Origin of the sequence: Streptomyces sp. NRRL F-2664, from assembly GCF_000719345.1 — a bacterium.
GTDB lineage: Bacteria > Actinomycetota > Actinomycetes > Streptomycetales > Streptomycetaceae > Streptomyces.
In genome coordinates this window covers 113,830-226,103 of record NZ_JOFX01000001.1, presented here as the reverse complement: position 1 = coordinate 226,103, position 112,274 = coordinate 113,830, and the positions used below count along the sequence as shown (strand labels likewise).

Genomic DNA, 112,274 nt, shown 5'->3' with positions numbered 1-112,274 from the left:
CGGGCACCCCGCTGACTCCGCCGCCGCGGGCCGCGCCCGCACCGCACAGCAGGACGTTGCGGTGGGCCGTCTCCACGCCCCACCGGCCCGATTCCTGGTCGGCGTACGGCCAGGACAGGTCGCGGTGGAAGATGTGGCCGCCGGGCAGCCGCAGTTCGCGTTCGAGGTCCAGCGGGGTCTTCGCCTCGATGCACGGACGGCCGTCCGCGTCGAAGGCCAGGCAGTCGGTCAGCGGCTCGGCCAGATGTGCGTCGAGCTGTGCGAGGGTGGCGGTCAGCAGCACCTCCCGCGCCTGCTGGTTGTCGTGCGCGAACAGCCGGGCCGGGGTGTGCAGGCCGAAGAGGGTGAGCGTCTGGTAGCCCTGCTCGACCAGCTCGGGACCGAGGATCGTCGGGTCGGTCAGCGAGTGGCAGTAGATCTCCGAGGGCGGTACCGACGGCAGTTCCCCGGCCGCGGCCTCCGCGTGGGCCCGGGCGAGCTGGTCGTAGCCCTCGGCGATGTGGAAGGTGCCGCCGAAGGCCTCCCGCGGGTCCACGCCGGTGTCCCGCAGCCGGGGCAGCCTGCGCAGCAGCATGTTGACCTTGAGCTGGGCGCCCTCGGGGGCCTTCGCCGGGGGCTCGGCCGGGCTGTCGCCGAGGAGGTCGGCCAGCGCCCGGGGCGAGGCGTTCACCAGCACCGTGCGGCCCACGACCCGGCCCTCGCCGGTGGCCGTACGGAACACCACCTCGGCCGGAGCGACCCCGTCCGTGTCGATCCGGAGCACCTCGTGGCCGGTGGCGATCTCCGCGCCCGCTTTGGTCGCGGCCGCCGCGAGGGCGTCGGTCAGGGCGCCCATCCCGCCGACGGGTACGTCCCAGTCCCCGGTCCCGCCGCCGATGACGTGGTAGAGGAAGCACCGGTTCTGGACGAGTGAGGGGTCGTGGGCGTCGGCGAAGGTGCCGATGAGGCCGTCCGTGAGGACCACCCCGCGGACGAGGTCGTCGCTGAAGTGCCGTTCCACCGCGACGCCCAGCGGCTCCTCGAACAGCATCCGCCACGCGGCCTCGTCGTCGATCCGGGCCCGCAGCTCCGCCCGGCCGGGCAGCGGCTCGGTCAGGGTGGGGAACACCGCGCGGGCCACCCGCCCGGTGGTCGCGTAGAAGGCGCGCCAGCTGTCGTACTCCCGGTCCGACCCGGTCAGCCGCGCGAAGGACTCCCGGGTGCGCTCCTCTCCCCCGCCGACGAGCAGTCCGCCGGGCCGCCCGTCGCGCTCGGTCGGCGTGTACGAGGAGACCGTGCGCCGGCGTACGGCGAAGCTCAGCCCGAGGTCGCGGACGATCTTGTCGGGCAGGAGGGAGACCAGGTACGAGTAGCGCGAGAGGCGGGCGTCGACGCCCACGAAGGGTCTGCTGGAGATCGCCGCCCCGCCGGTGGTGCCGAGCCGTTCCAGGACCAGCACCGAGCGGCCCGCCCGGGCCAGGTACGCGGCGGCCACCAGTCCGTTGTGCCCGCCGCCCACGATCACGTCGTCGTACACGTCCCGCCCGAAGGTCGTCATGGCTCTTGGTAGCACACCTGGCCGAGCCGCTCCAGACAGTGTGCCTCGTCGGCGTGGGCCAGCACCGTCTCCGGATGCTCGTCGCCCAGCGACCGCTCGCGGATGCCGGACAGGTCCCGGTAGATCGGCAGGGCCTCGTCCCAACGGCCCAACCGTCCCAGGCCGACGGCCAGTTCACGGCGGCTGACCAGGGTGTCGGCGTGCTCGGCGCCCAGCGTGCGGGCCCGGGCGGCGGCCACCTGGCGGGCCTCGGCCACCGCCTCCTCCCAGCGCTCCAGGCGGCCCAGGTTGACGCCGAGGACGTGCCGGGCGCGCAGCGTCTCGGGGTCGGTCGCCCCGTAGGCCCGGGTGCGGTCGCGGACCAGGGCCCGGAAGAGGTCGAGGGCCTGGGCGCTGCTGCCGGTGCGGCCGAGCGCGATGCCGACCTCGTAGCGGGCGGCCAGGGTGTCGGGGTGGTCGCGGCCCAGGACCCGTTCGCGTGCGGCGGCGACCTCGCGGAAGCCGGCCAGCGCCTCCTGCCATCGGTCGAGCCGGCCGAGGACGTACGCCGCCTCGTACCGGGTCAGCAGGGTGTCGGGGTGTTCGGCACCCAGGACGGCGGCCCGGTCCGCGGCGACCGCCACGGCCGTGGTGTGCGCGTCGGCATACCGGCCCAGCGCCCGCAGCGCGCAGGCCAGGTTGTGGCGGCAGCGCAGGGTGTCGGGGTGGAGCGGGCCCATGGTGCGCTCGCGGGCGACGAGCACCGCGCGGTAGACGTCGTGCGCCTCCTGGTGCCGGCCGAGCCGGCCCATCTCGTACGCCGCCTCCTGGCGCGCGGCGAGGGTGTCGGCGTGGTCGGCGCCGAGGACCCGGGCGCGGCCGTCGGCGACGGCCGCGTAGACGGAGAGCGCCTCCTCGGTGCGGCCGGCGCGGCTGAGGGCGTAGGCGCGGGCGTGGCCGGCCGCGAGCGCGTCCGGGCCGGTCTCACGCGGGCCCGCGGGGCGCGGGAAGCCGTACGCCACGGTCAGGCGCGGGTCCTCGGCGGGCGCGGGACGCATGGGGGTGCCGCCGGCCCGGGCCGCGCCCTGCCCGCTGCGCGGGCGGGGTACGGACCGTGCGTCGGCGGGGGGCAGGGCGGACTGCTCGCCGGTGGCCCTGGGGGCCGTCCAGGAACCGGTGAGCACGGCCCAGGCGCCGCTGGCGGGACGCGCGTCGAGGCCGGCCTTGCGGCCGGCGGTCATGCCGCGGGCCCAGGCCGGGAGCGGGGCGAGGGCGCCGGGGAGGCCGCCGGGGCCGAGCCGGGACTCCACAAGACTGCGGTGCACGTGCCGGGCGTCCTGCGGCCGGTCGTCGGGGCACTTGGCGAGCAGGTCCAGGACCACCTGCTCGAAGTAGCCGGGCAGCTCGGGACGGTGCTCGCGCAGCGGGACGGGCGGGGTGTCGCGGTGACCGATGAGCACCGACCAGGAGTCGCCGAGGTCGAAGGGCGGGGCGCCGGTGGCGATCTCGTACAGGACGCAGCCGAGGGAGTAGAGGTCGCTGCGGTGGTCGACCTCGCCGCCCGCGATCTGCTCCGGCGACATGTAGTGCGGGGTGCCCATGGCCATGCCGCCGCCGGTCAGTTTGGCGGTGAAGCCGATATCGTGGGCGAGCCGGGCGATGCCGAAGTCGCAGATCTTCACCGTGCCGTCGACGAGCCGCATGATGTTGGCCGGTTTCAGGTCGCGGTGGACCACGCCCTGGTCGTGGGTGTAGCCGAGGGCGGCGGCCATCTGCTCGGCGATGTCGACGACCACGTCCACGGGGAGCGGGCGGGTCTCGTTGTCCTCCATGAGCTGGCTGAGGTTGCGGCCTTCGAGGAGCTCCATGACGAGGTACAGGGGGCCGCCGGCGGCGCTGTCGTCGCCGAAGTCGTGGACGACGGTGACGCCGCGGTGCTGGAGGGACGCGGCCACGCGCGCCTCGCGCCGGAACCGTTCGCGCAGCACCTGGGTGAAGTGGGCGTCCTGTTCGGAGCCGATCGGTTTGAGGCACTTCACGGCGACATGCCGGCCCAGCGATTCGTCCCGGGCGCGCCACACTTCGCCCATGCCGCCGCGCCCGATCAGATCGAGCGACCGGTACCGGCCCTGGATCAGTCTGGACTCCGCCATGTCTTGAAATCGCCCCCGTCGTCGCGCTACGCCCTCCCCGGCCGGTCCAGTATGGCCGCTGATGTACGCAGTGTGTACGGGGAGGGGCGGCTCCCGGGGCCCATGCGACGCATCGCTTTCAAGATGTGACCTGGAGGCAGCTTCCAGCGCAGACCTGCGGGAATACTGCGCAGCAGGCGTCCGGTGAGGCGCAGGCGGCGGGTGACGCTGCGCGGGGTGGGAGCGGGCCTGCCGTACAGCTGGTGCGCCCAGCCGGGGAGGGAACCGTACGCGAGCCCGGCAAGCGGCCGCCACAGCAGGTTTCGGCCAGGCACGAGGAGGGGATGAACGGGCGGCCCGCGCAGGAAGTCGTCCACGGCGCGGGCGTCGGGCCCGGCGGCGAGCGCGGGGCGGACCGCCTCGAAGTAGGCGGCGAGCTGGGCGGTATCGGCGGGGACCGCGGCCGGGTCGAGGCCGACCAGGCGGGCGTTGACCCGGTTCTCGTCGACGTAGCGGTCGGCCTGGGCCGGGGTGAGCGCGACGCCGGACCGGCGCAGGACGTGCAGGAAGCTGTCGATCTGCGCGCAGTGGATCCACAGCAGCAGCTCGGGGTCGTCGATGCGGAAGGTGCACCCGGTGGCCGGATCGGTGGCGGTGAGCGTGCGGTGGAGGGCTCGGACCCGACGGCCGGCCCGCTCGGCCGCCTCGGTGGTGCCGTAGGTGAGGGTGCCGACGAAGTCGGCGGTGCGCATCAGCCGGCCCCAGGCGTCGCGCCGGAAGTCGGAGTTCTCCGTCACCCCGCGGACGGCCCGCGGGTGGAGGGCCTGGAGGTAGAGCGCGCGGACTCCCGCAATCCACATCATCGGGTCGCCGTGGCACTGCCAGGTGACGGACTCGGGGCCGTACAGCCCCGGGTCGGCGCCGGATCCGGTGTTCCCCATCCCGTACCTCCCCGTCGCAGGCACCCGGCCGCTCCGCTCCAGCGTACCGAGCGGACGGTCACCGGGCAGGCGGGTCGGCTCGCGTCGACCGGTGCCGGAGGGTGCCCGGTCGACGGTCGACGGCGTGTGTCCGCCGCCTCGGAACGGGCAGGAGCCCGGTGTGAAGCTCATGTCGGGGCGGCGCGCCCGCAGGAGGCGCCGGCGCAGGGCGCTGGCCCGCCTGCGGCCCCGGGCCGTCCTCCTCCGGATCGGCGGGCGGCTCGGCCGGTGGTTCGGTCGCCGGCTTACGGTGTGGAGTCTGCGCCTGACCTGGTGGGGCGCGCGCCGGGTGCTGCGCCGCGTGCTGCGCGCCCTTCTGCTTCTCGCCCCCCGATGACGGGTCCGGCCACGCCGCGACGGGCCGCAGGCACGGGGGCACACGGCGCAGCGGCGCCCGGCGACACGCCTCGTCGCGGACCCCGCAGCACGGCCCGGACGGTGGGGCGACCGGCATAGTGGAGGAGTGACCACCGAACACGACGATGCGGGCGGCGACGACGCCCCCGCCACCCGTTCTCCGGAGCCGGACGGCGGCCAGGACGAAGAGGCGCACGTCATCGTGGTGGGGGCCGGACCGGCCGGTTCCGCCGCGGCGGCGCATCTGGCCCGGGCGGGTCTCGACGTACTGCTGCTGGAGAAGAGCGGCTTCCCCCGGGAGAAGGTCTGCGGCGACGGGCTGACCCCGCGGGCCGTTCACCAGCTGGTACGGCTCGGCATCGACGTGAACGCACCGGGCTGGATGCGCAACAAGGGCATGCGGTGGGTCTGCGACGGCCACCAGGTGGAGCTGGACTGGCCCACCCTGGGCAGCCTGCCCGACTTCGGGCTCACCCGCAGCCGCCACGACTTCGACGACCTCCTCGCCGCTCATGCCCGCGCCGCCGGAGCCCGGCTGCGGACCCATGTGAAGGTGACGGCCCCGTTGTCCGACCGGTCCGGGCGGATCGTCGGAGTGGCCGCCACCCGCGGCCCGGACAAGCAACCGGTCACCTACCGGGCGCCGCTCGTCGTCGCCGCCGACGGCGCGTCGGCCCGGATCGCCGTCGCTCTCGGCCTCGCGCGCGACGCGGGCCGCCCGGTCGCCGCGGCGGCCCGCCGCTACTACCGCAGCGAGACCCGCACCCACGACCCGTACCTCGAACTCTGGGCCGATCTGCGCTGTCCGCACACGGGACTGGACCTCCCCGGCTACGGCTGGGTGTTCCCCCTCGGTGACGGACGCGTCAACGTCGGCCTCGGCGCCCTGCCCCAGCGGCGCAGCCGGCCCGTGGACCTGCGGGCCGCCATGGATCACTGGGTCACCCGCCTGCCGGCGGGGTGGGGCGTGCGGGAGGAGAACGCGCAGTCGCCGCTGCGCAGCGCGCCCCTGCCCATGGGCATGAACCGGCGGCCCCAGTACCGCCGGGGCCTGCTGCTGGTCGGCGACAGTGCGGGCATGGTCAGCCCGTGGAGCGGTGAGGGCATCGGCCAGGCCATGGAAGCCGCCGAGGTGGCGGCGGAGACCATCGCACTGGCCCTCGCCCGGCCGGACGGCGCGAGGCGCGAACACGCCCTGCACCAGTACCCGGCGGAGATCCACCGCCGCTGGGGGCGCTACTACCGCCTCGGCAACCTCGCCAGCGACCTCGTCTTCTCCCGCTACGGCTTCCGGGCCGTGCTCCGCCCCCGCGTCATGGCCTCCCCCGTGCTCCTGCGCACCTTGGCCCGGCTGCTCACGGACGTGAGCGCCGAACCGCGCCGCGACAGCATCGACGCCGTGCTGCACACCCTCCTCCGGCTGGTCCCGACGCCGCGGCCGTAGAAGGTGTACGCGGCGCCGGAACGGGCACGCGCAGGGTGGCGGGACGACCGGCCCGTCCTTCTCAGGCAGGTTCTGGAGGTGTCGAGGATGGCCGCAGGGAAGAAGGCCAAGAACGTCGGCAAGACCGTCAAGGGAAAGGCGAAGGAGGCCACCGGCAGGGCGGTCGGCAACGAGAGCCTGGAGACGAAGGGCCGTGCCGAGCAGGCCGCGGGTGACGCGAAGCAGGCGGCCCAGAAGGCGAAGGACGCCCTGAAGCACTGACGACGATCGACGTGCCCGGAGAGGCCGGCGGCTGAGCCGCCGGCCTCTCCCTTGCCTGGGGACCGCCCTGCGTCAGCGGCGGCGCGACCGCCGGCGCGGCGCTTCCTCCTCTTCCTCCTCTTCCTCCTCCTCGGGCTCTTCCTCCCCCTCGGGCTCTTCCTCCCCCTCGGGCTCTTCCTCCTCCTCGGGCTCTTCCTCGTCCTCGTATTCGTCCTCGTACTCGTCCTCGCCTTCGTCCGCGCCGCCGCCGTCCTGCTCGTCGCCTTCCTCGTCCGCGTCCTCGTAGGCGTCCTCGTACTCGTCGGCGTCGGCGTCCTCGTCCTCGTCCTCGTCCTCCGGAGAGGCGTCGTCCTCGGTGCCGGCTTCCTCTCCCTCGTCGCCCTCCCCCGTCTCCTCGTCCTCTTCCGACTCGTCGGCCGCGGCCTGCTCCTCCTCCAGGGCCTCTTCGTGCGTGACGACGACCTCGCCGTCCTGGATCTCTCCGCGCCAACCTTCCGGCTCGTCGTTGGAGAGGGTGACGAAGCGGTTGAAGTTCTTCAGGTCGAGCCGCATGCGCCGGCCCTGCGCCCGCCAGATGTTGCCCGTCTTCTCGAAGAAACCGGCGGGGTAGTACTCGACGACGAGGACGATCCGGGTGAGCGACGGGGCCAGTTCGTGGAAGCTCACGCAGCCGCGGGTGGTCCCCTTGGCGCCCTCCGAGGACCACAGGATCCTCTCGTCCGGCACCTGCTCCTGGATCGTGGCCTTCCAGCTGCGGGTCGACGGGCCCACCTTGACCTTCCAGTCCGTGGTCGTGTCGTCGTTCTGCGAGACGCTGCGTACGCCCTTGGCGAAGCTGCTGAAGTTCTCGTACTGGGTCCAGTGGTCGTAGACGGTGCGCAGCGGCAGGCCCACGTCCATGGTCTCCATGATGTGCATGGCCTTGGTGCCGCCTTTGCGGCCCTTGCCCTTGCTCTTGCCTCCGAGCAGGCCGCCGGTCGCTTCGCCGACCTTGTCCTTCAGCCCGCTGAACGTCTGCCCGAGCACGGCCTTCACGGGCGAGTCGCCCTGGAGGAGCCGACCTCCCACCCCGGCGAGGGACCCTCCGTTCTCGGCGACGTCGGAGAGGCGGTCGGTGAGGTCCCCCACCTTGTCCACGGCCTTGTCCGCCAGCCCTTCGGCCTGGGCGGAGACGTACGAGCCGAGTTCGCCGAGCAGTTTGTCGAATCCGGACTGTCCGTCCTTGGAGCCCTGCTGTGTGGTGGCCATGCTTCACCTCCGCGCCGTCGGCTTGCGGCGGGCCGTTTTCTTCGTGGCCGCGGTCGTTTTGGCGGCACTCTTGGACGCGGCCTGGCGGCCGGGGGACTTCTTCGCCGTGGCCTTCTTCGCCGTGGCCTTCTTGGCAGCGGGTCTGCTCGCGGACTTCGTGGCCGCCGTCTTCCTCGCGGGGGCGGCCTTCTTCGCCGGGGCCGACTTCTTCGCGGGAGCCGACTTCTTGGCGGCAGTGGCGGACTTCTTGGCAGGGGCTGTCTTCTTCGCGGGAGCCGACTTCTTCGCGGCCGGGGCGGACTTCTTCGCCGGAGCCGCCTTCTTGGCTGCCGGAGCGGCCTTCTTGCCGGGAGCGGCCTTCTTTGCGGGAGCGGCTTTCTTCGCCGGGGCAGACTTACGGGCGGCGCTCCTGCGCGCGGGTGCGGGGTGTTCCTCCGCCTTGGCGGTACCGCCGGAGGTGGAGCGGCGGCGGGCGGACCGCGGACGCGCCGCGGGCTCTTCCTCTTCCGCTTCCTCTTCTTCCTCTTCCTCCTCCGTCTCGTCCCCGTCCTCGTCCTCGTCCCCCTCCTCCTCGGCTTCCTCCTCGGCCGCGGGCTCCTCGGGCTCCTCGGGCTCCTCGGGCTCCTCCTCGGGCTCCTCGTCCTGCTCGTACTCGTCCTCGTACTCCTCCTCGTCCGGTTCCCCCTCCTCCTCGTCCTCGCCTTCGCCCTCCTGGTACGGCTCCTCCTCCGCCTCGTCCTCGTCCTCGTCCTCGTAAGCGTCCTCGTACTCCTCCTCGCCGGCGTCCTCGCCCTCTTCGTCGTCCTTGCGGCCGAGGGCCAGCGTCCGCTGGTGGATCGAGTCGGCGAGCTGGGAGAGCTGGCGGTTCGCGGCCGCGGTCAGCGCCTTGCGGCCGGCGTCGAGGGCCTCGCCCCGGATCTGCTCGCCCAGCTCGGCGACCTGTGGCATCTCGCCCAGCTTCTTCAGGCCCTGTGTTGCGAGCTCCCTCGGTTCGAGGCCGAGGCGGCGGCCGGCGACGTAGGTCGCCAGACTCAGGGCCATGCGGCCCTTTTTCGCCCGCCCCAGCACATAGCCGCCGACCACGGCGGCAGCCAGGGCGATCTTGGCATTGTCCTCCATGAGCCCTTTCCCTTCACCAGGTGCGCCAGGTGGCCTTCGACTCGGCCTTCCCCGTGCTGCCGCTGCGGCGGGTGCACGCGGGGGTGACGGGGCGCGCTGATCGCTCGGTCATAAGGGGCCTGCCCTCCTGCCGCCAGATATGCCTCACATGCGACGAAAATCTGATTTTGTTGTGATTCAACGCGTTTGATCTTCGTGCGAGCGGGCAGCCCTAGGTCAGTTCGCGAGGGGAGTGGATTCATGGCCCCAGCAGAACCGGCGCGCCGTCGGCGCTCGCCGCCCGACGGCGGTGACCGCGACGAGGCGACGACGAGCAGGCCCGGACGTGAGGCCCCGTCCCGGAAGCCGGCCGCACGCCGCGGCACCCCCGGGGCGGCCGCCGCGATGCGCATGGCGGCCCAGCAGCTTTCGGAACTGCTCGGGCGACGGCCCGAATCGGTATCGGCGCTCAGGCCCACCGAGGACGGCTGGGAGGCCCAGGTGGAGGTCGTGGAGCTGGAACGGATCCCCGACACCACCAGTGTCCTGGCCAGCTACAAGGTCGCGATGGACGAGGAAGGAGAGTTGATCTCCTACGAGAGGACCCGGCGGTACAGCAGAGGAATGATCGACCGGCCGGCGTGAGGGCCTCCGGCCACCGGTGAAGGGAAAGCGGCCATGACCGTGATGCCGCAAGGTGGAAGCAGCGTCAGCAGAGGCGGGGGCGGCAGCACCAGCAGCCTCTACGACGTCCTGGAACTGATCCTCGACCGGGGGCTGGTCATCGACGTGTTCGTCCGCGTCTCCCTGGTCGGGATCGAGATCCTCAAGATCGACGCCCGGATCGTGGTGGCCAGCGTCGACACCTACTTGCGGTTCGCCGAAGCCTGCAACCGCCTCGACCTCGAAGCCGGGCGCAAGGCGCCGGCCCAGCTCACGGACGTGGTCGGCGGCATGGTCGAGAGCGGTGCTCACGGCAAGTCCAAGGGCGCGCTCGGCGGAGCCGTGGACGCGGTGACGCAGTCCCTGACCGGCAAGTCCGGGGCGTCCGAGCAGGAGGAGCCGGAGGAGGAGCCCGAAGAGGAAGAAGCCCCCCGGCGGCGCCGCCCCGCACGCCGCCCCGTCCGCCGTGAGCGGGAGTGAGGGAGCAGGCGATGGCCCTGTACGTGTATTCGATCATCGGCGCCGGGCACCCCTGCCGTCTGGACGGGCTGACCGGCGTGGGCACGGAGCCGGGAACACTGCGCACCGTCACCACCGACGAGCTGTGCGCGGTCGTCAGCGACGTGGACGAGGAGGTCCGACCCAAGCGGCGCGACCTGACCGCCCACCAGGAGGTCCAGACGAGCCTGATGGCGGACGGTCCGGTCCTGCCCCTGCAGTTCGGGTACATCGCCCCGGACGAGCAGACGGTGCTGGAGGCCCTGCGGCAGCGCGCGGACTCCTACCTCGATTCCTTGCAGCGGCTCGAAGGCTGCGCCGAGTACAACGTCAAGGCCTCCCAGGACGAGGAGGCGCTCCTGCGCGACATCCTCGGCGAATTCCCCGAGGCGCGTGCACTCAACGACCGGATCCGCGGGGGCGACACCGACCCCCGGCTGCCGCTCCAGTTGGGGGAACTCGTCGCCGCGGAGGTGCGCGCCCGGCAGGAGACGCTCGCCTCCGGCCTCGTCCAGGCCCTGGTCGGCTTCGCCCGCGACCATGCCGTCCGCGCTCCCGTCGACGGCGACGTGCTCAACCTCTCCCTCCTGGTCCACGACGACCAGAAGGACGACTTCCTGGCGGCCCAGGCCGGCCTCGCCGAGCAGGTCGAAGGCGTCGCCTTCCGCTTCGGCGGGCCGCTGCCGCCGTACAGCTTCGTCTAGACGCCCAGGAGGAGCCATGGGTCTGCTGACCGGACTGCTGACCTCGCCACTGGCGCCCATGCGTGCCGTGGTGTGGGTGGCACAGCGCATCTCCGACAAGGCGAACGAGGAGTACTACGACCCCGCCCCCGTGTGGGCGGCGCTCGGCGACCTGGAGGGCCGGCTCCAACGGGGCGAGATCGACTCCGACACCTTCGAGGCCATGGAGGACGAACTGCTCGACCGGCTGGACGAGATCACCCGCTACCGGCAGCAGCAGCAGCCGTGACCTGGGAGGTCCCGTGACTGACCCGCTCGCCAACCGGCTGGGCCCTTTGCCGTCCCGTGCGACGCCGACGTCCTATCCCCCCAGCTCCTCCGCCAGCCTGGCCGACATCCTCGAACGGGTCCTGGACAAGGGCATCGTCATCGCAGGTGACATCCGCATCAACCTCCTCGACATCGAGTTGCTGACCATCAAGCTGCGCATCCTGATCGCCTCCGTCGACAAGGCCAAGGAGATGGGCATCGACTGGTGGGAGTACGACCCCTCGCTCTCCTCACGGCACAGCGGCCATCCGCTGGCCGAGGAGAACCGCCGGCTGCGGGCCGAGGTGGATGCCCTGCGACGCGAACGCCTCGGCACCGCGGAGCCCGCCGGGGCGGATGCGGCCGCCGACGATGCGGTCCGGGAAGAGGATCGCCCGGCCCGCCGGGCCGCCAGGAAGAACAGGCCCGCGCCATGACTGGGGAGCCGACCCTCACGTACGTGTACGCCGTCGCCGTGGCCACCCCGGGCCTGGACACGTTCGTGGCCGCGTTGCGGGGTGTGGGCGACGCCCCGGTCACGGTCCTGTCGCTGCCGGAGGAGGACCCCGGTCCGGCTGCTCCCGCATTCGTCACCAGCGAGGTCGCGCACGCCGACTGGCACGAGGAGGCGCTGCGGGTCCGCTTCGAGGACCTCGCATGGCTGGAGGCCACCGCCCGCGCCCACCACCACGTCATCCAGGCGCTCAGCGACGGGACGACCATCCTGCCGCTGCGGATGGCGACGCTCTACCAGGACCGGGAGCGGGCGCTGGCTGCGCTGCGCGAGCAGCGGTCCGCGTTCGCCGAGCGCCTCGCCCTGCTCGCCCACCACGCCGAGTACGGCGTCAAGGTCTACGTACGCCCCGACACCGGCACGGGCACCGGTGCGGACGGCGCGGCACCTGCCGCCGCCCCACCGGCCGCCGGCAGTCCCGGCAAGGCCTACCTCCAGGCCCGCAAGCGCCAGCACCACGCCCGGGAGGACCGCTACCAGCAGGCCGCACGGGCAGCGGAACGCATCGCCGCCGCGGCAGCCCCGCACGCGACCCACGCCGTACGGCACCCCACCCAGGCGGGCCCCCTGGCACGCGGCGAGAGCGGCGAGAACGTGCTCAACGACGCCTACCTCGTGCCCGAGGACCGCGCCGAGGCCTTCCGCCGGGCCGTGGAGCGGGCGGGCGAGGACCTGCCCGGCGTGCGCGTCGACGTCACCGGCCCGTGGGCGCCCTACTCCTTCGCCATGCCCGAGGCCGCGGCCGACGCCTCCGGTGGACGGGCATGACCGCCACCCCGCGCGACGAGTCCCTGCCGGGCCGGCAGGTCGCCCTCGTCGACCTCCTCGACCGGCTGCTGGCCGGGGGCGTCGTCATCACCGGGGACGTCGTCCTGTCGATCGCGGACATCGATCTGGTACGCATCTCCCTGCGCGCCCTCATCACCTCGGTCTCCGGTGGCCGCGACCTCTCCGCCCCGGGCGGCGGCGAGCGGCCGTGAACGGCGACCGACCCGCCGGGCGGCCCCCCACGCCGGACCTGAGCGGCGTGGGCGACACGATGGCCAACGCCTTCCGGCTCCTCCAGGCACCCCCCGCCGCCCCCGGCGGTGACCCGCCGCGGCCGGCCCGCCGCCTGCACACCGACCCGGACACCGTCGGCGAGGACCTCCTCAAGCTCGTCCTCACGCTCGTCGAGCTCCTGCGCCAGCTCATCGAACGCCAGGCCCTGCGCCGGGTCGACGAGGGCGATCTGACCGACGCGCAGGAGGAGGAGCTGGGGGCCACGCTGCTCGCCCTCCACGACCGCATGACGGAGTTGTGCGCGGAGCACGGCTACTCGCTGGAGGACCTCAATCTCGACCTGGGGCCGCTGGGCCCCCTCCTGCCGCCCTGAGCCGGCCGCCGGCCGCCGGGGCGCCCGGGCGCGGCATGGGAAACGGCTTCCCCCTGCGGGGGAAGCCGTTTTGTTTCTCGCTTCCAGGCCGCCGCGAGTGTCGCTAGTGCGCCGCGCGACGGAACAAGCGGAAGACGATCAGAAGGATGAGGGAGCCGACGATGGCGGCGATCCATGTCGAAAGCTCGAAGAAGCCGTCGACGGAGTCGACGCCGAAGATGACCTTGCCGAGCCATCCTCCGAGCAGAGCACCCACGATACCGATCAGTACGGTGATGATGAGACCGCCGGGGTCCCTACCGGGCATCAGCATCTTCGCGATGATGCCTGCGAGCAGTCCCAACAGAATCCAAGCAAGTATTCCCATGCTCTTGTCCTTCTCGCTGCGCGATCCCCGATACCGGTCAGCGCATCGTGTCCTTGCCCTTCTCCTTGACACTCCGCGCCTTGCCCCGGGCCTCCAGAGCCGCCCCCTTGGCGGCCAGGGTTTCCTTGCCGAGCGCGTGGGCCGCCTTTCTCACGACCTTGCCGGCGACCTGTTCCATTTCGGCTTTCGCCTTTTCACCGACACCCATGGCGTTCCTTTCACCGTGCAGCCGTTACGCATATATCCGCATATGGGATTCCAAAACAATGCGTTGCGGGAACACATGCCCCTACAGGGCGTCCGGGCGCAGCGCGATGTGGTCCGCCGCGAGGTCGACCGCGACACGGTGCTCCATGCCCAGGGCCTGCAGGAACTTCGGGGGCAGCTGGACGCGTCCGGACCGGTCCAGGACGACGTACTCGCGTTCGCTGATCGACTCCGCGCCGTGTTCGTCCGTGACCAGGCGGCGCAGGACCTCGCTGCTGGTGCGGCCGTCGCGGATCGCGACCGTGCGGCGGACCTCGCCCGCCACCATCGGGTCGTGCGTCACGATGACCACCGTCACGCCGAGTTCCTTGTTGACGGTGCGGAACGCCTCGAAGACGGCTGCAGCCGTCTCCGAGTCGAGTTCGCCGGTGGGTTCGTCGGCCAGCAGCACCTTGGGGTCGTTGGCCATGGCCACCGCGATGGCCACGCGCTGCTGCTGGCCGCCCGACAGCTCCGCCGGTCGCCGGTGGGCGAGGTCGCCGATCCCGAGCGCTTCCAGGATCTCGCCCACCCGCGCCGAGCGGCGTGCGCCGGCGCCGCGCCGCGGCCCGTCGCCCTTCAGCTGCATGGGCAGGGCCACGTTCTGGGCGGCCGTCAGGAAGGGCAGCAGGTTGCGGGCCGTCTGCTGGAAGACGAAGCCGACCGCTTCGCGCCGGTAGCGCAACCGGTCCCGCGCCGTCAGTTCGAGCAGGTCGTAGCCGGCGACCGCCGCGCTGCCCGCCGTCGGGACATCCAGTCCCGCCAGGATGTTCAGGAGGGTCGACTTGCCGCTGCCGGACGCGCCCACCAGGGCCACCAGGTCGCCCTGCTCGACCGTCAGCTCCAGCCCCTGAAGGGCCTGCACCTCGATCCCGTCGGTGCTGAAGATCCGGACCAGGCGGTCGCAGGCGATCGCGGCGCCGGCCGGCCGGGTGCGGGGCTCAGCGGCGGCCGCCGCCCGGCGGCGCAGCTCCTCGTACGTCGGCTGGTCGCTCTTCAACGCTGGTCTCCCGCTCTCAACTCGGTGGTGATCTGCCGGCGCCCGGACGTCGCCGCCTCGACGAGGACGGCCGCGGCGACCAGGGCCGCCAGGCCGAGCGCCTGGGCCAGTACGGGCCCGGCCGTGAGCCGTACGCCGGTCGGGACGCCGGCGCCGACCAGGGTGGTCAGGTCGATCGCCGGGCCGAGCAGGGCCACGGCGGCGGCCGCCACCAGGGCGCCGCCCAGGGCCGCGGCCAGGGTCTGCGGCAGGGTTTCGGCGAGGATCAGCGCCACGCCCTGCCGGCGGCGCAGTCCCATGGTGCGCAGCCGGGCGAGGAGCGCTGCCCGTTCGGGGACGCTCCGCATGAGCGTGAGCAGTACGGCCAGCAATGCGAACCCGGCCGCTGCGGCCACGGAGGCCCAGAAGAGGCGCTCGGCCGACCGCTGCAGGGGATCGGCGCCCAGCGCGGCCACGGCGTCGGCGCTGGTGCGTACGGGATACACCTCGTCGGCCGTTTGCGCCCCGGGGGCCGCGGCCCGGCCGTCCGCAGGGGCCGGGCTCTCCCGTGTGGGGGCCGCCGACGTCGGGGCCGGGGCCGCGGCGGAGGCCGACGCCGCCGGGGCGGGGGCCGCGGGCTCCGCCCCGAGCGTCGACCGGACCAGCGCGCGCAGCCGGTCCCCGGCGACGGGACCGAGGCCGAACCACCGGTTCGGGCGCTCGGATCCGGCGATGAGGCCCGTCGCCCGGCCTGCCGGCAGGACCACGGTAGCGGCGTCCGCGGCCGGCACCGCAGGCGTGCAGTCGATCACGGCGGCGCCCCGGACGCGTACCTCGCCTCCGTTGCCGGGCTGGACGGTGAACGTGCCCGAGCCGCCCAGGCGCTGCACGCCGGAGCTGAACAGCGCGGGCACCGGCGCGTCCGCGGCCTCGCCGGCCGGTGTGGCGAGCAGGGCCGGGTCGAAGGGGCCACAGCCGAGGACGCGGGACAGTTCGGCGTACGCGGCGGGTTCGACGACGATCAGGTTGACTTGGCTGGAGCGCTGGACGGTGCCGACGAGGGCGGAGTCGTGGTCGATCCACAGGGGCACGGACGTCCGGACGCCCGGCAGCTCGCCTGCGGCATTCGCGAGGCCGTCCGGGAGGTCCGCCTTGCCGAAGGAGGAGATCGCCGCGTCGCCCCCGACGGACAGCCGGGCGACGCCGAGCCGGTTGGAGTCCACGGACTGCAGGACGGCGGCGCCGAACCCGCCGGTGGTGATGGCGAGGAGCAGCGCGACCATCGGCAGCACGGAGGGACCCGAGCGGCCGGTGCCCCGGGCTCCCGAGCCGCGGGCCGCCCGGGCCAGTCCGAGGAAGCCGACCACTCCGGGGCGGCGGCCGGCCGCCCGGGCGAACCACCCGGTGACCACGGGCTGGACCCGGGCCAGCAGCAGCGCTCCGCACAGGGCGAGCAGCAGCGGGGACGCGACCAGCAGCGGGTCCGGGTCACCGCCGGCCGGGCCGACCCCGCGGCGGCGGACGGCCAGCACGGCGGCGGCTGTGGCGGCGAGGACGAGCAGCTCGCCGACAAGCCGCCGCCGGCGCCCGCCCGGACGCGGCGGGGTCAGCAGCACGGCCGCCCGTACGGGGAGGGCCAGCAGCGCGAGCAGGGCGACGGTGACCGCCGCCAGCAATGCGGGGGCGAGCCGCGGCGTGGGCAGCAGGAGCACCGCGAGGACGGTGGCGGCGGCCGCGGCGGGCAGTACGGTGACGGCGCCCTCGCCGAGGAGCCGGCCGACGATGGCGGAGCGGGAGCCGCCGCGGGCCAGCAGCAGCCGCAGTTCGGCGTCGCGCCGGTCGGCGGCGAGTGCGCCGGCGAGGCACAGGACGACGAAGGCGACGCCGGCCACGCCGGCGGGTCCGATCAGTGCGAGGGGCGCCGCCGCCTGCCTGCGCTCGTGGGCCTGCTCGAACAGCTCGGGCAGCCAGGAGGTCGTCCGCAGCCGTTCGCGGCGGGTCTCGAAGGCGAGGACGGCGGCGGTGGGTCCGGCCACGTAGGAGGCGATCTCCTGCTGCGTGGCGGCGAGCCGGTCGGCCCGCAGGCGCCCGACGTCCACCGGCAGGCGCCAGAAGTCCTCGGCGGTGTGGCCCCAGAGGTCCAGCCGGTCGAGGTCGCCGGTGCCGACGAGGGCGTCGACCTCCCAGTAGCTGTACTCCTCGGCGTACGTCCGGCAGGCCTGTGCGAGGCAGTCCAGGTCGACCCAGAAGTCCTCGGTCTCGTCCGTGGCCGCGTAGAGGCCGACGACTTCCACGGACGGCGTGCCGTCGACCAGGGGCGCGCTGCGCAGGACGGACCCGACGCGGGCGCCGAGGGCGTGGGCGGCCTGCCGGGAGAGGGCGACCTGGAGCGGGGGGTCGTAGCCGGCGGCCCCGGACGCGGGGGTGCCGCCCGGCCAGCGTCCCTCCACGAGCTTCACGTGGTCCTGCGCCTGCCGGACGTGGAGCAGGGACATCTTGGGCGGGAGTCCGGACGGGCGGGACAGTTCCGGGTTCAGCAGGGGCTGGCGCTTGGTGGTCCGCGTGCCGTGGACGACCGTGCCGGGGTCGACGTGGAAGGTGTCCCCGGTCCGGGCGAGCAGGCTCGTCAACGTACGGTCCAGGGCCTCGGCGCTCTGCCCGGACGCCGGCGCCGGGGCGGTCGCCCGCAGGCTGGTACGGGTCGGCCCGCTGTCGTCCAGGAAGGACCGGAGGGCCTGGTCGGCGCCGCGGTCCTGGGCGCGCGGCAGTGCGGCGGCCAGCAGGACGGCGACGAACGCCAGGGCGGCGGCGAGGAGGGTGCCGACCGGAGCCGCGCGCAGCCTGGTCCGGACCCACGGCGCGGCCGACGGCCCGGGGGTGGCCGGCGGGACGGGCGGCGGCGGGGTGCTCACATCTCCTCCACGGGGCGCAGCCGGGCGGCGATGTCGCGGCCCCGGGGGCCGCTGAGGACGGCCGACAGCAGGGGTACGGCGGCGATGGCGGCGGCCGTCAGCAGGATCTGCCAGGACGACATGTCCACCTGGACGGGCGGGTAGGGCCGCCCGGCCGACGGCGTCAGTACGGTCAGGGGCGCCAGCAGGTGGACGAGGGCGACGCCGAGCCCGGTGCCGACGGCGGTCCCGATGGCGATCAGCACGCCGCCCTCGGCGGCGGCCGCCGCGGCGAGGGATCGGCGCGGTGTGCCGAGGGCGAGCAGGACGGAGAACTCGCGTCCCCGCACGCGCCGTTCGGCGGCGGTGGAGGTCGCGAAGCCGATGGCGGCGAGGACCGCGCAGGCGACGGCGAGGGCGGCGAGCGCGCTCTGCGGACCGGCGCTCAGGGGATCGTCCAGCAGCCGGTCGGTGATCTCCTCGCGGAGCTGGACGCGTTCGGTCCGCGCTCCTGCGCGCAGTTCGGCGGCCGCGCGGGCCGGGACCGGGTCGGTGGCCGAGGCGGCGGGCAGCCACCACTCGGTGGGCGCGGGCGGCTGTCGGCCCGCGGACTCCACGAGGTAGCGGCCCAGCGCGCGCAGGTCGGCGGCGACCGCCGTGCGTCCGGCCACGGGGAGGGCGTCGACGGCGGCGGTGATGCGCAGGGGCACGGTCGCCCCGTCCATCGGGACCGGGACGGTGTCCCCGACGGAGGCGCCGACGCTGCTCAGGTAGCGGGTGGTGGCGACGGCCGGGACCGCGTCGGCCGCCGGGGCGGCGGGCGCCGGGTGCAGCACGGTGGTGACCCCCCGCTCGGTGCCGAAGCCGCCCCAGTAGCGCAGCCGGGCCAGGTCCGTGGAGCCGGCCGGGACCGGGGCCGCCTCCGGGGCCCGCTGGAGGCGCTGCTCCTGCGGGCGTGAGGACCGCCAGCCGTCCGGGCCGGCCGGGCCGGGTACGGGAACGGCTGCCGCGGCGCCGTCGACGGTGTCGGAGACGGCGATGCGGCGCAGGGTCAGCTCGCTGCCGTCGCCCGGGGGGCTGCCGTCCCCGGCGTAGGAGAGGCGCAGGCCGGCGAGGGTCAGGGGCGGCGCGGCGGAGCCGACCGGGGCGCCGGTCAGGGTGTCCAGGAGGAAGGAGAGGGTGGCCTCGCCGGTGGTGGGCAGGGTCGCCGACTGGGTGCCGTGGACCGCCCCGAACCGGTCGCGCAGCAGGACGCTGACGGCGGCCCAGCCGGTACCGGCGGACCGTACCGTCACGTCGAGGTCGACCCGGCGGGGGGAGCCGGGCAGGGTCACCCCCGGGGCGCGGGCGCCGTCGGCGGCGAGCGGGCCGAAGAGCTCGCGCAGGTCCCGGCCGCCGCGCAGGTCGGCGCGGAGCGGCACCTGCTCGCCGGCTTCGGCGGCGTCGAACGCGAGGATGTCGGCGACGGCTCCGCCGGGCAGTTGCTGCTCGCGGCGGGCCACCGGGTTGAGGCGGTCGCCGCCCGGCAGGGCCCCGTAGCGTCCCGCCTGCCCCATCGGGGTCATGCTGCTCGCGGAGATCCGCAGGCCGCCGGCGGTGGCGAAGTCGGCCTGGTCGCGCTGGGACGCGGACCAGGCGGAGTCCTGGCCGAGGGCCAGGATCCCGCTGGAGACGGCGAGCACGAGGAGCAGCACGGGGCCGGTGGCCCGGCCGGGGCGGCGGGCGAGCTGCCAGCCGAACAGGGCCGGGGCCAGGCTCCGGCCGCGGGCGGCGAGCCGTCCGCCGGCGCGCGCCGCGAACGGCAGGAGGCGCAGGACGAGCAGGGTGCCTGCGCACAGGGCGAGGGCCGGGGCGAGCACCAGGACCGGGTCGACGCCGAGCCCGTCGCCCGAGCCTGTGGCGGGCGGCGGAGCGTCGGCGGCCGCGTACTGCGCGAGCTGCTGGTACCCGAGGACGGCGAGGGCCACCACGGCGAGGTCGAGGCCGGAGCGGGCGACTCCGGCCACCCTCGCCTGCCGGCTGCCGACGCGGCGCAGTACGGCGGCGGAGGCGCCGCGCAGGAGGGAGGGCAGGGTCGTGAGCAGGACGCAGGTCAGGGCGCAGGCGGCCGCGACGGGCCAGACCAGCCAGGTGTCCGGGATGTCCAGGTGGACCCGCTCCAGCGGCCCGAACCGGCCGAAGAGGCGCAGCAGGGGCGGCGTCAGCAGGGGTGCCAGGACGGCGGCGGGCAGGGCCAGCAGCAGGGACTCGGCCGCGCTCAGGGCGCCGAGCCGCCTGCGGGAGGCGCCGCGGGCGGTCAGCAGGACGTGTTCAGGCTCCTGGCGGGCCGTCACGATGTGGGAGACGAGGAGCAGCGCGGCGGTGGAGAGGACGGCGAGCTGGAGCGCGCCCATCATCAGGGTGGAGCGGGCGACGCGCATGCCGGAGTCCAGCTCGGCGAGGACCTTCGGCAGCTCGGTGGTGGCCCGCAGGGAGGCGGTGCGTTCGAGGTCGGCGGTGGCCGGGTCCGCGGCGGTGCGGACGGCTTCGGCCTCGGCTGTGCGCAGGGTGCGCAGGTCGGGGGTGAGCAGGGTCTGGCGGTAGTTCTGCAGGAGGGCGCCCGTGGTGAAGGCGCTGTCGTCCACCAGCAGCGGTCCGTACGTGGCCAGGGTGGTGGACTGCACCTCCCGGCCGCCGAGCGGGTCGAGCCGCCAGTAGCCGGCGTCGGGGTCGGCGGCCCGGTAGACGCCGGTGACCAGCACGGTCAGCGGGGGGCCGCCGAACCGGTCGTCGAGCCGGACCGGCGCGGGCAGTGCGGACTCGGCGAGGCCGAGCCGGGCGAGCGCGGCGCGCGGGACGGCGACCTGGGTCGGCGCCGCGGCGGCACCGGCCACGGGGGCGGGGACCGGGCCGGGCCACTGGCCGGCGAGGAGGCGGACGTGGTCCCGGCCGAGGGCGGCGAGCAGGGTCAGGTCGGCGTCCTGGCCCGAGGCGGCGGCGCCGGGGAGTCCGTACGAACGGCTGCGGGCCACGCTCTCGGTGGCCACGGGGAGCCGCCCGAAGACCCGGTCCGCGAAGGACCGGACCGACGCGTCGTCCCGGGCGCGGTCGGCCGCGGGACGGCCACTGGTGATCACGACGGTGGTCCGTGGCTGTTCCGGGCCGGTCAGGGCGCGCCGCAGCCCCTCCTCCCCCACGCCCCGGGTGAATGCCGTCAGCGCGGTCAGAGCGGTCGCGGTGATCAGTACGGTGAGCAGTACGGCGACGGCGAGCGGCCAACGCCCGCGCAGCCGGCGCACGACGAAGCCGAGCACGTGTTGCGTTCCTCCCCCACCCGGACCCTCGGTACCGGATAGCGGACGATGTTGTCAGATTCGAGCCAAGTACGGAAGGGGCTTGCGTGATGGGTGCGACAGATGCGCAAATGCGATCAGAAAGCTGCAACGGCAGCGTGAGGGGGCCACGAGCCGCGGAGCCGAACACTCCGCCGGGACGACCCAACGGGGGGAAAAGGCGATGACGGACCAGCAGGAAACGGCCACGGCCGCGACCACTGCGGCACGGCAGGGCGGCGGCACGCCGATTGTGGTCGTGGACGACGTGCACCACAGTTTCGGCGGCGGGGCCCAGGCCGTCCACGCGCTGCGCGGCGTGTCCTTCGAGGTCCGCCGGGGCGAACTGACCGCGCTCAAGGGCCGCTCCGGCTCCGGCAAGACCACCCTGCTGAACCTCGTCGGCGGCCTCGACGCCCCGACCGGCGGCCGGATCAGCGTCGACGGCACCGACCTGGCCACCCTGGGCGAGCCGGACCTGCTCGCCCTGCGCCGCGACCGCATCGGCTTCGTCTTCCAGTCCTTCGGCCTGATACCCGTCCTCACCGCCGCCGAGAACGTGGGCGTACCGATGCGGCTGCGCCGCGTACCGGCCAGGGAGCGCGAAGAGCGAGCCCGCACCCTGCTGGCCCTGGTGGGCCTCGCGGACCACGCCGAGCAGCGGCCGGGAGAGCTCTCCGGGGGCCAGCAGCAGCGCGTGGCGGTGGCCCGCGCCCTCGCCAACGACCCGGACCTGATCATCGCGGACGAGCCGACCGGGCAGCTCGACTCGGAAACCGGCCGGTCGATCATGGAGCTGCTGCGCGCGGTGGTGCGCAGCGAGTCGGTGACCGTCCTGGTCGCCACCCACGACGCCCACCTGATCGAACTGGCCGACCGGGTGGTGGAGCTGCGCGACGGCCGCATCGCCGAACCCGCGCCGGCCGCCACGCAGGCGTGAGGCGGGGAGGGCGGAGGGACCACGGGGGGCGCGGGCCCGCCCCGTGGTGCGTGACGGCGTTCATGGCGACCGCAGGGGGATGAGCCGGAAGCCGTGTCCGGTGGCGCGTCCGTCGGCACTCGGACCCCGGACCCGGAGTCCGCCCTCGCGGGCGAATCCTTTGCCCAGTACGACTGATGCCCCCGCACGGGTGGTCCGCCCTGCGGCTCGCGGCCCGGCGGAAGACCGACGCCCCTATAACAGGGTGCGCTCCGCTCTCCTCCGCACGCCTCGACTGATGGGTCGTCATATCATGCTGAAGGCCGCCCTGCGGGCCCTTGCCGCCACCTTCCTCCTCACCGTCGTCGTCACCCCGTCCGCCACCGCGGCGCCGGCGGCAGCGGCGGACGACACCACCGCGCCCTGCGGCCCGGTCGTCGCCTACCGGGCCGCGGACTGGTGGCGCACGACGACCGTTGCGCACATCGCCCGCACGGTCGCCGTCACCGCCGACGACGAGCGCTGGCAGTGGCGCGAGGACGTCAACACCCTGTGGCGCGGCGACACGAGGGAGAACGTCGAGGAGATCTTCCGGTCCGGCTTCACCCCGCGCGGCGACCAGGTGATCCCCCTCGCCGAGTACATCGTCAAGGGAGGCGGCCAGCTCAGCGCCCACCTGAGTACCAGCTGCGACGAGTCGGTGGCCAAGCGCTTCGCGACGTACGGCGCGGAGAAGACCGGCTGGGTGTACGAGATCCATGCGCCCGGCGGCATCGACGTCAATGCGACGGCGCGCGTGAACAACTACCAGTCGCCGTACCTGTGGAACAAGGAGATCGACTTCCCCGGCGGTGTCCGGGGCAACTTCATCAAGGGCGCCTGCAAGTACCGGCTGACGGGTACCGACCCGGTGACCAACGACAAGACGTGGGAGCAGCTCGGCTGCAAGGACAATGCCGGCTTCGCGCCGTACAGGTCTCTTCCCGCCGCCCTCACCCCCGCTCGCTGAACGGATCCGAGGGCGCGACCGCCGCCGGGCCGAAAGGGCGATGCCGGAGCCACCACCGCCCGGTGATACTGCTGCCATGACCGACCCGTCCGTGACCGACCTGCCCGCCGCCGTTCAGGATGCGCTGTCCGGCCTCGCCTTCGGTGATGCCTTCGGCGACCGCTGGTTCGGCATCCTGCGCCGTCAAGGGACGGCGGCCCTGGAGTCGCGCACCGTGCCGCCGGAACCGCTGTGGCGGTGGAGCGACGACACCGCCCAGGCGCTCGTCCTCGTCCGGGAACTCGCCGAGGGAGGTGGCGCGGTGGACCAGGACCGCTTCGCCCTGCGTCTCGCCGCGGCCTACGCCGAGGACACGCACCGCGGCTACGGCGCCTCGATGCACGACGTCCTGCGCCGGATCGGCGCGGGCGAGCCCTGGCGGGAGGTGGTGGCGGGGCAGTTCGGCGGCCAGGGGTCCTGGGGCAACGGTGCTGCGATGCGCGTTGCCCCGCTCGGTGCCTGGCACGCCGCCGACCTCGACGTCGTCGCCGAGCAGGCCGCCGCGCAGAGCGCGGTCTCGCACCACCATCCGGAAGCGGTGGCCGGCGCGGTCGCGGTCGCCGTCGCCGCCGCGCTGGCAACGCGCAGCCGGGGCGGGCCCGCGCCGGCCGGCCCGGACCTCCTGCGGCAGGTCGTCGCGCACCTGCCCGACAGCGATGTGCGGTCGGGGGTGCGGACGGCGTCCCGGCTGTCGGCACGCGCCTCGGTCCGGCACGCCGCGGAGGTCCTGGGTTCCGGGTACCGGATGTCCGGCCCCGACACCGTCCCGTACGCCCTGTGGTGCGCGGCGGGCCACCTCGACGACCTGCACGAGGGCCTGTGGGCGACCGTCGGCGGCCGCGGCGACATCGACACCACCTGTGCGATCGCAGGCGGTGTGATCGCGGCCCGCACCGGCGTCACCGCTCTGCCGCCCGCTTGGCACGCGGCCCGCGAGCCGCTGCCCGCGCTGCGCTGAGCACGGGTCGGGCCCGTCAGGCCGGGGTGAGCAGGCAGAATTCGTTGCCTTCCGGGTCGGCGAGGACCGTCCAGGGGATCTCGGACTGGTCGATGCCGGGATCGGTGGCGCCCAGGGCGCGCAGACGGGCCGCTTCGGCGGCCGGGTCGTCGCCCGGGTAGGGGCGGATGTCGAGGTGGACGCGGTTCCACCCGCTCTTGGCGTCGGGCGTGCGGATGAACTCCAGGTACGGGCCGACCCCCGCGGCGGAGCGCAGGGCCGCCCGGTCGTCGGTCACCTCGTGCAGCGTCCAGTCCATGGCCCCGTCCCAGAACCGGGCCATCGCCCGCGGGTCCGCGCAGTCGACCACCACCGCGGCGACCGGTCCGGTGTCCCGGTAGAGGGGGCGGGGTTCCAGGACGCAGAACTCGTTGCCCTCGGGGTCGGCCATGACCGTCCAGGGGACGTCGCCCTGGCCGACGTCGGCCGGCGTCGCGCCGAGGTCCCGCAACCGCCCGACGAGTTCCGCCTGGTGGGCGGCGGAGGTGGTGGCCAGATCGAGGTGCACCCGGTTCTTGACCGTCTTGGGTTCCGGGCGGGCGATGATGTCGATGCAGACGGCCACGGGGTCGGGGTAGGAGAAGCCCACGGGTTCGAGGTTGGTGACGCCGGGTCCCTCGCTGTCGACACCCCAGCCGAGCGCCTGGGCCCAGAAGCGGCCGAGTGCGGAGTCGTCCTGCGCCTTCATGTTGATCTGCACGAGTCTCGTAGCCATGGCGCTGATCCTAGATCGCTTCGGGGCCCGGCACCCGGTCGAAACAACCGGGCCCGGTGGCGGGGCGAGAGCCCGGAGTCAGGCCAGGGCGGCCGCGTAGTGGTCGGCGTATGCCTGCAGACGAGGGGCGAGTCGCCCTTCCGCTCCGGTGGAGTTGAGCTGCATCCACAGCTCGTTCTCCACGACGAAGCGGTACGCGAACTCTTCGAACGAACCGGCGCACCGTATCAGGGAGCCGGCGGCGGCCTCCCGGAACTCGTCCGCCGGCTCCCCGGCCGACGCCGCCCACGCTTCGGCGGACTCCAGCTCCAGGTGCGAGCACACCACGAACGCCTCCCCCGAGGGCCGCAGGTACAGGTACCAGATGACGCAGTCCTGCTGGTCCCGCAAGAACCGCACGAGACGGGCGCCCTCTTCGGCCGGGCTGCGCAGCGCCGCCGACAGATCGGTCCAACAGGCCGTCACCGACACCTCGTCGAAGGCACGGCACCGCCGCTCGCTGCTGTAGAACGCGGCGAAGTCCGCAGGCAGCGCGATCCCGGCCCCCGCCAGCTCCCGTTCGAGGGCTTCCAGATGTGCCACGTGCTCCGACGGCCCGCTGCTCGCACCGCCCATCCACCCGAACCCGCCGTCGAGCCCCACGGCGTCCAGCGGGGGCAGGCTGTCCAGGGGGTAGACCTCGTAGGTGGCGTCACAGGGGCGGAACCGGCCCAGGTCGGTGGCGCACCAGCCGGTGGGAAAGCGGACGGACGCGGCATCGGATACGGCAACGGACATGGAAAACCCCTCGTGGTGAGCCCTGATCAGCGGTACGCACCCCATCCTGCCGCTCACCACTGACAACGGCCGTCACCGCCCGCCCGTCCCGATACCGGTCCAGGGCCTCAGCGGCGGACGCGGGGCATGCCCAGGCCGATCCAGGAGATGATCTCGCGCTGGATCTCGTTGTTGCCGCCGCCGAAGGTGAAGATGACCGCGCTGCGGTAGCCGCGTTCCAGCTCGCCGTGCAGGACCGCGCCGGCGGAGCCGTCCTTGAGGGGGCCGGCCGCGCCGACGACCTCCATCAGCCAGGCGTAGGCGTCGCGGCGGGCTTCGGAGCCGTAGACCTTGACCGCCGAGGCGTCCTGCGGTGTCAGGGTGCCGGTTTCGACGGCTTTGACCATCTGCCAGTTGAGCAGTTTCATCGCGTCGAGGCGGGCGTGGGTGCGCGCCAGCCGGCCGCGGACCCAGGACAGGTCGATGACGCGGCGGCCGTCCGCGAGCTTCGTCGATGCAGCCCAACGCTGGACGTCGTGGAGGGCCCGGACGGCCATCGTGCCGTGCGCGGCCAGGGTGACGCGCTCGTGGTTGAGCTGGTTGGTGATCAGTCGCCAGCCCTTGTTCTCCTGGCCGACGCGGCGGGTGGCGGGGACGCGGATGTCCTCGTAGTAACTGGCCGTCGTGTCGTGGGAGGCGAGGGTGTTGATGAGGGTGCAGGAGTAACCGGGATCCGAGGTCGGGACGAGGAGCATGGTGATGCCCTGGTGCGCCGGGGCGTCGGGGTCGGTGCGCACGGCGAGCCAGACCCAGTCGGCGGTGTCGCCGTTCGTGGTCCAGATCTTCTGCCCGTTGACCACGTAGGTGCCGGCCTCCTCGTCGCCCTCACGGACGGCCTTGCACGTGAGTGCGGCCAGGTCGGTTCCGGCGTCGGGCTCGCTGTAGCCGATGGCGAAGTCGATCTCCCCGGCGAGGATCCGCGGCAGGAAGTACGCCTTCTGCTCGTCGGTGCCGAACTGCATGATGGTCGGCCCGACCGTGTTGAGCGCCATCAGCGGGAGGGGTACGACGGCCTGTGCCGCCTCGTCGAAGAAGATGAACTGGTCCATCGGCGTCATCCCGCGGCCGCCGTACTGCGTGGGCCAGCCGACGCCGAGCCAGCCGTCGGCGCCGAGCCTGCGGATGGTCTCCCGGTAGAACCGCTTCCGGGCGGCCGGGTCCTCGTAGCGGGCGTGGACGTCCTCCGGGACCAGCTCGGCGAAGTAGGCGCGCAGCTCGGTGCGCAACTGCTGCTGCTCAGGCGTGTATTCGAGGTGCACGGCCCCTCCGGGAGTCTCGCGGCCACAGCGGGCTCGCTGCGATGGCGGCGGTCAGACTAGAACCTGTTGCAAGAATTCGGAAGGTCCTGCGCGCCTGCCGTTCGCTCCCCCGCGGCCCCTGCTTCGACCGGGGCCACCCGCCGCTCCTCTCCGCACAGGACGACTCCGGCGGCCGCCCGTCAGGTGAAGAGGTACAGGAGGTCGAAGCGGACGAGGTCCCGCGCCGTGTCGAAGTGGTACTCCCCCGACGGGCGCCCCCCGCTCCCCTCCCGGTTGGCGTAGGTGTCGAAGTGCGGGCTGTGCTGCCAGGCCGCGCCGACCGGTGCGTACGGGGCCAGTTCGGCGGGCAGCGCGGACGGCGCGGCAGCGGGCGTGAAGGCGTACTCCGCCCGGCCCGTGACCGCCGCCGCCCCGCCGGCCGCCAGCCGGGCGACGCCGACGAGGCGGATCCTGGAGTCGGGGCCCGGGACGGTACGGCTGCCGCCCGGCGCCTCGTCGATGTCGTAGCCCAGCCAGTGCGCCTCGGCAAGGCTCCCCACAGACGGCCCGAAGCGCGCGTTCAGCGGCTCCAGGTCGGTCCGCACGCGCGACCCGGACGCGTCCCGCCGGGGCGCTTCCCGCCCGGGCGCGTCCGACCGGGGCCGTACCGCGCACGCCGTGCCCGCACCCGCGCTCAGCAGCGGGAGGCCGGCGAGCAGCAGGAAGCGCCTGCGGTGGATGCGTCCCCGCCCAGCGTCCACGCCCGACCCCCGGTGCCGTTCAGTTCAGGGCTGCGATCATAGCCGCGGCCGTCGCCGTCATCGCCTCGCGGGCCGCCGTCAAGTACGGCCGGGGGTCGGCCGGGGTCAGGTGGGTACGGATGGCATCCGTCATGGCGAGGTTGAGCGCGGTGCCGATGTTGACCTTGCGGATGCCTCCCGCGACCGCCGCAGCGAGCTCGGAGTCCGGCAGCCCCGACGAGCCGTGCAGGACGAGGGGCACCTCCACCGTCTTGGCCAGTCTGGCCAGCAGTGCGTGGTCGAGGGATGCCGTCCGGCTGGTCATGGCGTGGCTGCTGCCGATGGCGACGGCCAGGGCGTCGACCCCCGAGTCGGCGACGAAGCGCCGCGCCTCGTCGGGGTCCGTACGGGCGCCGGGCGCGTGCGGGTCCAGCGGTGCGGCGCCGTTCTTGCCGCCGACCTCGCCCAGTTCGGCCTCGATCCACAGCCCGTTGGCGTGCGCCCAGTCGGCGGCCGAGCGGGTGGCCTCCAGGTTTTCGGCGTAGGGGAGCTGTGCCGCGTCGTACATCACCGAGCTGTACCCCGCGTCGCACGCCTGCCGCAGCAGCTCGGGGCTCTTGACGTGGTCGAGGTGCAGGCCGACCGGGACGGTCGCCGCCTCGGCGCAGGCTGCGGCCGCCCGGGAGATGGGCAGGAGCCGCCCGATGCGGAACTTCACGGCGTTCTCGCTCAGTTGGAGGATGACCGGCAGCCCGGCCGCCTCTGCTCCGGCGACGACGGCTTCGGCGTGCTCCAGCGTGATGATGTTGAAGGCGGCGACGGCCCGACCCGCAGCGGCCGCCTCCCTGACGAGTTCACCGGCGCGGACGAGGGTCATCGGACCGCCTCCTCGCCGGTGGAGAGGATCACCGAGCGGGTCAGATGGCGCGGCGCGTCGGGGTCCAGCCCGCGGTCGGCTGCGACGGCGAGGGCGAGGCGGTGCACACGGACCAGTTCGGCGAGCGGGTCGAGCCGCCCGGCCACCCAGTGGCCGCCCGTCCGGCGGACCTGTTCGGCGAGCCCCTCGGGGGCCTCGTCGAGGGACCAGGTGAGGGTGCCGGGGCCGGAGATGCTGACCGGCCCGTGCCGGTACTCCATCGCCGGGTAGGACTCGGCCCAGGACAGCGAGGCCTCGCGCATCTTCAGGGCCGCCTCGTGGGCGAGCCCGGTGCTCCATCCGCGACCGAGGAAGGTGAACTGGTTCCGGCCCGCCGACTCCGGGGGAAGCGGCTCGGCGAGGGCGGTGCGGGCGTCGGCGACGGCGGCGGCGCGGTGCAGGCCGACGTGGGCGCGCAGCAGGGTGAGGGCGGTGGTCGCGAAGCGGGTCTGCACGACGGACTGTTCGTCGGCGAAGTCGAGGACGACGAGCTCGTCCGCGAGCGCGGTGACCGGGGTCGCCGGGTCGCCGATGACGGCGGTGGTCGGGACGCCGGCGTCCCGCAGGGCGGCCAGCAGGTCGAGTACCTCGGTGGTGGTGCCGGAGCGGGTGAGGGCGACGACCCGGTCGTAGCGGCGGTGGCGGGGGAACTCCGAGGCGGGGAAGGCGTCGGTCTCCCCCTGCCCGGCCTGCTCCCGCAGCACGGCGGCGGCCTGGGCCATGTAGTACGAGGTGCCGCATCCGACGAGCGCGGTGCGCTCCCCCGGCTGCGGCAGCACCGCCCGCCGGGCCGGGGCCAGTTCGGCGGCCCGCTCCCAGCATGCGGGTTGCGTGCCCAACTCGTACGCGACGTGACTCATACAGGCTCCCTCGTGCGACAGACGGGTCTGAATGCGTGTGCGTGTGCGTGGTGCGTTCTGTTCTGTGCTGCGCGTGGTGCGTGTGCGCCGCGCGTGACGCGTGGTGCGCGGCGCTGGGCGCCTGACGCGGGGGCGGCGTCTTGCGCGTTCCTGCAAGGTAGCGGCCTTTTTCACGCAACTTCAAGCAACCACGGTGGGTGGTGCTGGGTTAGTGTCGCCGGGAGATGGCCCGACCGGGCCACGGGGCGAGCACGCAACGAGCGCCGACGAACACCGGAGGGGCGGCCGATGACCCGCAAGGAGCGCTGGCAGACACTGCTGGACCTGCTGGTGGAGCGGGGCGAGCTGGAGGTGGAGCCCACCGCCGAGGCCCTCGGGGTCTCCGCGGCGACCGTCCGCCGGGACCTCGACCAGCTCGCCGAGCAGCAGCTCCTGGTCCGCACCCGCGGGGGCGCGGTGGTGCACGGGGTCTCGTACGAACTTCCCCTGCGCTACCGGACGTCACGGCGCGCGGCCGAGAAGGGCCGCATCGGCGAGGCCGTCGCGGCCCTGGTCACCCCGGGCGAGGTGGTCGGCCTGACGGGCGGCACCACGACCACGGAGGTCGCGCGGGCGCTGGCCCGCCGCCCCGACCTGGCCCAGGGGTCGCCGGCGCTCACCGTGGTCACCAACGCCCTGAACATCGCGGGCGAGCTGGTGATCCGGCCGCAGTTCAAGATCGTGCTGACGGGCGGCGTCGCCCGCCCGCAGTCGTACGAGCTGACGGGCCCGCTCGCCGAACAGGTACTCGGGCAGCTCGCGGTGGACACCGCGGTGCTCGGCGTCGACGGCTTCGACCCGCGGGACGGCGCGGCCACCCGGCACGAGGACGAGGCCTCGGTCAACCGCCTGCTGTGCGAACGCGCCCGCCGGGTGGTGGTCGCGGCGGACTCCAGCAAGCTGGGCGTTCGCGCCTTCGCCCGCATTTGCGCGGCCTCGGCCGTACACGTCCTCGTGACGGACACGGGCCTCGCCCCCGCGGTGGCCCGAGCCTTCACCGCGGCGGGCGTGGAGGTGGTCACCGTGTGAACGGCCCCTCCACCGGCTCCCTCAGTGGGCCGGCAGCCGCTCCGACTCCCGCAGCAGGGCGGCCAGGACGGGCGCGATGAGCGGGTGGGTCTCGGCACCGCGGCGGGTGGCCGCGAAGACCCGGCGGGTGGCGGCCGGCCCGGTGACCGGGCGGACCTGCACCTCCTTGAGGTCCATGCCGCGCAGCGCGGAGCGCGGCACGAGGGCCACCCCCGCCCCTGCTCCGACCAGCGCCGTCACGGCCCGGAAGTCGTCGGAGGAGTGCGCGAACCGCGGCTGGAAGCCGGCCAGTTCGCACGCGAGCAGGGTCACGTCGTGGCACGGGTTGCCGGGGTACTGGCCCACCCAGTCCGCGTCGGACAGGTCCGCCAGCGACACGGCGGGCAGGTCGGCCAGCGGGTGCCCCGCCGGCAGGACCGCGTCGAAGGGCTCCGCGTACAGCGGGAGGACGGAGAGCCGGCCGTCGTCGGCGCCCGGAGCGCCGCGGTACTCGACCGCGAGCGCGAGGTCGGCCTCGCCGTCCAGCAGCAGCGGCAGGCTCTGGTCGCCCTCCGCGTCGCGCACCCGCAGCCGGATCCCCGGCTGCTCCAGCGCGAGGCGGGCGATGGCGGGGGCGAGCACCTCGGCGATACCGGTGGCGAAGGCGGCCACGGTGACCTCGCCGGCCGTACCTCCCGCGTACGCCGCGAGTTCCGCCTCAGCCCGTTCCAGCTGGGCCAGTACCTCGTGGGCGTGGCCGACCAGGATCTCGCCGGCCGCGGTCAGCCGTACGCCGCGGCCGCTGCGGGTGAGCAGCGTGTGGCCCGTCTCCTGTTCCAGCGCCGCGAGCTGCTGGGAGACGGCGGAGGGGGTGAGGTAGAGGGCTGCGGCCGCGGCGGTCACCGTACGGTGGTCCGCCACGGCCCGCAGGATGCGCAGCCGGCGGGGGTCGATCACCCCTCCATCATGTCAGCCCCGAGCGGCGGCGAGCGCCGCGCGGGCGTCGACGAAGGCGGCCACGGCGCGCTCGACGTCGGCCGTGGAGTGGGCCGCCGAGAGCTGGACGCGGATACGGGCCGCACCCATGGGCACCACCGGGTAGGAGAAGCCGATGACGTAGACCCCGCGCTCCAGGAGCAGCTCGGCCATGCGGCCGGCCTCCGCCGCGTCGCCGATCATCACGGGGGCGATGGCGTGGTCGCCGGGCAGGATCTCGAAGCCCGCCTCGGTCATGCCGGTGCGGAAGAGAGCGGTGTTGGCGGCGAGGCGTTCGCGCAGGTCGCCGGCCGACTCCAGCAGGTCGAGGACCTTGAGGGAGGCTGCGGCGATGACCGGCGCCAGGGAGTTGGAGAACAGGTACGGGCGCGAGCGCTGGCGCAGCAGCTCGACGATCTCGGCGCGCGCCGCGACGTAGCCGCCGGAGGCGCCGCCGAGGGCCTTGCCGAGGGTGCCGGTGATGATGTCGACGCGGTCCATGACGCCGTGCAGCTCGGGGGTGCCCCGGCCGCCGGGGCCGACGAAGCCGACGGCGTGGGAGTCGTCGACCATGACCATGGCGTCGTGGCGCTCGGCCAGGTCGCAGATCTCCTGGAGGGGGGCGACGTAGCCGTCCATGGAGAAGACGCCGTCGGTGACGATCAGCTTGCGGCGGGCACCGCCCTCGGTGGCCTCCTTCAGGCGCGCCTCCAGCTCGGCCATGTCGCGGTTGGCGTAGCGGAAGCGGCGGGCCTTGGACAGGCGGATGCCGTCGATGATGGAGGCGTGGTTCAGGGCGTCGGAGATGACCGCGTCCTCGGCGCCGAGGAGCGTTTCGAAGACACCGCCGTTGGCGTCGAAGCAGGAGGAGTAGAGGATCGTGTCCTCCTGGCCGAGGAAGGCCGACAGCCGCGCCTCCAGCTCCTTGTGCACCTCCTGGGTGCCGCAGATGAAGCGGACGGAGGCCATTCCGTAGCCCCAGCGGTCCAGGGCGTCCTTCGCGGCGGCGATCACCTCGGGGTGGTCGGCCAGCCCCAGGTAGTTGTTGGCGCAGAAGTTGAGCACCTCACCGGCGGTGCCGCCCGCGGTGACGGCGACGGCCGCGCTCTGCGGGGTGCCGATGACCCGCTCGGGCTTGTGCAGGCCGGCGGAGCGGATCTCGTCGAGGGTGGTGCGGAGGTCGTCGCGGACGGTCTCGAACATGCTGCGTTCTCCTTGTGCGGCGGAGGGGGCCGGGCCCCGCGGAGGGGGGAGGGTGTGCGGGGCCCGGCCGGAGGGAGAGGGTTCGGTGGGACGGACGGCGGTGTCCGGCGGCGTTACGCCGTCCAGTCCAGGATGATCTTGCCGCTGCGGGCGGTCGCGGCCTCGTCGAAGGCGGCCTCGAAGTCGCGGTGGGAGTAGCGGCCGGTAATGACGGGGCTGAGGTCGAGCCCGCCCTCCAGGAGCACGGTCATCGCGTACCAGGTCTCGAACATCTCACGGCCGTAGATGCCCTTGATCGTGATCATCGAGGTGACGACCTTCGCCCAGTCCACGGGGAACTCCGTCGCGGGCAGGCCGAGCATGGCGATCCGGCCGCCGTGCGTCATGTTGTCGATCATGTCGCGCATCGCCTCGGCGCGCCCGGACATCTCCAGGCCGATGTCGAAGCCCTCACGCAGGCCGAGCTGTGCCTGCGCCGCGGCGATCGAGGACTCGGCGACGTTCACGGCGAGCGTGGCGCCGGCCTTGCGGGCGATCTCCAGGCGCTCGGGGCTCACGTCGGTGATGACGACGTTGCGCGCGCCGGCGTGCCGGGCGACGGCGGCCGCCATGATGCCGATGGGGCCGGCGCCGGTGATCAGCACGTCCTCGCCGACCAGCGGGAAGGACAGCGCCGTGTGCACGGCGTTCCCGAACGGGTCGAAGATCGCGGCGACGTCCAGGTCCACGGCCGTGCGGTGCACCCATACGTTCTGCGCGGGCAGGACCACGTACTCGGCGAAGGCGCCGTCGCGGCCCACGCCGAGCCCCACCGTGCTGCGGCACAGGTGGCGGCGGCCGGCCAGGCAGTTGCGGCACTTGCCGCACACCAGGTGGCCCTCGCCGCTGACCAGCGCACGGAGCTCGATGTCGCGCACGTCCGCGCCGAGCGCCGCGACCTCGCCGACGAATTCGTGGCCGAGGACGAGCGGGGTCCGGATCGCGCCCTGCGCCCAGCCGTCCCAGGAGCGGATGTGCAGGTCGGTTCCGCAGATGCCGGTGCGCAGCACCTTGATCAGCACGTCGCCGGGGCCGTACTCGGGCTCCGGGACGTCCATGAGCCAGAGGCCGGGCTCGGCCTTGTGCTTGACGAGTGCCTTCATGGGTGGCTCCAGGCATGCGGAACGGGGCGCCGTGAGCGTGCGGGGCTCGGACGGCGTCGGTGACGGGCACCAATCTGCCGATCTCCGTGGTGATCAGTCCATCTAGACTTTCTTAAACGGGCCGACAGCGCAGCTTCACGAGCGCGTCCTCACCCCTATGCTCCTCCCTTGACGGGGCAGGGAAAAGGGGAGGTGAGGGGCGTGCCGAGTCTGCGGAGCAGGGCGCTTTCGGTCGCCATGGTCGCGGTGGGGCGGCGAAGACGGTTCGCGAGCGCGGAGGCGGTGCGCGACCGGGTGGCGTCGGCGGTCCGCCGACCCGCGTCGCACCTGCCGCCGCGCCGCCTGGGGCGGGTTGCGGAGATCTCCCGGACCTTCGTCGGCGCCTGGCCGGTGTACGACGTGTCTCCGCTGGGCGCAGAGCCGGCGGCGCATGTGCTGTACGTGCATGGTGGCGGCTACGTGGGCGAGCTGGAGCGGCGGCACTGGGAGCTGGTGCGGACGCTGGTGACGCGGGCCCGGGCGCGCGTCGTCGTGCCTGCTTACATCCTGGCCCCGCGCGGCACCGCGGACCGGACCGTTCCGGTCGCCACGGACCTGCTGAGCGGCCTGATCGCGGGCGGCGGTGACGGCGGGACGGTACTCATCGGCGACTCGGCCGGAGCCGGAGTGGCCCTGGCGGCCGCCCAGCGGCTGCGCGACCGCGACGGCGAGCAGCCTTCGCGGATCGTGCTGGTCTCGCCCTGGCTCGACGTGACGATGAGCCATCCGGACCAGGCGGCGATCGAGGAGGCCGATCCGCTGCTCGCCCGCGCGGGCCTGGCGGAGGCCGGGCGGCTGTACGCGGGGACCCTGGCCGTGGAGGACCCCCTGGTCAGCCCACTGCGCGGCGCCTTCGGGGGGCTGGCGCCGCTGACGGTGTTCAGCGGGACCAGGGACGTGCTCTCGCCGGACAGCCGGGAACTGGTGCGCCGGGCCCGTGCCGAGGGGACCGAGGTGGAGTTCCACGAGGCGGAGGGCCTGCCGCACGTGTACCCGCTGCTGCCGGTGCCGGAGGGCCGGGCGGCCCGCGACCGGATCGTCGAGCTCGTGAGGGCCGCGGCCGAACTGTGACGAGGCGGCCCCCGGCACCGATCAGGCCGTGCAGGTCATGAGGGAGCTGATCGGCCATGCCCGGTACGCCGTCCAGTACGCCTCGTCGCGTACGGGGTCTGCGGGCGGCGTCCGGTTCGGCTGCCAGCCGACGGTGACGAAGCCCGCCTCCACGGCGGCTTCGGCGAGGTCGGCGTGGGCCCACTCGCGGAACTCGAACGGCACGGGCGGCTCGGTCAGGAAGTGGGCCTTCAGCAGGGGCGCGTCACCTTCGCGGACCCGGTCGAGGATGCGGACGCCGTACGGCGACCAGTCCACCTGCGGGAACGCACCGGCGTTCGGCACGATGGCGAGCAGCCGGCCGCCGGCGCGCAGGTTGGCGCGGACGGACCGGAACATCGCGTGCAGGGTCCGGCGGTCGGGGGCGTAGCTGAAGACGTAGGCGGCGGTGGCGACGTCGAAGGGGCCGAGGTCGGGCAGTCCGGCCGCGTCGGCGACGAGGTACTCGACGTCGGGGCGGTCCTTGGTCGCCTCGTGTGCGCGGGCCAGCCGGATCATCTCCTCCGAGACGTCCACGCCGACGGTGCGCCGGGCTCCGCCGCGGGCCAGCAGCCGGGTGTTGTAGCCGTATCCGCAGGCCAGGTCGAGGGCGTCGAGGCCGCGCAGTCCGCCGAGCGCGTCGATGGCACCGTGCAGGGTGTAGGTGTCGGCCGCGGAGAAGGCCGCGGTGCTGGTGGATTCCGCGTAGCGCTCGCCGATGGTGTCGTACTGGAACCGCATGCTCTGCCTTCCGGTGGCCTGCCGGGGGGGTGGGACGCGTGCGTATCGTGCCCCGGGGCGCGTGCGGGTGGCGGTGCGCACACCCGTCCGTCCCCCGGACGAGGGAAGCGGTCGGCCTATCGCGGCGGTCCGGACCCTGCCGGGCACGGCGGCCGCGGCGGTGGCGGGCCCTTCGGGACGAGGGGCCCGCCGCGTCCAGCGGTGCTCCTGCGGCCCGGGGGCCGGGATGCCGATGCCGACGCCGAGGGCGCATCCTGGCTGTGTGATGGCGAGAGCGGACGGCGCGGGCGCCGCCACCGACGCGGTGGTCCGGGCGCTCGCGCGGGCCTCCGCGGGCGCCGTGCAAGCCGTGGGCGGATACGCCGGCGGGGTCTATCTGCGCTCGGGGTCCGGTGAGCTCCTGCAGCTGGCCCTGTTCACCGGGCTCCCGCTGCCGCTGTTCCGGCCGTGGTGGCGGATGCAGGTCAACCGGCCCTTTCCGGTCGCCGAGGCCTACCGCTCGGGGCAGGCCGTGCACCTCACGGACGCCGCGTCGGCGATGAGCCGGTTCCCGCAGCTGGTCGCCGGACTGCCTTTCCCCTTCGCCTCCCTCTACGAGCCGGTGACCGCCGGACAGGAGCGGTTCGGCGTCCTGCTGGTGCTGCGTCCGGCCACACCCGGCGTCCCGGTCGGGCCCGGGGACCGCAGGCGGCTGCGGGAGGCCGCGGAGGACCTGGCGCGCGACCTCGCAGCGCTGTCGTCGGCCGGGGAGCCGGTGGCATGGGACGGCGACCCGGTCGGCGTGCCGGCGCCGGCGCCCGAGGCCGGCGCGGCGGGCGCCCGCGCCGCCGTGGACCGGCTCGCCCAGGCGGTGCTCTCCCTAGACCGGGAGGGCCGGATCGGCTTCGTCAACTCCGCGGCCCAGCACCTGCTGGGCGTCGCCTCCGGACAGCTGTACGGGCGGCCGCTGTGGGAGGCGGTGCCGTGGCTCGGTCACCCGTCCTACGACGATCACTTCCGGGCCGTCTTCATGTCGTCGGAGCCGGTGCACTTCTCCGCGCGGCGCGGCCGCCACCCACCGGGGGGCGAGTGGCTGTCGGTGGGCCTCTATCCGGCGGCGGACGGGGTGACCGTGACGATCGGTACGGCCGACCCGCCCGCCTACGCGCCCACCACGCCGGCGGCCGACGCGGACACGGGCCCCGGGTCGCCGGCCGACCGGGCGTCGACGCTGTACCGGCCGGTCGCCCTGGCGATCGCCCTCACCGAGGCGGTGACGGCCCGGCAGGTGTCCGCGGTGGTCACCGAGGAGCTGCTGCCCGCCTTCGGCGGCCGCCAGCTCGCGATCTACCTGCTCGACGAGCGCCATCTGCACCTGGCGTGGGAGACCGGTTTCCCGCAGGGCTTCCTCAACCGGTTCGACGGGGTCGCGCTCGATGTCCGGCTGCCGGGCGTCGAGACGCTGACCACGGGCCGGCCGCTGTTCTTCGAGTCGATGCAGCGGCTGGCCGCCGCCTATCCGGGCATTCCGCTGGACGCCGACATCGGGGCGCGGGCCTTCCTGCCGCTGATCGCGTCGGGCCGGCCGGTCGGCTCGTGCATCCTCGGCTTCGACGCGCCGCGCGGCTTCAGCCCGGAGGAGCGTACGGTGCTGACCGCACTGGCCGGGCTGATCGCGCAGGCCCTGGCCCGGGCCCGGCGCTACGACAGCGAGGCGGCGCTCGCCCACGGGCTCCAGGCCGCGCTGCTGCCGCACCGGCTGCCGGTGCGCCGGCACGTGGAGACGGTCGGCCGCTACCTGCCCGGCTCCGCGGGCATGGACGTGGGCGGCGACTGGTACGACGTGGTGGAGACCGGGTCGGGCCGGCTGGCGCTCGTCATCGGCGACGTCCAGGGCCACGGGGTGGCCGCCGCCGCGACCATGGGCCAGCTCCGCAGTGCGGTACGGGCCTTCGCGCTGGCCGGGAGCACACCGGAGCAGGTGGTACGCGGCACCAACCGGCTGCTGATCGACCTCGATCCGGGTCAGTTCGCCAGCTGCTGCTACGTGGTGCTCGACCCGGCGTCGGGCTCCGCGCAGGCCGTCCGGGCCGGGCACCCGCAGCCGCTGCTGCGCCGCCCCGAGGGCCGGACGGAGGTGCTGGACCTGGCGGGCGGGGTGGTGCTCGGCGTCGACCCGGAGGCCGCGTACCCGGTCACGGAGCTCCGGCTGGCGCCGGGCGCGGTGCTCGCCCTGTACACGGACGGACTGGTGGAGCTGCCGGGCGCGGACATCGACGAGGGGGTGGAGCGGCTGCGGCTGGCGCTGGCCTCGGGGTCGCCGGGGCCGCTGACCGAGACCGCCGACCGGCTGATCGGCAACGCCGTCGACCGGCCGGACGACATCGCCCTGCTGCTGGCGTCCCTCACGGCGTAGCGGCCCAACGGTGGGGCGGCTCAGGGACGTTCGTAGGCCTGGAGGACACCGCCGACCGAGAAGCACAGGGCGCCGCACAGGGTCCCCCAGTCGTCGACGCCGGCGTCGACGAGGCTGCCGGTGGCGGGCCGGGTGAAGGCGGCCAGGGCCGAGACCATGAAGAGCACCGAGCCGAACTGGTTCACGGCGACCACCCACCAGCCGAGGCTGCGCGAGCGCAGGCAGGGCCGGGGCCGGTGGCAGATCTCGACGAACGCCAGGTGTCCCGAGAGCAGGAAGAGCAGGCATCCGATCACGTCGGGCGTCCAGACCAGCCGGTTGGCCTGCTGGGCGGTGAGTCCTTGGAGGAAGGAGTCCAGGAGGTTGACGCCGAACACGAGCGTCCCGACGAACAGCGCGAACGTGCCGAGCCAGTCCAGCCGCATCGGCTCGTACCCCCACCACCGCCAGGCCGGGGTGGTGAGCCGGCCGTCCGGCGGGGTGTGCCGGGGGGCGTTCAGGACCTGGAGCAGCGAGACGTAGCCGCCGGTGTTGAAGAACAGGCCTCCGGCGAAGTAGATCGCGGTGCTCTCGGCCGTGCCCCGGCCGGACTGGGCGACGGCGGCGCCGAGGGCGAAGAGGGCGCCGCCGATGACGAACGCCGCCGAGGCGATGCCGTTGAGCCGGCGCAGCCGGCCGAGGGCCTCGGCATCGGCCGTGCGGGGCCTGGCGGCCGCCTCTCCCGGGCCGCGGACCGCGAGCGTCCCGCGTCTGCGGGCCGGCCGCGACTCCCACACCACGGTGTCGCCCTCGGGGCGCTGCCAGGTGACGCGGGTGGTGAAGGGTCCTGCGCCTTCGGCGCGCTGCGGGGGTGGCTTCACGTCCCTCAGCCCGCCTCGGTCGTCCGCTTTTCCATGCCGGCCAGGGTCAGTGCGGTGTTGACCAGGGCGACGTGGCTGAACGCCTGCGGGAAGTTGCCGAGTTGGCGTCCGGAGACGGGGTCGTACTCCTCGGCGAGCAGGCCCACGTCGTTGCACACCGTCAGCAGCCGTTCGAAGAGGGCGCGGGCCTCGTCCTCGCGGCCCGTCAGGTACAGGGCGTCGGCCAGCCAGAACGAGCAGGCGAGGAAGGCGCCCTCGTCGCCGGGCAGGCCGTCGTCGGTGTCGGCGGTGCTGTAGCGGCGCACCAGTCCGCTGCGGCCGAGCTCGGCGCGTACGGCCTCGACCGTGCCGCAGACGCGGGGGTCGTCGGGCGGGAGGAAGCCCACCCTGGGGATGAGCAGGGTCGCCGCGTCGAGTTCGCGCGAGCCGTAGTACTGGGTGAAGGTGCCGCGCTCGGGGTCGAAGCCCTTGTCACAGACGTCGCGGTGGACGGCGTCGCGCATGGCGCGCCAGCGGTTCACCTCGCCGGGCAGCGAGGGGTCGCTCTCCAGCGTCCGCACCGCACGGTCCGCGGCCACCCAGGCCATCACCTTGGAGTGCACGAAGTGCCGGCGGGGGCCGCGGACCTCCCACAGGCCCTCGTCGGGCCGCTGCCAGTTCTGTTCGAGGAAGTCGAGGAGGGCGAGCTGGATGCGCCAGGAGTGCGCCTCGGCGGGCAGGCCGGCGGACCGGGCCAGGTGCAGGGAGTCGATGACCTCCCCGTACACGTCGAGTTGCAGCTGGTCGACGGCCGCGTTGCCGACGCGGACGGGCGTGGAGGATGCGAAGCCGCGCAGCCAAGGGAGTTCGCATTCGGGGATCCGGCGCTCGCCCGCGATCCCGTACATGATCTGGAGGTCGGCGGGGGCTCCGGCGACCGCGCGCAGCAGCCACTCGCGCCAGGCGCGGGCCTCGTCGAGGAAGCCGCTGGTGAGGAGGGAGCCGAGGGTGAGAGTGGAGTCGCGCAGCCAGCAGTAGCGGTAGTCCCAGTTGCGGACGCCGCCGAGTTCCTCGGGGAGGGAGGTGGTGGCGGCGGCGACGATGCCGCCGGTCGGGGCGTAGGTGAGGGCCTTGAGGGTGATCAGGGAGCGGACGACCGCTTCCTTGTGGGGGCCGTCGTAGCGGCACAGGGAGGCCCATGCGCGCCAGTCGGAGAGGCTGCATTCCAGGGCCTCGATGGGGTCGGTGGGTTCGGGACGCGGTTCGTGCGAGGGGTGCCAGGTCAGGACGAAGGCGACGCGGCGGCCGGCGGTGACCGGGAACTGGGAGCGGGTGCTGTTGTCCTCGCCCCAGGTGCGCACCGGGGGTTCGCTGCGGAACCAGGCGGAGTCGGGCCCGGCGACGGCGACCCGCTCGCCGTCGATGCGGCGCACCCAGGGGACGGCGTGGCCGTAGTCGAAGCGCAGGCGCAGGGTGCTGAGCATTCTGACGGTGCCGCTGACGCCCTCGACGATGCGGACGACGTCGGGGGCGACGTCGCGCTGCGGCATGAAGTCGATGACCTTGACGGTGCCGGTCTCTGTCTCCCAGTACGACTCCAGCACCAGGGTGCCGTCGACGTAGGCGCGGCGGGTGCAGCGCTCGCCGTCGGCGGCGCCGAGGGGGGCGATGCGCCAGTGGCCGTTCTCCTCGTCGCCCAGGAGCCGGGCGAAGCAGGCCGCCGAGTCGAAGCGCGGGAGGCACAGCCAGTCGATGGACCCGTCGCGGCCGACGAGCGCGCTGGTCATGAGGTCGCCGATGAGTGCGTAGTCCTCGATGGGTTGTGTCATTTGAGCGCTCTTCCCCCGAATGTCCGGGGCCAATCAGGTGGGGCCCCGGACACCCCCGGGCGACGCGCTACGAACGCACGAGGAGCATGACGGCGGCGAGGACGACGCCGAGGGCGAGGGCCAGGACACCGTGGGCGAGGCGGTGGGCGCGCAGGACGGGCAGGAGGGCGTCGACGGCGTACCGGCCGGGGCCGGTGAGGGCGAGGGCGGCGGCGCCCGCGGTCAGCAGCAGTTCGTACTCGATGCCGGCGGGGGCGAAGAACGCACCGGTGCCGTGGACGGCGATCGCGTTGATGAGGGTGCCGACGACGGCGGCGCCGGCCAGCGGGGTGAGGAGCCCGGCGGCGAGGCCGAGGCCGCCGAGGGTCTCGGTGAGGCCGGCGAGAACGGCCATGGCGTCGCCGGCGGGGTAGCCGCTGGCGGTGAAGAACTGGCCGGTGCCGCTGATGCCGCCACCTGCGAACCAGCCGAAGAGCTTCTGGGCACCGTGTCCGGCCATGGTCAGGCCGAGGACGAGGCGCAGGAGCAGCAGTCCGGCGTCGTGGCCGGCGGTGGCGAGGGCGGCGGAGCCGGGCGTCGCGGTGGGCGCGGCGGTCGGCGGCGTCGTCGTGGCGGCGGCGGGAGTGGGCATCGTGGGGTCCTTCCGGTCGTGCGGCCCGAGGGGCGGGCAGGATTGTTCACATTCGAACCACTGGCCTCGGACCCTAGCGGGTGTTTCAAATTCGAACAACCTGTGTAGGGTGGTGCCATGGCTGAACCGAGATGGCTGGACGAGCGCGAGATGCGGGCGTGGAGCGGCTTCCTCGCCGCCTCAGCCCTGGTGAACCGGCGCCTGGACCAGCAGCTCAAGGAGGAAGCCGGGCTCTCGCACCCGCAGTACGAGATCCTCGTGCGGCTGGCCGCGGCGCCCGGCGGGGAGCTGCGGATGACCGAACTGGCCAACGGCCTGATCAACTCCAAGAGCGGGCTGACGTACCAGGTGACCCAGCTGGAGAAGGCAGGACTGGTCCGCCGCCGCAGCTGCCCCTCGGACGTACGCGGGATCTTCGCCGTGCTCACCGACACGGGCCGGGCGAAGCTGGAGGAGGCCGCGCCGGGGCACGTGGCCACCGTCCGGGAGGTGCTGGTCGACGTCCTGACCCCGGCCCAGCTCGACGCGCTCGCCGACGGCCTCGGCGAGGTCGGACGCCGCCTGCGCGGACCGGGCGCCTGAGCGGACGGGGCATCTGAGCGGCTCGCGGCCGCCGTGCAGGCATCTCTCCGCGGAATCGGGGTATAGGGGCGCCATGGACGGAAAGGTCTGGCTCGTCGTCGGCACGGTGCTCGCCGTGGGCGTGGCCGTCGCCGCGGCGGTGCTGTTCTTCCGCGTGCTGAAGGCGCGGCGGCTGTTGGCCGACGCGGGCATCCCCCTGCAGGACAAGGCGCTGTTCTGGGCCGCCCTGATCTACACCGTCTCCCCCGTGGACCTGATCCCCGACCCGGTCTACCTGGACGACATCGGCATCCTGATGCTGGCCCTGCGCTCCCTGCACGCGGCGGCAGCGGCCGCGCGCCCGTCGAAGGAGCCCGGCGTCGACGTCCGCACCCGCGTCTGAACGGGCCCCGTACGGTCAGACGTGCTGGTCGACGAGGACCGGATTGCCGTCGGGGTCGATGACGAGGAAGCTGCCCGGCCCGGATGCCGTTTCGTCGGCCTGCATCAGGAACTCCACGCCGCTCTCCTTCAGCTCCCGCTGGATCTCCCGAACGTCGGTGAAGGAGTCGAGGGCGGCCGCGCTCTGGTCCCAGCCCGGGTTGAAGGTCAGCATGTTCTTCTCGAACATGCCCTGGAACAACCCGATCACGTGGTCGCCGTTCCTGAGAATCAGCCAGTTCTGCGCCGGTTCGCCGCCGGAGGCGGTGAAGCCGAGCTTCTCGTAGAACGCCCTGGAGGCCTCGATGTCCCGCACGGACAGACTCACGGAGAACGCGCCCAGATCCATGCGCTCCAGCCTGTACGCCCCACGGCGGGGCCGCAACCGCGGCGGCCGCGAGGGGGCGCGGCCCGTGGTCGTCAGCCCACCCCGCGGGGCCGGAACTGGATGCTGATGCGGGGCCCGACCGCCCGCACCGACTTCGGCACGGCGTGCTCCATCGTCCGCTGACAGGAGCCGCCCATGACCACGAGGTCGCCGTGGCCGAGCGGCAGCCGCAGCAGGGTGGCTCCGCCGTCACGGGGACGGAAGGCCAGATCGCGCGGATCGCCGACGGAGACGATGGCGACCATGGTGTCCTCGGTCGAGGACCGGCCGGTCCGGTCACCGTGCCAGGCGACGCTGTCGCGCCCGTCGCGGTACAGGCACAGGCCGGCAGTGGTGAACGGTTCGCCCAGCTCGGCGGCGTAGTGACCGCTCAGGGTGTCGCGGGCCTCCACGAGCGAGGGGTGCGGCAGCGGCTCCCCCTCGCCGTAGAAGGCCAGCAGCCTGGGCACCTCCACCTCGCGCTCGTACATCTGCCGCCGCTCGGCGCGCCAGGGCACGTCGGCCGCGAGGCGCTCGAAAAGCGCGTCCGCGCCGCGCAGCCAGCCGGGCAGGTGGTCGACCCAGGCACCGGCGCCGAGGTCGGTGCGGCGCAGCCCGTCGAGGGGGCCGAGCCGGATCTCGTCGCCCTGGTCGAAGAGGGAGCCCTGCAGGCCCGGGACCGTGCGCATGACACCCAGCCTAAACCCATCGACCGAACAGGTGCACGAATAGGCGCGCCGCCCTCGGCCTCCACGGCCGCCCCGCCCCGACCCCCGTCAGAGCGCCCGGGCGCGGCGACCCCCGCGCGCCGGCCGGACCAGGACGGTGACCGTGAGGGAGGCCGCCGCGGCGAGGGCGATGGCCGTCCCGGGGCCGCGAGCGTGGAGCCGACGTACAGGCCGGTGAACTCCCGGTTGCGGAGCAGGCCGAGACAACCGGTGGGGGCGGGAGGCGGGCAGGGAGGCCGCGGCGCGGCCGGGGGAAAGTGGGGAAGCGGGGGGGAAGACGGGTCGGAAGGCATGAAAAAAGCCTCCGGACGCATGCACCGAGGGTGCGCGCCGAAGGCCAACACCGGTGATTCCAGCAGCATTCCGCGTCGCCGGCCGTCCGCAACGGTCCCCCGCGAACCGTCCGTGGCGACATTACCGCAGCGTAACTGTGTGATCAGAGACTCACGGTCTTGGCCGCGCGGCCGCCACGCGGTAGCGTCAACGCGACATAAAGACATAGCGACGACGGCGAGACGGAAGTCCGGTGTGAATCCGGCATGGTCGCGCCACTGTGTGCTGCGGTGAACCCTCGCGGGGACGTCGCGGCGAGTCAGACCCGAGGACCGTCGTCCTGCACCACCGTATGGGACGCGTTGTTCCCCAAGGAGGTTCCATCATGGCCGAGGCTGTCGCTTCCGCTGCCGTATCCACCCCCGCCGTCTCCCCTTCGGCTCCGCTGCCCGTCCGCGCGGTCCTGCCCTGGGCGGTCTTCGTAGGTCTGCTGATGCTCGTGGCCCTGTACTTCGTCGGCGCCGAGCAGGGCGCCACCGCCGTGTTCGCCGGCGAGGGCGTGCACGAGTGGGTGCACGACGGTCGCCACCTGCTCGGCTTCCCCTGCCACTGAGAGGCCGTGCACATGTACGCCTCTACTGTCAGAGGTCTCCTGGTCCGCGGCATGCTCGCGGGCCTGGTCGCGGGACTGTTCGCCTTCGCGGTCGCCTACGTGGTGGGTGAGCCGTCGGTACGGGGCTCCATCGCCGTGGAGGAGGCCGCCGCCGCCCAGGAGGCCGCGAGCGCTCCGAGCGGCCACGCGGGACACGGTGGTGACGCCGTGTCGGGCGGGGCGGCCGAGGAGGAGGAACTGGTCAGCCGGCCGGTCCAGTCCACCGTCGGCCTGGCCACCGGGGTGCTGGTGTACGGGGTCGCGCTGGGCGGCATCGCCTCGCTCGCGTTCTCGTTCGCCCTGGGCCGTGTCGGCGGGTTCAGCCCGCGGGCGACGGCCGCGCTCACGGGGGCGGGGGCGTTCGCCCTGGTCTACCTGGTGCCGTTCCTCAAGTACCCGGCAACCCCGCCGGCGGTCGGCAACCCCGACACGATCGGGCAACGGACCACGCTGTTCTTCCTGATGATCCTGCTGAGCGTGCTGCTCGGCGTCGGCGCGATCATCCTCGGGCGGCGGCTGGCACCGCGCCTGGGCAACTGGAACGCGACGCTGACGGCGGCCGGCGGCTTCGTCGCCGCCACCGCCCTGGCGTTCGTGTTCCTTCCGGACAACAGCGACGCGGTCCAACCCGGCTTCCCCGCGGCGCTGTTGTGGGAGTTCCGCCTCGCCTCGCTGGCCGTCCAGCTCGCGCTGTGGACGGTGTTCGCCGTGGTCTTCGGCGTCCTGGCGCAACGGCTGCTGGCCGGGCGTACGGACGACGCGGACGTGACGGCACGCCAGCAGGCGCCCGCTCTGGGCTGATCCCCGGCCTCGTGCGCGCACGGCCCCGCCACCCCTCGGGGTGGCGGGGCCCCTGCATGCCAGGAGGTGTGCGCGGGTGCGCACGCTTTCCACCCGGCGGCTGCGGCGCCCGCAGCCGCCGCCTACGATGGGCGGATGAGCCGCAGCACACATCCGGCAGGTGCACAAGGCGCGCAGGAACGGGGGGACCGGCTGGAGGTCGCCGCGTCCGTGCTGGCCCTGCTCGCGGACCGCACGCGCCTGGCGCTGATGGAGCGGCTCGGCCGGGGAGAGGCGGACGTCACCACGCTCACCGAGGCGTGCGGGGCGGCCCGGCCCTCGGTCAGCCAGCACCTGGCCAAGCTGCGCCTCGCGGGGCTGGTCAGCACCCGCAAGGACGGGCGCCGCGTCGTCTACGCCCTGCGCCACGGACACCTGCGCCGCCTGGTGGACGAGGCCATGAACGTCGCCGACCACCAGATCGGCTCCCTCCCGCCGCACGACTGAGCCCGCTCGGGGCCGCTCCGGGGTCCTCGCCCCGAAAGAGTGCACAGGTACGCACACGTTGGGTACGATGGCGGTGTCGCGTCATCCGTCGGCCACGACCGGAACGGGGCCGCCCGTGCCGCCCTCACCCTTCTCGCCGCCTCCACGGTCCCGGACGTCCCGCCCGTCCCGACCCTCCGTGCTGCGCAACCGCGTCTACCGGCGCCTGTTCACCGCGCAGGTCGTCGCCCTCACCGGCACCGGGCTCGCCACCGTCGCGCTGAGCCTCCTCGCGTACGACCTCGCCGGCGACGGCGCCCCGGCGGTCCTCGGCACGGCACTGGCGATCAAGATGATCGCCTACGTGACCGTCGCACCGCTGGTCTCGGTCGTCGCCGAGCGGGTGCCCCGGCGGAGGCTGATGGCGGCCATGGACCTCTGCCGGGCCGGAGTGGCGGCGGCCCTCCCGTGGGTCACCGAGGTGTGGCAGGTCCATGTCCTCATCCTCCTGCTCCAGGCGGCGTCGGCGGCTTTCACCCCCACCTTCCAGGCCACGATCCCCCAGGTCCTGCCCGACGAGCAGGACTACACCCGGGCACTGTCGATGAGCCGGCTCGCCCATGACCTGGAGAGCCTGATCAGCCCGGTGCTGGCCGCGGCGCTCCTCACCGCGGTCTCCTACGACCGGCTGTTCGCCGGCACGGTCGCCGGCTTCCTCGCCTCCGCCGCGCTCGTCACCGCCACGGTGCTGCCCCGACCCGCCCCTGCCGAACGGACCGGCGGATTCCGCCACAGGGCCGCCGTCGGTGCCCGCCTGTTCTGCGCCACTCCGCGCCTGCGGGCCCTGCTCGCCCTCGACCTGGCGGTCGCCGCCGCCGGGGCCTTCGTCCTCGTGGACACCGTCGCGGCCGTCCGCGACCACCTCGGCCGGACGGACGGCGCGGTGTCCGTGGCGCTCGGGGCGTACGGTGCCGGCTCCGTGCTCGCCGCCCTCGCCCTGTCGCGGCTGCTGCGCCTCTGCACCGACCGCGCCGTGATGCTCTCGGCCGCCTGCGCCCTGCCCGCCGTCCTCGCCGTGGCGGCCGTGCTCACTGCGACCGCCCCGGGCGCCTGGTCCTGGCCCGCACTGCTGGCGGCCTGGGCGGCCGTCGGAGCCTGCTGCTCGGCCGTCCTGACCCCCGGAGGCCGCCTGATCCGGCGTTCCACCGCCGACACGGACCTGCCTGCCGCCTTCGCCGCACGGTTCTCCCTCTCCCACGGCTGCTGGCTCCTCACCTACCCGCTGGCCGGGTGGCTCGCCCCCTGGGCCGGACTGCCGGCGACGGCTGCGGTCCTCGGGGCGGTCGCCCTGGCCGCCGCCGCGGCCGCGGCTGCGCTCTGGCCGGCGGGTGACCCGGACCGGCCGGAACACGTCCACCCGGACCTGCCGTCCGGTCACCCTCACCTCGCCGACGCCCGGCCGTCCGGGGCCGGTCGACTGCACGGCCACCCCCACGCAGCCGACCAGCACCACCCCCGCCGGCCCGGGCGCGAGGCCCGGCGGGGCTGAGCGGGCGGGTCAGCGAGGGGGCGCCGCGGGGGTCGCCCGGTCCTCGGGAGGGGTGGTGCTGAGGCGGTGCACGCCGTGGGTGGTGGCGAGCTTCGCGATCAGCAGGGAGTACGCCGGAGCGGCGACGAGTTCGAGGACGAGGGCCTGCCACGGGGCGTCCGCGGCGTTGCCCGACTCCGCCAGTTGCCCCAGGGCGACGGTGATGCCGTAGGCGGTGACGTTGTTCGCCACGTGCACCGCGACGGCGGCTTCGAGGCCTCCCGTGCGGACGGTCAGCCATCCCCACCACATCGCGGAGTAGAAGAGCAGCGCGAACCCGGACGGTTCACCGAAGCCGTGTGCGACGGCGAAGAGGGCGGACGCGAGGACGATGCCGGGCCAGGGCGACCTGAGGAACCCGCCGAAGAACTGGGTGAGCCAGCCGCGGAAGACGAACTCCTCGGCAGCGGCCTGGAACGGGATCAGCGCCCACAGGACGACGAGCCCGAGGACGAACTGCGACCAGCCCGGGAAGTCGCCCGCGAGGCTCTCCTCGCCGTCCGCGAGGTAGCCCCACAGCGCCAGAGCGCCCATCTGCAGCACGATCAGCGGGAAGGCGACGGCCGAGCAGCGGGCGAGCCAGCCCCAGCGGAGCCGCCCCGTGACGGACGCCACGGTGCCGGCGGGGCGGCTGCCGCACCAGCGGACCGCGAGCAGGACGACGGGTATGCCGACGGCTATGGAGACCAGGCCGAGTGCCTCGTCGGCGAGCGGGTCGCCCAGGATCCGCTCGCCGTCGCCCGGTGCGAAGTCCTGGCCCAGCAGGTACCAGGCGAGGGCGCCGAAGGCGATCACCAGCAGCGGTCCGAGCAGGTTCCCGACGAGGACGAGGGTGAACTCCCCGATGCGCTGCGGGGTCTTCTGCCGACCGTTGCGGGCCTGCTCGTGGTATCCGCTCCCGGCCGGCGCGGTCTGCGTGGGCGGCTGCGCGGCGGCGGGCACGGGGTACGGCGGACCGCCGGGGGCGGCGGCAGGCCACCCGGACGGCGGGGCCGGCCAGGAAGGCGGGCTCGCCGCCGGCGGCGGGCTTCCGGCCGGCGGGCTTCCGGCCGGCGCCGCCCAGACGTTCGGCGGGGGCGTTTCTGACACAGCGGGACCCTTTCCGTCACGGCCGTTCACACGCCCATTCGATCACGTGGCGGCCCGACGGCTCAGTCGGTTCCGGTCCCGGGGTCCGCCGGGAGCCGGCCCGCAGCGGCCGGCGGACGCGGCTCGCTGCGCGGAGCGGGCAGCAGCAGGGAGAACCAGACGGCCTTGCCCTCGGCCGTCGGCAGGGTGCCCCAGGAGGCGGCGAGGGAGTCGACGAGGAGCAGTCCGCGGCCTGATTCCGCGTCGGGGGCGGCGAAGCGGGCCTGCGGCAGGACCGGACTGCCGTCGCAGACCTCGACGCTGAGTTCCCGGCCGGCCTGGCGCAGGCGGAGGCGGACGGGTCCGCGGCTGTGGTTGACGGCGTTGGAGAGCAGCTCGGAGGTCAGCAGGCAGGCCGTGTCGCGCAGTTGCTCGTCCTCCCTGCCCCACTGGGCCAGGGTGGAGCACAGGAACCGCCGCCCGGCGCCGACGCTGCTCGGGTCGGCGGCGAGGAGCATGCTCTGCGAGGTCACCGGGACGTCGGGGATGCGGACCAGCAGGAGGGTCACGTCGTCGGGGTTGTCGTCGGCGTCCGGCAGCAGCTCGGCCAACAGCCGGTCGGCGGCCGCCTCCAGGCCGTCGGTCGTCGCGACGGCCTTCTCCAGGGCGGCCGCGAGACCGTCCACCTGGCCCTCGATGTCGGTGTCGGGCGTCTCGACGAGGCCGTCCGTGTACAGCGCGAGGACGGAGCCGGGCTCCACGGTGTGCCGCGTCTCGTGGTGGGGCACCTCCCCCACCCCCAGGGGCACGCTCACCTCGACGGGCAGCCGGCTGACCTCACCGCCGGGCGCCACGAGCAGGACGGGCAGGTGGCCGGCCGAGCACATGGTGATCTCGGCCGCGTCGGCGTCGAGGACGAGGTAGCAGCAGGTGACGAACTGGTCCGGCAGTTCACTGACGACGGCGTCCAGGGCGCGCATGAGCTGCCAGGGCGGCATCCCGGTCTTGGCGAGGGCGTGCGAGGCGGACCTGAGCTGGCCCATGACGGCGGCGGCGTCCAGGCCCCGCCCCATCACGTCGCCGACCATCACCCCGACCCGGCCCCCTCCCAGCGGGATGAGGTCGAACCAGTCGCCGCCCACCCCGGCCCCCTGCCGGGCGGGGAAGTAGCGGCTCGCCGTGGGCATCCCGGGTACGTCGGGCGGGGATCCCATGAGGCTGCGCTGGAGGGTGAGCGCGACGTGGCGCTGCTGCTCGTAGAGCCGGGCGAGCATCTCCTCGGCCGACTTGCGTTCGGTGACGTCGCGGATGGCCGCGGAGACCAGGGTGCCGTCGGGCGTCTCCAACGGGCTCAGGCTGATCTCCACCGGGAACTCGCCGCCGTCGCGGCGCAGGCCGTACAGCTCCAGGCCGGCGCCCATGGGGCGTGCCCTGCGGTTGACGACGTAGCCGTGCCGGAAGTCCGAGTGGTGCCCGCGGAAACGTTCCGGGACGAGCACCTCCACGGGTCTTCCCAGCAGGTCCTCCCGGGCGTACCCGAAGAGGGCCTCGGTCTGCGCGTTGACGAGCTGGATCACGCCTTGTTCGTCGACGATCACCATCGCGTCCGGAGCGGCCTCCAGCAGGGCGCGGAAGCGCTCCTCGGCGGCCCTGCGCTCGCTCACGTCGCGCACCGCAGCCGAGATCAGCAGGCCCTCGGAGGTCTCCAACGGGCTCAGGCTGATCTCCACGGGGAACTCGCGGCCGTCGCGGCGCAGTCCGTGCAGGACGAGGCCGGCGCCCATGGGACGGACCTGGCGGCTGGCGGCGTAGCCGAGCCGGTGGCCCGGGTGCTGGCCGCGGAACCGCTCGGGGACCAGGACCTCGATGTGCCGGCCCAGGAGTTCCGCCCGCGGATGGCCGAACAGGGCTTCGGTCTGCGCGTTCACCAGCCGGATCACCCCGGTGTCGTCCACGATCACCATCGCGTCCGGTGCCGCTTCCAGCAGAGCCCTGAAAGGCTCCTCAGTCGTCGCTGCCACGCTGCGCCTCGCACTCGTCGAATCCCGCAGAAAGCAGCCATCCGACCACGTGGCCGAATCTCGCGCTTCCGGTTGACCGCATGCGGCGCCAATTGACCGATTCTGCCCGCCGGAGGCGCCCGCCCGGGTCGGCGGGTGCCGGTGCCGGGCGATGCGGGCGCCGGGGTGACCCGCCCGCCCGACGGCGGCGCCGCGGCGGCGGCCGAGCTGATCTATGGTGGCGGGAGGACTGGCCGGGCGGACGCGAGGCGAGGAGATCCGGTGCGAGACGCAGAGTTCTTCCGGAGCTGGATGGCGGCCGCCGCCGCTGCCGTGGAGCGGGAGGCGGAGCGGCTCACCGAGCTCGACTCCCCCATCGGCGACGCCGACCACGGCAGCAATCTGCTGCGCGGCTTCACGGCGGTCCGCGCCGCCCTGGACGCCCAGACCCCGGCAGCGCCGGGCGGTGTGCTCCAGCTCGCCGGGCGGACGCTGATCTCGACGGTCGGCGGCGCGTCGGGACCGCTGTACGGGATGCTGCTGCGGCGCACCGGCAAGGAGCTCGGGGAAGCGTCCGAGGTGTCCGACGCGGAGCTGCACGACGCCCTGGACAAGGGCGTCGGCGCGGTGGCGCAACTGGGCGGGGCGGCACCCGGCGACAAGACGATGCTGGACGCGCTGCTGCCGGGCGTGGCCGCGCTGGGCACGTCGTACCGGGCCGCGGCGGAGGCGGCGCAGGAGGGCGCCCTGGCGACCGTACCCCTGCAGGCGCGCAAGGGGCGGGCCAGCTACCTGGGTGAGCGGAGCATCGGGCACCAGGACCCGGGCGCGACCTCCTCGGCACTGCTGCTCGGGGCGCTCGCGGACGTGGCGGAGCGGGCGGAGGGCGCGCGGTGACGCCGGGCCGGGGCGAGGGCGGCGGCGGTGCGCAGCAGGCCCTCGTCGGCGTCGTGCTCGTCTCGCACAGCGCGGAGGTCGCGGCGTCCGTGGCGGAGCTGGCGCAGGGCCTGGCCGCGGGCGGGCCGGTGGTGCCGGTGGCCGCGGCGGGCGGCACGTCGGCGGGCGGACTCGGCACGAGCGCGGAGCTGGTGGTGGCCGCCGCCCGGGAGGTGGACCGGGGTGCCGGGGTGGCGCTGCTGGCGGACCTCGGCAGCTCGGTGCTGACGGTGAAGGCGCTGCTGCTGGAGGACGAACTGCCGCCGGACTCCCTCCTCGTGGACGCGCCGTTCGTGGAGGGCGCGGTGGCGGCGGTGGTCACCGCGTCGGCAGGTGCCCCGCTGGCCCAGGTCGCCGAGGCGGCCGCCGAGGCGTACACGTACCGCAAGGCCTGAGCCCGGCGCCACCCCGACGGCCGGCCGGCGTCCGCGCGCAGCGGTGGTCGCCACTGGCGCCGGCAGCACCCGGCCGGGCGGCGTCGAGGTGCGGCGGTCCAGGACCGGCGGCGGGTCGGTCCGGGTACCGCGGCGCCGCCGGCCCGGTCTGCGTCAGCGCCCGCGCAGGGACTGGATCTCCCGTCGGTCGCGCTTGGTGGGGCGGCCCGTGCCCCGGTCCCGAATGCCGGCGGCCGCGGCCTCCACGGGGGTCGGCGGCGGCGGGCTCTTGTCGATCAGGCACTCGGCGGCCACGGGCGCGCCCACCCGCTTGGACACGGGCCGCCGGACGACGACGATCCGCTCGCGCCCCGCATGGAAGAGCCGCACCTCGTCGCCCGCGCGGATCGCCTGCGCCGGCTTGGCCCGTTCCCCGTTGACCTTGACATGGCCCGCCCGGCAGGCCGTCGCCGCGATGGAGCGGGTCTTGGTCAGACGCACCGACCAGAGCCACGCGTCGACCCGCACCGTGCCCGCTTCCGTTCCCGATACCTCATCAGCCATGTCCCGACTCTAGCCATCCGGGCGCGCACGGACGGAACGACTTTTCCGGGGGCGTTCGGCGGATGCACCAAGGCTCCTTGCATCTACCATGGACATAAGCCCAAAAGAATTGCACATGCGCCGCGAATGCGCCTACCGTGTCGCACATGCAGTCCTACACCATCGGACAGGCAGCGCGGCTTCTGGGCGTCAGCCCGGACACCGCGCGGCGCTGGGCCGACGCCGGCCGGGTCGTGACCCATCGCGACGAGGCCGGCCGGCGGCTGATCAGCGGCCGTGACCTGGCCGCCTTCGCGGTGGAGGTGGGCCAGGGCGCCCACGGCGAGGACGGGGAGCCGTACACCTCGGCCCGCAACGCCTTTCCCGGCATCGTCACGGCAGTCCGGCTCGGCGAGGTGTCGGCCCAGGTCGACATCCAGGCCGGTCCCCACCGCCTGGTGTCCCTGCTCACCCGCGAGGCCGTCGAGGAACTCGGACTCGAGGTCGGCATGCGGGCCACGGCCCGGGTGAAGTCCACCAGCGTGCACATCGACCGCGCCTGAACCCGAAGGCGCCGGCCGCGACATGTTCCGGGGCGTCCGCAGCCCGTACGCGGCGCCGCGGCCTCCGATCCCCGGACGGCCCGGTCGGCCGGGCCGCACACCACCGCCCGCACCACCGCTCAGCACCACAGCACCGCCTCCGCCCGCTCCGCCCGTCACCGGCGCGGGTCACCACCGCGCGGATCCGGCACCCCGGCCGGCCGCCGACCCGACCGAGGAGCCTGCACCCATGTACCCGACCCCGACCCGCAGCCGTTCCGCCGCCGCGGCCCTGGCCGCCGCCCTGCTCGCCGGGCTGACCGCCTGCGGCGGCGGTGGCGACGAGCCGGCCGCCTCCGGCGCCGGCTCCCCCGCCCCGGCGTCCTTGGAAGCGCCCCGGGCGCACCTCACCGTTCTGGCCGCCTCCTCCCTCACCGACGTCTTCAGGACCGCGGGTGCGGCGTACGAGAAGGCCCATCCCGGTGCGAAGGTCACCTTCTCCTTCGCGGGCTCGCAGGAGCTGGCCGCACAGGTCAAGCAGGGCGCCCCCGCCGACGCGCTGGTCACCGCGGACACCAGGACCATGGACGGGCTGAGGGCCGAGACCGGCGAGCCGAAGATCATCGCAAAGAACCGCCTGGTCATCGCGGCCGGCAAGGGCAACCCCTTCAAGGTCGACGAGTTGAGGGATCTTGGCGACCCCCGGCTGAAGGTGGTGCTCGCCGCACCCGAGGTGCCGGTCGGCCGCTACAGCAAGCAGATCCTCGACGCCCAGAGGATCGAGGTGAAGCCGGTCTCCCAGGAGCCCAACGTGCGGGCGGTCCTCGGCAAGGTGGAGATGGGTGAGGCCGACGCCGGCCTCGTCTACAGGACCGACTCCGCTGCGTCCGGCGACAAGGTCGTCACCGTGGAGATCCCGGACGAGCAGAACGCCGTCGCCTCCTACCCGGCCGCCGTGTTGAAGCAGTCCGGGAACAGCGGGGCCGCGGCCGCCTTCGTGGCCTGGCTGGGCACCCCCGAGGCACAGAAGATCTTCCAGGACGCGGGCTTCCAGCAGCCGTAGCCGACGCCTCTGCCCCGCAGGCGGGCGGGGGGCTGTCCGGTCCGGGGGGACGGACAGCCCCTTCGGCGCACCCGGACCCGGCCGTGCGAGCGGCCGGGCCGCCGGTCCGGGGTTTCCCGGCCCGCCCCCGCATACGCTTCACGCCTGCGCCCCGCACCTCGGGGCGCGCCCGTCCCGCCCGGCCAGTGCGGCCCGGCCCCAGCCAGGAAGTCCCGTGAGCAGACTCCGTACCCGCACCCGGCCGCCGGTGGCCCTCGCGCTGCCCGCGCTGCTGGCCGTCGCGTTCCTGCTGATGCCGCTGATCGGGATCCTCGTCCGCACCCCGTGGGGCGACCTCGGGACGCACCTCGGCAGCCCGGGCGTGGTCGAGGCCCTGAAGCTCTCCCTGCTGGTGTCGCTGTGGGCGCTGGGCCTGTCGCTGGTCCTCGGCGTGCCCCTGGCCTGGCTGTTGGCCCGCGTCGACTTCAAGGGCAAGGCCCTGGTCCGCTCGCTGGTACTGCTCCCCATGGTGCTGCCGCCGACCGTGGGCGGTGTCGCCCTGCTCCTCGGCTTCGGCCGGCGCGGACTGCTGGGGCCCTGGCTGGAGGAGTCCTTCGGGATCACCCTGCCCTTCCACACCTCGGGGGCCGTCCTCGCGGCGACCTTCGTCGCCATGCCGTTCCTGGTCATCAGCCTGGAGGGCGCCCTCGGCGGGCTCAAGCAGAGCTACGAGGAGACCGCGGCCTCGCTCGGCGCGTCGCCGGTCCGCGTGTTCTTCACCGTGACGCTGCCCATGGTGGCGCCCGGACTGGTCGCCGGGGCCGCCCTCACCTGGGCCCGCGCGCTCGGCGAGTTCGGCGCGACCATCACCTTCGCCGGGAACCTCCCCGGCACCACCCAGACCCTGCCGCTCCAGGTGTACCTGCTGCTCCAGGACCAGCCCGAGGCGGCCACGTCGGTCTCGCTGCTGCTCCTCGCGATCGCCATGGCCGTCCTGGTCGCGCTGCGCGGACGCTGGACCGGTGCCCCGGTCGACCGCAGGGCGGTGACGGCGCCGAAGGCCGAGCCGGAGGAGGGCGCCGTCCTGGCCGCCGGGCCGCACCGGAAGGCTGCCGGGCCGGCCCGGGAGAGCGGCGCGGGCCCGGCGGGCGGCGCGGCGCCGCCGCGGTCCGGGGCCGCGGAGACCGCGACGGGGCACTGGCCGTTGCACGCCGCCGTCACCGGCTTCACCCGCCTCACCCTCGACGCCGAGCCCGGCACGACCATCGCCGTCGTCGGCGAGAACGGGGCGGGCAAGACCACCCTGCTGCGTGCCCTGCTCGGCCTGACCCCGCGGGCCCACGCCGACCTGCGGCTCGGCGACGCCGACGTCACCGCGCTGCCCCCGCACAAGCGGCAGGTGGCCTGGGTACCGCAGGACGGCGCGCTGTTCCCGCACCTCAACGCCCTGGCGAACACGGCGTACGGGCTGCGCGCCCACCGGGTGCCGCGCGCCGACGCCCGCCGTGAGGCGCAGGCCTGGCTGGACCGGCTGGGCGTGGGCCACCTCGCGCACCGCAGGCCGTCCCAGCTCTCCGGGGGCCAGGCCCAGCGGGTCGCGCTCGCCCGCGCACTGGCCGCCCGGCCGCGGCTCCTGCTGCTGGACGAGCCGCTCGCCGCCCTCGACCAGACCACGCGGGCCCACGTACGCCACACCCTGCGCACGCACCTGGCGGGCTTCGGCGGTGTCTGCCTCATCGTCACGCACGATCCCGTCGAGGCGGTGTCGCTGGCCGACCGGGTCCTCGTACTGGCCGACGGCCGGGCGCTGCAGGACGCGCCGCCCGCCGAGGTCGCGCGACACCCGCGCTCGCCGTGGGTGGCCCGGATGCTGGGTCGCAACGCCTGGCCCGGCGTCGCCTCGGCAGACGGCCTCGCCCTCGCGGCGGGCGGCCGCCTGGTGGTCGCCGAAGCCCTGCCCGAGGGGGCGGAGGCCCTGGCGATCATCGCCCCCGAGGCCGTGTCGGTGCACCGGGACCGCCCGGGCGGCAGCCCCCGCAACGTGTGGCGGGGCACCGTCCGGGAGATCACCGCGGTGGGCAGCCGGCTGCGCGTACTGATCGCCTCGGCGCAGGCGCCCGACCTCGTCGCCGAGATCACTCCGGACGCTGCGGCCGAGCTGGGACTGGCCGACGGGTCCGAGGTGTGGACGAGCGTGAAGGCCACCGAGGTCACCCTGGTACGGCTGTAGCCCGCGGGACGACATCTGAGGGGGGCGCGGCCCCTACGGCGGCGGGACGTCGAACTCGCACCAGACGCACTTGCCGCCGCCGCGGGGCTCCACGCCCCATGCGTCGGCGAGCTGTTCGACCAGCATCAGGCCGCGCCCCGACACCGCCCAGTCGTCCGCCTCGCGCCGCCGCGGCAGCGCGCTGCTGGTGTCCTCGACCTCGACCCGGATCCGGCCCTGCGGTGTGGTCCGCATGGTGATGTGGCCGCCGCCGTCGGTGTGGACCAGGGCGTTGGTCATCAGCTCGTCCGCCGCCAGTTCGATCTCGTCGGCGCGCTCCCCGGCGCCCCAGGCGGCCGCCGCCGCCCGGATGAGGTGCCGGGCCAGGGCCGGGGCCCCGGCGTCCCCGGGGTCCAGGCGCTGGCGGAGCGGGCCGCCGCCCCGCCCGGCGGGCGTACCGCGGCGGCGCAGGACGAGCAGGGCCATGTCGTCCCCGCCGCCCGAGTCGCCGACGAGGTCGCACAGCACGTCGGCGAGTTCCTCGACGTCCGCCGGGCCGCCGTGGACCGCAGCCATGAGTTCGCGCATGCCGGCGTCGGGGTCCGCGCCGGGGCGTTCGATCAGGCCGTCCGTGCACAGCACCAGGGTGTCGCCCGGATGCAGTTCCAGGCTGGTGACGGGATAGCCGGAATCCGCCGCCGACAGCTCGGCGGCCGGCAGCCCGAGCGGCAGTCCGCCCGCCACGTGGATCCGGTGGCAGGTACCGTCGCCGCGCCGTACGACCGGGTCGATGTGGCCGGCGCGGACGATCTGGAGCATCCCGGTCGCGAGGTCGACCTCGGCGTACGTGCAGGTGGCGAAGCGCTCCGTCTCCAGTTCGCGGAGGAAGGCGGAGGCGCGGGCCATCGCCGCGCCCGGCGTGTGCCCCTCGACCACGTACGCCCGCATCACGATGCGCAGCTGCCCCATGACGGCGGCCGCGTCCGTGTCGTGGCCCTCGACGTCGCCGATCATCACCCCGACCCGGCCGCCGCCGAGCGGGACCACGTCGTACCAGTCGCCTCCGATGTCCCGCCCCATCCGTGCGGAGCGGTAGCGCACGGCGATCAGCGCACCCGGGACCGCGGGGATCCGGCGGGGCAGCATGGCCCGCTGGAGGCCCTCGGCGAGGTCGTGCTCCTGCTCGAAGAGGATGGCGCGCTGCAGGCTCTGGGCGACGCCGCTGCCGAGCGCCATCAGCAGGTTGCGCTCCTCGGCGTTGAAGTCGCCCTCCCGCTGGTAGAGCAGCCCCAGCGCACCCACGGGACGGCCCTGGGCGATCAGCGGCAGGTAGACCCCGCTGTGGACGGCCAGTGGTTCGATGTAGGGCCACAGTTCGGGGTAGGCCTGCCGGAACTCCTCCCGCGAGACGATGAACACCGGCTGCATGGTGCGTACCGCCACGCTCATGGGGAACTGCGCGTCGACCCGGGTGTACTCGATCTCGGGGACGTACGTGCCGAGCTGCCCCTCCGCGACCAGGTGGATGCGGCCGCCGTCGACGACGCCCAGCATCACGCTCACGGCGCCGAGGTGGCCGAGGGCCTGCGGGTCCTTGAGGACGTCGGTCACGTCGTTGACGGTGCGGGCGTGGGCGAGGATCGCGGTGGTCCGCTCGACGACGCCGGTCATCCGGCGCCGGCCCTCGTCCCGCTCGCCGGCCGCTCCGGGCTCGCCGGGGTCGTGGGCGGCGTCGCGGAGGATGCCGATCACCCGGTACGGGCGGCCGCCCGGGTCCCGCAGGATGTGGCCCTGGATGTGGATCCAGGCGGGTGCCCCGTCGCGGCGGCGGCTGCGCACGTAGGCCCCGTAGTGGCTCCGGCCGTCCTTGATGGCCTGCGCCACCCGGGCGTCGAGCCGCGCCTCCTCGGCGGGGGTGATGCGCGCGCGGAGCCCGGCGGGGGTGCCGGTGTACTCCTCCGGGCGCAGGTCGAGGACCTCGAGGGCGGTGGGATCCAGGTGCATCCGCCCGCTGTCGAGGTCCCAGTCGAAGGTGCCCATGCGGTTGAGCGCAAGGCTCGTGTCCGGCCGCGCGGGCCAGTCGACCTCGGGAACGTCTCCCCTACGGGCCATGCAGCCAGGGTCTCACTGTCACCGGCCGGTGTCCCCGCGGGACGTCCGGCGGCGGCGGGGCGCGGTGGCCGGACACGGCACTGTGCGGCCCGTCGCGCGGGCCGCACAGCAGGCGGTGGTGTCAGCAGCCGCGGCCGTGGCCATGGCCGTGACCGTGGCCGTGGCCCTTGCCGCCGCGGTAGTCGTCGTCATCGTCGTACCAGCCGTTGTGGTGGCCGCCCTTGTCGCCCTTGTCGTGGTCCCAGCCGCCGCCGCTCACGTACGTGACCGACTGGGTGGGGGTCGCCGCCGAGGCGGTACCCGCGGCTCCCAGGGCGCCGCCGACCATCAGGACGCCGATGGCGGACACCGCGAAGAGGCGCTTCACTCTCGTTGCTTGCATGGTTGAGAACCCTTCTCGTTGCTACGGCACGAAAATTTGCTCTTTCCTCCCTACGCACAAGGGTTTTCATGGCTGCACCTGTGGCCGTACAGCTGTCATGAATGGGCGCATCCCCCGTCAACGCGGCCTCACCGGGCCGCGGACCCCGGGGCAGGTGCGAATGTCGCACGCCTCGCGCTCCGGCCTGTCACTGCGGGTCGTGGGTGTGATCCCGCAGGCGCCACAGTCGCCTACGGATGATATTAGTCACCGCCCAGCCGATCGGCATCTCGGGCAGCGTCCGCATGCATCCGCCCTGTGCCGCAATTCCCGTGCACCGGCCAACCATTCAGGAGGTCAGGTCAGCCAAGGGTGTCGGCGTCGTGCACCAACAGGGCTATCTGCACCCGGTTGTTGAGGTCGAGACGGGTCAGGATCCGTGACACGTGGGCCTTCACCGTGGGCAGGGCCAGATGGAGGTCCCGGGCGATCTCCGCATTGGACAGGCCCCGTCCGACCGCCGCCGCCACCTCCCGCTCGCGGTCGCCCAGCTGCGCCAGCCGGGCACGGGCGCCGGCCGCGCGGGAACCCCGGCCCGTGCCGGCCGCCACCCGGTCGATGAGCCGGCGGGTGACGGCCGGGGAGAGCACGGGGTCACCGGCGGCCACGGTGCGGATCGCCGCCACGATCTCCTGCGGCGGCGTGTCCTTGAGGAGGAATCCGGCCGCGCCGGCGCGCAACGCCCACAGGACGTGCTCGTCGGTGTGGAAGGTGGTCAGGACGAGGACGTCCGGGGCTCCAGGCCGCGCCCGGAGCGCCTCGGTGGCGGACAGCCCGTCGACGCCGGGCATGCGGATGTCCATCAGCACCAGGTCGGGGCCGTGCGCGGCGACCAGCCCCGGCACTTCGGAGCCGTCCGCCGCCTCGGCGACGACTGCGATGTCCGGGGCGCCGCCCAGCATCAGGCGCAGCCCGCCCCGGACGATCGCGTCGTCGTCGACCAGCAGTACCTTGATCACCCCGGCCCTCTCCCCCTCGTCCGTCGGTCAGCCCTGCCAGGGTAGCCAGGCGTGCACCCGGAAACCGCCGTCTGCGGGGCGGGCGGTGAGTTCCCCGCCGGCCAGCCGGGCGCGTTCCGCCAGCCCGATCAGCCCCTGCCCGCCGCCCGCGCCCGGACCCGTGCTGCCGACGACCGCGGGGGTGGCGGCCGGGACGGGCGGCCGGGCGCTGCGGACGTCGACCGTCAGCCCGTCCCGCGGGTTCCCGGAGACCGTCACGTCGACGGCCGCGCCGGGCGCGTGCCTGTGTACGTTGGTCAGGGCCTCCTGCACGATCCGGTACGCCGTACGTCCCACCAGTGCCGGCGGCGCGGCTCCGGCGGGCGGCCCGGTCAGCTCGATCGTCCCGCCCGCCTCCCGTGCCTGCGCGACCAGCCGGTCCAGGTCGGCGAGTTCCGGCTGCGGACGCTCGCCCTGCCAGGGTCCGGAGCCCGAGCGCAGGACGCCGATCACCTCGCGCAGTTCGCGCAGGGCCAGGTGGGCGCTCTCGCGCATGACCCCCGCGGCCCGTGCGATCTCCGCCCGCGGGGCGCCGGGGTTGAACTCCAGGGCGCCCGCGTGCACGCTCAGCAGCGTCAGCCGGTGGCCGAGGACGTCGTGCATCTCGCGGGCGATCTCCTCGCGCGCCTCCATACGGGCCCGTTCGGCCCGTGACTCCGCCTCCGCCTCGGCGAGTTCGGCGCGGGCCCGCAGCGAGGCGATCAGCTGCTCGCGCGAGCGCCGAAACAGGCCCCAGCCGATGGCCCCGGCGATGAGCGCGAAGTAGGTCAGGGCCGAACCGGCCCGGTCCTCGGGCATGTCCGGCAGCTGCCACAGGAAGACCGGCAGCGGGGCGAAGACCAGCGCCGCCACCCAGGCCGTGGCCCGCCACGGCCTGGTCGCGGCCACCGTGAAGACCGCCACCACCGCCGGTCCGGTCAGGTAGTGGGCCTGGCTGCCGGCCAGGATCAGGGCCACGGCCAGCCCCACCGGCCGGCGCCGTCGCACGAGGAGCGCCGCGCACCCGAGCCCGCCGGCCACCTGGTCGAGGGTGCGCCACCCCTGGCCGAGGTCCTCCGGTACCGGGATGGACTGCGAGCTGACGGCGGCGAAGCAGGCCGCGAAGAGGACCAGTGCGATGTCTACGGCCCAGTCCCGGCCGGTGCGGTGGATACGTGGCATGTCCGGGGAATCTACGCGGCGACGCACGCGGCCGGACGTCCGCGGCGGCATCGCATACTTAGGTAGCAGCGGCGGGAGACTTTGGACCGATCCGCCGTCGCGGGCGGCGCGCCTACGGTCCCTCCATGACCTCCACACCTGCGAAGTCGCCGTCGGCATCCGCGACGGGGCTGCTCTGCTTCGTCCTCCTCCTCGGCGGCGGCAGCGGCCTGTTGCACGAGTGGTTCGGCTGGATCCACTTCATGGGCTTCGTACGCTTCCTCGTGCCCGAGGGCCACGAGATCCTCGGCTACGTCGTCATGGTCGCGCTCGGCGTGGCCGTCGGCGCGGCGGGCGAACGGCGCGCCCGCCGGGCCCGGGGCTGACCGGTACCGCGCGCGCCTACTGGTTCCCGCCGTTGCCGCCGTTCCGGCCGCCGTCCTCCCGGGGCTGCTCCGCCGGCGGCGGTTCCTCGGGCTGCGGCACGGCCGTCGTCCCGGGAGCGGCGGATCGGGTCGGCATGGAGGGTGTCCGGTCGGTCGGCGGCGCCGTCCGCGTCGGCGATGGGGGCGTACGGTCGGTCGGCCGCGGTGAACGCGCCTCAGAGGGCGTCGGTGACGGCGGGGGCGAGGGCGATGCCGCCGGGGGCCCCGAGGGGGACGCCGACGGCGACGGAGGTTCCGACGGGGACTCCGATCGCAGCGGTGACGGGGACGGTGACGCCGAAGGCGTCGGCGGACCGGAGGGCGAGGCCGAGGGCGTCGGCGGGAGCGACGGGGTCCCGCTCGGCGGCGCCGACGGGGACGGCGACCTCGACGGCGACTTCGACGGGGACTTCGAGGGGGACTCCGACGGCGACTTCGACGGCGACTTCGACGGCGACTTCGAGGGGGACTCCGACGGGGACTTCGACGGCGAGGGCGAGCCGGACGGCTTCCCCGTGGGCGGAGGCGACTTCGAGGGCGACGTGGACGGCGCCTTCGACCCCGTGTGCGAGGGCGACTTCGTCGGCGGCCCGGGCGGCTTGGGCGCGGTGTGTGTCGGCGTGATCCACGGGCTCGGCGTCGTGGGCGGTGTCGGGACCACCGGCGGCGGGATCGGCCGGTCCGGCCTGCGTTCCTGGTGGTGGCCCTTGTCGCGCTCCAGCCAGTGCCGGTTCTGGTGGTCGTAGATCACGATCTTCTTCACGGGCTGCGCGGCGGGTGCGATGACGACCACCTTCGCCGGCTGGTACGAGGGCCACGTCTGCCCGTAGCGCTTCGGCGCGGCCTTGAGCGGGACGGGCGGGCCGAGCGGGTTCCCGCAGGCGCAGCGCACCCGGGGCACCCCGCGGTCGTCCACGAGCACGGCCGTTCCGGCCTGCAGGACGGCCTGGTAGCCGTTGACCCTGCCGTTCTGGTAGCCGTGGTTGGTGACCCGGGTGTCCAGCCGCAGCTGCACGGGGGTGAGCGAGCGCAGGTACGCGGGGACGGTGGCCGGCTGGATGTCGAGCGTCGCGGCGAAGGCGGCGTTCTTGGCGGGCTCGGCGGCCAGCACCTTGATCTGCTTCTCGACGTCGCAGCTGGCCACGTTCTGGGTGCCCCCGTACACGCCCGGGGCGGCGCCGCTGACGCTGCGGGTGCCCTGGGTGGTGGTGCCCTGCCTGGTCGGGGCGGCGCCGGTCGGGCTGGGGGACGGCGCCGGGTTCTGCGGGGCAGTGCTCTCCGGCGGCGGGGCGTCCTCCTTCACCACGGTGGACTCGGTGAAGGGGTCCGGGCCCGCCGCTGCGGCCGGCTGGAGGAACACCTCGCCCCCGGCGGTACCGGGCGGGCCACTGGGCCGGGTCAGCACCAGCGCCAGGGCCACGGCCGCCACCACGGCGACGAGCACGGTGGCGAGGCGCGGGACGGAACGCCACCAGGGACCCTTGCCCTGACCAGGACCGCCGGGACCACGGGGTTCGCCGGGCGGTCCGCCGGGCGGCCCACTGGGCGGCCCGGCGGGCGGCGGTGGCGGCGGTCCCTGGCGCCCGCCGGACAGCGGACCGGAGGGCGGCCCCGTGGGCCGCTCCGACGACGGCTGCCAACCCGAGGAATGTGTGCTCACGGGCTCTTCTTCCCAGGAGGAGGGAGTTCCCATCGGACCATTGTGTGCGCCGTCCGGGTGGTGGCCGCAAGCCGGGAGTGCCACGGTTGCAGGGTGAGCCGGACGCCGGGACCCGTACCCACCGGGGGCACCACCACGGCTTGGCGCGACGCCCTCGTCGCCGTCGTGGCGGGCTTCGCGGCGATGACGGCGGTCGCGGCGGCCGGCCTCGCGTGCGCGGGTGCGGGCGACCTGCCGGACGGGGCGTTCCCGCACGTGCTCGCCGCGGCCGTCGTGATGGCGGCCGGCGGGTCGGTGGAGGTGTCCGGGGACGCGGGCCTGCTGGCGGGCGCGGACGCGAGCCTGGCGGTGCTCCCGCTCTCGGTGAGTCTGGCGGGCGCCCTCGCCTCCGGCTTCTGCTTCCTGCGCCCGCTGCACAACCGGGCCGTCGCCCGGCCGGGCGAACTCCTCGGCCGGGCGGCACCGTTGGTCGGGCTGTGGCTGCTCGCCCTGGCCGGGGCGGCGCTCCTGGCCCGGCAGGAGTTCGGCCTCTCCGTCGCCGACCCGACGGTCGCGGTGATCGGTGAACTGCTGGACTCCGCACCGGCTGTGGGCGTCCGCGCCGACGTACCCGCCACCCTGTTGTTCGGACTGCTGTGGATCGTGGGCCTGTTGCTGATCGCCCTGCTGGTGTCGCGGCGCGCCCCCCTCCCGGCCGGCCTGGTCCGCTTCCACACGGCGGTCCGTCCGGCCGCCTTCGCCACGACCCTGCTGCTCCTCGCGTACGTCGTGATCGGTGTCGTCGTCGGGCTGGTCGTGGCCGTGACGCAGGGGGATGCCGGCCGGACCCTCGCCGTGGTCCTGCTCGGGCTGCCGAACCTCGTCTGGATCGCATTCACCCTCGGTTTCGGCGGCGCATGGGAGTCGCGTGTCGAAGGGGCCTTCGGACTGCCGATGCCGCAGCTGCTCGACGAAGTGCTGCGCGACGCGGACGGAGCCCCGGTCGACGTGGCGTCGTTCGCGGCGCGCGACCCGCGGGCCTGGTGGCTCGTCGCGGTGGCCGCCGTCCTGCTGCTGGGCACGGGTGTGCTGGCGGCCCTGCGGTCCCCCGCGCACGTCCGGCCCTGGCAGCATGCGCTGCACCTCGGGGCGGCCCTCGCGCTGGCCGCGCTGGTGGTCTGCCTGCTGTGCCGGGTGCAGGCCCAGTACGGCCTGTCCCTGCTGGGCATCGGCGAGGTGGACGGTCTCGGCGGGGAGGTCCTCCTGGACCCCGTGCTGTGGCGGACGGTGGGCCTCGGCCTGCTCTGGGGGGCCGTGGCGGGCTTCCTCGGCGGCGTCCTGGCCCGCCCGCTGCACCGCCGCGGGCGGGTCGACGCGCCTGCGGCGGGCCGCGGCTGACCGGCTCTCGCGCGCCGCGACCGGCCCCGCTGCCTGCCCCTCGGCCGACCCCTGCGCCGCTCAGCCGGTGCCGGGGTCGTGCGTGTCCACGATCCGGGTGGGGCCGACCCCCCGTTCGCGTCCGGCCTCCCGGCCGGGTCCGGTGGTCCCGCGGCCGGCCGACGGCGCGTCCGGGCCCGCGCCGCGGTCGGGTTCCGCCGGTGTCGAGGGGGGACCGTGGGCGGTGCCCGGCCCCTCGGTCACCGCGTACGTCGCCAGGCGGGTCCCGTCGCCGTACATCCACCGTCCCGAGGTCTCGTCGTAGAGCCAGACCGACTCCCCGTCGACGACCACGCCGGCGCGCACGCCGCGCAGGGACCGCCGGAAGGCGTCGGTGTCGGCCCGGCCGGAGGCGAGCTCGTCCACGGCGTGCCGGTAGCGGTCCAGTGCGTCGGCGCCGCGCGCGAGGAGCGGCCTGGGGTCCTCGGCGCGCACCGAGGGCCGCTCCCCGGTGGTCGGGGGCGGCTGCGGGACGGCGACGAGCAGCCGGCCGTCGACCCAGGCGCTCCAGCCGTTGGCGCACAGGATCTCCCCCCACTCCCCACGCCGGGACAGCAGCTGGACGGGCAGGAAGGCGTCCAGGGCGGCGGTGGGCCGGGAGACGTCGGGGGCTTCCCAGGCGGACAGCCCCGGCGGTGGCACCACATGCGTGGGCCGGAAGTCCGCCACGGTGATCGCGGGATCCATCGAGCTGCTCATGAGGCCCTACTTCCGCATGATCACGGGCTCGTGCCGGCGCAGCAGCCTCGCGACCAGCAGCCCGAAGAGGACGGACAGGACCACCAGCATGCCCAGGTTCAGCAGCCAGACGGCGGGGGTGTGGGCGAAGAGGGGGTCGTCGGCGAGGGCGCCGGGGACGATCGCCCCCAGGTCGATGGTGCCCGCCATGGCGCCGAGGGCCCAGCGCGAGGGGACCAGCCAGGCCAGCTGCTCGATCACGGGGACGCCGTCCAGCCGGAGCAGCGCGCCGCAGAAGACGACCTGCACGATGGCGAGGAGGACCAGCAGCGGCATGGTGACCTCCTCCTTGCGGACCAGTGCGGAGATCACCAGGCCCAGCATCATGGCGGTGAACGCCAGCAGCGACACCGCGAGCGTGATCTCGACGAGGGGGTCGGTGATGACGCCCCGGCCGCCCGGGGCGTTCAGGTCCACGCCGTAGAGGGCCACCAGGGTCAGCACCACGGCCTGGGCGACGGTGACGGTGCCGAGCACCACGACCTTCGACATCAGGTAGGCGGACCGGGACAGTCCCACGGCTCGCTCCCGCCGGTGGATGACGCGTTCCTTGACCAGCTCGCGCACGGCGTTCGCGGCTCCGGTGAGGACGGCGCCGACGGAGAGGATGAGCAGGGCGTTGACCGCCGTCTCCTGGGTGAGTCTGCTGCCGGCCAGGGCGCGGGCCATGACGCCCATGACGAAGGGCAGCGCGATCATGACGGCGAGGAAAGTGCGGTCCGCGGCGAGTACGGCCGCGTAGCGCCGGACGAGGGTGGACAGCTGCGAGCCCCAGCTCTGCGCCTTGGGCGGCGGAGGGACGGGGTGCGCCGCCCGGGCCGCCGCCGCGGGACGCTCGCCGTGCCACGGCTGGCGGGCGGCGCCCAGTACGTACGTGCGGTGGGCGGACGAGGCGGCGTACTCCCCGGCCCAGTCGCGGTCCGGTTGGTTCTCGAAGGCCTCGAAGGCCTCCGGCCACTGGGTGGCGCCGAAGTGCGCGAGGGTCTGCGCGGGCGGTCCGTAGTAGGCGATGCGGCCGCCGGGGGCGAGCACGAGGAGCCGGTCGCAGACGTCGAGGCTGAGGACGCTGTGGGTGACGACGATGACGGTGCGGCCGTCGTCGGCGAGGTTGCGCAGCATGTGCATCACCGAGCGGTCCATGCCCGGGTCGAGGCCGGAGGTGGGCTCGTCCAGGAAGAGCAGCGAGGGCTTCGTGAGCAGCTCCAGGGCGACGGAGACCCGTTTGCGCTGGCCGCCCGAGAGGCTGTGGATGGGCTGGTCGGCGCGCTGCCCGAGGCCGAGTTCGCCGATGACCTCGTCCACCCTGGCCCGGCGTTCGGCTTTCGCGGTGTCCTGGGGGAAGCGCAGTTCGGCGGCGTGGCCGAGGGCGCGGCGGACGGTGAGCTGGGAGTGCAGGATGTCGTCCTGCGGTACGAGGCCGATGCGGCTGCGCAGCTCGGCGTAGTCGCGGTAGAGGTCGCGGCCGTCGTAGAGGACCGTGCCGCGGTCGGCGGGGCGCAGGCCGGTGAGGGCGCCGAGCAGGGTGGACTTCCCGGCGCCGCTGGGTCCGACGACGGCGAGCAGGCTCTTCGCGCCGACGGGGAAGGACACGTCGTCGAGGAGGGTCTTGCGGCCCCGGTCGACGGTGACGGTCAGGCCCTGGACGTCGAGGGTGACCTCGCCCGTGTCCTGGTACTCCTGGAGCCGGTCGCCGACGAGGCAGAAGGCGAGGTGGCCGATGCCGACGATGTCCCCCTCGGCGAGGGGGACGGCGCCGTGGACGCGGGCGCCGTTGAGGTAGGTGCCGTTGTGGCTGCCGAGGTCGGCGATCTCGTACGTGCCGTCGGCGAGGGCCCGCAGTTCGGCGTGCCGGCGCGAGACGTCGAGCTCGTCGACGACGAGGTCGTTGTCGCTGGCCCGGCCGATGCGCACGGCGGTGCGGGCGGTCAGCGGCAGCACGGCGCTGGGCCGGCGGAACGTCGTGGTCATCGACGGGTTGGAGACCCGGGCCGGGGCGGCGCCGGCCCCCGGCGGCGCCGGCCGGGGCGCGTGGAGGACGGCTCGGGGGCCGGTCCGGGCGTCTCCGAAGCGCAGTTCGCTGCCGACGCCGACGCTCCACTCGTGGACACGGTGGCCGTCGGCCCAGGTGCCGTTGGTGCTGTCCTCGTCCTCGACCGTCCAGTGGTCGCCGTCGGGGCGCAGGACCGCGTGGTGCCAGGAGACGCGGGCGTCCTCGAAGCAGATCTCGCAGAGCGGGTCCCTGCCGACGTGGTACGTCCGGCCCGGGCTCATCGGGGTGGAGCCCGTGTCGGTTTCCAGGACGAGCTCGGGCGCGGTCGCCGCGCCGGGACGCTGGACCATGAGCAGATCTTCCCACGATCGCACCGGCTCGGCAGCGGCGCGACGAAACCGCAGGTCAGGGCCCTCTTATGTGGAATGACAACGGTCCCCGTTGCAGCCTTTGCCCATCTCGCCGGGGTGCGCTTCACTTCACGCGACGGAACCGAACAAACGGTTGCCGCGGGTGCGGCGGTTTGCCGCTACGAGACGGGGGATTGCCATGAGCGGGCACGACCACGGGCACGACCACGGGCACGACGGCCAGGGCCACGACCACGGCCACGGGCCCGGGGGCCACCGCCACGGGGTGGCCGCCGACGCCGACCGGCGCTGGCTGGCGATCGCACTGGCCCTCATCGGTACGTTCATGGCCGTCGAGGTGGTCATCGGTGTCCTGGCCCACTCGCTGGCCCTGATCTCCGACGCCGCCCACATGCTCACGGACGCCGTCTCGATCGTCCTGGCGCTGATCGCGATGCGGCTGGCGGCCCGCCCCGCCCGCGGCGGTTTCACGTACGGCCTCAAGCGGGCGGAGATACTCTCCGCGCAGGCCAACGGCCTGACGCTGCTCCTGCTGGCGGCCTGGCTGGCGTACGAGGCGGTGCGCCGGCTGATGGACCCGCCGCCGGTGGAGGGCGGACTGGTCCTGGTGACGGCGCTGGCGGGCATCGTGGTCAACGTGGCGGCGGCCTGGTGCATCTCGCGGGCCAACCGGTCCTCGCTGGCGGTCGAGGGTGCCTACCAGCACGTCCTGAACGACCTGTTCGCCTTCATCGGGACGGCCGTCGCCGGTCTGGTCGTCATGACGACCGGGTTCCGGCAGGCCGACGCGATCGCCACGCTCGTGGTCGTGGTCCTCATGGTGAAGGCGGGCTACGGGCTGGTCCGCGACTCCGGTCGGATCTTCCTGGAGGCCGCCCCGGCGCACGTCGACCCGGACGCGGTCGGCGACCGGCTCGTCGGGCACCCGCCGGTGACCGAGGTGCACGACCTGCACATCTGGACCATCACCTCGGGGCAGGCCGCGCTCTCCGCGCACGTGCTGGTGGAGCCGGCGGGCGACTGCCACGCCGTGCGCCGTGAACTGGAGGGGCTGCTGGAGAAGGAGTACGGGATCACGCACACCACCCTCCAGGTGGACCACGCACCGGACTCGCTCCTCTCGGTCGGCCGGCGCGGCGACGCCTCCTACGACCCGCACTGCGCGGACGCGCACGGGCCGGTCCACCGCGAGGGCCCGCACGATCACTGACGGGCGGCCGTTGGCCGCCGGCCGGTACGGGGCATGTATGGGCCCATGACGTACAAGCGCAGCGCCGGACTGCTCCTCTTCCGGCGGACGGCGGGGGCCGGGATCGAGGTCCTGCTCGGGCACATGGGCGGCCCGCTGTGGTCGGGGCGGACGTCCGGGGACTGGGCCATTCCCAAGGGCGAGTACGGGCCGGAGGAGACCCCCCGCGATGCGGCCCGGCGGGAGTTCACCGAGGAGATCGGGCTGCCGCCGCCGGAGGGCGAGTACCTGCCGTTGGGCGAGGTACGGCTGAGCAGCGGGAAGGTGGTGACCGTGTGGGCGGTGGAGGCGGACCTCGACCCGGCGCTCATGGTCCCGGGGACCTTCACGCTGGAGTGGCCTCCGCACTCGGGGACCGTGCAGGAGTTCCCCGAGCTCGACCGGGTGGCCTGGTGCTCCCCGGAGCTGGCCCGGGACATGCTGATCCCCTCGCAACTCCCCTTCGTCGAAGGCCTGGTGGCCCTCCTGGGGGCCTGACCGGAGGGCGTACTTGCCAACCTCCCCGGCTGCCTGGACATTGCACCCATGACCAACGTCGTGCTGGTGGGAACCCTGGACACCAAGGGTGTGGAGTACGGCTGGCTGCGCGAGAGGCTGCTGCGCGCCGGCGTCGAAGTGGTACTGGTCGACACAGGAATCATGGGGGAACCCCGGGTGGCCGCGGACGTGTCGCGCGCCGCGGTGGCCCGGGCCGCAGGAAGTGATCTGGCCCTGCTGCGATCGGCCGCCGACCGGGGCGCGGCCGTCGCCTCGATGGCCCGGGGCGCCGAGGCGACCCTGCTGCGCCTGCACGCCGAGGGCCGGCTGCACGCAGTCCTCGCGATCGGCGGCAGCGGCGGCACCTCCATCGCCACCCGGGCGATGCGCGCCCTGCCGCTGGGCGTTCCGAAGCTGATGGTCTCGTCCATGGCCTCCGGGGACGTCTCCCCGTACGTGGGCTCGTCGGACATCACGATGATGTACAGCGTCGTGGACGTCGCGGGGATCAACAGCGTCTCCGCACCGATCCTGGCGAACGCGGCCGCGGCCGCCGCCGGGATGGCCGGCTCCTTCGCCCGCGCCTCGGCGGACCGCCCGCCCCGGCTGGGAGCGGGCACCCGCCCGCTGGTCGCGGCGAGCATGGCGGGCGTGACGACGTCCGGTGTGGACGCGGCACGTGAACGGCTGACGGAACTCGGCTACGAGGTGCTGGTCTTCCACGTCAGCGGTACCGGCGGGCGCACCCTGGAGACCCTGGCCGGCCAGGGCGTCTTCGCCGGGGTCCTCGACCTGACCCTCAGCGAGCTCGCCGACGACCTGTGCGGCGGGATCCTCACGGCGGGACCGGACCGGCTGACCGCGGCCGGGCGGGCCGGCGTGCCGCAGGTGGTGAGCCTGGGCGCGCTGGACATGGTGAAGTTCGGCCCGCTGGAGTCCCTGCCCCAGCGGGTCCTGGACCGGGGCGTCCACGTCCACAACCCCTCGATCACGGTGATCCGCACCAGCGAGGCCGAGTGCGCGGAGCTGGGCCGCCGGGTGGCCGCCAAACTGCGTGCGGCCACCGGGCCGGCCGCGGTCTGCGTACCGCTGCGCGGACTGTCCACGCTCGGCGCACCGGGGGGCCCGTACCACGACCCCCGCGCAGACCGGGCGCTGTTCTCGGCGCTGCGGGAGGGCTTGCGGGACAGCGTCGTGCGGCTCCACGACTACGAGACCCACATCAACGACCCGGCCTTCGGGCGTTCGGCGGCGGACCGGCTTCATGCGATGATCTGCGCGCAGCTCGCCGCCGCCTGACACGGCCCGAACGGCCGGGAACCGGCCGTGGCGGAAACCGTGTCCCTGAGGGTGGCCCGCCGACCGGCGGAGCGGGCCGCACAGCCAGGGGCACGGTGACGCCATGGACGGGGGAAGACGATGAAGAACGCGTGGGCGGTGCCCGGCTACGCGCAGGTGCGCGAGCTCGGCTCGGGGGCCAGTGGGCGCGTGGTGCTCGCCGTGCACGAGGCGACGGGCACGGCGGTCGCCGTGAAGTACCTCAGCGACCGGCTGCGCGAGGATCCGGCCTTCATCGGGGAGTTCCGCGCCGAGGCGCGTCTCCTCGGCGGGCTGGAGTCCCCCTATGTGGTGCGGCTCTACGAGTACGTCGAGGCGCCCGGCGGCGCTGCCATCGTCATGGAGCTGGTCGACGGGATCTCGCTGCACGCCCTGCTCAAGGAGGCCGGTCGGACCGACCCCGAGGCCGCGCTCGTGGTGTTGAAGGGCTCGCTGCTGGGTCTCGCCCACGCGCATCGCGCGGGTGTCGTCCACCGCGACTACAAGCCGGCGAACGTGCTGGTGGCGGCGGACGGCTCCTCGCGCCTGGTGGACTTCGGGATCGCCGCCCGCCGCGGCACCACGCCCGGCGTCGCGGGCACCCCGGCCTACATGGCGCCCGAACAGTGGCAGGGCCGGCCCGCGTCGCCCGCTGCCGACGTGTACGCGGCGACGGCGACCTTCTTCGAGTGCCTCACGGGCCGCAAGCCGTACGACGGGGAGAACTTCGCCGAGCTCGCGGTGCAGCACATCGAGGCGCCGGTGCCGGAGACGGAGGCGCCCGAGCCCGTGCGTCCGCTGATCCGGCGGGGCCTCGCCAAGGCGCCGGAGCAGCGGCCGGAGAACGCCGAGGCGTTCGTGGCCGAGCTGGAGGACGTGGCGCTGGCCGCGTACGGGCCGGAGTGGGAGGAGCGCGGGCAGCGCAAGCTGGCGGCGCTGGCCGCGCTGCTGCCGCTGCTGTTCCCCTCGGCGGGTGCGCCGGCGTCCGGGACCACGGCTGTGGCCACGACCATCCTGGCGCCGACGCCTGGCAGTTGGCTGCCCGACCGGCGCGGGGCGGTGGCCGCGGGTGTGGCGCTCGTCCTCGGGGCGATGATCCTTTTCTCGGCGCAGGCGGCGGGTGACCAGCGGGACGGAACATCGGCGCTGAGCGCTTTCGCGACGACCAGCGCGGCGCCGGGCGGCGGCTTCCCCTCTCCGGTGGCCGGCGCGTCGGCCTCACCGTCGGCATCGGCGTCGGCATCTGCGTCCGCCTCGGTGTCCTCGTCGCCGTCCTCGTCGGCGTCGCCGTCCCCGTCGGCCTCGGTGTCGCCGTCCGCGAGCCCGGGAACCTCGGCGACGCCGACCGGGACCGCCACCGCGACGACGGCCGCGCCGACGACCAGCCGGCCGCCTTCCCCGCGACCGACGGTGGCGGTCGGGGCGGTCGGGGTGGATCTCCGGCAGGTCGACTTCACGACGGGTGAGGCCGCCATCTCGATCGACGCGAAGGGCACGGCCCCGGTGAGCGTCACCGTCGAATGGTTCAGCAGCAACCAATCCGGTGTGCTGGGTGCCGCGGACGGCCGGGCGGAGACGCTGACTTACCAGCCGGGCAGCGGTGCGGTCGTCCGACGGCACGCCTTCTCCGGGCAGGGCTGCTACTGGGGCGTGCGGGTCACCACGAGGCCCGCCGCCGGCAACGGTTCCCCGACCGACCAGGTCTGGCTGACGAGGTGCATGATCCGATGAGCGACGAAGAGTACAGCGCGACCGTCCTCGGCAGCCATTGGTTCAGCGGTCCGCAGCCGCAGGAGGCCGTCCCCGACCGCGTCGAGGGGTCGGTCATGCGGTTCGGGCCGGGCGTGACGGCCGCCCTGCCCGCGCCCTTCCCGGTGGTCGTCCCCGTCGTCGCGCCGCCCCGGCGCAAGGGTGCGGGCCTGCGCCGGTACACCCTCGCCGCGGTCGTACTGGCGGCGGTCCTCGCCTACCTGGGGTGGCAGCGGTTCGGGCCGGGGATCGAGGTCCGCGAGGTGGCCGTGACCACCGATCCCGCCGGCCCGGCGTGCGACGCGACGGCCGACGTGGTGGCGGTCGTCGGCACCGACGGGCGGCCGGGGACGCTGACCTACCGGTGGGTGCGCAGCGACGGCACGACGTCCGAGGAGCTGACCGAGCGGGTGCCGCGCGGGCAGCGCGAGGCCCGGCTGCATCTGCTGTGGACCTTCAAGGGCACGGGCAGCTACGCGGCGAAGGCGGAGCTGCAGCTGCTGTCGCCCGTACAGCGCACCGCCGCGACGGAGTTCACGTACCGCTGTACCCCGTAGCGGGCATCCGCCCGGCCACGGAGGGGTCGTGAGGAGGGCGAAGCCCGCGGCACGACCGTAACGGCCCGGCCGTCCGGGGCCGTGCTCGCGGCGGACGGCGCGCAGGCGCGTGGTGCGCGAACCGTGCGCGCGGGCCCGCCGCCGCTGCGGGGAGTGGCTGCGGGCCCGCCGCACCGTCTGCCGTCCCCCGCCGCAACCGGGGGACGGAGTTCAAAACCGCGCGTGCGCGGTGATGTCCGCCTCGAACTCGCCCGTCATCGCGGGCGTCACCGTCGGCCGGCACTGCCGGACGGCCTCCAGGTAGTCCTGCGTGGTCGCGCCGAGCTGCGCCGCCGCGGCGCCGCGTGCGCCCACCGCCTCCAGGTCCCGTTCGAAGGACACCTGCGCCGCTATCCGCGCCGCGTGCTCGATGTCGGCGGGCGTGAACAGTTCGGTCGCCCCGACCAGAGCGCTCACGTCGACGTCCGCGCGCCCCGCTGTGTAGCGGGCCCAGATCGCGGCGCGGGCGCCCGCGTCCGGTGTGCCGATCGGGATGAGGTAGTCGAAGCGCCCGGGACGCAGGAAGGCCGGGTCGAGGGAGCGGATGGAGTTGGTGGCGCAGACGAGCAGCCGTTCGTCGCCCTCCCGGAAGCCCGGTATCAGCTTGAGCAGTTCGTTCGTCACCCCGTGGATGCCGCCGGGCTGGGCGGGCTCGGTGCGCACGGGGGCGATCTCCTCCACCTCGTCGATGAAGACGAGGACCCGCTCCAGTTCCGCGATGCGGGCGAAGGCGTCGCGCAGCGCCGCGGCCAGGTTGCCCTCGTCGGCGAGACGCGAGGGCAGCAGTTCCACGAAGGGCCAGCCCAGCCGGGAGGCGATGGCCCGGGCGAAGGTGGTCTTCCCGGTGCCGGGCGGGCCGAAGAGGGTGATGGCGCGCGGCGGCCGCACTCCGTGCGAGGCGGCGCGTTCGGGTTCGGCGAGCGGCAGGACCACGCGCCGCTCGATGAGGTCCTTCTCCTTCTCCATGCCGGCGACCTTGGACCACAGGTCGTTCGGCAGGAAGCGGCCGCCGAGGTCGTCGAGGAGGCCGGCGGCCGGCCCGTGCAGCGGCTCGGTCTTCTCGAAGTAGGCGACGGCGGGCTGCCTGGTGTAGCCGGCGTTGAGCAGGCCCTCTCCGAGCAGGTCCTCCTCCGGCAGGACGTAGGCGATGCGCCCGACGCGGGCGGCGATGAGCCGTCGCTCCAGCTCGACGAGGAGGGCGCTGGCGAGGCCGCGGCCGCGCCAGCCGGCGGCGATGGCGATGCGCATCACCCAGGCGCGCTCGCCGGTGACGCAGGCGAGGGCCGCGCCGATCGGGACGCCCTGGTGGACGGCGACCACGCAGGGCTGGCGGCCGGTCAGCGCGCTGATGCACTCGGCGAGTGAGAAGACGGACTCCTGGCCCAGCTCGGCCGTGGTGTCGATCAGGTGGACCACCGCTGCGAGATCGCTCTCGCGGTAGTCGTGGATGAGCCAGTTCACCGGGTACCGCCCCTCGTTCGTGCTCCTTGCGGCGAGGCTAGGGGCCGCCGGGCCGGTCGTTCTCGCGCCGCGGTGCACAACAGGCGGTCGGGAAACCCTCCGTGGCGTCCATAGACTGGTAGCTTCCGCCCGAACGCCAGAGCGAGGATCCCAGCACCTTCATGCGTTGCCACATACCGGCGGCCCGGCGCGGGCTCCTCCTCTGCCTCGTCCCCTTCCTCTGGACCCTCGCGCTCGGCTCGTGGGGCCTCTCGCGGCAGGACAGCGTGTGGCGCGACGAGGCGGCGACCTGGCAGGTGGCCTGCCGGCCGGCGGGTGAGATCTGGCGGATGCTCGGGAACGTGGATGCCGTCCACGGCCTCTACTACCTCCTGATGCACGGCCTCTTCGAGGTGTTCGGGGCGAGTACGACGACCCTGCGGCTGCCGTCCGTCCTGGCGGTCGCGTGCGCATCGGTGTGCGTGGCGGTGATCGGGCGGCGGCTGGCCGGCGCCTGGGCAGGGCTCGGGGGCGCCCTGGCGCTCGGACTGCTCCCGGCCGTGCAGTTCTACCTCCAGGAAGGCCGGCCGTACGCGCTGGTCGCGGCCGGGGCCGGGCTGTCGACCCTGCTGCTGGTGTCGCTCCTGGCGGACCGGCCCGGGCGGCGGACGTGGCCGCGCTGGGCGGCGTACGGGGCGGCCGTGCTGGTGTGCGCCCTGCTGAACTGGCTGTCGCTGCTGGTGCTGCCCGCGCACGCGGTGACCCTGGCATGGGTGCGGGCGGGCCGCGGCGTGTGGCTGCGCTGGACGGCGTACGGCGGTGGGGCGGTGGCGGGGGCCCTGCCGTTGATCCTGTTCAGCCGGGGCCAGTCCGACCAGGTGTCGTGGATACCGCCGCTGACCTGGCACATGATGATCGGCCCGGGGATCATGCTGGCGGTGGGCGCGCTGGGGGCGTGGGCGGACCGGCCGGACCGGTCGCGGCTCTCGGCGGCGGCGGTGGGGCTGCCGCTGCTGGCGGTGCCTCAGCTGGGGCTGGTCGGGCTGTCGCTGGTCCAGCCGCTCTTCCTGGACCGGTACGTGCTGTTCAGCATGGTCGGCCTGGCGCTGCTGATCGGGGCGGCGCTGGGGGCCGGCGTACGGGCCTGCGCGCCCCGGTTCCCGAGCCTGTCGGCCCTGCTGGTGCCGGGGGTGGCCACTGTCTCGGTGCTGGCCCTGCTGCCGGTGGAGCTGGGCAAGCGGGCCCCGGCCAGCCGGGTCGACGACGTGCTGGCGGTGGCCGGCGAGGTCGCGCGGCTGAAACGGGACGGGGACGGCGTGCTGTTCGTACCGGCCGCGCGCCGGGACACGGCGCTGGTCTCGCCCGGCGCCTTCTCGGGCCTGACGGACCTGGCGCTGGCCGCCACCCCGGTGGCCTCGGCCACCCTCAAGGGCGAGGAGGTGCCTCCGGTGCTGATCCGGGAGGCACTGCTGGGGCAGCGGCGGGTGCTGCTGGTGACGGACGCGGCGAAGGTGGCGAAGGCCCCGTCGGCGGAGCGGGACAAGGTGAAGACGGCGGTGTTGCGGGAGCGGTTCACGGCGGTGGAGGACCGGCAGCTGCGGGGGCGCCGGGTGACGGTGTACGAGCGCCGCGACTGACCGGTTCCGGAGTACGCCGGCGGGGCCGTCTCGTCCCGGGCTGTGCCGTTCGAAACCATCTCGTCCGGTCATGGCCCGGCCTTCACGCGGCGTTCACGGGATACACAGCGGATTCATACGGAAGACCGCCCTCCGGTCACAGGTTCGGGGGGCAGGGTGGACAGCATGATCCACGCCACGCTCCCCCGAACGGCCCGGCGCTCCCGTGCGCGGCGGGCGTCACGGATCCTGCTCGCGCTCACCGCGATGTCCGCCCTGATCGGCCTCGACCTCCCCGACGCCGCGTCCGGCCCGCCGCTCGGCGTCACGACCTGGGCGCGGCCCGGCGCCGAGGCCGACCGGGTCGGCGCGCTCTTCGCCGGCGGCCTGGACGGCGGCCACTTCTGCACCGCCTCGGTGGTCCGCAGCGAGGACCGCGACGTGATCGCCACGGCGGCGCACTGCCTGGAGAACACCGACACCACCGTCTTCGCTCCGGGCTACCGGGACGGCAGGGCTCCGTACGGGCTGTGGAGGCTGACCGGTGTGCATGTGGCGCCGGAGTGGACCGCCGGTCAGGACCCGGACGCCGACATCGCCTTCGCGACGGTGGCCCCGGCGGACGGCGGGCAGGCCCGCGTCGAGGACCTGGTGGGCGGCTTCCCGGTCGCGGCCGCACAGCAGGCCGGGGCCAGGGTGACGGTCATCGGCTACCCGCGCACGATGGACGCCCCGCTGCGCTGCGCCAACGGCACCGACCTGCTCTCGCCGACACAGCGCCGGATCGGGTGCCCGGATCTCAGCGGCGGCACCAGTGGCAGTCCCTGGCTGGTGGACGGGGCGCTGGCCGGGGTGCTGGGCGGCTTCGAGGGCGGCGGCACCGTACCGGAGGTCTCGTACAGCGCCGTGATGGGCGAGCGGGCGGTGGGGCTGTACCGGGAGGCGGCGGACGGCTGAGGGCCGGCGGCCCGCCCGGGCTGCGGGGAGGAGTTCCGGTCCGGCCGGCCGCCGACCCTGATCGACGCGCCGCAGGACGCCCTCTACGGCACGTCCGCGACCGTGGCCGGGACCTCGAACCAGGTGGGTTCGTCCCGCAGGGCCCGGTGGATCCGGTCCAGGGCGAAGGGCTCCAGCGGCGGCAGCGCGTCCACGTCGAACCAGGCCACTTCGAGGGATTCGTGGTCGTTGGCCCGCGCCTCGCCGCCGGTGGCGCGGCAGCGGAAGGTGATGTCCTGGAACTGGCAGACGTCGCCGTTGGGGTAGGTGACCGGTTCGAGCATCTGGACGAGGACGACGCGCTCGGGCACGCAGTGCACGGCCGTCTCCTCGTACACCTCGCGCACGGCGGTCTCGGCGGGCTGCTCGCCCGGCTCGGCGATACCGCCGACCACCGACCACCGCCCGGTGTCGGAGCGCCGCCCGAGCAGCACCCGGCCGCGGTCGTCGAGGACGATGGCCGTGACCCCGGGCAGCAGGAGCAGCTGGTGCCCGGCGGACTCACGGATCCGGCGGATGAAATCAGGTGTGGTCATCCCCCGACCCTACGAGGCGGGGGGCCGGCCCCGGATCAGGCGCCGCGACGGGCGCGGACCCGGCGGACGGCGAGTGCGCCGAGGCCGCCCGCGGCGAGCAGCAGCAGGGCGTACTCGGGGAGCGGCCCGAGGACGGTGGCCGGTGTACGGCCGGACCGCAGCGGGATCTCGGCGACGAGCGCGTCCGCCGTGAACAGCCGCGTCTGCGCGACGATCCGGCCGTCGGGCCGGATGACGGCGCTGACGCCGCTGGTGACGGGGACGAGGACGGTGCGGCTGTGCTCCACGGCGCGGACGCGGTCCATGGCGAGCTGCTGGTAGGTCATCTGGGAGCGGCCGAAGGTCGCGTTGTTGCTCGGTACGGCGATCACCTGGGCGCCGTCCTGGACGGTCGAGCGGACGGCGTCGTCGAACGCGGCCTCGAAGCAGGTCACCATGCCGACACCGGTGCCGGCCATGTCGAAGACGCCGGGGTCCTTGCCGGGGCCGAAGTCGCGGCGGACCCGGTCCACGTCGGAACTGAACAGCCGGACGAAGGAGCGCATCGGGATCCGCTCGCCGAAGGGCTGGATCTTACGCTTGTCATACGTCGTGGTGGGTCCGGCAACCGGATCCCAGAGGATCATCGTGTTGCGCAGGGGACCGGTCTCGGGGGCCACGACCGCGCCGATCGCGACGGGCACGCCGATGGCCCGGACCGCCTCGTCGATGACCGCGCGGGCGTCGGCCTCGGCGTACGGGTCGAGGTCGGAGGAGTTCTCGGGCCAGACGACGAAGTCGGGCTTGGGGGCCCTGCCGGCCTTGACGTCCTCGGCGAGCCGGATGGTGCGTTTGACGTGGTTGTCGAGGACGGCCCGGCGCTGGGAGTTGAAGTCGAGCCCGAGCCGGGGAACGTTGCCCTGGATGACGGCTGCCACGACGGTGCCGTCCTCGGCGGCGTCGGACACCAGCGGGCGGGCGGCGAGGGCGGCGGCGACCGGGGCGGCGACGGTGAGCGCGGTCAGGGCCGCCGTGGTGCGGGAGGGGTGTCGGCGGGCGATGCGGACCGCCTCGTACAGGCCGAATCCGCACAGAGCCACGCCGAAGGACAGCAGCGGGGTCCCCCCGAGGGCGGCGAGCGGGGTGAAGACGCCGTCTGCCTGCCCGAAGGCGAGCTTGCCCCATGGGAAGCCGCCGAACGGCGCCCGGGCGCGCAGGGCCTCGCCCGCGACCCAGACGGCGGCGGCGAACACGGGCCAGGCCGGGAGGCGGCTGACGAGGGCGATGCCGAGGCCGGTGAGGCCGATGAAGAGGGCTTCGAGACAGGCCAGCGCCAGCCACGGCACCGGGCCGACCTCCTCGCCGGTCCACACGAGCAGCGGCAGCAGGTAGCCGAGCCCGGCGAGGGTGGCGAGCCCGAAGCCCGCCCGCGGCCGGCGCCCGTACAGGCAGCCGGCGAGCAGCGCGAGGGAGAAGGGGGCCAGCCACCACAGGGGGCGGGGCGGGAAGCTGAGGTAGAGCAGCACGCCGGAGAGCGCGGCGAGGACGCACCGGACCAGCGGGGCGCCGCGTCGCCGCGGGGGCGCGGCCGCGGTGTCGGGGGGCGTCACGGAGGGTGTCCTGGGCTCGGCCGGCCTGTCGGCGGCCCGCGGAGGCTCGTCGCTCCAGGCGGCCTCGCGCGTCACACTGCTGCTCATCTGGCGGAGTGTACGTCCCCGCCCCCTCGGATCCCGTAAGCGCCTCGGTCCGTGCGGCGCGGGCGGGTCACCGGGCCGGGGCCGGGCGGCGTCACCGGGCCGGGCGCGTGGGGCGCGGGGCGGCCCGGTCCGGCGGGCGTCGCCGGGCGGGGCTCACCGGGCGAGCGTGCGCAGGTGGGTGCGGATGACGCGGACGGCGTTCTCCGCGTCGTCGACGGTCACGGTGAAGAGCGTGCCGTCGCCCAGCCTCAGCTCCAAGCCCTCGCCGCGGCGCACGATCACCGCGGTGCCCTTCTCGGGTCGCCACCGGTAGCCCCAGCCGCCCCAGTGCTGCGGGGTGATCCGGGAGAGGTACTCCACGGAAGCCACGTCGGTGAGTTCGATCCGGCGGCGCGGGAACCCGACGTGACCGCAGCGCACCGAGAGTGCCTCGGTGTCGATGGTGACCGTCACGTGCACGAAGGCGACCGTGCCGTAGAGCACCAGCAGTCCGGCGGCGAGACAGCCGGTCACCGCCATGAGGAGCGGGACGAAACCGGAGGTCCACGCGTTGTCGAGGGCCAGCTCGACACCGAGCGCCACGCAGGCCGCGCCGGCCACCGCGAGCAGCCACTGCAGGGGGTTGGAGGCCCGGCCCGTCCAGAGCGGACCAGGAGGGTGACCCGTCATACCCAGCAGCGTACTCACGTCCGGGAACGGCACCACCGACGCACGGCCGGTCGGCCCAGGCCGCGGCGTGCCCGCCCCGGGCGCGCCTCAGCCGGGGAGCAGCCGCACGAGCGCGTCACGCAGGCCCGGCCATCGGCCGGTCGTGAAACGGTGCAGGTTCCGGGAGGCGAAGGCGACGCGCTGGGCGCTGCGGCGGCGTTCGGCGTCGTAGGCGCGCAGGGCGGCAGGCAGCCGGCCCGGACCCGCCGCGGCCACGGCGCGGGTCAGGGCCTCGGCGTCGAGCAGGGCGGTGCAGGCTCCCTGGCCCAGGTTGGGCGTCATGGCGTGGGCGGCGTCTCCGACGAGGGCGACCCGGCCGTCGGCCACGAAGGTGGGGAGCGCGGGGTGGAGGTGGCGCACCTCGTACCGGATCCAGGTCGCCGGGTCGGTGTCGGCCAGCACGCGCGGGACGGGGTCGTGCCAGTCGGCGAAGGCCTTACGAACGTCCTGTGCGGTGATGGCCGCGGGCACGGCGGCGTACCAGTTCGTCCGGCCGGGCTCGACGGGGGTCATCCCGAAGAAGCGGCCCTCGCCCCAGGTCTCGCCGTACGACCCGGTCTCGAATCCGGAGATCCCGATGAAGGCGACCGTGCCGACCGCGCGGGGGCCGCTGCGGACGCCGAAATGCGCCGCCCGCACGACGCTGTTGATGCCGTCGGCGCCGACGACCAGGTCGGCGCCGAGGGTGCGCGGATCGGCCAGGGGCCGCCCGTAGGCGATCGGCGCGCCGCCGAGGCGGTCGAGCGCGGCCAGCAGTATGTCGATCAGGTGCGGCCGGGCCACGAGCAGCTCGGGCCGGCCTGCCCTGCGTTCGATCCGTTCGAGCGGGAGGGCGGCGAGGGCCGTGCCGTCCGGGCGCCGGATGCGGGCGCTGCGGTACGGCACGGCGCGCGCACGCAGCGCCTCGCCGACGCCGAGGCGGTCGAGAGCGGTCTGGGCACGGGGATGGATGCCGAAGGCGGTGCCGTAGCGGTCGAGGACGGCCCGGCGTTCCATCACGGTCACGGTCCAGCCGGCGCGGAGCAGGCCGACGGCGGTCGCGAGGCCGCCGACGCCTGCGCCGACGACCACGGCCGTACCCGTCGGCCCGAACGTGCTCGTGCCCCGGCCGGACGTGCCGGCCCGGGTCGTGGTGTCGCCGTCCATGGTCCACCTCTCCGTCGCAGGGGGGTGTACGCGTCGCCCGAGCGACCCGACACCACAGCCGTGGTACTACAACTGTGGTACCACAGTTGTGGTTATGCTGTCACGGTGAATCAGGACAGGAAGGACCGGCTGCGGGACGCGGCGGTGGCGGTACTGGCGCAGGCGGGCGGGCGCGGGCTGACCCACCGGGCCGTCGACGCGGCCGCTGCCGTGCCGGAGGGCACGGCCAAGAACTACTTCCCCACCCGGGACGCACTCCTGCGGGCAGCGGCGGAGCGCTGCGTGGAGCAGTACCGGGCGCTGGCCGAGTCCCTGGCGGGTGCCGCGGGGCCGGGGCCGGCCGACGCAGACGGGCTGGCGGCCCTGCTGGCCGGGTTGTTGCGGAACGTGGCCGGGCCCGGGCGCCCCCGCGTCCTGGCCTATCTGGAGCTCCGGACGGAGGCGGCGCGACGGCCGTGGCTGGCCGCGTTGCTGGACTCCGTCGCCGCGGCGGACTTCACTGCGTACGCGCACCTGCTGGGCGCGGCCGGGCTGCCGGCGGGTCCGGAGCAGGCCCGGTCGCTGACTCTCGCCCTGCACGGCGCCATCCCCCACCTGCTGACCGGCGCCCCCGCCACCCTGGCCGCCGCGGGTATGGACGACCTGGACCGGTTCGCCCGCGGTCTGCTGGCCACCGTGTGCGGCGAGGCGGCCCCGTGACCGGGCCCACCCGCCTGGGGCGGGCCGCAGGAACCGTGCTCGGCTCCGCCGCGGGCGACGCGCTGGGCGCCCCGTACGAATTCGGACCTGCGGGACAGCTCAGCGCCCGGGGCGAGGAGATGTGCGGGGGCGGCGGCTGGGATCCGGGCGAGGCGACGGACGACACGCAAATGGCCGTCCTGGTCGCCGAGTCACTGCTGGAGCACGGTGGACTCGCACTCCCGGACCTGTTCGCCCGCTTCCAGCAGTGGGTGGCCGGCGAGCCCAAGGACGTCGGCCTCCAGACCGAGGACGTCCTCACCAGCGGCGCGCCCTGGGACGTCGCGGCGGCCCTGCACTTCCAGGTCAACGCGCGGGCGGCCGGCAACGGTTCCCTGATGCGGGCCGCCGGCTCGGCCGTGTACTTCGCCGCCGCCGGACGGGACGCCACCATGGACGCGGCGCGGCGGATCGCTGCACTGACGCACGGCGACCGGGCCGCCTGGGAGGGGACCGCGCTCCTGCACGAGCTCGTCCGCGTCGCCCTGGACGGCTCGGATCCGCTCGCGGCCCTCCCCGCCGCCCTCGACGCGGTGCACCCGGACCACCGCGAACGGTACGGGCGGGTGCTCGCCCCCGACTGGCACCCGGGCCTGGCCACCGAGTTCAACGGAGCGGTGTGGCCCTGCCTCGGCTCGGCGGTGTGGGCGCTACGGACCACCACGGGGTTCGCGCAGGCCGTCCGGGCCGCCGTGGACCTGGGCGGCGACACGGACACGGTGGCCGCGGTGACGGGTGCACTGGCCGGCGCCCGCTACGGGCAGGACGCGATACCGGGGCACTGGACGGCGCGGCTGCACGTGCCGCTGCCCGGCTCCGGCGGGCGGGTGCTGTATGCGGACGATCTGCGCGCACTGGCTCACCGGCTCGCGGCGGCCGGCTCCCGCTGAAGTTCCAGGCGGCGGCCGTGGAATCCGGCGCGCAGCCTGCGGTCGTGCGTGACGACGACGAGGGTTGCGCCGAAGTGGGCCAGGGCCGCCTCCAGTTCCTCGACCACGTCCGGCGCCAGGTGGTTCGTCGGCTCGTCCAGCAGGAGCAGGTCCAGGGGGCGCGCCACCAGCCGCGACAGCTCCAGCTTCCGGCGCTGCCCGGCCGAGAGGGTGCGCACCGGCCGGGTCAGGTCGGCGGGGGCCAGCAGGCCGAGTCCGGCGATGTACCGGTCTGCGTGCTCCCGGCCGAACAGCTCGACGGCGCTACGGGGTTCGGCCGCCCACGGGTCGTCCTGCCGCAGCAGCCCCACCCGCTCGGGAGTACGCACGAGGCCCCGTGCGGGCTCCAGTTCGCCGGCGAGGAGCTGCAACAGGGTCGACTTGCCTGCCCCGTTCGGGCCGGTGACCAGGAGCCGCTCCCCCGGCGCCAGTTCCAGCGAAACCGGGTCGAGCCGTCCCGGCAGCGCCGCACCCGCCAGGAACACGGCACCGGCGGCGCCCGCGGTGAACCGGCCGGTGAAGGCGAGCGGACGCGGGGGCGGGGGGACCGGGTTCCCGGTCAGCCGGTGCAGGCGTTCCCGGGCGGCATGGATCCGGCCGGCGGCGCCGTGGCTGCGCGACCTGGCGCGGAAGGCACCGGCCCCGCTGAAGCCGCGGGGCAGCTTGCGCGGGATCGCCGCGATCCGCCCGACGTTGGTCTCGGCGAGCCGCTCGGCCTGCCGCACCTCCTCGCGCCACTCCTCGTACTCCCTTTCCCGGCGGGCCCGTTCGGCGGCCCGCCCGGTGAGGAAGCCGGCGTAGCCGTTGCCGAAGCGGCGTACCGTGCGGCGGTCGGCGTCGACCTCCAGGACGGCGGTCGTGACCCGGTCGAGGAAGAGCCGGTCGTGGGTGACGGCCACGAGGGTGCCTCGGTGGGCGAGGAGGTGCTCCTCCAGCCAGGCGACGGCCTCGTCGTCGAGGTCGTTGGTCGGCTCGTCGAGCAGCAGCAGCTCCGGCTCGGCGGCCAGGGCGGCCGCGAGGGCGAGCCGGGAGCGCTGTCCGCCGGAGAGGGTGCCGAGCCGGCGGTCGGGGTCGAGGCGGGCGCGTTCGCCGAGGCGGCGCAGGGTGGTGGCGACCCGGCGCCGGGCGTCGCGGCCGCCGCGCGCCTCGTAGGCGGCGAGGAGTTCCGCGTAGGCGGTGAGTTCGTCCGGTCCGGCACGGTGCAGGAGGGATTCGGCGGAGCGGATGCGGCGTTCGAGGGCGCACAGGTCCGCGAGGGCGAGGTCGACGGCGTCGCCGACGCGGGCGTCCGGGGGGAGGTCCAGGGTCTGGGCGAGGTGCCCGGTGCCGCCGGGAGCGGCGACGGTGACCTCGCCGTGGTCGGGGAGTTCCCGTCCGGCGAGGAGCCGGAGCAGGGTGGACTTGCCGGATCCGTTGTCGCCGACGACGCCGACCCGCTCGCCGGGCCGGACCGTGCAGCTGACCCGGTCCAGGACGACGCGGGTGTCGTAGCTCTTGGTGACCTCGGACAGGACGATGCGGGTGGAGGCGAGTGGAGCGCGCAAGAGCGGTGCCTTTCGTTCGGGAACGGAGAAGCGAACCAAGCAAGACGGACCGTTCCGTCTCGCTTCGCTCGCGACAGTAGACCAAGGTCCGACCGTTGCGCAAGACGGTTCGTCTCGCTTGGGGCAGGCGGCTTGGTGACCGGTGGGTGGCGGCGTGTCAGCCGACGGGCGCGCCCTGGCCCGCGAGCAGCCGGCCTTCGGCGTACGCGCAGGCGGCGGCGGGCAGCGCCGCCTCGCGGCCGCTGTGCAGGACGGCCAGGCCGCCCGTGCGGGGCAGCGTGGGCTCGGCAGCAACACCGAGGCGGCGCAGTGCCTGGACGGCGACGGGTTCGGCCGAGCCGTGGTAGACCAGCCGCGCTCCGCCCGTGCGTGCGGCGAGGGCCGCCCGGATGGGAGCCTCGGTCAGCTCGTAGTGGGTGCATCCCAGCACCACGTCGGTGACGTCCGCCGGGGTCAGCGCAGCGGCGGCGGCGACGGCCGCGGTCACGGCGGCGTCGTCGGCCGCCTCCACGGCGTCGGCCAGGCCGGGGCAGGGCACTTCGGTGACGCGGACGCCCGCGGCGAAGTCGCGGATCAGTCCGCGCTGGTAGGGGCTGCCGGTGGTGGCAGGGGTGGCCCAGATGGCGACGCGGCCGCCGGCCGCGGCGGCCGGCTTGATCGCGGGTACGGTTCCGATGACCGGGATGTCCGGCTCCAGTTCCGCCCGTACGGCGGCCAAGGCGTGCACGCTGGCGGTGTTGCAGGCCACGATCAGCGCGTCGGGGCGGTGCGCAGCGGCCGCCCGGGCCACGGCGAGGGCCCGCCCGGTGAGGTCCTCGGGCGTCCGCGGTCCCCAGGGCATCCCGTCGGGGTCGGAGGACAGGACGATGTCCGCGTCCGGCCGCAGCCGCCGCACCGCCGCGGCCGCCGCGAGGAGGCCGATTCCGGAGTCCATGAGCGCGATCTTCACCCGGCCACTTTAGTCGACCCCGCCTCCGACCCACCCCCGCACCGACCGTATCCGGCCCCGCGCACCACCCGCCCCGCCCGCTCACCGGCTCCCCCGCACCGCCACGCCCCACCCCCGCGCCCCAGCCGCTGCGCACGGGCCGACCCCCGCGCAGCCGGGGGCCTCCCCGCACACCGTCAGGTGCCGCACCGGCCCACCCCGACGCCCGCGCCGGTACTGCGCCCTGGCGGGCAGCAGCCGGCGCGGAGGCGCAGCCCGACTCCCCGCAGGCGAGCACCGCACCCAGCGCGGGGCCGCAACCGGGCCGTTCCGGGCTCGGCCCGGCGCCGCAGCACTCCTGCGCCGCTGCGGCCGGCTGCGCCGGAGGGGCGCCGCACCGGAGCGGGAGGATGCGCGACAGGCCCGCGGCGGCCCGGCACACTGCCGCCATGGGACTCCTCACCGCCGCGTCCTACGCCTCCCTCGCCGCATGGGTCTGGCTCACCTTCGCCCAGGGCATGTTCTGGCGCACCGACGTCCGGCTCCCGCCGCGCACCGCCCCCGCCCACTGGCCGTCCGTCGCGATCGTCGTGCCCGCCCGGGACGAGGCCGCGGTGCTGCCGCTCAGCCTGCCCTCCCTCATCGCCCAGGACTATCCCGGAGAGGCCGAGGTCGTCCTCGTCGACGACGGCAGCACCGACGGCACGGGCGCTCTGGCACTGCGCCTGGCCGCCCAACAGCCGGGGCTCCCCGTCACCGTCGTCTCCCCCGGCGAGCCGGCGCCCGGCTGGACGGGCAAACTGTGGGCGCTGCGCCACGGCATCTCGCTCGCCCGCACCGCGCACGCCACCGAGCCCGACTACCTCCTCCTCACCGACGCCGACATCGCCCACGAACCGGACAGTCTGCGCGAACTGGTCTGCGCCGCGACCTCCGCCGACCTCGACCTCGTCTCGCAGATGGCCCGTCTGCGTGTCGACGGCTTCTGGGAACGCCTCGTCGTACCGGCCTTCGTCTACTTCTTCGCGCAGCTCTACCCCTTCCGCAGAGTCAACCGGCCCGGCGCCCGCACCGCCGCGGCCGCCGGCGGCTGCGTCCTGCTGCGCACCGCGGCCGCGGTGCGGGCGGGCGTACCCGACCGGATCCGCCAGGCCGTCATCGACGACGTCTCCCTCGCCCGGGCGGTGCAGCGTTCGGGCGGCCGGATCTGGCTGGGACTCGCGGAGCGGGTGGACAGCGTGCGCCCCTACCCGGCGCTCGCCGACCTGTGGCGGATGGTCTCGCGCAGCGCCTACGCGCAACTGCGCCACCGGCCCCTGCTGCTGGCGGGGACGGTCGCCGGGCTGACGCTGGTCTACCTGGTGCCGCCGGCCGCCCTGCTGACGGGTCTCGCGGCCGGACGGCCCCACGCCGTATGGGCCGGCGGCCTCGCCTGGCTCCTGATGGCAGCCACCTACCTGCCGATGCTGCGCCACTACCGCCGGTCCGCGGCGCTGGCGCCCCTGCTTCCGCTCACGGCACTCCTGTACCTCCTGATGACCGTCGACTCAGCCGTCCAGCACTACCGGGGACGCGGGGCGGCATGGAAGGGCCGCACCTATGCCCGGCCGAGCGACGCCCGCCACGGCGAACTGCTGCCGTAGACAGCGTCACCCGAGGTCACCGGCTTGTGACACTGCGTCAACACGAAGTCGGTGCAACGCGCAACCGGTGGGTACGAGTAGCAACAAGATGGGGCGGAAGTGGCGAATCGTGCAGGTGGACGTCAAGTGAAACCTGAGGCCCTGACCTGCGAATATGCAGGTCAGGGCGGTGTTGACGACACCTCGCTATGGACCCGGTGAAGTCGTGGGCTTAACTTATGTCTCATGACCTCCCCCCGCTCCACTTATGGCGGCGGTTACTACTCCGCGCCCTCCTTCCCGGACACCCCCATCTACGACTCCCTCGTCGCCGAACGGGGTACTCCGCAGATCGCCCCGATCCGCGTCCCGGCCGCCTACGAGTCCCCGAGCGCGGGTTATTCGAGCGGCGGCTACCTGCCGGCTCTCCCGTCGGCACTGCCCGCACTGCCGCCTGCCGCCCCTCAGCAGCAGGCCCCGGGGTACGGGTACCCGTACCAGCAGCAGGCCGTTCCGCAGCCGATGCCGCTGCAGAACGCGCCCGCCCCCTACATCCCGCAGCAGCAGCCGGTGGCCGCCCGCGCCGGGTACGCGCCGCAGCCCCAGCCGCAGCAGCCCCGCCCGGCGGCCATGGCCACCGGCTACGAGGCGATGCGCCCGGCCGCGCCGCGTCCCATGCAGGTGCCGGCTCCGGTGGCGGGCGCCTCGTACGAGGACCCCTACGGCCGCTCCTACCAGGGCCGGGGCTACTGACCGGGCCCCCTCACGGGCGCCGGGACGGCGGAGCGGGCGGGCAGGATGCCCCCATGTCGAAATTGCACGTTGAAGCGCTCCACGTCCACCCCGTCAAGTCGGTGGCGGGGAGCGCTCCCGACGAGGTGGCCGTGGAGCCGTGGGGACTGGCCGGGGACCGGCGGTGGGCCCTGATCGACCCCGGGGGCACGGTGCTCACCCAACGCCGCCATGCCCGACTGGCCCTGGCGGCCGCACGCCCGGCGGGCGGCGGACGGATCGCGGTGACCGCTCCGGACATGACGGAGCTGGTCGTGGAGGTGCCCGAGTCCGGTCCGCTGGAGCCCGTGTCGCTGTTCGGGAAGAAGGTCGACACCGTGGTCGCGGCGGGGGCCGCGGCCGACTGGTTCAGCGCGTTCCTCGGGGTTCCGGTTCGCCTGGTCCACATGGACGACCCCGCCGTACGTCGTCCCGTGGACCCGGACTACGCACTGCCGGGCGAGACGGTGAGCCTGGCCGACGGCTATCCGGTGCTGCTCACCACGGCCGCCTCGCTGGACGCCCTCAACTCGCTCATCGCGCAGGGGGACCATCCCGAGGAGGGCCCGCTGCCCATGGACCGTTTCCGGCCCAACATCGTCGTCGCCGGCGCCGAGGCCTGGGCGGAAGACGACTGGCGGCGCGTCGCGATCGGTGACGCCCTCTTCCGCGGCGCGCGCGAATGCGGCCGGTGCACCGTGACCACCACCGACCAGCGGACCGGGGAGCGTGGCAGGGAACCGCTGAAGACCCTGGCCCGGCACCGCCGGATCGGCAGGTCGCTGGCCTTCGGTCGGCTGCTGGTGCCGCTGCGGACCGGCACCGTGCGCGTCGGCGACGAAGTCCGCGTCCTCGACTGACGGGTCGCGTCCGGGTGGCGGCCGGCCGACAGGAATGACACCTTCGGGGGGCTCCGCCCCCGAGCTGGAACCAACCGGCGTGACCAGGCCGTTGGAGCAGTCGGAACAGGAGACGGAACACTGGCGCCAGGGGGACCGGACCGTGCGGACAGCCATGGGTGTGTGGCGTTGGCGGCGCAATCCGCTGCGCCGGCCGACCGATCTCTTCGAGGCGTGGGTGGCCTTCGCCGCGCTGGTGTGCGTCGTGCTGGTGGCCCCGGCCGTCGGGTGGATCGCCGGCCAGCGCGTGGACGGCACGCTCCAGCAGGCCGCCTACGAGCAGCGGCAGGAGCGCCATCTGGTCCCCGCCGTGGTCATCCGGCCCGCCGGGGCCGAGGCCGAGGAGGGGGCGGCCGACCCTTCGGCGCAGCCGACGGCCCCGCGGCGCACCGAGATCGTGGCCTCGTGGACGGCGCCCGACGGCACCAGCCACGAGGGCACGGTGCCGGCCGCGGAGGAACCACCGCTCCCCGGCGACCGGTTCCGCATATGGACCGACGCCCGGGGCCGGCTGGTGGGGCAGCCGCTGGACCCGGCCGCCGCCTCCTTCCACGCGGGGACGGCGGGCCTGGCCGCCGCAGCCGGGGTGGCCGTCCTGGCCGTCACCGTCCGCCGCCTGGTCGTACGCCGGCTCATGCATCGTCGGTACATATGCCTGGACCGGGCGTGGGCGGCCGCCGGACCGGACTGGGGCCGGGCGGACGCCGGTGGCTGACCTGGCGGCCCGTCGGCTCCGCGCGCGCTACGGTGGAGCGGCCGAACCGGTCGCTCCCGTGGCAGCAGTCACCCGAGTGGCCTCGGACATCAGTGGCTGCGGCCGCATCGGCAGCGCGAGCACGAGGGTGGGGGCACGACAGCACCATGGTTCAGGGCACGGTCCAGGTGACGCACGGCGGCTCTTCGCGGTGGCGGCGCCGCTCCGGTGAATATCCCACGCTGTCCGCCGCACTCGCCGTCGCGGGCGACGGGGACGTGCTGTCCATCGCGCCCGGCACCTACCGGGAGAACCTGGTCCTGCACCATGCCGTCACCCTGCGCGGCCCCGAGGACGGGTCCGGCTCGGTGCGGATCGCGCCCCTCGACGGCGTCGCGCTGACCCTGCGCGCCTCGGCGGTGGTGCAGGACCTGCACCTGGAGGGCCAGGACCGGGCCGCCCCGGCGCTGCTGGTGGAGGACGGCTCCCCCGAGCTCACCGACCTGCGCGTGAGCACCCAGTCGGCGGCAGGCATCGAGGTGCGCGGCCCCGGAGCCCGGCCGCTGGTGCGCCGCTGCACCGTGGAGAACCCGGCCGGTGTCGGCATCGCCGTACTGGACGGCGGCGGCGGGGTGTTCGAGGAGTGCGAGGTGGTGGCCTCGGGGCAGACCGGTTTCTCGGTCCGCGGCGGCGGCCGGCCCCGGCTGGAGCGCTGCCGCGTCCACCACTCCACCGGCGCGGGCATCGCGGTCACCGGCGAGGGGTCGGGCCTGGAGGCCCTGGGCTGCGAGGTGTACGAGGTCCGGGGCGCCGGCGTGCAGATCGCCGCGCGTGCCGCCGCCCGCCTCACCGACTGCGCGGTGCACCGCACCTCGGCCGACGGGGTCACGCTCGACACCGACGCCGTGCTCACCCTCGCCGGGTGCGACATCCACGACATCCCGGAGAACGCGGTCGACCTCCGATCGCGTTCGGTACTCACCCTCAGCCGCACCTCGGTGCGCCGGTTCGGGCGCAACGGCCTGTCCGTGTGGGATCCGGGCACCCGGGTGGACGCCGAGTCCTGCGAGATCCACGACAGCACGGGCGACTATCCGGCGGTGTGGGTCAGCGACGGAGCCACCGCCTCCCTGGACGCGTGCCGGGTGCATGACGTGCCGGACGCGGTCTTCGTCCTCGACCGCGGGTCGAGCGTCGAGGTCAAGGACAGCGATCTGTCCCAGGTCCGCAACACCGCGGTCTCGGTGAGCGACGGGGCCACGGCGCAGCTCGACGACTGCCGCATTCGCGAGGCCGGCACCGGAGCCTGGTTCCGCGACCACGGCAGCGGCGGCGCCCTCGCCGACTGCACCATCGACGCCGTGCAGACCGGTGTGATCGTCACCAAAGGCGCCGACCCGGCCCTGGAGCGCTGCACGGTCACCTCCCCCGCCGAGGCCGGCTTCTACGTGTCGGCGGGCGGCCGCGGCACCTTCACGGCCTGCCGGGTGACGGACAGTTCCGGTTTCGGCTTCCACGTCCTCGACGGCTGCCGCACCACACTGACGCGCTGCCACACCGAGCGCTGCACCCGCGGCGGCTACGAGTTCGCCGAGGACGGACCGGTGGCGGAGGCGTGCACCGGCGACGGGTCGGGCCCGCGGCCGGCATCGGCCCAGGCGCCCTCGGGCAGCGGCTTCACGGGGGCCGGGACGGGCGTGCGTACGGTGAGCGCGTCGCGGAGCCCCGCCGCGCAGCCCGAGCCGCCCGCCCCTTCGGCGCCGGCCGGCGTCGTACCGCGGCCCGCGGATCCGGAGCGGGCCGGGACTAGGGCGGCGCCCGCGCGGGAGTCCGGCGCAGTGCTCGGGCAGCTCGACGCACTGGTGGGCCTGGACAGCGTCAAGCGCGAGGTACGCGCCCTCACCGACATGATCGAGGTGGGCCGCCGGCGGCAGCAGGCGGGCCTCAAGGCCGCCTCGGTACGCCGTCACCTCGTCTTCACCGGCTCCCCCGGCACAGGGAAGACCACGGTCGCCCGGCTGTACGGCGAGATCCTCGCCTCCCTCGGCGTGCTGGAGCGCGGGCACCTGGTGGAGGTGTCGCGGGTTGACCTGGTGGGCGAGCACATCGGTTCCACGGCGATCCGGACGCAGGAGGCCTTCGAACGGGCGCGCGGCGGGGTGCTGTTCATCGACGAGGCGTACGCGCTGGCCCCGGAGGACTCGGGGCGGGACTTCGGGCGCGAGGCGATCGACACGCTGGTGAAGCTGATGGAGGACCACCGGGACGCGGTGGTGGTGATCGTCGCCGGGTACACGGCGGAGATGGACCGCTTCCTGACCGTCAACCCGGGTGTGGCCTCGCGCTTCTCCCGGACCATCGCCTTCGGCGACTACGGGCCCGGGGAACTGCTGCGGATCGTGGAGCAGCAGGCGGAGGAGCACGAGTACCGCCTCGGGGAGGGCACCGCCGAAGCCCTGCTGACGTACTTCACGGAGCTGCCCAAGGGGCCGGCCTTCGGCAACGGCCGCACCGCGCGCCAGACCTTCGAGTCGATGGTGGAGCGGCACGCGGGGCGGGTGGCGCAGCTGTCGGAGCCGAGCACGGACGAACTCACCCTGCTGTTCCCGGCGGATCTGCCGACCTTGTCAGCCCCTTGCTGATGCCGGGGTGCTGCGCGGGCACTGCCGCGGACGCCGCCGGGCAGGGCTCCGCGGTGTTCGCGACCTGGTCCAGCCGGGCGAGCAGGGCGGCGCGTTCGGCGGCGAAGACGGGGTCGGCCTGGTAGTCGGCGTGGCCGAGGATCGGCGCGGGGAGCGGGTACCGGTCGGTGCGCCCGTAGGCGAGCGGGTCGGCGAGCGGCCCGCGGTCCACTTCCGGTGAGTGGGGGCCGGGGAGCGCGGGGCCGCCGATCGGGTCGGTGGCCCGCCAGAGGTTGCGCCAGCAGTCGACGTCGCGGTGCAGGGCGGCGAGCTGTCCGGGCCCGAAGTAGGCGGGGAACCAGCGGCCGTACAGGCGGGCGAGCGGGGAGCCGTACGTGAGCAGCGCGACGCGGCGGCGGACCGGCGGCGGGAGCTGCCAGACGGCCGCGGCGGCCAGCACGCTGCCCTGCGAATGGCCGGAGATGACCAGCCGGCCACCGGTGCGGCCGGTCCAGCCGGCCATCCGCCAGGTCAGGTCGGGCACGGCGCGCTCGGCGTAGCAGGGCGGCGCGAAGGGATGGGCGGCGCGCGGCCAGAAAGTGCCGACGTCCCACAGGATCCCTATGGTCCGCCGGGCCGCGGGGTCCCGGTAGGCGCGGCGGCCCCAGGCGGCGAAGAGGGCGATGCCGAGCCCGATCAGCCAGGACCCGGCGTCCTGGGCGGTGCGGGCGGCGGTCTCCAACAGCGGCGGGCCCCCGCGGGCGGCCTCGCCCGGGACCCGGCCGCTGATCCAGGCTCCGGCCAGGGCGCCGGCCCCGAGCACCAGCGTGATCCCGGAGACGGCGGCGACGAACCAGGGCGCGGAGTCGGTGAGCGCGGCGGCCGTCCGGGCCCCGGCGATGCGGCGGCTGCGCGCCAGGTCGGGGCTCGCGCCCGGGTACTCGGCCGCGACGGCCACGGCGAGGCGGCGCCTGCTCCGGGCCGCGCACGCCGCGAACCAGGCGGCAAGGAGCGCCAGGACGAGGAGCAGCGGGGGCAGGACGGCGGCCTGCCAGGACAGCAGGACGGGCGGGCCGGGCAGCGGTGCGCCCGCCATCCCGGGAGTGGCTCCCCCGTCCAGCCAGTCCCCGACCCGCTGGGCGACGCCGCCGGACAGCACCCCGCCGAGGGCGCAGCCGAGCATGGCGACGGCGGGCCCGCCGAGGCCGCGCAGGGCGGCCGCCGGATCGGGGGCCCTGCGGTACAGGTACCGGGCCACGACGGCCAGCGCGAGGACGCACAGGCCCTGGCCGAGCATGAGCAGCCCGAAGGCGAAGTCCCCGGGGAGGCGTCCGGCGGAGGTCCAGCCCGGCCGTGACCAGCAGGCGTGCAGCAGCACGGCGGCGAGGAGGGCGAGGGCGGCTCCGGGCAGCAGGCTGACCGCGGCCCGGTCGAGGCGGTGGTCGGGGCGGTCCTCGCTGCGGCCGCGCCGGCAGACGACCCAGGCGACGGTGACGCCGCCGACGACGAGGAGGGCCTGGGTGATCCAGCCGGCGGCTTCCAGGGCGGGGGCGTCCGCCGCGGCACGGCGGTCGTGGGCGGCGGTGGGCGCGGAGACGGCCACGGCGACGGTGAGCAGCCCGGCCGCGGTGTGCGCGGCCCGCAGCCGGGCCACGATGCGGCGCCCGTACCAGAATCCGGGGCGGCCGAGCGCGGGCGCGGTGTCGGAGGCGGTGTCCGGGTCGGCGGCGCCGGCGGGCGGCGGCTGGGACTCGTAGGCGCTCCATGTGCGGTTCGACAGGAACCAGAGCAGCCCGGTCAGTGCGGCGGGGACCAGAGCACCGAGGGCGAGCCGGCGGCCGGGCTGGGACCACCAGCCGCCGCCGGTCGGCGTGAGGAAGCCGAGCGGGGAGCCGGGGCGGGCGCAGGTGGCGGAGCCCGCGCACTGCCAGGCGACGAGGTCGAGCGCCACCTCGCAGGCGGCCGCGATCAGCAGGACGGTCAGGCTGAGCGCGAGGACCCTGACGAGGACCCCGTACGTGCGCACCGCGCGCGGTGCGGGATCGGCGTCGGGCCCCGTGGGGGCGGCGGGCCGGGCCCAGTGGGCGAGGTTGGCCACCATGAAGGGCAGGAGCAGCAGCCACAGGGCGCGGGCACCGTTGCCGGAGGTGAGCCGGGACCAGCAGTAGGCCTCCGGGACGGGCAGCCCGGCGTACCGCTCGGGGTGGGCTTCGGCATCGGCGTCGTCGGTGCGGCGGAACACGGCCGCGGTGGAGTCGCCGGTGATGCGCACGGTGCGCGGGTCGCCGAGCAGGTCGGCGGGGGAGGATCCGGCGACGCCGTGGACGAGGAGTTCGAGGGCGAGGGGCGGGTCGGTGTGGGGGCGGTCTGGCACGCAGGCCTCCGCTCGCGGGGGGATCGGCGCTGCTCCAGCATCCCGCGCGACCGGGGCGCTGCCCAGGCCCCGTCCGGGGGAATCCGCGGGGCGGATCCGGTGTGCGGAGAAGGAGGTCACCGATGGTTGGCAGCGGACATCTCGACGGCGCACGGCTAGGGTGGCGCCCGCACGTGCGTCCGGACCGTCACCCAGGAGGTACCGCCATGGCTCGCCGACTCCGCCCGGTGGGGCTGGACTTCATCGATGTCGCGCCCGTCCGGCTCGTGTTCGGCGCGCAGGTGTCGGCGCCTGCGGAAGCCGTCTACCAGGCGCTCGCCGACGAAGTGGAGGGCTGGCCGCGCTGGTTCAGGGCGGTGACGCTGGCCCGCCCCACGTACGGCGGGGCGGGCCGCGAGATCGGGCTGATGGGCGGGGTCCGCATGCAGGAGACGATCATGGCCGCGGATCCCGAACGGCGCTACGCGTACCGGGTCGACACGACCAACGCCCCCGGCGTTCACGCCCTGTTGGAGGAGTGGCGGCTGACCCCGGCCGGCACGGGTACGCATGTGCGCTGGACCTTCGCGGCGGACGGTCCGGCGGTGTTCCGCCTGGCCCTGACCGCCGCCCGCCCGGCCCTGGGGCACTCCTTCCGCACGGCCGTCCGCACCCTGGACGGCCGCCTCAGCGTCCGCCGCGCGCAGGGGCGGTGACCGCGAGGCGGGTGTACTCCCACGGGTCGTGCGCGCTGAAGACGACGACCTCGTCGGCGTGGTCGCGCAGGAGTTCACGCAGGCGGTCGCGGGTCGCCGCGCGGGCGGCGGCGTCGGTCTGCGCTCCCCGCTGGACGGGATCGAGGACCGGGTGGTCCAGGGGCGGGGTGTTCTCCAGCTCACCGTGGTACATGTACGCGTCGCCCGCGTGCAGCAGCCACCGGCCGTCGTCACGGCGCACCGCGACACCGGCGTGGCCGGCCGAGTGGCCGGGCAGCGGTACCAACAGCACGTCGCAGTGCAGCCCTTGCGGTCGGGCCACGCCGGGGAAGCCGAACCACTCCGGCCGGCCGGCGGTGCTCGCCGGTGACAGCGCGGGCCGTGGGCCCGGTGGGCCGGCATGAAGGCGTCGCGGCTGTGCCGGTGGTGAGGGGCGGACGGGTCGGTGACGGCCCGGTGTTCGGCGGGGTGCAGGTGGATCCGTGCGTGGGGGAAGTCCGCCAGGCCTCCGGTGTGGTCCCGGTGCAGGTGGGTGAGGACGCCGGGTGCAGCGGCGGGCGGTCCGATCGTCCGGAGCGAACCGCAGTTGAGATGATGGATGCGCACAAGGACCCCCTGGAGGAAGACGGGCGGGCTGTTCGCAACGGACGTCAGGACGGGCTTTCGTGACTCACCAAGCGGTTGGACACGCGGGGGCGGAGGTCCGGGAGGGCCCGCTGGCGGACTGTCCGGACGGCGCCCTCGTCCCGCCCGGCCGTGAAACGCACGAACCGCGTGCACCGCATGGACCGCGCGGTCCGCACTGTCCGGTCGACATCACCCTCGGAGTGCTGGGCGGCCGGTGGACGCCGCTGGTCCTGCGGGAGTTCCTCCGCCGCGGCCGGGCCGGGTACTCCGAGCTGTCCGAAGCCCTGCCCGCGCTCTCCGACAAGATCCTCTCCGACCGGCTGGCCCAGCTGACCCGGGCGGGCGCCGTCGAGCGCCACCGCACTCCCGGCTGGCCGCCCCGGGTCGTCTACGTGCTGACCGCCCGGGGGCGCGCGCTGGAACCGGTGGTGCGCAGCATGTGGGAGTGGGGCAGCGCCTGAAGCGCTCGACGGATGCCCGGCCGGCGCCCCCCGGCCGCGGGGGGGCGCTCAGGCGGTCGGTTCGCGCCAGACGCCGGTCGTCAGCAGGGTGTCGAGGGTCTTGGCGTACGGGGCGATGTCGAGGCCCTGCGCCGCGAGCCAGGCGTCGGAGTAGTACTTGTCCAGGTACCGGTCGCCCGGGTCGCACAGCAGGGTGACGACGCTGCCCGTGCGGCCCTCCGCCACCATCTCCGAGACGATCTTCAGTGCGCTCCACAGGCCGGTGCCGGTCGAGCCGCCCGCCTTGCGCCCTATGGCCGTCTCCAGGGCACGGCAGGCGGCGACGCTCGCCGCGTCCGGGACCTTCATCATCCGGTCGATGGCGCCGGGTACGAAGCTCGGCTCCATGCGGGGACGGCCGATGCCCTCGATGCGCGAGCCGCAATCGCTGCTCGCGCCAGGGTCGTTGCGGGTCCAGCCCTCGAAGAAGCAGGAGTTCTCCGGGTCCGGGACGCAGACGCGCGTGTCGTGCTGCATGTAGTGCACGTAGCGGGCGATGGTCGCCGACGTGCCGCCGGTCCCGGCGGTCGCCACGATCCAGGCGGGCTCGGGGAACCGCTCCAGGCGGAGCTGCTGGTAGATGGACTCGGCGATGTTGTTGTTGCCGCGCCAGTCCGTGGCCCGCTCCGCGTACGTGAACTGGTCCATGTAGTGTCCGCCGGTGCGGGCGGCGAGCTCCGCCGACTCCTCGTACATCTTCATCGGGTCGTCGACGAAGTGGCACTCGCCGCCGTGGAATTCGATGAGTCGGCACTTCTCGGGGCTGGTCGTGCGCGGCATGACGGCGATGAAGGGGACGCCGATCAGCTTGGCGAAGTACGCCTCGGAGACGGCCGTCGAGCCGGACGAGGCCTCGATGACGGGGCGGCCCGGACGGACCCAGCCGTTGCAGAGGGCGTAGAGGAACAGCGAGCGCGCGAGGCGGTGCTTCAGGGAGCCCGTCGGGTGCGTGGACTCGTCCTTGAGGTAGAGGTCGATGCCCCACGCCTCGGGCAGCGGGAACTTCAGCAGGTGGGTGTCCGCGGAGCGGTTGGCGTCGGCCTGGACCTTGCGCACGGCCTCCTTGAGCCAGGCCCGGTAGTCGGCGTCGCTGCGGTCCACGTCGACGGTCGTCGCGGTCGGCGTGGCGGTCGTGCCGGTCGACGCGGTCGGACCGGTGGTGGTTCCGGTGCCGGTGCCGGTGCCGGTGGGGCCCGTGGTACCGGTGGTGCCCGTGGTGCTCATGCGCCGCGCTCCTTCGTGGGTCTGCTTGGTCGCCTCCTTTCGCAATGTACCTCCCCCACCTGCACAAACAGTCACTTTGGGTATCCATGCGGATCGCTTTCGATCGCGTTCGGTTGCACGGCGCGGCACCGTGGGTGACCCTGGTGGAGCATTACCGAGGGTGCAGCACCCGTAACACTCATGTCGGGGAGTCGCAGCCGTGATCAGTCATTCCCGCAGGCACTGCGTCGTCGAACTGCAGGCCTTGCCGTCGCGGATCGGCCAAATCCGCAGAATCCTCTCGGCCCAACTGCGCCACTGGCAGCTCGATCCGCTCATAGACCGGGCTGCGCTCGGGGTGACGGAGCTGCTGAGCAATGTCCACCGCCACGCACAGCCGGACAAGACCTGTGTCGTCGAGATCGAGCTCCGGCTCGGACGGCTGACGGTCTCGGTCATCGACAGCGATCCGCGGCTCCCGGTGCTCCACGAGGCGCCGGTCGGACCGCTGGAGACCAGCGGCCGCGGGCTCGCCCTGGTGGACGCGCTCAGTGAGGCCTGGGGTGTGCGCGAGCGCCCCGACGGCCCCGGCAAGGCGGTCTGGTTCTCCCTGACGGCCGCGGCCGCACCGGTCGCACCGACGCTGCCGGTCTCGATCGTGGCCCGACCCGTACGGGAACCGGCGCGCACGGTGGTCGTCGCCGCCGATCCGGCCCCCGTCCCGGCCGTGCTCCCGGCGCCCGCCCCGGTCGCCGCGAGCCCCGCCTGAGCCGAAGGAAACGCCTTAGGCGAGGGCTCCCAGCGGGTCGTCGAGGACCGGCTGCCAGGCCAGTTCCGCCGCGCCGACCAGGCTGTTGTGGTCCAGGGTGCACGGGAGGATGGGCACGCCTCCGCTGCGGCCCCACAGGCTGCGGTCGGCGACGACCGCCCGGAGCCGTTCCGGGTCGGCGTGGAGGAGTTCCCGGTGCAGTCCGCCCAGGATGATCCGGTCCGGGTTCAGGATGTTCACCAGGCCCGCGAGGCCCAGGCCGAGCCGGTCGATGAGTTCCTCCGCGGCCGCCCGTACCGCCGGCTCGCCGGGCTCCTCGCGCAGCAGGTCGCGGGCCTGCTGGAGCAGCGACACCTCGGGGCCGGGGCTGCGGCCGGCCGCGGTGAGGAAGGCCAGCGGGTCCGCCTCCACGTCCAGGCAGCCGCGGCCGCCGCAGTGGCAGGCCCGCCCCTCGGGGTTCACGGTGAGGTGCCCGACCTCCAGGGCCAGCCCGGAACTGCCGCTGTGCAGGCGGCCGTCCAGCACCAGGGCCCCGCCGACCCCGCGGTGGCCGGTGGCCACGCACAGCAGGTGCTGGGCACTGCGTCCCGCACCGTGCCGGTGCTCCGCGAGCGCCGCGAGGTTGACGTCGTTCCCGGTCAGGGCCGGACCGTCGATCCCGGCGTCCTTCACGCACTGCGCGAAGATGTCCCGTACGGGAGAGCCGGCCGGCCAGGCCAGGTGCAGCGGGTTCAGGGCCGTCCCGTCGGGCTCGGCGACCGCCGACGGGACCGCGAGGCCGGCTCCGACGCAGCGGCGGCCGCTGTCGGCGAGGAGCTCGGCGCCCGCACGCACGACCGCGCCGAGCACCTGGGCCGGGTCCGCGGAGACGGTGACCTTGCCGGGTGCGGTGGCCACGATCCGGCCGCCCAGGCCCACCAGGGCGGCCCGGAAGCCGTCCGAGTGCACCTGGGCGGCGAGCGCCACCGGGCCGTCCTCGGCCACCGACAGGCGGTGCGAGGGGCGGCCCTGGGCCCCGCCGGTACCCCCGGAGCCGCCCGAGGCGGCGGGACGGGAGTCGACGCTGATCAGCCCGAGCGCCTCCAGCTCGGCCGCCACGGCACCGGCGGTGGCGCGGGTGACCCCCAGCTCCGCCGTCAGGACCGCACGGGTCGGGGCGCGGCCGGTGTGGACGAGTTCCAGCGCCGGCCCGAGTGCGCCGCGTCCGCGTTCCAGTCTGGTCCGCGTGCCGGTGCCCGACACCCCTGGCGTGGTCGCATCCCCCATGCGCGGTGGGGCCCCGTTGCCGTTCATGGCATCGATCCTCGCATGATCGGAGGACGGCGGATGCCGCCCCGGGCGTCCTGTCGAGCAGCCGGCTTGATCGGCGGGTCGCCCCCTGCGGACACGACCTACCCGAGCCCGCCGACCCTGAGGGTGATGTTGAGCCGCCCGGTCAGCCCGAGCGCCCGCGGGCCCGTGCCCGGCAGGATCTTCGGCACACCGTGGTACGCCTGCCGGCTGGGGCCGCCGAAGACGAAGAGGTCCCCGCTGCGCAGCTCGACGTCCCGGTAGGGGCGTCCGCGCGAGGCGGTGTTCCCGAAGCGGAAGAGGCAGCTGTCACCGAGGCTGAGCGAGACGACCGGCGCCGGGGACTTCTCCTCCGCGTCGCGGTGCATGCCCATGCGGGAGTCCCCGTCGTAGAAGTTGATCAGTGCGATGTCGTAGTCGCCCCCGCCGGGTTCGGGCGGCGCACCGTAGGCGGCGGCCACGGCTTCACGCCCGAGCTCGGCGAGCCAGTGGGGCATCGGCTTGACCGGTGTCCCGTCGCCGTCGACGGCCGTGCGGGCGTAACCGTACGGGTACCAGTGCAGGCCCAGGCACACCTGCCGGGCGGTCATCACCCCGCCGCCCGGGGTGCGGACCGTGCGCAGCCCGGCCGGCGGGCGGGCCCAGGCGCGGCAGGCCGCGAGCAACTCGTGCTGCCGGCGCTCTGCGAGCCAGTCGGGCACGTGCACCGCACCGGGGGCGACCACGGTCCGCTCGCGCGGGAAGAGTTCCCCGTCCGTCCTTTCCGTCCTTTCCACCCCTCCATTGTCGGTCCCCGGCCTGCGAGACTCCCGATATGGAGATCACCGAGTATGTAAAGACGCTCGCCCGGGAGGGCGAGCTGCTCGCCGAGGTGGCGGAACGGGCCGGCACGGACGCCTTCGTCCCGTCGTGTCCGGGCTGGCACGTCACCGACCTGCTGCGGCACACGGGGTCGGTGCACCGGTGGGCCGCCGCCTACGTGGCCGAGGGGCGGCTGGAGCCGACGGGCTTCCCGGAGGCGCCGGAACTGTTCGACGGCGAGCTGCTGACCTGGTTCCGGGAGCGCCACGCGGAGCTGGTACGGACGCTGACCGAGGCCCCGGCCGACATGCAGTGCTGGACCTTCCTGCCGACGGCCGCGCCGTCACCGGTGGCCTTCTGGGCCCGGCGGCAGGCCCACGAGACCACCGTGCACCGGATGGACGCGGAGACCGCGCTGAACGCGCTCTTCTCGCCGGTGACGCCGGAGTTCGCGGAGGACGGGGTGGACGAGCTGCTCACCGGCTTCCACGCGCGGCCGCGAAGCCGGGTGCGCACCGCGGAGCCGCGGACCATGCGGATCCGCGCCGCCGACACGGGCGCGGTGTGGACCGTACACCTGTCGCCGGCGCCGGCGCGCACGGTACCGGGCGACCTGGGCGACCCCGTCGACTGCGAGGTGACGGGCGAGGCGGCGTGGCTGTACGCGGCGCTGTGGAACCGGCTGCCGTTGGCTGGCCCGGGGGTGACGGGTGACCTGTCGCTCGCGGCGCTGTGGACGGAGACCGCCGGCATCTGAGCCCTACGACGGGCACCGGCTTCCGAACCGGCGACGCCGATCACGGAGCCGGATGCCCAGCCCCGCCCCGTCGGTCCCGTCCGGCGCAGGTACGTGCATCCGGGCGGCCGTACCGGCCGCCGGAGGTCTCTCCACGGGGAAGGGAGTCTCAGTCGGTCACGGTGTCCCCGTGCCGATGGGCGACGCGCCATCCGCCGCTCTCCCGGCGGTACACCTGGGTGGCCCGCAGGGTGTAGCTGCGCGGCTCGCCGTCGACGCGTGTCGTGGTGTGCTCCAGGCCTGCCGTGTAGGCCATGTCGCCCACGACGTCGTAGGCCAGCAACTCGAAGACGTAGGACGAGCAGTCGGAGAAGCTCGCTGCGAGGGAGGTGAAGAGCGCATCGAGCTCCTGCCGTCCGTGGGCGTTGCGCCAGGCCCCCAGCACGCTGACGGGCTCGGTGCGCGACCAGAGCGCTCGGCGGGGTTCCGCGTCGCCGCTGTGCAGCGCGCGCTCCGCCTGGTACAGGTCGGTCCTGATCCACCTCAGGAAGTCCTCACGATCGCCCATGCCGTCATCATGGGGCGGCCGGCCGCGCCCTGGCCGGACGACACGGCGGGGTGGCGGTCACTCGCCGAGGGTGGCGGCGAACGCGGTCTGGGAGGTGTACGTCCATGTGGGGCCCCTGTTCCAAGGGTTGGGCATGACCGTGTCCGTGGCGTACGCGTAGCCCGCGCCGCGGGCGAAGGCGGTGCGCAGGGCCGCGCGCATCGCCCCGTCGTCGGGGACGTCGTGGACCAGGTGCCAGAAGGCCGTACCGCTCGGGTCGAGTTCGGTGCCGGGGCGGTAGCCGGAGTCGTGGTGGAAGACGTTGCCGCCGAGCCAGCCGGCTCCGGTGTACGCGGCGTAGGTGTCCTCGTAGGTGACGAACACGTCCGCGGTCCGGTGGCCCGGATCCAGGTAGCAGTCGGCGATGGCGGTGCCGGGATTGTTGACGACCAGGTCGGGGACGGCGGGGTCGGTCGCGTCCATGGTCTCCTGGACGTAGCGGCGCAGTTCGGCGTAGTGGTCGCGGGTGGCGTGGCCGGGGCCGCAGTCGCGGCTGACGACGTCGAAGAAGATGCCGTCGACGTGGAGGCGGCCGTCGGGGGTCCTGAGGTAGTTGTCGACGGACGCCTTGACGGCGGCGATGTCGCGGTTGCCGTGGTCGGTGTGCACGTATCCGAGCACTTTGGTCCGCTCGCCGGTGGAGGTGGTGCGGGCGCGCAGCGCGTCGGCCCGGGCCTGCCAGGGGGCGTCGAAGGGGGCGTCCCCGTTGCCCGGGTTCAGGACGACGACCGAGGGTGCCGGGCCGGTGCGGGTGAGGTCGGTCAGCATCCGGTCGTTCGCCATTACGTAGGCGGGTACGCCGATCTCCAGGCCCCGTACGCCCGGCAGGCGCGGGGTCGGGGCCGGGACGGGTTGCGGGGCGGCGGCCGGGGCGGGCCGGGTGGGTGCTTCGCGCTGCGGCGTGGCGTCGGAGGGTGCGGGCGCCGCCAGGAGGACGGTGGCCAGGACGGCCCACAAGGCCTTCGCGGCGCGGGGCATGAACGTTTCCTCCGAGGGAGGCGGGGCGGGGGGACCCGAGGAACACTAGACGGCGGGCCCCTCCCCTCGGGCCGAACCTCTGGTATCGGCCAGAGGAACAGCAGAGCGATCCATCACCCCATCACGTGATTTCCCGCACGACTGCCCCCTTCCGCCGCCCTCATGCCCTAAGGGCACCCGCAAACCGGCTCCGAACGAGCCCGGAGGGCCCGGCTCCATGAGAGCTGGTGCCCGGTCCGGCCTCCCCCCGGCCCGCTGGAACGGACGCGTCCCCTTCGGCCGGCGTCCCAAGCCGAGCCCGGGAAGCCTGGCGGCCCGCACCCGGGCCCTCGACCCAGCCCGCCCGCCGGCCCGCCCGCCGCCCCACCGTCCGCGCCGCCCCGCCGTGCCCGGCTGCGCGCTGAAGGTGTTCCGCCGAGCAGGCCGGATCAGGGGTTGCGCGCCGTGAGCCCGGCTGCGTCGGAGCGGCGCCTCCTAAGTCCCGTCGGCCTTGCGGGCCGCCGCCTGCCGGGCGTCCAGTGCGTGCAGTGCCTTGCGCGCCAGCGGGTACGTGCGCACCAGGTCGGCCAGGGTCGTCGCGCCCCGCGTGATGCGGGCGAAGGCCCGCCACGCCGGGCGGAACCCGGTGATCGCCGCGTGCAGCAGCCCCGGCCGGGCCTCGAAGACGGTCAGCATCCGCTTCCCGACCCCCATCTCCACACCCAGTCCGGCCTTCACCGCGAAGGCGTAGTTGAGGGCCTGGCGGCGCGCGTCGACCGCGTCCTGCGCCTCGGCGATCTTCACCGCCCACTCCCCCGCGAGCCGGCCCGAACGCAGCGCGAAGGAGATGCCCTCGCGGGTCCACGGCTCCAGCAGTCCGGCGGCGTCACCCGCGACCAGGACCCGGCCGCGCGAGAGCGGCGAGTCGGGCTTGCGACAACGGGTGAGGTGCCCGGAGGAGACGGCCGGTTCGAAACCGGCGAGACCGAGCCGGGCGATGAAGTCGTCCAGGTACCGCTTGGTCGCGGCCCCGTCGCCCTTCGCCGAGATCACCCCGACGGTGAGGGTGTCGCCCTTGGGGAAGACCCAGCCGTAACTTCCGGGCAGCGGGCCCCAGTCGATCAGCACCCGCCCCTTCCAGTCCTCGGCCACCGTCGCGGGGACGGGGATCTCCGCCTCCAGGCCGAGGTCCACCTGGTCCATCTCGACGCCGACGTGCGCGCCGATCCGGCTCGCGCTGCCGTCCGCGCCGACCACCGCGCGCGCCAGGACGGTCTCCCCGTCGGCCAGCACGACGGCGACCGTGCGCCGGTCCGGCACGGCGGAGCCGTGCTGCTCCACGCGGGACACGGCGGTGCCCGTACGGACGGTGGCGCCCGCCTTCTCCGCCTCCGCGACCAGGCCGGCGTCGAACTCGGGCCGGTTGATCAGCCCGAACAGCATGTGCTTCGAGCGCCGGGTACGGGCCAGTCTGCCGTCCATCGAGAAGGTGACCGCGTGGATGCGGTCCTTGAGGGGCAGGACGAAGCCCGGCGGGAGGGCGTCGCGCGACGGGCCGATGATGCCGCCGCCGCACGTCTTGTACCGGGGCAGTTCGGCCTTCTCCAGCAGCAGCACCCGCCGCCCCGCCGTGGCCGCCGCGTACGCGGCGGAGGACCCGGCCGGTCCGGCTCCGACCACGACCACGTCCCACACCTCGCCGGCTCCCCCGGCCCCCTCGTCGCCCGCCCCCTGCCCGGCCGGGTCCGCACCCGGGCCCGCACCCGGCTCTGCGCCCGCGCCTGCCTCGGCGCCGGCGTCTCCGGCCTCGCCTGCACCTGCACCTGCGTCGCGTACGTCGTCGTCGCTGCTCACGATGTGTTGCTGCTCCTGATCACCCGTTGCTCCGATGCCGGGGAAATCCTACGGCGAGACGCCGCCCCACCCTGCTGTGCGAAGATCGGACCGTCTTCCGCCGTACCCGGCATACGCACATCCCGCGCGTGCGCGGGCCTGCGTACACGGATACAACGTCGCACCCACAAGGAGCGTGCCCATGTCCCAGCATCCGATCGCCGAGACCATCGCCTCGCTGATGCCCCGCGCCAAGCAGGAGCTGACCGAGCTGGTGGCCTTCCAGTCGGTGGCGGACTGGGCGCAGTTCCCCCGCAGCGAGAGCGAGGCCGCGGCGAACTGGGTGGCCGACGCGCTGCGCGCCGAGGGCTTCCAGGACGTGGCGCTCCTCGACACCCCCGACGGCACCCAGTCCGTGTACGGCTTCCTGCCCGGCCCGCAGGGCGCGCCCACCGTGCTGCTCTACGCGCACTACGACGTGCAGCCGCCGCTGGACGACGACGCGTGGATCTCCCCGGCCTTCGAGCTGACCGAGCGCGACGGGCGCTGGTACGGGCGCGGTGCGGCCGACTGCAAGGGCGGGTTCATCATGCACCTGCTGGCGCTGCGCGCCCTGAAGGCCAACGGCGGTGTGCCGGTGAGCGTGAAGGTGATCGTCGAGGGCTCGGAGGAGCAGGGCACCGGCGGCCTCCAGCAGTACGCGGAGGCGCACCCGGAACTGCTGAGCGCCGACACCATCGTCATCGGCGACGCCGGCAACTTCCGTCCGGGACTGCCGACGGTGACCGCCACGCTGCGCGGCATGTGCCTGCTCAAGGTGAAGATCGACACGCTGGGCGGCAACCTGCACTCGGGGATCTTCGGCGGCGCCGCCCCCGACGCCCTGGCGGCGCTGATCCGCGTGCTCGACTCGCTGCGCGCCGCCGACGGTTCGACGACCGTCGACGGGCTCGCCTCGGACGCGGTGTGGGAGGGCCTGCAGTACCCGGAGGCGGACTTCCGCGCCGACGCCAAGGTCCTGGACGGCGTCGAACTGATCGGTGAGGGCACCGTCGCCGACCGCCTGTGGGCCCGCCCGGCCGTCACCGTCCTCGGTATCGACTGCCCGCCCGTCGTCGGTGCGACCCCGTCCGTCCACGCGAGCGCGGGCGCGCTGATCAGCCTGCGCGTGCCGCCGGGCGTGGACACCGCCGAGGCCATCAAGCTCCTCCAGGCCCACCTGGAGGCGCACACCCCGTGGAAGGCGCGTCTCGAACTGGAGGTGGTCGGCCAGGGCCAGCCGTTCCAGGCGGACACCGACAGCCCGGCGTACGCGTCGATGCGCACGGCCCTGGAAGCCGCCTACCCCGGCCAGGAGATGCAGATCAGCGGCATGGGCGGCTCCATCCCGCTGTGCAACACGCTGACGTCCCTGTACCCGGGGGCGGAGATGCTGCTGATCGGGCTCAGCGAGCCGGAGGCGCAGATCCACGCGGTCAACGAGAGCGTGTCGCCGGAGGAGCTGGAGCGCCTGTCGGTGGCCGAGGCCCTCTTCCTGATCAACTACGCGGAGTCCAAGCGCGCCTGATCTGCCCGGACGCGTGTCCGCCCGGGGCGGTCTCCGCCCTGGGCGTACTCCGCTCACGGTGAAGTCCGGCCGTCGGGCGCCGGGCCGTCCGTACGGTCACCGTATGGATCTCGTCGAAGTGCTCCCGAACCGGCTCCACATGCTCCGATTCCCGATCGGCCAGGCCCATCTCTGGCAGGACGGCGCAGACCTCACCCTCGTCGACGCGGGCAACGTCGCCTCCGCCGCCGAGATCGAAGGGGCGATACGTTCCCTCGGGCTGCTCCCGGAGCGGCTGGAGCGGATCGTCCTCACGCACTGCCACCGCGACCACGTCGGTGCGGCCGGTGAGCTCGCCGGGCGCTGGGGCGCCCAGGTGCTCGCGCACCGGCTGGACGCGCCCGTGATCCGCGGCGAGCGGCCCGTTCCCGAACCGGTGCTCCTGGACTGGGAGGTCCCGCTGTACGCGCACGGCCTGACCGTTCCCGAGGCACCGCCCACCCGGGTGGACCGTGAGCTGGAGGACGGGGACGCGCTGGGCTTCGGGGACGGAGCGTACGTCGTCCACGCGCCGGGCCACACCGACGGCAGCATCGGCGTCCATCTGCCCCACCACGGGGTGCTGTTCGCGGGTGACTGCATCGCCGCCGTGGGGCCGCCGATGCTGGGCGTCTTCAACGTCGACAAGGCCCGGGCGGTCGGCTCCTTCCGGCGGCTGGCGGGCCTCGCTCCGCGGGTCGCCTGCTTCGGCCACGGCGACCCCCTCACGGTGGACACCGCGGCCGCGCTGGCCGGGGCCGCCGCCGGTACCGCGGTCTGACAGCGGCGGGGGTGAGACGGCGGGCGCCGCCCCGGGGCGGGAGTGACCGCCGGGCGACCCGGGCGGCGGGTGGCACGGCCCGGGCCCCTCGGCCGCGTCGCGGGGAGGCCCGCTGCACGCGCGGGCCTCACTCCGTCGGGACACCTGCCTCCAGGTAGAGCGGGCGGCCGCGTTCCCGGGCGCGCAGGGCCCAGCGCAGGCGTTCGTGGCGGTGGTGCGGCAGGAGGTCCGCGGCTTCTGCCTCCGTCACGAAGCGCCAGGCCCGCAGTTCGGGTCCCGGCAGCCTGAGGCGGGCGGCCGCGTCCGCGGTGAGGCGGCCGCCGTCGAAGAGGAGGCGCAGGCCGCCGTATCCGGGGGGCTGGGGGCGTTCCCAGTCGACCACGAGGAGGCCGGGCGCCCGGTCCAGTACGAGGCCCAGTTCCTCGGCGACCTCTCGTACACCGGCGGCGGCCGGTGCCTCGCCGGCTTCGACGACGCCGCCGGGGAACTCCCAGCCCGCCTTGTACGTGGGGTCGACCAGCAGCACCCGGTCCTGCTCGTCGAAGAGCAGGACCCCGGCCGCGACCGTCTCCCGCGTGGGTTCCGGCGTCTGCACGATGTCGCAGACCCGGGCGGTGTCCGAGCGGACGGCCTCGGCGATCCGCTCGGCCGTCTCCCGCACCGTCAGGGCCCCGTTGTCGACGACGTGCGCGTCGGCGGTGAGCCAGCCGAGGGCCTCCTGGTAGGCGGGGATGTGGTCGTAGGCCCACTGCCGGACCCGCACGTCGACCTGCTCGGGCGCCCCGGGCTCGCTGCGGGTCGCGATCCGCTCCCGCAGGATCGTTTCCGCAGGGGCGAGCAGCACATGCCGCACCGGGATCCGCCGTGCCGCGAGCCCGCCGAAGATCTCGTCCCGGTAGGCCTGGCGGAGCAGCGTCATCGGGACCACCAGCACCCCGCCCACTTCGGCGAGGACCGCCGCGGCGGTGTCCACCACGAGCCGGCGCCAACTCGGCAGGTCCTGGTAGTCGGTGACCTCGGCCAGACGTTTGGGCGGCAGCAGCACCCGCAGCGCGTCGCCGACGAACTCGGGGTCGAACAGGGTGCTGTCCGGGAGGATGGCGGTCAGTTCGCGGGCCGTGCTGGTCTTCCCCGCGCTGAACGTTCCGTTGATCCAGACAATCACGTCTACCCCTCTCCCCATGGCTCGTCCGGAGCCCCCAGTGGCTTGCCCGCCCCAGCCTGCCACGAAAACCTCACTATCGGCCGAGTGCTTATCCTCATGGTCACGAGCCCGCACGCTCGCCCGCGTACGAGGGAGGATTCACGACCGTGCCCCACAACCGCCGCACGTCAGACCCCCGCTACGGAACCCGGCCGACCATGAAGGACGTGGCGGCCCGGGCCGGAGTGGGCCTGAAGACGGTGTCCCGGGTGGTCAACGGCGAGCCGGGGGTCACCCCCGAGACGGGAAGGCGTGTCCTGGAGGCCATCGAGGCCCTGGGCTTCCGCAGGAACGACAGTGCGCGTGTGCTGCGCAAGGGCCGTACCGCCACCGTCGGCCTGGTCCTGGAGGACCTCGCCGACCCCTTCTACGGGCCGCTCAACCGGGCCGTGGAGGAGGTGGCGCGCGCCCACGGGGCGCTGCTCATCAACGGTTCCAGCGCCGAGGACCCGGACCGCGAGCGGGAGTTGGCGCTGGCGCTGTGCGCCCGCAGGGTGGACGGCCTGATCGTGATCCCGGCCGGGAACGACCACCGCTACCTGGAGCCGGAGATGCGGGCGGGCGTGGCCACGGTCTTCGTGGACCGGCCGGCCGGCCGGATCGACGCCGACGTGGTGCTGTCGGACAACTTCGGCGGCGCCCTCGGCGGCGTCGCCCACCTCATCGCCGGCGGCCACCGCCGGATCGGCTTCATCGGGGACCATCCCCGCATCCACACGGCGACGGAACGCCTGCGCGGCTACTGCACGGCGATGGCGGAGGCCGATCTTCCGGTGGCCGGAGCCTGGGTCTCGCTCGGTTCGACGGACCCGGAGCGGGTCGCGGGCGCGGCGCGGTCGATGCTCGCGGGTCCGGAGCCGGTGACCGCCGTCTTCGCCGGCAACAACCGGGTCACGGTCACGGTGGTACGGGTCCTGGCCGCCCTGGAGCGGCCGGTGGCGCTGGTCGGCTTCGACGACTTCGAGCTGGCGGACCTGCTGCGGCCGGGCATCACGGTGGTCGCCCAGGACCCGGCGGCGCTGGGCCGGGTGGCGACGGACCGCCTCTTCCAGCGCCTGGCCGGGGCCGGACTCCCCCCGACCCGCACGGAGCTGCCCACCCGCCTCGTACCCCGCGGCTCGGGCGAACTGCCTCCGGCGGACTGAGCCCCGTACACACCGGCGGCCCGGCCCCGGAGGAACGGGGGCCGGGCCGTACGCTCCCCGGATCAGGCGGTCGCGGTCAGGGTCGCCGAGCGGCGCGGGATGGCGAAGGCGTCGAGCTCGGCGCGGGTCAGGCCGGTCAGCGCGGTGACCTCGTCGGCGCCCACCGCGCCGCAGTCGAGGCCGCGCACCAGGTAGCCGGCCAGGGCCTTGGCGGTCGCCGGCTCGTCCATCACGTCGCCCTCGATCTTGGCCACGTACGCCTTCAGCCGCGCGGCGGCGGCTTCGAGGCCCTCGCGGTAGAAGGTGAAGACGGCGGCGTAACGGGTGGGCAGGTGCGCGGGGTGCATGTCCCAGCCCTGGTAGTACGCGCGGGCCAGGGCGCGGCGGGTCAGGCCGTAGTGGAGCTTCCAGCCCTCGTGGACCTTCTCGGTGGTGCCGATCGGCAGGACGTTGGTGGAGCCGTCGGAGACGCGTACGCCGGTGCCGGCGGCCGCGACCTGCATGATCGCCTTGGCGTGGTCGGCGGCGGGGTGGTCGCTGGCCTGGTAGGCGGCGGACACGCCGACGCAGGCGCTGTAGTCGAAGGTGCCGTAGTGCAGGCCCGTGGCGCGGCCCTTGGCGGCCTCGATCATGCGGGCGACGGTGGCGGTGCCGTCGGAGGCGAGGATGGACTGGCTGGTCTCGATCTGGATCTCGAAGCCGATCCGGCCCGGGCGCAGGCCGCGGGCGCTCTCGAAGGCCTCCAGCAGCTTGACGAAGGCGCTGACCTGCTCGGCGTAGGTGACCTTCGGGAGCGTCAGGACGAGGCCCTCGGGCAGTCCGCCGTGCTCCAGGAGGCCGGAGAGGAAGATGTCCGTGGTGCGGATGCCGCGGTCGCGCACGTTGGATTCCATGCACTTCATGCGGATGCCCATGTACGGGGCGTTGGTGCCGTTGGAGAAGGCCTCCGAGACCAGGCGGGCGGCGCGGGCCGCGGCCTGGTCCTCCTCCTCGTCCGAGCGGACGCCGAAGCCGTCCTCGAAGTCGACGCGGAGGTCCTCGACGGGCTCGCGCAGCAGCTTGGCGCGCACGCGCTCGTAGACCGGTACGGCGAGTTCGTCGGAGATGCCGAGGACTCCGGCGAAGGTGGCGGCGTCCGGGGCGTGCTCGTCGAGGGCGGCCAGGGCCTGGTCGCCCCAGGAGCGGATGGTGTCCGCGGCGAAGACGTCACCGGGGACGTAGACGGTGTGGATGGGCTGGCGGGTGCCGGGGTCGCCCGGGTAGTGGCGCGCGAGCTCCGCGTCCACCGGCGCGAGGGAGGCGCTGATGCCCTCGCTGACCGCGCCTGCGAGGCTCGTCGCCACCTTCTCCTGCTGACCCATCGTGCACTCTCCTCTTTTCCGCTTCACGGAAGCTTAGATCCGCATAGCAGAATTTAGTCATGCCGTTCCGCTCCGTCAATGGTCCCCCCGGCCCGGCCGGACGAACGACTCGGGGCCGTGCGGTGAGAATCACCACACGGCCCCGGAGAAGCGATGCTACGAAGAGAAACGCAGGTCAGGCGGTCAGCCCTTGCGCGCCTTGATCTCGTCGGTCAGCTGCGGGACGACCGTGAAGAGGTCGCCGACCACGCCGTAGTCGACGAGGTCGAAGATCGGGGCCTCGGCGTCCTTGTTGATGGCCACGATGGTCTTCGAGGTCTGCATGCCGGCCCGGTGCTGGATCGCGCCGGAGATGCCGGAGGCGATGTAGAGCTGCGGGGAGACCGACTTGCCGGTCTGGCCGACCTGGTTGGTGTGCGGATACCAGCCGGCGTCGACGGCGGCACGGGAGGCGCCGACGGCCGCACCGAGGGAGTCCGCGAGGGCCTCGATGATGCCGAAGTTCTCGGCACCGTTGACGCCGCGGCCACCGGAGACCACGATCGCGGCCTCGGTCAGCTCGGGACGGCCCGTCGACTCGCGCGGGGTGCGCCCGGTGACCTTGGTACCGGTGGCCAGCGCGCCGAAGGTGACGGCGAGCGCCTCGACCGCGCCGGCGGCCGGAGCAGCCTCGACGGGCGCCGAGTTCGGCTTGACGGTGATGACCGGGGTGCCCTTGGAGACACGGGACTTGGTGGTGAACGAGGCGGCGAAGGCCGACTGCGTCGCGACCGGGCCCTCGTCACCCGCCTCCAGGTCGACGGCGTCGGTGATGATGCCGGAGCCGATGCGCACGGCCAGGCGCGCGGCGATCTCCTTGCCCTCGGCGGAGGACGGGACGAGCACGGCGGCCGGGGACACGGCGTCGTACGCGGCCTGCAGCGCGTCCACCTTCGGTACCACGAGGTACTCGGCGAACTCGGGGGCGTCGGCGGTGAGGACCTTGACCGCGCCGTGCTCGGCGAGCACCGCGGCGGTGGCGTCGGCACCGGCGCCCAGGGCGACGGCGACGGGCTCGCCGATGCGGCGGGCCAGCGTCAGCAGCTCGAGGGTGGGCTTGCGGACGGCGCCGTCCACGTGGTCGACGTAGACGAGAACTTCAGCCATGGGACTGCTCTCCTGCGATTGCGAAGTGTCTGGGGGCTACTGAGGGGTGGCCGAAGCCCTTAGATGAACTTCTGGCCGGCCAGGAACTCGGCCAGCTGCTTGCCGCCCTCGCCCTCGTCCTTGACGATCGTGCCGGCGGTGCGGGCCGGGCGCTGCGCCGCGGAGTCCACCGCGGTCCAGGAGCCCTCCAGGCCGACCTCGTCGGCCTCGATCTCCAGGTCCTCGAGGTCCCAGGACTCGACCGGCTTCTTCTTCGCGGCCATGATGCCCTTGAAGGACGGGTAGCGGGCCTCGCCCGACTGGTCCGTCACCGAGACGAGCGCCGGGAGGGAGGCCTCCAGCTGCTCGCTCGCGGTGTCGCCGTCGCGGCGGCCGGTCACGGTGCCGTCCTCGACCTTGACCTCGGAGAGCAGGGTGACCTGCGGGACGCCCAGGCGCTCGGCCAGGATCGCCGGGAGGACGCCCATGGTGCCGTCGGTGGACGCCATGCCGGTGATGACCAGGTCGTAGCCGGCCTTCTCGATGGCCTTGGCGAGCACCAGCGAGGTGCCCATGACGTCGGTGCCGTGCAGGTCGTCGTCCTCGACGTGGATGGCCTTGTCGGCACCCATCGACAGCGCCTTGCGCAGCGCGTCCTTGGCGTCCTCGGGGCCCACCGTCAGGACGGTGATCTCGGCATCGTCGGCCTCGTCGGCGATCTGCAGCGCCTGCTCGACGGCGTACTCGTCGAGCTCCGACAGCAGGCCGTCGACGTCGTCACGGTTGACGGTCAAGTCCTCGGTGAACTGCCGGTCGCCAGTGGCGTCGGGCACGTACTTCACACAGACAACGATCCTCAGGCTCACGCCGGCTCTCCTACCGCATCGTCTTTTCGTGTACCGCCTTATGCAGGCAGCATAGGCGCCTTGTCGGGCGGATCCCGATCGGGGCGGCCCGCGCCCCGAACGGAATGTTACTCGTCAGTACACCGTGGGTCCCACCAAGTCGCAAGGTCGGCGAACTGTGATCTGCCCAACGCCGGCCGACCCGCCCCAACAGGGACGATTCAGTCGCGCAGCGCGTTGAAGCGCCCCTGGTGGTACAGCAGCGGACGGCCTTCCCCGGCCGGGTCCCCCACGAGCGCCTGAGCGATGATCACCCGGTGCTCACCGGCGGGCACCCTCGCCACCACCCGGCAGACCAGCCACGCCAGCACGCCGTCCAGCACCGGGACACCGTGCGGGCCGACGGCCCAGGCGGTGCCGGGCCCGAACCGGTCGGCCCCGCTGCGCGCGAAGAGGCCGGCCAGCTCCCGCTGGTGCTCACCGAGTATGTGCACGCCGAGGTGGTCGCTGTCGCGCACCGCGGGCCAGGTGGAGGCCCCGGTGCCGATCGTGAAGGAGAGCAGCGGCGGGTCGGCGGAGACGGAGTTGAGCGAGGTGGCGGTGAAACCGACCGGCCGGCCGCCGTCCTGGGAGGTGATCACGGCGACCCCGGCGGCGTGCTGCCGGAAGACG

105 protein-coding genes and 1 pseudogene (2 of these 106 only partly in view) are annotated in these 112,274 nt (G+C 74.4%); 51 read left to right on the top strand and 55 right to left on the bottom strand.

Going from position 1 to position 112,274, the window contains the following annotated elements:
• The 3 genes in view from IF89_RS0101025 to IF89_RS0101015 are tightly spaced (at most 26 nt apart) and all read right to left on the bottom strand, a layout consistent with a single transcriptional unit that may run on beyond the window.
• On the bottom strand, positions 1-1,537 hold the 5' portion of the coding sequence (locus IF89_RS0101025) for a phytoene desaturase family protein (protein ID WP_043192514.1). It extends 41 nt beyond the left edge of the window; only the first 1,537 of its 1,578 coding nucleotides appear in the window; its start codon is at positions 1,535-1,537; its stop codon lies beyond the left edge, outside the window.
• Complete coding sequence (locus tag IF89_RS0101020; RefSeq protein WP_030759571.1) at positions 1,534-3,669, bottom strand: serine/threonine-protein kinase; 2,136 nt, start codon at positions 3,667-3,669, stop codon at positions 1,534-1,536. Before IF89_RS0101020 ends, IF89_RS0101025 begins: the two co-directional genes overlap by 4 nt.
• 26 nt (positions 3,670-3,695) lie before the next feature.
• On the bottom strand, positions 3,696-4,589 hold the full coding sequence (locus tag IF89_RS0101015) for an oxygenase MpaB family protein (protein WP_030759568.1): 894 nt from the start codon (positions 4,587-4,589) through the stop codon (positions 3,696-3,698).
• A 160-nt stretch (positions 4,590-4,749) separates the two neighbouring features.
• Here IF89_RS0101015 and IF89_RS40565 point away from each other — a divergent pair, with 160 nt between their 5' ends.
• The 3 genes from IF89_RS40565 to IF89_RS0101000 all read left to right on the top strand — a co-directional run bounded on the left by IF89_RS40565 (position 4,750) and on the right by IF89_RS0101000 (position 6,690).
• Positions 4,750-4,965: a hypothetical protein gene (locus IF89_RS40565; protein ID WP_030759565.1), complete on the top strand. Its 216-nt coding sequence runs from the start codon at positions 4,750-4,752 to the stop codon at positions 4,963-4,965.
• A gap of 126 nt (positions 4,966-5,091) precedes the next feature.
• Complete coding sequence (locus IF89_RS0101005; RefSeq protein WP_107047184.1) at positions 5,092-6,429, top strand: geranylgeranyl reductase family protein; 1,338 nt, start codon at positions 5,092-5,094, stop codon at positions 6,427-6,429.
• Positions 6,430-6,516: 87 nt separating this feature from the next.
• A complete protein-coding gene (locus IF89_RS0101000; RefSeq protein WP_030759559.1) occupies positions 6,517-6,690 on the top strand; it encodes a CsbD family protein in 174 nt (57 codons plus the stop codon).
• Between the two features lie 72 nt (positions 6,691-6,762).
• Here the strand turns inward: IF89_RS0101000 and IF89_RS0100995 are convergent, their stop codons facing one another.
• Positions 6,763-7,938 (bottom strand): SRPBCC family protein, encoded by a 1,176-nt coding sequence (locus tag IF89_RS0100995; RefSeq protein WP_030759555.1) that lies wholly within the window; start codon positions 7,936-7,938, stop codon positions 6,763-6,765.
• Between the two features lie 3 nt (positions 7,939-7,941).
• Entirely contained in the window at positions 7,942-9,057 is a 1,116-nt protein-coding gene (locus tag IF89_RS45765; protein ID WP_030759551.1) for a hypothetical protein, read from the bottom strand.
• Positions 9,058-9,297: 240 nt separating this feature from the next.
• Here IF89_RS45765 and IF89_RS0100980 point away from each other — a divergent pair, with 240 nt between their 5' ends.
• The 8 genes from IF89_RS0100980 to IF89_RS0100945 are packed head-to-tail and all read left to right on the top strand — an operon-like array spanning position 9,298 to position 13,078.
• Positions 9,298-9,681 (top strand): gas vesicle protein, encoded by a 384-nt coding sequence (locus tag IF89_RS0100980; RefSeq protein WP_030759548.1) that lies wholly within the window; start codon positions 9,298-9,300, stop codon positions 9,679-9,681.
• A 33-nt stretch (positions 9,682-9,714) separates the two neighbouring features.
• Positions 9,715-10,179 carry a gas vesicle structural protein GvpA gene (locus IF89_RS0100975; RefSeq protein ID WP_030759544.1) on the top strand — a complete coding sequence of 155 codons (465 nt, stop codon included), beginning with the start codon at positions 9,715-9,717 and terminating at the stop codon, positions 10,177-10,179.
• Positions 10,180-10,190: 11 nt separating this feature from the next.
• Complete coding sequence (locus IF89_RS0100970; RefSeq protein ID WP_030759541.1) at positions 10,191-10,901, top strand: GvpL/GvpF family gas vesicle protein; 711 nt, start codon at positions 10,191-10,193, stop codon at positions 10,899-10,901.
• A gap of 16 nt (positions 10,902-10,917) precedes the next feature.
• Positions 10,918-11,169 carry a gas vesicle protein GvpG gene (locus tag IF89_RS0100965; protein WP_030759538.1) on the top strand — a complete coding sequence of 84 codons (252 nt, stop codon included), beginning with the start codon at positions 10,918-10,920 and terminating at the stop codon, positions 11,167-11,169.
• Between the two features lie 13 nt (positions 11,170-11,182).
• Positions 11,183-11,626 (top strand): gas vesicle protein, encoded by a 444-nt coding sequence (gene gvpJ, locus IF89_RS0100960; protein WP_043192509.1) that lies wholly within the window; start codon positions 11,183-11,185, stop codon positions 11,624-11,626.
• A complete protein-coding gene (locus IF89_RS0100955) occupies positions 11,623-12,471 on the top strand; it encodes a GvpL/GvpF family gas vesicle protein (RefSeq protein WP_043192506.1) in 849 nt (282 codons plus the stop codon). Before gvpJ ends, IF89_RS0100955 begins: the two co-directional genes overlap by 4 nt.
• Positions 12,468-12,683, top strand: a complete 216-nt coding sequence (locus IF89_RS37510) for a gas vesicle protein (protein ID WP_043192504.1) — start codon at positions 12,468-12,470, stop codon at positions 12,681-12,683. Before IF89_RS0100955 ends, IF89_RS37510 begins: the two co-directional genes overlap by 4 nt.
• Before the next feature lie 59 nt (positions 12,684-12,742).
• Positions 12,743-13,078, top strand: a complete 336-nt coding sequence (locus IF89_RS0100945) for a gas vesicle protein K (RefSeq protein WP_078628040.1) — start codon at positions 12,743-12,745, stop codon at positions 13,076-13,078.
• Between the two features lie 103 nt (positions 13,079-13,181).
• Here IF89_RS0100945 and IF89_RS0100940 read toward each other — a convergent pair whose 3' ends face one another.
• From IF89_RS0100940 to IF89_RS0100920, 5 genes are all read right to left on the bottom strand, one after another.
• Positions 13,182-13,445: a GlsB/YeaQ/YmgE family stress response membrane protein gene (locus IF89_RS0100940; RefSeq protein ID WP_030759529.1), complete on the bottom strand. Its 264-nt coding sequence runs from the start codon at positions 13,443-13,445 to the stop codon at positions 13,182-13,184.
• 37 nt (positions 13,446-13,482) lie between these two features.
• Positions 13,483-13,653 (bottom strand): hypothetical protein, encoded by a 171-nt coding sequence (locus IF89_RS46865; RefSeq protein WP_199820448.1) that lies wholly within the window; start codon positions 13,651-13,653, stop codon positions 13,483-13,485.
• Positions 13,654-13,734: 81 nt separating this feature from the next.
• Positions 13,735-14,691, bottom strand: coding sequence for an ABC transporter ATP-binding protein (locus IF89_RS0100930; protein WP_030759526.1), 957 nt, complete (start codon positions 14,689-14,691; stop codon positions 13,735-13,737).
• The gene (locus IF89_RS0100925; protein ID WP_030759524.1) at positions 14,688-17,582 is read right to left on the bottom strand and encodes a hypothetical protein; all 2,895 of its coding nucleotides are present in this window, start codon (positions 17,580-17,582) and stop codon (positions 14,688-14,690) included. Before IF89_RS0100925 ends, IF89_RS0100930 begins: the two co-directional genes overlap by 4 nt.
• Entirely contained in the window at positions 17,579-20,854 is a 3,276-nt protein-coding gene (locus IF89_RS0100920) for an ABC transporter permease (protein ID WP_051806674.1), read from the bottom strand. Before IF89_RS0100920 ends, IF89_RS0100925 begins: the two co-directional genes overlap by 4 nt.
• A 202-nt stretch (positions 20,855-21,056) precedes the next feature.
• Here IF89_RS0100920 and IF89_RS0100915 point away from each other — a divergent pair, with 202 nt between their 5' ends.
• From IF89_RS0100915 to IF89_RS0100905, 3 genes are all read left to right on the top strand, one after another.
• Positions 21,057-21,812: an ABC transporter ATP-binding protein gene (locus IF89_RS0100915; protein ID WP_030759518.1), complete on the top strand. Its 756-nt coding sequence runs from the start codon at positions 21,057-21,059 to the stop codon at positions 21,810-21,812.
• Positions 21,813-22,089: 277 nt separating this feature from the next.
• Positions 22,090-22,800 (top strand): scabin-related ADP-ribosyltransferase, encoded by a 711-nt coding sequence (locus IF89_RS0100910; RefSeq protein WP_030759515.1) that lies wholly within the window; start codon positions 22,090-22,092, stop codon positions 22,798-22,800.
• A 76-nt stretch (positions 22,801-22,876) separates the two neighbouring features.
• Entirely contained in the window at positions 22,877-23,797 is a 921-nt protein-coding gene (locus IF89_RS0100905; protein WP_051806673.1) for an ADP-ribosylglycohydrolase family protein, read from the top strand.
• Positions 23,798-23,813: 16 nt separating this feature from the next.
• Here the strand turns inward: IF89_RS0100905 and IF89_RS0100900 are convergent, their stop codons facing one another.
• From IF89_RS0100900 to IF89_RS0100875, 6 genes are all read right to left on the bottom strand, one after another.
• Positions 23,814-24,551, bottom strand: a complete 738-nt coding sequence (locus IF89_RS0100900) for a VOC family protein (RefSeq protein WP_030759510.1) — start codon at positions 24,549-24,551, stop codon at positions 23,814-23,816.
• 78 nt (positions 24,552-24,629) lie between these two features.
• Positions 24,630-25,328, bottom strand: coding sequence for a hypothetical protein (locus tag IF89_RS0100895; protein WP_030759507.1), 699 nt, complete (start codon positions 25,326-25,328; stop codon positions 24,630-24,632).
• Positions 25,329-25,435: 107 nt separating this feature from the next.
• Complete coding sequence (locus IF89_RS0100890) at positions 25,436-26,626, bottom strand: acyl-CoA dehydrogenase family protein (protein ID WP_030759504.1); 1,191 nt, start codon at positions 26,624-26,626, stop codon at positions 25,436-25,438.
• A 179-nt stretch (positions 26,627-26,805) separates the two neighbouring features.
• The gene (locus tag IF89_RS0100885; RefSeq protein WP_030759501.1) at positions 26,806-27,366 is read right to left on the bottom strand and encodes a hypothetical protein; all 561 of its coding nucleotides are present in this window, start codon (positions 27,364-27,366) and stop codon (positions 26,806-26,808) included.
• 19 nt (positions 27,367-27,385) lie between these two features.
• Positions 27,386-28,222: a class II fructose-bisphosphate aldolase gene (locus IF89_RS0100880; RefSeq protein WP_030759498.1), complete on the bottom strand. Its 837-nt coding sequence runs from the start codon at positions 28,220-28,222 to the stop codon at positions 27,386-27,388.
• Positions 28,219-29,121, bottom strand: a complete 903-nt coding sequence (locus IF89_RS0100875; protein WP_030759495.1) for an SIS domain-containing protein — start codon at positions 29,119-29,121, stop codon at positions 28,219-28,221. Before IF89_RS0100875 ends, IF89_RS0100880 begins: the two co-directional genes overlap by 4 nt.
• A 288-nt stretch (positions 29,122-29,409) precedes the next feature.
• Between IF89_RS0100875 and IF89_RS0100870 the strand changes: the two genes are divergently transcribed.
• Positions 29,410-30,189, top strand: coding sequence for a DeoR/GlpR family DNA-binding transcription regulator (locus IF89_RS0100870; protein WP_030759492.1), 780 nt, complete (start codon positions 29,410-29,412; stop codon positions 30,187-30,189).
• Between the two features lie 21 nt (positions 30,190-30,210).
• On the opposite strand, the gene IF89_RS0100865 is transcribed toward IF89_RS0100870, so the two are convergent.
• The 3 genes from IF89_RS0100865 to tdh all read right to left on the bottom strand — a co-directional run bounded on the left by IF89_RS0100865 (position 30,211) and on the right by tdh (position 33,488).
• On the bottom strand, positions 30,211-31,125 hold the full coding sequence (locus IF89_RS0100865) for a LysR family transcriptional regulator (protein WP_030759489.1): 915 nt from the start codon (positions 31,123-31,125) through the stop codon (positions 30,211-30,213).
• 12 nt (positions 31,126-31,137) lie between these two features.
• Positions 31,138-32,346, bottom strand: coding sequence for a glycine C-acetyltransferase (locus tag IF89_RS0100860; protein ID WP_030759486.1), 1,209 nt, complete (start codon positions 32,344-32,346; stop codon positions 31,138-31,140).
• Positions 32,347-32,459: 113 nt separating this feature from the next.
• Positions 32,460-33,488, bottom strand: coding sequence for an L-threonine 3-dehydrogenase (gene tdh, locus IF89_RS0100855; protein ID WP_030759482.1), 1,029 nt, complete (start codon positions 33,486-33,488; stop codon positions 32,460-32,462).
• 201 nt (positions 33,489-33,689) lie between these two features.
• Between tdh and IF89_RS0100850 the strand changes: the two genes are divergently transcribed.
• Positions 33,690-34,598, top strand: coding sequence for an alpha/beta hydrolase fold domain-containing protein (locus tag IF89_RS0100850; protein WP_063831226.1), 909 nt, complete (start codon positions 33,690-33,692; stop codon positions 34,596-34,598).
• 21 nt (positions 34,599-34,619) lie between these two features.
• On the opposite strand, the gene IF89_RS0100845 is transcribed toward IF89_RS0100850, so the two are convergent.
• Positions 34,620-35,357, bottom strand: coding sequence for a class I SAM-dependent methyltransferase (locus IF89_RS0100845; protein WP_030759477.1), 738 nt, complete (start codon positions 35,355-35,357; stop codon positions 34,620-34,622).
• Positions 35,358-35,622: 265 nt separating this feature from the next.
• Between IF89_RS0100845 and IF89_RS0100840 the strand changes: the two genes are divergently transcribed.
• On the top strand, positions 35,623-37,752 hold the full coding sequence (locus IF89_RS0100840) for a SpoIIE family protein phosphatase (RefSeq protein ID WP_234327632.1): 2,130 nt from the start codon (positions 35,623-35,625) through the stop codon (positions 37,750-37,752).
• A 20-nt stretch (positions 37,753-37,772) separates the two neighbouring features.
• Here the strand turns inward: IF89_RS0100840 and IF89_RS0100835 are convergent, their stop codons facing one another.
• The 3 genes from IF89_RS0100835 to IF89_RS0100825 form a co-directional block, all read right to left on the bottom strand.
• A complete protein-coding gene (locus IF89_RS0100835; RefSeq protein WP_030759472.1) occupies positions 37,773-38,612 on the bottom strand; it encodes a hypothetical protein in 840 nt (279 codons plus the stop codon).
• A gap of 5 nt (positions 38,613-38,617) precedes the next feature.
• Positions 38,618-40,420 (bottom strand): glycoside hydrolase family 15 protein, encoded by a 1,803-nt coding sequence (locus IF89_RS0100830; RefSeq protein WP_030759470.1) that lies wholly within the window; start codon positions 40,418-40,420, stop codon positions 38,618-38,620.
• A 67-nt stretch (positions 40,421-40,487) separates the two neighbouring features.
• Entirely contained in the window at positions 40,488-41,051 is a 564-nt protein-coding gene (locus tag IF89_RS0100825; protein WP_030759469.1) for a DoxX family protein, read from the bottom strand.
• Between the two features lie 117 nt (positions 41,052-41,168).
• On the opposite strand from IF89_RS0100825, the gene IF89_RS0100820 reads away from it, so the two are divergent.
• Positions 41,169-41,633, top strand: a complete 465-nt coding sequence (locus tag IF89_RS0100820; RefSeq protein ID WP_030759466.1) for a MarR family winged helix-turn-helix transcriptional regulator — start codon at positions 41,169-41,171, stop codon at positions 41,631-41,633.
• A gap of 73 nt (positions 41,634-41,706) precedes the next feature.
• Entirely contained in the window at positions 41,707-42,015 is a 309-nt protein-coding gene (locus IF89_RS0100815; protein WP_030759465.1) for a YkvA family protein, read from the top strand.
• A 15-nt stretch (positions 42,016-42,030) separates the two neighbouring features.
• On the opposite strand, the gene IF89_RS0100810 is transcribed toward IF89_RS0100815, so the two are convergent.
• Both IF89_RS0100810 and IF89_RS0100805 read right to left on the bottom strand, forming a co-directional pair.
• Positions 42,031-42,402: a VOC family protein gene (locus IF89_RS0100810; RefSeq protein WP_030759463.1), complete on the bottom strand. Its 372-nt coding sequence runs from the start codon at positions 42,400-42,402 to the stop codon at positions 42,031-42,033.
• Positions 42,403-42,473: 71 nt separating this feature from the next.
• The gene (locus IF89_RS0100805) at positions 42,474-43,109 is read right to left on the bottom strand and encodes an alpha-ketoglutarate-dependent dioxygenase AlkB (RefSeq protein WP_030759461.1); all 636 of its coding nucleotides are present in this window, start codon (positions 43,107-43,109) and stop codon (positions 42,474-42,476) included.
• Between the two features lie 697 nt (positions 43,110-43,806).
• On the opposite strand from IF89_RS0100805, the gene IF89_RS0100800 reads away from it, so the two are divergent.
• The 4 genes from IF89_RS0100800 (at position 43,807) to IF89_RS0100785 (ending at position 46,888) form a co-directional block, all read left to right on the top strand.
• Positions 43,807-44,034 (top strand): CbtB domain-containing protein, encoded by a 228-nt coding sequence (locus IF89_RS0100800; protein ID WP_030759459.1) that lies wholly within the window; start codon positions 43,807-43,809, stop codon positions 44,032-44,034.
• 12 nt (positions 44,035-44,046) lie between these two features.
• A complete protein-coding gene (locus IF89_RS0100795; RefSeq protein WP_043192496.1) occupies positions 44,047-44,874 on the top strand; it encodes a CbtA family protein in 828 nt (275 codons plus the stop codon).
• Positions 44,875-45,009: 135 nt separating this feature from the next.
• Positions 45,010-45,360, top strand: a complete 351-nt coding sequence (locus IF89_RS0100790; protein WP_030759451.1) for an ArsR/SmtB family transcription factor — start codon at positions 45,010-45,012, stop codon at positions 45,358-45,360.
• Between the two features lie 178 nt (positions 45,361-45,538).
• Complete coding sequence (locus tag IF89_RS0100785) at positions 45,539-46,888, top strand: MFS transporter (protein WP_030759448.1); 1,350 nt, start codon at positions 45,539-45,541, stop codon at positions 46,886-46,888.
• 9 nt (positions 46,889-46,897) lie between these two features.
• On the opposite strand, the gene IF89_RS0100780 is transcribed toward IF89_RS0100785, so the two are convergent.
• Together IF89_RS0100780 and IF89_RS41420 are read right to left on the bottom strand one after the other, a co-directional pair.
• Positions 46,898-47,869 (bottom strand): CPBP family intramembrane glutamic endopeptidase, encoded by a 972-nt coding sequence (locus IF89_RS0100780; protein ID WP_051806672.1) that lies wholly within the window; start codon positions 47,867-47,869, stop codon positions 46,898-46,900.
• A gap of 209 nt (positions 47,870-48,078) precedes the next feature.
• A complete protein-coding gene (locus IF89_RS41420) occupies positions 48,079-50,016 on the bottom strand; it encodes a PAS domain S-box protein (protein ID WP_234327615.1) in 1,938 nt (645 codons plus the stop codon).
• Positions 50,017-50,277: 261 nt separating this feature from the next.
• Here IF89_RS41420 and dhaL point away from each other — a divergent pair, with 261 nt between their 5' ends.
• Positions 50,278-50,892: a dihydroxyacetone kinase subunit DhaL gene (gene dhaL, locus IF89_RS0100770; RefSeq protein WP_030759439.1), complete on the top strand. Its 615-nt coding sequence runs from the start codon at positions 50,278-50,280 to the stop codon at positions 50,890-50,892.
• Positions 50,889-51,326, top strand: a complete 438-nt coding sequence (locus tag IF89_RS0100765; RefSeq protein WP_051806671.1) for a PTS fructose transporter subunit IIA — start codon at positions 50,889-50,891, stop codon at positions 51,324-51,326. The genes dhaL and IF89_RS0100765 overlap by 4 nt, the downstream gene beginning before the upstream one ends.
• Before the next feature lie 153 nt (positions 51,327-51,479).
• Here IF89_RS0100765 and IF89_RS0100760 read toward each other — a convergent pair whose 3' ends face one another.
• Positions 51,480-51,869 carry an RNA-binding S4 domain-containing protein gene (locus tag IF89_RS0100760; RefSeq protein ID WP_030759435.1) on the bottom strand — a complete coding sequence of 130 codons (390 nt, stop codon included), beginning with the start codon at positions 51,867-51,869 and terminating at the stop codon, positions 51,480-51,482.
• A 146-nt stretch (positions 51,870-52,015) separates the two neighbouring features.
• On the opposite strand from IF89_RS0100760, the gene IF89_RS0100755 reads away from it, so the two are divergent.
• The 3 genes from IF89_RS0100755 to IF89_RS0100745 all read left to right on the top strand — a co-directional run bounded on the left by IF89_RS0100755 (position 52,016) and on the right by IF89_RS0100745 (position 55,662).
• A complete protein-coding gene (locus IF89_RS0100755) occupies positions 52,016-52,411 on the top strand; it encodes a TOBE domain-containing protein (RefSeq protein ID WP_030759433.1) in 396 nt (131 codons plus the stop codon).
• A gap of 229 nt (positions 52,412-52,640) precedes the next feature.
• Positions 52,641-53,453: a molybdate ABC transporter substrate-binding protein gene (modA, locus tag IF89_RS0100750; RefSeq protein ID WP_030759431.1), complete on the top strand. Its 813-nt coding sequence runs from the start codon at positions 52,641-52,643 to the stop codon at positions 53,451-53,453.
• Between the two features lie 292 nt (positions 53,454-53,745).
• Positions 53,746-55,662, top strand: a complete 1,917-nt coding sequence (locus IF89_RS0100745; protein ID WP_199820453.1) for an ABC transporter permease — start codon at positions 53,746-53,748, stop codon at positions 55,660-55,662.
• Between the two features lie 33 nt (positions 55,663-55,695).
• Here the strand turns inward: IF89_RS0100745 and IF89_RS0100740 are convergent, their stop codons facing one another.
• The 4 genes from IF89_RS0100740 to IF89_RS0100725 all read right to left on the bottom strand — a co-directional run bounded on the left by IF89_RS0100740 (position 55,696) and on the right by IF89_RS0100725 (position 60,333).
• Positions 55,696-57,753, bottom strand: coding sequence for a SpoIIE family protein phosphatase (locus tag IF89_RS0100740; protein ID WP_030759427.1), 2,058 nt, complete (start codon positions 57,751-57,753; stop codon positions 55,696-55,698).
• 121 nt (positions 57,754-57,874) lie between these two features.
• Positions 57,875-58,135: a hypothetical protein gene (locus IF89_RS0100735; RefSeq protein ID WP_063831225.1), complete on the bottom strand. Its 261-nt coding sequence runs from the start codon at positions 58,133-58,135 to the stop codon at positions 57,875-57,877.
• Positions 58,136-58,476: 341 nt separating this feature from the next.
• On the bottom strand, positions 58,477-59,133 hold the full coding sequence (locus tag IF89_RS0100730; RefSeq protein WP_030759421.1) for a response regulator: 657 nt from the start codon (positions 59,131-59,133) through the stop codon (positions 58,477-58,479).
• Positions 59,134-59,160: 27 nt separating this feature from the next.
• Positions 59,161-60,333 carry a sensor histidine kinase gene (locus IF89_RS0100725; RefSeq protein WP_030759418.1) on the bottom strand — a complete coding sequence of 391 codons (1,173 nt, stop codon included), beginning with the start codon at positions 60,331-60,333 and terminating at the stop codon, positions 59,161-59,163.
• 125 nt (positions 60,334-60,458) lie between these two features.
• On the opposite strand from IF89_RS0100725, the gene IF89_RS0100720 reads away from it, so the two are divergent.
• A complete protein-coding gene (locus IF89_RS0100720; RefSeq protein WP_030759415.1) occupies positions 60,459-60,698 on the top strand; it encodes a hypothetical protein in 240 nt (79 codons plus the stop codon).
• A gap of 373 nt (positions 60,699-61,071) precedes the next feature.
• Here the strand turns inward: IF89_RS0100720 and IF89_RS49275 are convergent.
• Positions 61,072-62,430: pseudogene (locus IF89_RS49275) on the bottom strand (DUF6777 domain-containing protein); the annotation flags it as partial.
• 60 nt (positions 62,431-62,490) lie between these two features.
• Here IF89_RS49275 and IF89_RS0100700 point away from each other — a divergent pair.
• Positions 62,491-63,774, top strand: coding sequence for a streptophobe family protein (locus IF89_RS0100700; RefSeq protein ID WP_043192490.1), 1,284 nt, complete (start codon positions 62,491-62,493; stop codon positions 63,772-63,774).
• Between the two features lie 60 nt (positions 63,775-63,834).
• Here IF89_RS0100700 and IF89_RS37490 read toward each other — a convergent pair whose 3' ends face one another.
• Together IF89_RS37490 and IF89_RS0100690 are read right to left on the bottom strand one after the other, a co-directional pair.
• The gene (locus IF89_RS37490) at positions 63,835-64,512 is read right to left on the bottom strand and encodes a hypothetical protein (RefSeq protein WP_158717772.1); all 678 of its coding nucleotides are present in this window, start codon (positions 64,510-64,512) and stop codon (positions 63,835-63,837) included.
• Between the two features lie 6 nt (positions 64,513-64,518).
• Positions 64,519-66,891: an FHA domain-containing protein gene (locus tag IF89_RS0100690; RefSeq protein ID WP_030759402.1), complete on the bottom strand. Its 2,373-nt coding sequence runs from the start codon at positions 66,889-66,891 to the stop codon at positions 64,519-64,521.
• Between the two features lie 199 nt (positions 66,892-67,090).
• Between IF89_RS0100690 and IF89_RS0100685 the strand changes: the two genes are divergently transcribed.
• From IF89_RS0100685 to IF89_RS0100665, 5 genes are all read left to right on the top strand, one after another.
• Positions 67,091-68,122 carry a cation diffusion facilitator family transporter gene (locus IF89_RS0100685; protein WP_030759399.1) on the top strand — a complete coding sequence of 344 codons (1,032 nt, stop codon included), beginning with the start codon at positions 67,091-67,093 and terminating at the stop codon, positions 68,120-68,122.
• A gap of 45 nt (positions 68,123-68,167) precedes the next feature.
• A complete protein-coding gene (locus tag IF89_RS0100680) occupies positions 68,168-68,638 on the top strand; it encodes an NUDIX domain-containing protein (RefSeq protein ID WP_030759397.1) in 471 nt (156 codons plus the stop codon).
• Positions 68,639-68,686: 48 nt separating this feature from the next.
• Positions 68,687-69,937 (top strand): Tm-1-like ATP-binding domain-containing protein, encoded by a 1,251-nt coding sequence (locus IF89_RS0100675; protein WP_030759394.1) that lies wholly within the window; start codon positions 68,687-68,689, stop codon positions 69,935-69,937.
• 120 nt (positions 69,938-70,057) lie between these two features.
• On the top strand, positions 70,058-71,686 hold the full coding sequence (locus IF89_RS0100670) for a serine/threonine-protein kinase (protein WP_030759389.1): 1,629 nt from the start codon (positions 70,058-70,060) through the stop codon (positions 71,684-71,686).
• The gene (locus IF89_RS0100665) at positions 71,683-72,261 is read left to right on the top strand and encodes a hypothetical protein (protein WP_030759386.1); all 579 of its coding nucleotides are present in this window, start codon (positions 71,683-71,685) and stop codon (positions 72,259-72,261) included. Before IF89_RS0100670 ends, IF89_RS0100665 begins: the two co-directional genes overlap by 4 nt.
• 210 nt (positions 72,262-72,471) lie before the next feature.
• Here the strand turns inward: IF89_RS0100665 and IF89_RS0100660 are convergent, their stop codons facing one another.
• Complete coding sequence (locus tag IF89_RS0100660) at positions 72,472-73,761, bottom strand: ATP-binding protein (RefSeq protein WP_030759383.1); 1,290 nt, start codon at positions 73,759-73,761, stop codon at positions 72,472-72,474.
• Positions 73,762-73,922: 161 nt separating this feature from the next.
• Between IF89_RS0100660 and IF89_RS0100655 the strand changes: the two genes are divergently transcribed.
• Positions 73,923-75,377 (top strand): glycosyltransferase family 39 protein, encoded by a 1,455-nt coding sequence (locus tag IF89_RS0100655; RefSeq protein WP_030759380.1) that lies wholly within the window; start codon positions 73,923-73,925, stop codon positions 75,375-75,377.
• A gap of 165 nt (positions 75,378-75,542) precedes the next feature.
• A complete protein-coding gene (locus IF89_RS0100650; protein ID WP_030759377.1) occupies positions 75,543-76,313 on the top strand; it encodes a trypsin-like serine peptidase in 771 nt (256 codons plus the stop codon).
• Between the two features lie 83 nt (positions 76,314-76,396).
• Here the strand turns inward: IF89_RS0100650 and IF89_RS0100645 are convergent, their stop codons facing one another.
• The 4 genes from IF89_RS0100645 to IF89_RS0100630 all read right to left on the bottom strand — a co-directional run bounded on the left by IF89_RS0100645 (position 76,397) and on the right by IF89_RS0100630 (position 80,418).
• The gene (locus IF89_RS0100645) at positions 76,397-76,888 is read right to left on the bottom strand and encodes an NUDIX hydrolase (protein ID WP_030759374.1); all 492 of its coding nucleotides are present in this window, start codon (positions 76,886-76,888) and stop codon (positions 76,397-76,399) included.
• Between the two features lie 35 nt (positions 76,889-76,923).
• Positions 76,924-78,564, bottom strand: a complete 1,641-nt coding sequence (lnt, locus tag IF89_RS0100640; RefSeq protein WP_078628015.1) for an apolipoprotein N-acyltransferase — start codon at positions 78,562-78,564, stop codon at positions 76,924-76,926.
• A 153-nt stretch (positions 78,565-78,717) separates the two neighbouring features.
• The gene (locus tag IF89_RS0100635) at positions 78,718-79,233 is read right to left on the bottom strand and encodes a hypothetical protein (protein ID WP_030759359.1); all 516 of its coding nucleotides are present in this window, start codon (positions 79,231-79,233) and stop codon (positions 78,718-78,720) included.
• A gap of 87 nt (positions 79,234-79,320) precedes the next feature.
• A complete protein-coding gene (locus IF89_RS0100630; RefSeq protein ID WP_078628014.1) occupies positions 79,321-80,418 on the bottom strand; it encodes an FAD-dependent oxidoreductase in 1,098 nt (365 codons plus the stop codon).
• A 105-nt stretch (positions 80,419-80,523) separates the two neighbouring features.
• Here IF89_RS0100630 and IF89_RS0100625 point away from each other — a divergent pair, with 105 nt between their 5' ends.
• A complete protein-coding gene (locus IF89_RS0100625; protein WP_030759353.1) occupies positions 80,524-81,117 on the top strand; it encodes a TetR/AcrR family transcriptional regulator in 594 nt (197 codons plus the stop codon).
• Positions 81,114-82,046, top strand: coding sequence for an ADP-ribosylglycohydrolase family protein (locus IF89_RS0100620; protein WP_043192589.1), 933 nt, complete (start codon positions 81,114-81,116; stop codon positions 82,044-82,046). The genes IF89_RS0100625 and IF89_RS0100620 overlap by 4 nt, the downstream gene beginning before the upstream one ends.
• Here the strand turns inward: IF89_RS0100620 and IF89_RS0100615 are convergent.
• Both IF89_RS0100615 and IF89_RS0100610 read right to left on the bottom strand, forming a co-directional pair.
• On the bottom strand, positions 82,016-83,629 hold the full coding sequence (locus IF89_RS0100615) for an ATP-binding cassette domain-containing protein (RefSeq protein ID WP_030759347.1): 1,614 nt from the start codon (positions 83,627-83,629) through the stop codon (positions 82,016-82,018). The genes IF89_RS0100620 and IF89_RS0100615 overlap by 31 nt on opposite strands.
• Before the next feature lie 157 nt (positions 83,630-83,786).
• Positions 83,787-84,578 carry a glutamate racemase gene (locus IF89_RS0100610; RefSeq protein WP_030759344.1) on the bottom strand — a complete coding sequence of 264 codons (792 nt, stop codon included), beginning with the start codon at positions 84,576-84,578 and terminating at the stop codon, positions 83,787-83,789.
• A 428-nt stretch (positions 84,579-85,006) separates the two neighbouring features.
• On the opposite strand from IF89_RS0100610, the gene IF89_RS0100605 reads away from it, so the two are divergent.
• The 5 genes from IF89_RS0100605 (at position 85,007) to IF89_RS0100585 (ending at position 91,185) form a co-directional block, all read left to right on the top strand.
• Positions 85,007-86,200, top strand: a complete 1,194-nt coding sequence (locus tag IF89_RS0100605) for a glycosyltransferase (RefSeq protein WP_030759342.1) — start codon at positions 85,007-85,009, stop codon at positions 86,198-86,200.
• 225 nt (positions 86,201-86,425) lie between these two features.
• Positions 86,426-86,932 carry a DUF6643 family protein gene (locus IF89_RS0100600; protein ID WP_030759340.1) on the top strand — a complete coding sequence of 169 codons (507 nt, stop codon included), beginning with the start codon at positions 86,426-86,428 and terminating at the stop codon, positions 86,930-86,932.
• Positions 86,933-86,985: 53 nt separating this feature from the next.
• Positions 86,986-87,810, top strand: a complete 825-nt coding sequence (locus tag IF89_RS0100595) for an MOSC domain-containing protein (protein ID WP_030759337.1) — start codon at positions 86,986-86,988, stop codon at positions 87,808-87,810.
• Between the two features lie 154 nt (positions 87,811-87,964).
• Positions 87,965-88,564 carry a hypothetical protein gene (locus tag IF89_RS0100590; protein WP_030759334.1) on the top strand — a complete coding sequence of 200 codons (600 nt, stop codon included), beginning with the start codon at positions 87,965-87,967 and terminating at the stop codon, positions 88,562-88,564.
• Between the two features lie 146 nt (positions 88,565-88,710).
• Positions 88,711-91,185: a right-handed parallel beta-helix repeat-containing protein gene (locus IF89_RS0100585; protein WP_030759331.1), complete on the top strand. Its 2,475-nt coding sequence runs from the start codon at positions 88,711-88,713 to the stop codon at positions 91,183-91,185.
• Here IF89_RS0100585 and IF89_RS0100580 read toward each other — a convergent pair.
• The gene (locus IF89_RS0100580; protein ID WP_051806668.1) at positions 91,136-93,538 is read right to left on the bottom strand and encodes a hypothetical protein; all 2,403 of its coding nucleotides are present in this window, start codon (positions 93,536-93,538) and stop codon (positions 91,136-91,138) included. The genes IF89_RS0100585 and IF89_RS0100580 overlap by 50 nt on opposite strands.
• A gap of 206 nt (positions 93,539-93,744) precedes the next feature.
• Here IF89_RS0100580 and IF89_RS0100575 point away from each other — a divergent pair, with 206 nt between their 5' ends.
• Positions 93,745-94,233: an SRPBCC family protein gene (locus IF89_RS0100575; protein WP_030759325.1), complete on the top strand. Its 489-nt coding sequence runs from the start codon at positions 93,745-93,747 to the stop codon at positions 94,231-94,233.
• Here IF89_RS0100575 and IF89_RS37485 read toward each other — a convergent pair.
• Complete coding sequence (locus tag IF89_RS37485) at positions 94,205-94,555, bottom strand: hypothetical protein (RefSeq protein WP_234327614.1); 351 nt, start codon at positions 94,553-94,555, stop codon at positions 94,205-94,207. The genes IF89_RS0100575 and IF89_RS37485 overlap by 29 nt on opposite strands.
• Positions 94,556-95,060: 505 nt before the next feature.
• On the opposite strand from IF89_RS37485, the gene IF89_RS0100565 reads away from it, so the two are divergent.
• The gene (locus tag IF89_RS0100565; protein ID WP_199820447.1) at positions 95,061-95,321 is read left to right on the top strand and encodes a winged helix-turn-helix transcriptional regulator; all 261 of its coding nucleotides are present in this window, start codon (positions 95,061-95,063) and stop codon (positions 95,319-95,321) included.
• Positions 95,322-95,369: 48 nt separating this feature from the next.
• Here the strand turns inward: IF89_RS0100565 and IF89_RS0100560 are convergent, their stop codons facing one another.
• Entirely contained in the window at positions 95,370-96,584 is a 1,215-nt protein-coding gene (locus IF89_RS0100560; protein ID WP_030759320.1) for a PLP-dependent cysteine synthase family protein, read from the bottom strand.
• A 199-nt stretch (positions 96,585-96,783) separates the two neighbouring features.
• Here IF89_RS0100560 and IF89_RS40555 point away from each other — a divergent pair, with 199 nt between their 5' ends.
• Positions 96,784-97,332 carry an ATP-binding protein gene (locus IF89_RS40555; RefSeq protein ID WP_063831224.1) on the top strand — a complete coding sequence of 183 codons (549 nt, stop codon included), beginning with the start codon at positions 96,784-96,786 and terminating at the stop codon, positions 97,330-97,332.
• 15 nt (positions 97,333-97,347) lie between these two features.
• Here the strand turns inward: IF89_RS40555 and IF89_RS0100550 are convergent, their stop codons facing one another.
• Entirely contained in the window at positions 97,348-98,625 is a 1,278-nt protein-coding gene (locus IF89_RS0100550) for an ROK family protein (RefSeq protein WP_078628013.1), read from the bottom strand.
• A 98-nt stretch (positions 98,626-98,723) separates the two neighbouring features.
• Positions 98,724-99,398 (bottom strand): alpha-ketoglutarate-dependent dioxygenase AlkB family protein, encoded by a 675-nt coding sequence (locus IF89_RS0100545; protein ID WP_030759314.1) that lies wholly within the window; start codon positions 99,396-99,398, stop codon positions 98,724-98,726.
• A 38-nt stretch (positions 99,399-99,436) separates the two neighbouring features.
• On the opposite strand from IF89_RS0100545, the gene IF89_RS0100540 reads away from it, so the two are divergent.
• Positions 99,437-100,180 carry a maleylpyruvate isomerase family mycothiol-dependent enzyme gene (locus IF89_RS0100540; RefSeq protein WP_030759312.1) on the top strand — a complete coding sequence of 248 codons (744 nt, stop codon included), beginning with the start codon at positions 99,437-99,439 and terminating at the stop codon, positions 100,178-100,180.
• Positions 100,181-100,328: 148 nt separating this feature from the next.
• On the opposite strand, the gene IF89_RS0100535 is transcribed toward IF89_RS0100540, so the two are convergent.
• The 3 genes from IF89_RS0100535 to IF89_RS0100525 form a co-directional block, all read right to left on the bottom strand.
• A complete protein-coding gene (locus tag IF89_RS0100535) occupies positions 100,329-100,727 on the bottom strand; it encodes a nuclear transport factor 2 family protein (protein WP_030759309.1) in 399 nt (132 codons plus the stop codon).
• Between the two features lie 57 nt (positions 100,728-100,784).
• Entirely contained in the window at positions 100,785-101,744 is a 960-nt protein-coding gene (locus tag IF89_RS0100530) for a spherulation-specific family 4 protein (protein WP_234327613.1), read from the bottom strand.
• A 474-nt stretch (positions 101,745-102,218) separates the two neighbouring features.
• Positions 102,219-103,577: a geranylgeranyl reductase family protein gene (locus tag IF89_RS0100525; RefSeq protein WP_420706846.1), complete on the bottom strand. Its 1,359-nt coding sequence runs from the start codon at positions 103,575-103,577 to the stop codon at positions 102,219-102,221.
• Between the two features lie 181 nt (positions 103,578-103,758).
• Between IF89_RS0100525 and IF89_RS0100520 the strand changes: the two genes are divergently transcribed.
• Both IF89_RS0100520 and IF89_RS0100515 read left to right on the top strand, forming a co-directional pair.
• Positions 103,759-105,123 (top strand): dipeptidase, encoded by a 1,365-nt coding sequence (locus IF89_RS0100520; protein ID WP_030759300.1) that lies wholly within the window; start codon positions 103,759-103,761, stop codon positions 105,121-105,123.
• A gap of 103 nt (positions 105,124-105,226) precedes the next feature.
• On the top strand, positions 105,227-105,922 hold the full coding sequence (locus tag IF89_RS0100515) for an MBL fold metallo-hydrolase (protein ID WP_030759297.1): 696 nt from the start codon (positions 105,227-105,229) through the stop codon (positions 105,920-105,922).
• Between the two features lie 127 nt (positions 105,923-106,049).
• Here IF89_RS0100515 and IF89_RS49270 read toward each other — a convergent pair whose 3' ends face one another.
• On the bottom strand, positions 106,050-107,087 hold the full coding sequence (locus IF89_RS49270) for an NUDIX hydrolase (RefSeq protein WP_030759294.1): 1,038 nt from the start codon (positions 107,085-107,087) through the stop codon (positions 106,050-106,052).
• 197 nt (positions 107,088-107,284) lie between these two features.
• Between IF89_RS49270 and IF89_RS0100505 the strand changes: the two genes are divergently transcribed.
• On the top strand, positions 107,285-108,271 hold the full coding sequence (locus IF89_RS0100505) for a LacI family DNA-binding transcriptional regulator (protein WP_078628012.1): 987 nt from the start codon (positions 107,285-107,287) through the stop codon (positions 108,269-108,271).
• Positions 108,272-108,333: 62 nt separating this feature from the next.
• On the opposite strand, the gene IF89_RS0100500 is transcribed toward IF89_RS0100505, so the two are convergent.
• The 4 genes from IF89_RS0100500 to IF89_RS0100485 form a co-directional block, all read right to left on the bottom strand.
• Complete coding sequence (locus IF89_RS0100500) at positions 108,334-109,632, bottom strand: DUF6986 family protein (protein WP_030759287.1); 1,299 nt, start codon at positions 109,630-109,632, stop codon at positions 108,334-108,336.
• A 183-nt stretch (positions 109,633-109,815) separates the two neighbouring features.
• On the bottom strand, positions 109,816-110,778 hold the full coding sequence (locus IF89_RS0100495) for an electron transfer flavoprotein subunit alpha/FixB family protein (protein WP_030030596.1): 963 nt from the start codon (positions 110,776-110,778) through the stop codon (positions 109,816-109,818).
• A gap of 59 nt (positions 110,779-110,837) precedes the next feature.
• On the bottom strand, positions 110,838-111,623 hold the full coding sequence (locus IF89_RS0100490) for an electron transfer flavoprotein subunit beta/FixA family protein (RefSeq protein WP_030030595.1): 786 nt from the start codon (positions 111,621-111,623) through the stop codon (positions 110,838-110,840).
• A 200-nt stretch (positions 111,624-111,823) separates the two neighbouring features.
• Positions 111,824-112,274 carry the 3' portion of a flavin reductase family protein gene (locus IF89_RS0100485; protein WP_030759282.1) on the bottom strand. 89 nt of this gene lie beyond the right edge of the window, so 451 of the gene's 540 nt are visible here — the last part of the coding sequence; the start codon falls outside the window, past its right edge; the stop codon is at positions 111,824-111,826.

Coding starts and splice junctions, on each gene's coding strand:
- IF89_RS0100845 (WP_030759477.1), bottom strand. CDS start 35,357: ATGCGGTTCCAGTACGACACCATCGGCGAGCGCTACGCGGAATCCACC.
- IF89_RS0100755 (WP_030759433.1), top strand. CDS start 52,016: ATGCAGTCCTACACCATCGGACAGGCAGCGCGGCTTCTGGGCGTCAGC.
- IF89_RS0101020 (WP_030759571.1), bottom strand. CDS start 3,669: ATGGCGGAGTCCAGACTGATCCAGGGCCGGTACCGGTCGCTCGATCTG.
- IF89_RS46865 (WP_199820448.1), bottom strand. CDS start 13,653: ATGGGTGTCGGTGAAAAGGCGAAAGCCGAAATGGAACAGGTCGCCGGC.
- IF89_RS0100910 (WP_030759515.1), top strand. CDS start 22,090: ATGGGTCGTCATATCATGCTGAAGGCCGCCCTGCGGGCCCTTGCCGCC.
- IF89_RS0100650 (WP_030759377.1), top strand. CDS start 75,543: ATGATCCACGCCACGCTCCCCCGAACGGCCCGGCGCTCCCGTGCGCGG.
- IF89_RS0100875 (WP_030759495.1), bottom strand. CDS start 29,121: ATGAGTCACGTCGCGTACGAGTTGGGCACGCAACCCGCATGCTGGGAG.
- IF89_RS0100635 (WP_030759359.1), bottom strand. CDS start 79,233: ATGACGGGTCACCCTCCTGGTCCGCTCTGGACGGGCCGGGCCTCCAAC.
- IF89_RS0100820 (WP_030759466.1), top strand. CDS start 41,169: ATGGCTGAACCGAGATGGCTGGACGAGCGCGAGATGCGGGCGTGGAGC.
- IF89_RS0101000 (WP_030759559.1), top strand. CDS start 6,517: ATGGCCGCAGGGAAGAAGGCCAAGAACGTCGGCAAGACCGTCAAGGGA.
- IF89_RS0100645 (WP_030759374.1), bottom strand. CDS start 76,888: ATGACCACACCTGATTTCATCCGCCGGATCCGTGAGTCCGCCGGGCAC.
- IF89_RS0100515 (WP_030759297.1), top strand. CDS start 105,227: ATGGATCTCGTCGAAGTGCTCCCGAACCGGCTCCACATGCTCCGATTC.
- IF89_RS0100735 (WP_063831225.1), bottom strand. CDS start 58,135: ATGCAAGCAACGAGAGTGAAGCGCCTCTTCGCGGTGTCCGCCATCGGC.
- IF89_RS0100575 (WP_030759325.1), top strand. CDS start 93,745: ATGGCTCGCCGACTCCGCCCGGTGGGGCTGGACTTCATCGATGTCGCG.
- IF89_RS0100805 (WP_030759461.1), bottom strand. CDS start 43,109: ATGCGCACGGTCCCGGGCCTGCAGGGCTCCCTCTTCGACCAGGGCGAC.
- IF89_RS0100940 (WP_030759529.1), bottom strand. CDS start 13,445: ATGGGAATACTTGCTTGGATTCTGTTGGGACTGCTCGCAGGCATCATC.
- IF89_RS0100945 (WP_078628040.1), top strand. CDS start 12,743: ATGGCCAACGCCTTCCGGCTCCTCCAGGCACCCCCCGCCGCCCCCGGC.
- IF89_RS0100895 (WP_030759507.1), bottom strand. CDS start 25,328: ATGTCCGTTGCCGTATCCGATGCCGCGTCCGTCCGCTTTCCCACCGGC.
- IF89_RS0100500 (WP_030759287.1), bottom strand. CDS start 109,632: ATGGGTCAGCAGGAGAAGGTGGCGACGAGCCTCGCAGGCGCGGTCAGC.
- IF89_RS0100795 (WP_043192496.1), top strand. CDS start 44,047: ATGTACGCCTCTACTGTCAGAGGTCTCCTGGTCCGCGGCATGCTCGCG.
- IF89_RS0100970 (WP_030759541.1), top strand. CDS start 10,191: ATGGCCCTGTACGTGTATTCGATCATCGGCGCCGGGCACCCCTGCCGT.
- IF89_RS0100595 (WP_030759337.1), top strand. CDS start 86,986: ATGTCGAAATTGCACGTTGAAGCGCTCCACGTCCACCCCGTCAAGTCG.
- IF89_RS0100860 (WP_030759486.1), bottom strand. CDS start 32,346: ATGTTCGAGACCGTCCGCGACGACCTCCGCACCACCCTCGACGAGATC.
- IF89_RS0100880 (WP_030759498.1), bottom strand. CDS start 28,222: ATGACCCTCGTCCGCGCCGGTGAACTCGTCAGGGAGGCGGCCGCTGCG.
- IF89_RS0100900 (WP_030759510.1), bottom strand. CDS start 24,551: ATGGCTACGAGACTCGTGCAGATCAACATGAAGGCGCAGGACGACTCC.
- IF89_RS0100980 (WP_030759548.1), top strand. CDS start 9,298: ATGGCCCCAGCAGAACCGGCGCGCCGTCGGCGCTCGCCGCCCGACGGC.
- IF89_RS0100825 (WP_030759469.1), bottom strand. CDS start 41,051: ATGCCCACTCCCGCCGCCGCCACGACGACGCCGCCGACCGCCGCGCCC.
- IF89_RS0100840 (WP_234327632.1), top strand. CDS start 35,623: ATGGCGAGAGCGGACGGCGCGGGCGCCGCCACCGACGCGGTGGTCCGG.
- IF89_RS0100995 (WP_030759555.1), bottom strand. CDS start 7,938: ATGGCCACCACACAGCAGGGCTCCAAGGACGGACAGTCCGGATTCGAC.
- IF89_RS0100530 (WP_234327613.1), bottom strand. CDS start 101,744: ATGCCCCGCGCCGCGAAGGCCTTGTGGGCCGTCCTGGCCACCGTCCTC.
- IF89_RS0100605 (WP_030759342.1), top strand. CDS start 85,007: ATGGGACTCCTCACCGCCGCGTCCTACGCCTCCCTCGCCGCATGGGTC.
- IF89_RS0100560 (WP_030759320.1), bottom strand. CDS start 96,584: ATGAGCACCACGGGCACCACCGGTACCACGGGCCCCACCGGCACCGGC.
- IF89_RS0100585 (WP_030759331.1), top strand. CDS start 88,711: ATGGTTCAGGGCACGGTCCAGGTGACGCACGGCGGCTCTTCGCGGTGG.
- IF89_RS0100975 (WP_030759544.1), top strand. CDS start 9,715: ATGACCGTGATGCCGCAAGGTGGAAGCAGCGTCAGCAGAGGCGGGGGC.
- IF89_RS0100630 (WP_078628014.1), bottom strand. CDS start 80,418: ATGGACGGCGACACCACGACCCGGGCCGGCACGTCCGGCCGGGGCACG.
- IF89_RS0100965 (WP_030759538.1), top strand. CDS start 10,918: ATGGGTCTGCTGACCGGACTGCTGACCTCGCCACTGGCGCCCATGCGT.
- IF89_RS0100870 (WP_030759492.1), top strand. CDS start 29,410: ATGACCCGCAAGGAGCGCTGGCAGACACTGCTGGACCTGCTGGTGGAG.
- IF89_RS0100725 (WP_030759418.1), bottom strand. CDS start 60,333: ATGCCACGTATCCACCGCACCGGCCGGGACTGGGCCGTAGACATCGCA.
- IF89_RS0100600 (WP_030759340.1), top strand. CDS start 86,426: ATGACCTCCCCCCGCTCCACTTATGGCGGCGGTTACTACTCCGCGCCC.
- IF89_RS0100720 (WP_030759415.1), top strand. CDS start 60,459: ATGACCTCCACACCTGCGAAGTCGCCGTCGGCATCCGCGACGGGGCTG.
- IF89_RS0100790 (WP_030759451.1), top strand. CDS start 45,010: ATGAGCCGCAGCACACATCCGGCAGGTGCACAAGGCGCGCAGGAACGG.
- IF89_RS0100495 (WP_030030596.1), bottom strand. CDS start 110,778: ATGGCTGAAGTTCTCGTCTACGTCGACCACGTGGACGGCGCCGTCCGC.
- IF89_RS37510 (WP_043192504.1), top strand. CDS start 12,468: ATGACCGCCACCCCGCGCGACGAGTCCCTGCCGGGCCGGCAGGTCGCC.
- IF89_RS0100745 (WP_199820453.1), top strand. CDS start 53,746: ATGCCGCTGATCGGGATCCTCGTCCGCACCCCGTGGGGCGACCTCGGG.
- tdh (WP_030759482.1), bottom strand. CDS start 33,488: ATGAAGGCACTCGTCAAGCACAAGGCCGAGCCCGGCCTCTGGCTCATG.
- IF89_RS0101015 (WP_030759568.1), bottom strand. CDS start 4,589: ATGGGGAACACCGGATCCGGCGCCGACCCGGGGCTGTACGGCCCCGAG.
- IF89_RS0100535 (WP_030759309.1), bottom strand. CDS start 100,727: ATGGGCGATCGTGAGGACTTCCTGAGGTGGATCAGGACCGACCTGTAC.
- IF89_RS45765 (WP_030759551.1), bottom strand. CDS start 9,057: ATGGAGGACAATGCCAAGATCGCCCTGGCTGCCGCCGTGGTCGGCGGC.
- modA (WP_030759431.1), top strand. CDS start 52,641: ATGTACCCGACCCCGACCCGCAGCCGTTCCGCCGCCGCGGCCCTGGCC.
- IF89_RS0100830 (WP_030759470.1), bottom strand. CDS start 40,420: ATGACACAACCCATCGAGGACTACGCACTCATCGGCGACCTCATGACC.
- IF89_RS0100955 (WP_043192506.1), top strand. CDS start 11,623: ATGACTGGGGAGCCGACCCTCACGTACGTGTACGCCGTCGCCGTGGCC.
- IF89_RS0100685 (WP_030759399.1), top strand. CDS start 67,091: ATGAGCGGGCACGACCACGGGCACGACCACGGGCACGACGGCCAGGGC.
- lnt (WP_078628015.1), bottom strand. CDS start 78,564: ATGAGCAGCAGTGTGACGCGCGAGGCCGCCTGGAGCGACGAGCCTCCG.
- IF89_RS0100740 (WP_030759427.1), bottom strand. CDS start 57,753: ATGGCCCGTAGGGGAGACGTTCCCGAGGTCGACTGGCCCGCGCGGCCG.
- IF89_RS0100675 (WP_030759394.1), top strand. CDS start 68,687: ATGACCAACGTCGTGCTGGTGGGAACCCTGGACACCAAGGGTGTGGAG.
- IF89_RS0100550 (WP_078628013.1), bottom strand. CDS start 98,625: ATGAACGGCAACGGGGCCCCACCGCGCATGGGGGATGCGACCACGCCA.
- IF89_RS0100540 (WP_030759312.1), top strand. CDS start 99,437: ATGGAGATCACCGAGTATGTAAAGACGCTCGCCCGGGAGGGCGAGCTG.
- IF89_RS0100655 (WP_030759380.1), top strand. CDS start 73,923: ATGCGTTGCCACATACCGGCGGCCCGGCGCGGGCTCCTCCTCTGCCTC.
- IF89_RS0100810 (WP_030759463.1), bottom strand. CDS start 42,402: ATGGATCTGGGCGCGTTCTCCGTGAGTCTGTCCGTGCGGGACATCGAG.
- IF89_RS37490 (WP_158717772.1), bottom strand. CDS start 64,512: ATGAGCAGCTCGATGGATCCCGCGATCACCGTGGCGGACTTCCGGCCC.
- IF89_RS0100665 (WP_030759386.1), top strand. CDS start 71,683: ATGAGCGACGAAGAGTACAGCGCGACCGTCCTCGGCAGCCATTGGTTC.
- IF89_RS0100905 (WP_051806673.1), top strand. CDS start 22,877: ATGACCGACCCGTCCGTGACCGACCTGCCCGCCGCCGTTCAGGATGCG.
- IF89_RS0100800 (WP_030759459.1), top strand. CDS start 43,807: ATGGCCGAGGCTGTCGCTTCCGCTGCCGTATCCACCCCCGCCGTCTCC.
- IF89_RS0100760 (WP_030759435.1), bottom strand. CDS start 51,869: ATGGCTGATGAGGTATCGGGAACGGAAGCGGGCACGGTGCGGGTCGAC.
- IF89_RS0100690 (WP_030759402.1), bottom strand. CDS start 66,891: ATGGTCCAGCGTCCCGGCGCGGCGACCGCGCCCGAGCTCGTCCTGGAA.
- IF89_RS0100505 (WP_078628012.1), top strand. CDS start 107,285: ATGAAGGACGTGGCGGCCCGGGCCGGAGTGGGCCTGAAGACGGTGTCC.
- IF89_RS0100520 (WP_030759300.1), top strand. CDS start 103,759: ATGTCCCAGCATCCGATCGCCGAGACCATCGCCTCGCTGATGCCCCGC.
- IF89_RS0100680 (WP_030759397.1), top strand. CDS start 68,168: ATGACGTACAAGCGCAGCGCCGGACTGCTCCTCTTCCGGCGGACGGCG.
- IF89_RS0100670 (WP_030759389.1), top strand. CDS start 70,058: ATGAAGAACGCGTGGGCGGTGCCCGGCTACGCGCAGGTGCGCGAGCTC.
- IF89_RS0100590 (WP_030759334.1), top strand. CDS start 87,965: ATGGGTGTGTGGCGTTGGCGGCGCAATCCGCTGCGCCGGCCGACCGAT.
- IF89_RS0100915 (WP_030759518.1), top strand. CDS start 21,057: ATGACGGACCAGCAGGAAACGGCCACGGCCGCGACCACTGCGGCACGG.
- IF89_RS0100815 (WP_030759465.1), top strand. CDS start 41,707: ATGGACGGAAAGGTCTGGCTCGTCGTCGGCACGGTGCTCGCCGTGGGC.